A 115,343-nucleotide genomic window follows, 5' to 3' on the forward strand; every position below is an offset into this window, starting at 1 on the left:
GCGGCGGCAACCCGGACCTGAAGCCGGTGACCGGCAAGAATGCGGATGCGGCGCTGGAATGGTACTTCGCCCCGACCGGCAGCCTTACGGCGACCGTATTCAAGCACAAGTTCGAGAACTACATCATCCGCTCGGCGGCACTGGAAACGTTCGACGGCAAGCAGTACCGGATGGACCGGCCGCGCAACGTCAACGAAGGCCAGCTGGAAGGCATCGAGATCGGCTACCGCCAGTTCTACGATTTCCTGCCCGGCTGGCTGGGTGGATTCGGTATGGAAGCGAACTACACCTACATGAAGGGTCACTTCATTGACAAGGGCAAGGAAGCGCCGTTCCAGGGCATGTCGAAAAACGCTGTCAATATCGTTGGCCTGTATGAGCGCGGTGCGTGGTCCGGCCGCCTGGCCTATAACTACCGCAGCAAGTTCGTCGACACGTTCGACTATCGCACGCTCCGCGCGCCGGTTGGGCCGCTCGACCTGATCGTCGATCCGATCGAAACGGTCGATGCGTCGATCTCGTACAAGATCAACGAGAACATGGGCGTGACGCTGGACGTGGAAAACCTGACCGACCGCAAGTACCAGGACTACCATGGCATCGAAAGCAATCCGCGCGACATCCGCCGTTATGACCGCGTGATCGGTCTGACGGTGCGCTGGAAGCTGTAAGCACCCGATCAGCGGGTGAGTGTATGAGAACGGCCGCCCGCCAGGGCGGCCGACTAGGCGCGTTGCGCGGCCCCGGCCGGCAACGCGCTTTTTTTGTTGTCGCCGCCCGGCGTAAAAATGCGTAAATATTGCCGATTTTTTGATTGGCCGGGGGTGATTCGGCTGCTAGAATGAGAATAGTTCTCATTCCAGTCTGCCGGCGGCGTGGCGTTCGGAATGTCGCCGTACCACCGTCCCTATCCGATTCATCTATCCGACATCCACATGGCCGCATTGACCAGTTCCCGTTTCCATGTCGCCTCGCGCACGGCAGCCGCCGTGCTGGGCGGCTATGCCTTCACCTGGGGCGTGATCGCCTTTGCCACGGCCGCGCTGTTCGCCGCCGGCATGGAATTCCACGATGCCGAGCATCTGTCGTACATCATCGGCTTCCTGGTGTTCCTGGCCGCGTTCCTGCTGGCTTTCGCCGCCCGCAGCCTGCCGAAGGTGTGGCTGGTACTGGCCGGCGGCGGCGCCGTGCTGACCATCGGGGCCACGCTGCTGCAAACGCAGCTGGTCTGATCCGACGGAGACAACGACATGTTCCAGAATTTTCGCCTGTCGATGGCCTGGCTGCACACGTGGTTCGGCCTGTTCCTCGGCTTCGTGCTGATGGTGGTGTTCTTCTTCGGCGCTCTGTCGGTGTTCGACCGCGAGATCGACCGCTGGGCGATTCCCGCCACGCGCTTCGAGCCGCAGCCAATGCCGTCGTTCGACAAGCTGCTGCGCCCCGTGTTCGAGGACATGCAGCCGCTCGAGGACGCGCGCGCCGCAATGCGCAGCCAGGTCGACGGCCCGCTGCCGGAGCGCTTCGATACCGTCACCCGCCTGGGCGCCTACACGACCCATCGCGATCCCGTGCTGGCGCTGTTCGTCGGCTACGAAGTGCCGAATGCCAGGAGGAAGGAAACCACGATCTTCGCGCAGCGCACGGTCGATCCCCGCAACGGCGCGGCGCTGCCGGACGACCGGCTCAAGATCGGCAGCGGTTTCTTCTACCCGCTGCACTACAGCCTCACGTTCGAATGGAAGAACCTGGGCTACTGGATCGTCGGCTTCGCCGCGCTGATGATGCTGATGGCGCTGGTCACCGGCGTGATCATGCACCGCAAGATCTTCCGCGAGCTGTTCACGTTCCGGCCGAAGAAGAGTACCCAGCGCAGCATGCTGGACATGCACAACCTGACCGGCGTGGTGGCGCTGCCGTTCCACTTCTTCTTTGCGTTCACCGGGCTGGTGATCTTCGCCGGCATCTATTTCCCGGTCACGCATACCCAGCTCGAGGCGCTGCATGACAAGCACGAGCAGGTCGAAGCCATCGAGACCGGCCTGCCGCACGACCGCGCCGGCGTCGCCGCGCCGCTCGCTTCGGTCGATGCGATGGTGGCCGAGGCGCAGCGCCGCTGGGCGGCAAAAGGCATGGCGGGCGATGTCGGCTTCCTCGGCGTGCAATTCCCCGGCGATGCCAACGGCTACGTGTCGATCTATCGCGCCGGCACCGACCGCATCGCGCTGACCGGCGAGGGCATCCACTTCAAGGCGTCAACCGGTGCGTTGCTGCGCGAAGACCCACCGCCGACCGTGGTGGCCCGCATCAACGAATTCCTGACCGGCCTGCACCTGCAGCACTTCCGCCACTGGCTGCTGCGCTGGCTGTACGTGCTCGGCGGCCTTTCCGGCTGCGCCTGCATCGCGACGGGTTTCCTGTTCTTCGTCGAGAAGCGCAAGCGCCAGCACGCGAAACAGGGCAGTGCGGGCGCGCGCGTGGTCGATGCGCTGGCCGTCACCACCGTCACCGGCATGGTGCTCGCGGCGCTGGGCATGCTGATTGCCAACCGGCTGTTGCCGGAGTCGATGCCGGCCGGCTGGCCATGGCGCGGCGAGATGGAAAAATACTGCTTCTGGGCGGTCTGGGTGCTGGCGGCGGCGCACGCCGTCTGGCGCACCGCGCCGGTGGCCGAAGGCCGGCTGGTGCCGGCATGGCGCGACCAGTGCATGGCGATCGCCGCGCTGGGGGTGCTGGCACCGGTGCTGAACTGGATCACCACGGGCGATCACCTGCTGCGTACCGTCGCCAACGGCTACTGGCCGGTGGCCGGCACCGACCTGTTCATGCTCGCGGGAGCCGCGCTCGCGGTACTGGCGGCGCGCCGGCTGCAACGCCGGGCGGCTGTACCGGTGCCGGTCAAGGCAGCGGCGATGGAGGCGGGCCATGCGTGACGCCTTGATGCTGTTATCGGCACTTGTTGCCTGCACGGCGGGCATGGGCTGGTTCGCGCTGTCGCTGGAGGCGCACTGGGCGCAGGTACGCGGCGCCGCGTCGCCAGCGCCCGTCGCCGGCCTGCGCTTGCTCGGCGCACTGGCGCTGGCCTTGGCTCTGGGCTTGTGCCTGCTGGTGGATGCCGCCTCGATCGCGGTGCTTGTGTGGCTGATGGCCCTGGCGGCCGCGGCGCTGACGATCGCCTTTACGCTGACCTGGCGGGCACGTTCGCTCGGCGTCCTGGTCTTCTGGACTGCGCGCTGAGCCTGTTCATTGCCTGGCGCGGCGCCAGGCATGCGCCGCCAGCAAGGCGATACCGCCCAACAGCATCCCCCACGTGGCAGGCTCGGGCACCGGCGCCAGCGGAACCGGGCCACCCACTTCGCGGCCGGGCCCGGGATAGTCGAGCCCTGGCACCGGCGAAACCGGCGTGCCGGGCCCGGCCCACGGAGGCAGCACGGCGCCCCCCGAAGGCACTGCCGGGTAGCCGGGTGCCGTTGCCAATAGCGTAGCCGGCGATGGCGACGCCGGCGGCAATTCGATCGCGGGCCCGGAAGACCCGGTGGCGCCCGGCGTACCGCCCCCCGATGTGGTGATTCTGCGCACGCGGCTGACGTTGCCGCAGACTTCCGGTACCAGTACGCATTCGTCATTGACGCAATAAACGGCGGCCGGTTCCTGCCGTGCCGGCGCCCATTTCGCGCGGGTGACCGTCCGGCACATCCGGCCCGTACCGAAATGCATGTCGGCGATCCCGCTCTCGTAGGCATGGTGTCCCGCGATCGCGTTGCGGCTGATCCGCACCGTGTCGTCCGGCGTACCGGCCGCAATGCGGCGCGCGAGCACGGCACGGTCGGCCGCGGGAATGTCACGGTAATTCGCCAGCGCGGCGGCCGGCGTGCCGCGGTAACGGTCGACCCCGGGCCGGTCCCATGAGCAAACCGGTTGCACCAGCAGGGCGGCCGTGGCGGCTGCGATCACGAAAGCCATAATGAGTACCTCCAGGAAAAACTAATTCTGGATCGACTCTATGCTTATTTTTCTTCAGGGAACGTGCGTTGCCTAACGTAACGAATCAGTCGGCAAGGTATTTGCAGCGTTAACGTACGGCAAGGTCCGGCGTCGAGGTTCAGGCAGCGAGCGAGTTGCCCTCGGGCGGCAGCAGCCGCGCCGTCGATCCCACGACCAGCTGCGGCGCGAACATCCGTTTCTCGACCGTGTGGTTGCCGTGCGCTTCGATCATCGATGTCAGCAGGTCGGCCGCCGCCAGTGCCATGTTGTGCATCGGCTGGCGCAGCGTGGTCAGGTTGCAGCTCAGCCAGCTGGCCGGTTCGATCGCGTCGAAGCCGGCCACGGACATCGATCCCGGCACGTCGATCCCCAGTTCGTGGCGTGCCAGGTCGAGGCAGCCGAGCGCCATCACGTCGTTGCCGCAGATGACCGCGTCCGGCGTGTCGCCGAGCCGCGCGATGATGTCGCGCAGTCCCCGTGCCCCGCTGGCATAGTCGAATTGCCCCGGTACCACGACGGGCGGCGGCAGACCCAGCTCCCGCAACCGGTCGCAGGCGCCGTCGCGGCGCTCGTTGGCAACCGCCGATGTTTCCGGTCCGGCGATGATGCCGAACCGGCGATGGCCGGCGGCGGCCAGGCGCGTAGCCAGCAGGCGGCCCGACTCGTACTGGTCGCACAGCACGCTGCTGACGGTGCGGCCATGCAGGTTGCGGTTGAATACGACCAGCGGCAGCTGGCGCCGCTCGAACTCCTGTACCTGTTCGTCAGTCAGCGCGGCGGCGATGATCGCGCCGTCGACCTGGTATTGCCAGATGTCGCCCAGGACAGGCTCGACGTCGGTTTCCTGCGGGATCGTAAACAGCAGCACGCGCTTGCCGCGCCGCGTGAGCTGCTGCGACAGCTCGGCCAGCGCTTCGGGATAATACAGGTTGGCCACGTGCGATATCACGACCGCCACCATGTTCGAGCGGCGCGTGATCAGGCTGCGCGCCGCGGCGTTCGGGATGTAGTCCAGCCCGGCGGCCGCGTTCATCACGCGCGCATACGTCGATTTCGACACGCTCGCGCCGGGTTTGAAGCAGCGCGACACGGCGGACTGCGATACGCCGGCCACGATCGCGACATCGTAGGACGTGATGCGCCGGTTCTCGCGCACGACGGCGGCCTTGTATTCGGCTGCCCTGGCGGCGGCCACGCTTTCTGCCGGAGGGGGGGTCTTGGTTTTTCTCATTGTCTCGTGTTGGTCCGTGGCGGCACCGGTTCGATTGAGGATAACTTATAAACTTACCCTGTGGCAATTATTTCCAACATGAAAATATACCACTGTCGCGCAGGCGCTACCCGGCAATGGCGATGGTGACGGCGATCGTGGCCAGCAGCAGGCCCGTGGCGCCCATGCGCCGGTGCCAGCCGCTGCGGATGCGTTGCAGCGTGCGGATTCGCCGAGGCGCGTTCTTTTCCATCGAAGGCCCGGCCGTTCGTGTATCCTCTTCCACCTTGTATCGCACCTGCCGTTTACCTCTGCTGTTGCCTTCCATATCGGTCTCCCATCATGTCGAATTTCCTAGCGTAACTATCTACGGGATCAGGGATTTGATTCAGCTCAAGCCAACTCTGGTAAAATTTTGCCCCTTTCAGATGAGGTAGCGATGGCAACTGCGTGCGGTGTCGACTTCGGCACGTCCAATTCCACAGTCGGGTGGGTCGCCCCGGGCCGGCCGGTGATGCTGCCGCTCGAGGATGGCAAGGTCACTTTGCCGTCGGTGGTGTTCTTCAACGCCGACGATGACGAGGTCACGTTCGGCCGGGCGGCCCTGGCCGATTACCTGGCGGGCTACGAGGGGCGCCTGATGCGTTCGCTGAAGAGCCTGCTGGGAACACCGCTGATGGATGGCCAGACGGAGGTGGCCGGCCGCGCGGTATCGTTCCGCACGCTGCTCGGGCAATTCATCGGTGAGTTGAAACGCCGGGGCGAAAGTGCCGCGGGCAAACGCTTCGATGCCGCCGTGCTGGGCCGGCCGGTCCACTTCGTCGACGACGATCCGGCCGCCGACCGGCTGGCCGAGGAGACGCTGGCCGACATCGCGCGGGCCGCCGGTTTCCGCGACCTGGCGTTCCAGTACGAACCGATTGCCGCCGCATTCGATTACGAGTCGCAGATTGCCCGCGAGGAGCTGGTGCTGATCGCCGACATCGGCGGCGGCACGTCGGACTTTTCTCTCGTGCGGCTGTCGCCCGAGAGGGCATCGAAGCCCGAGCGGCGCGACGATATCCTGGCCAATGCCGGCGTGCATATCGGCGGCACCGATTTCGACAAGTACCTGAGCCTGGCCGCGGTAATGCCCCAGCTGGGCCATGGCAGCGCGCTGAAGAACGGCAGCGCCGTGCCGTCCAGCTATTACTTCAACCTGGCCACGTGGCACACGATCAACCAGGCGTACACGAAGAAGATGTCGATCCAGCTCGGCGAACTGGTGCGCGACGCGCGCGAACCGCAGAAGCTGGTGCGCCTGCAGAACCTGATCGACGATCGCGCCGGCCACTGGCTGGCGATGCGCGTGGAAGAAACCAAGATCGCGCTGTCGGGCGAACCGTCGGTGCGGCTCGACCTGGACCGCCTGGCGCCGCCGGCCGCGCTGGACGTGGACCGCGACTGCTTCGTCGCCGCGATCGGCGCGCTGGTCGATACGGTCGGCGGCACCGTTGGCCGCCTGCTGGCCGATGCCGGCGTGCGGCCGGAAGACGTCGATACCGTCTTCTTTACCGGCGGTTCCTCCGGCGTGGCGGCGCTGCGCGAGCGGATCGGCGCGGTGGTACCGTCGGCGCGCCGCGTCGAAGGCGACCTGTTCGGCAGCATCGGCGCCGGTCTCGCGCTGGACGCGGTCCGTAAATTCGGCTGAGGAAAAGACATGCTGACGAAACCGATCGTGATGCTGGACTTCGAGACCACCGGCCTGTCGCCGGAAATGGGCGACCGCATCACCGAAGTGGGCGCGCTGCGCATCGCCGACGGCGTGATCGTCGAGCGCTACGTGTCGCTGGTCAATTGCGGCGTGCGCGTGCCCGCGTTCATTACCGGCCTGACCGGCATCACGCAGCGGATGGTCGACACGGCGCCGCCGGCGCACGAGGTACTGCCCCGGCTGCTGGAATTCATCGGCGCGGATCCGCTGGCCGCGCACAACGCGAGCTTCGACGAGAAGTTCCTGCGCGCCGAGAGCACGCGGCTCGGCATGGCGCCCGCCCACGTGGGCAGCGTCTGCTCGCTGAAGCTGTCGCGCCGCGTCTACCCGGCGCTGTACAGCTACAAGCTGGGCAACCTGGGCAGCCAGCTCGGTATCGCATTTCGCGGCACGGCCCACCGTGCCGAGGCCGATGCCGAAGTGGCGGCCGAGGTGCTGCTCCATATCGGCCGCCACCTGGCGTCCAGCTACGGCATCGCCGCCGTGGAGCCGGCATTGCTGATGTCGGTCAACAGGCTTGCCGCCGCCAAGGTGCCCGCCTTCCTGCGCAAGCACTCGGCCGCCGCGGCCGCCGTCCCCGTTTGCACCGCTTCCAGCGGCATGCCGGACGCCGCCTGATTCCGCCGGAGCCGGCCGCCGGCCGTCTCTACCGCGCTTTGCCGTACGGCGCGTCATGCCGCGTCAACCTTTCCGATTCGCTATGCCGAACATGACAAACCGGGCCGGCAATTGAGACCGCGCAAACGGGATGCGCGAGCGTTTATTAAGATTTATGCAACATACCGACGTGCTGGATTGGGGAGCTGGCATGAACAACCGTTACTCGAACAAAGATGTGGACGTTTTCGCGTGGTTTCGCGAAGCCTCCGAGAAAGGCAACGCGTATGCGCAATTCAATCTTGCGCTGATGTACAAGCGGGGCAAGGGCGTGCGGCGCAACGACGCCGCCGCCTTCGTCTGGATGCGGCTGTCGGCATTGCAGGGCATCGCGTTTGCCCAGAACCACCTGGGCGCCATGTACTACAACGGCGCCGGCACGAAGCCGGACGACGCCGAAGCCGTGTTCTGGTTTCGCATGGCCGCCCGGCAGGGCGACGCGTCGGCACAGCAGAACCTGGGGCTGATGTACCGCAAGGGACGCGGCGTGCCGCGCAACGATGAGACGGCCCTCACGTGGTTTTGCCGGGCTGCCGAACAGGGCGTTGCCAGTGCTCAGGCATTGCTCGGCGAGGCGTATGCGCAGGGGCTCGGCACCAAGCGCAATTTCCAGCTTGCCCTGGCCTGGTTCCGCAAGGCCGCGCTGCAGGGCGACGCCAGCGCGCAACTGAACCTGGGCCTGATGTACCGGCGCGGCCATGGCGTGCCGCAATCCGATACGCAGGCGGTGGCCTGGTACCGGCAGGCGGCCGCGCAGGGCACGGCCGCCGCGCAGCGGCACCTCGGTGTCGCCTACGCCGAAGGGCGCGGGGTCCGGGTGGACCTGGAGCGGGCGTACTCGTGGCTGCGGCGCGCCGCCGAGCAGGGCGATGTCGACGCCCAGTTCAACATGGGCGTGATGCTGTCGAACGGCTACGGTACGCACAAGGACGAGGCGCTGGCGTTCGACTGGTACCAGCGCGCCGCGAGTTCCGGGCACATGCTGGCGCAGTACAACCTCGGCGGCATGTATGCGCATGGCCGCGGCGTGAGGCGCGATCCCGCCGAGGCGCTGGCGTGGTACCGCAAGGCCGCCGACCAGGGTGCCGCGAACGCGCAGTTCAACGTCGGCGTGATCTATGCCAACGGCCACGGCGTGCCGAAGGATGAAGCATGCGCCGTGGCCTGGTACCGTCACGCCGCCGAACAGGGCGATGCCAGCGCGCAGAACAACCTGGGCGTCATGTACGCCAACGGGCAAGGCGTGCTGCACGATGATGCCGAGGCCGTGCGCTGGTACCGCCGGGCGGCCGAACAGGGACATCCACTGGCCCAGTACAACCTCGGCGGCATGTACGCCGGCGGCCGCGGCGTCGAGCGCGACTCCGTACTGTCGTACATGTGGATCTCGCTGGCGGCCGATGCGGGCGACGAAACGGCCTGCAACAACCGCAAGCTGATCGAACGCAAGCTGACCAGGGAGGAAATCGGATCGGCCGAACTGATGACGCGCCGCTGGCGCGACGCCCACCGCACGCGCACGGTGTAGCGGGCGCGGCTCCGCACCGGCAGCCCGCCGGCCGCCGTGTCGATCCGGTACGCATCGTTGCGTAGCCAATCGCCCGTTCGCCGCGTACCCACTGCGCATCCGCCGGCGTGCCCCGCCGAATTTTGTCCGCCGCGGGGCGCCGCGGAACCGTTCTAATTTGCCATGGATCGAGCTATGATCGGGAGTCCGCCGCGATTCGCGATGCGGCGGTTTTCACTTCACAAGGACATCCATGCACTGCAAACGCGCTACTCTCGCAACAATCGCCGGTGTCACCGCGGCGCTGCTGGCCGGTACCACTGGCCAGGCGCTGGCACAGGCCTGCCCGGCCGGTTCGCCGCTGGCCTATCCTGTGACGAAAAAAGTCGACCAGCGCGACGACTACCACGGCACCACGATCGCCGATCCTTACCGCTGGCTGGAAGATGCCAACAGCGCGGAGACGAAGGCATGGGTCACCGAACAGAACCGCCTCACGCAAGACTTCCTGGGCCGGATTCCGGAGCGCGCGGCGATCCGCAAGCGCCTCACGCAGCTGTGGAACTTCGAGCGCTACTCGGTGCCGTTCAAGGAAGGCGGCCGTTATTTCTACAGCCGTAACGACGGCTTGCAGAACCAGGCGGTGCTGTACACGCTGAAGACGCTGGACGACCAGCCGCGCGTACTGCTCGATCCGAACACGCTTGCCGCCGACGGCACCGTGGCGCTGGCCGGCCTGGCGATCAGCCCGCAGGGCAGGCACCTGGCCTACAGCACGGCGGCATCGGGCTCGGACTGGAACGAGATCCGCGTGCGCGACATCGACACCGGCAAGGACACGGTCGACCATGTTAAGTGGGTGAAGTTCTCGAACACGGCCTGGGCCCATGACGGTTCCGGCTTCTATTACAGCCGCTACGATGCACCGACCGAGAGCGCCAGGCTGGCCGGGATCAACTACTTCCAGAAACTGTATTTCCACAAACTGGGCACGCCGCAGGAACAGGATGTCCTTGTCTACGAGCGCCAGGACCAGAAGGAGTGGGGCTTCCAGGCCGAAGTCACCGATGACGGCCGTTACCTGGTGATCAACTCCACGCAGGGCACCGATCCGAAAAACCGCGTGTTCATCAAGGACCTGAAGGCAAAAGGCGCGAAGGTCGCCGGCCTGCTCGAGGCATTCGACGCGTCGTACACCTTCATCGACAACGACGGCCCGCTGTTCTACTTCGTCACCGACAAGGATGCGCCGCGCTCGCGCATCGCCGCGATCGACGTGCGCACGGGCACCTGGACCGGGATCGTGCCGGAAACGGCGCAGACGCTGAAGGGCGCCAACATCGTCAACGGCCAGCTGGTGGCCGAGTACCTGGCCGATGCCTACAGCGCCGTCAAGGTGTTCGACCTGAAGGGCAAGCCGCTGCATGACGTGGCGTTGCCGGGCATCGGCTCGGCCGGCGGCTTCGCCGGCAAGCGCGGCGACAGTGAAACGTTTTATTCGTACACCAGCTTCACGACGCCGGCGACGATCTATCGCTACGACCTGAAGTCCGGGCAGAGTTCGGTGTATCGCCAGCCCAAGGTGGATTTCGACCCGGCGGCCTATGAAACGCGCCAGGAATTCTTTACCAGCAAGGATGGCACGCGCGTGCCGATGTTCATCGTTGCGAAAAAAGGCCTCAAGCGCGATGGCGGCAATCCCACGTACCTGTACGGCTACGGCGGCTTCAATGTCCCGCTGACGCCGGCGTTCTCGGTGGCTAACCTGGCATGGCTGGAAATGGGCGGCGTCTACGTGATGGCCAACCTGCGGGGCGGCGGCGAATATGGCGAGGCCTGGCACCAGGCCGGCACCAAGCTGCGCAAGCAGAACGTATTCGACGATTTCATCGGCGCGGCCGAATGGCTGGTCGCCAACAAGGTGACGTCGCCGGCCAAGCTCGCCATCGGTGGCGGCAGCAACGGCGGCCTGCTGGTCGGCGCGGCCATGACGCAGCGGCCGGACCTGTTCGCCGCCGCGCTGCCGGCGGTGGGCGTGATGGACATGCTGCGCTTTCACAAGTTTACGATCGGCTGGGCATGGACGTCGGATTATGGTTCCTCCGACAACGCGGACGAGTTCAAGGCCTTGCTCGGCTATTCGCCGCTGCACAACCTGAAGGCCAATACCTGCTATCCGGCCACGATGGTGACCACGGCCGACCACGACGACCGCGTTGTTCCGGCGCACAGCTTCAAGTTCGCCGCCGCGGCGCAGGCCGCGCAGGGCGGCCCGGCGCCGGTGCTGATCCGCATCGAGACGAAGGCCGGCCATGGTGCCGGCAAGCCGACCTCGAAGCAGATCGAAGAAGTGGCGGACCGCTGGGGCTTCCTGTCCCGCACGCTGGGCATGGCCCCGGTACCGGCCGCGGCCGCAAACCCTCCGGCAGTGCGTGGCGGGATGGATTGACGGGCCGCTAGCGGCCCCGGGCACCAGGCGGCCGGCGCCTGGTGCCGGTATGTCATCTGCCGGTCCTGATTGGTGATGCTGCGACGCAACTAACAGCGGGATCTTGCCATGGGGCATGGTCCCGCCATGTTACCATTCGAATCGACAGATTTTTTCCTGGACCGACCATGAGCCTCATCACCGGCACGAACGCCATCGACGCCCTCGCTTACAGCAGCTGGAATGCCACGGCCGGCACGGCCGCCACGCTGACATACAGTTTCCTGACGCGCGTGCCGATGCGTGCCGATGCCGAGGATCGCATCGGCTTCCAGGCCATGTCGGTACCTCAGCAGAACGCCGTGCGCGATGCGCTGGCGCAGTGGGCATCGATCGCCAATGTCACATTCGTCGAAGTCGCGGCCAATGCCGGGAACCTGCAGTTCGGCACGAATGCGCAAACCGGCAGCAGCGCCTATGCCTATCTCCCGGGGACCGGCATCAGCTCGGTGCAGATGTACCTGAACAACAAGGAATCCTACAATACTGTCTTCACGGCCGGCAGCTACGGCCCGACGGTACTGATCCACGAGATCGGCCACATGCTCGGCCTGAAGCATCCGGGGGACTACGATGCCACCGGTTCCGGCGTCAACGGGCCTTTCCTGCCGGCGGCCACCGACAACGGCGACTATACGCTGATGTCGTACAACGATTCCATCGGTTATGCGGTGGGCCACAAGTTCCAGACCACGGCGATGTTGTATGACATCCAGGCGATCCAGTACCTGTACGGTGCCAACATGAGCTATCACGCCGGCAACGACACGTATGTGCTCGCGGCCAACGCCGCGCCGATGTGCATCTGGGACGCGGGCGGTGCCGATGCGCTCGACTTCTCCGCCTGCACCGGCGCCACGGTCATCAACCTGAATGCCGGCGCGTTCAGCGAAACGGCACGCGGCCTGAACAATGTTTCGATCGCCTACAACGTCACGATCGAGAGTGCGGTCGCCGGATCCGGCGGATCGACGATCTACGCGAACGGGGCCGGCAACCGGCTGCAGGGCGGCGCCGGCGCCGATACGTTCCACCAGGGCGCGGGCAACGACACGATTATCGGCGGCAACGGAAACGACACCGTGGTGTTTACCAGGAGCTACGCCAGCTATACCGTGGTACGTGATGGCAACACGCTGACGGTCAAGGGCGAGGGAACCGATACCCTGACCGGTGTCGAGAGCCTGCGGTTTGCCGACCGCGTGCTCGCCGCCGACAGTTTCGCGGCGGCGGTCGAGCAGTACGGCACCGATGGCAACGACGTGATGAGCGCCACCGCCGCGGCCGAGCGGATCGATGCCGGCACCGGGCTCGATATCGTGGTAATGGGCGGACTGCGGGCGAGCTACCAGGTGCAGGCGTCTGCCGCGGGCTTTACCGTCACCGCGGCCGGCACGGGGCAGGTCGATACGCTCGTCAACGTCGAGCGGGTGCAGTTCCAGGATGCTTCCGTGGCGCTGGACGTCGGTGGCGCCATCGGCAAGCTTTACCGTCTTTATGAAGCCGCGTTCGATCGCGCCCCGGACGCCGCCGGCATCGGCTTCTGGCTCGCCAGCATGGACCGTGGCGAGGGCTTCGCGGCCGTGGCGCAGGCTTTCACGGACAGCCCCGAGTACCTGCGCCTCTATGGCGCGCTCGACAACGCCGGTTTCGTGGAGCGGCTGTACATCAACGCGCTGGACCGCGCCTATGATTCGGAAGGTCGCGACTTCTGGGTCGCCGCGCTGAATGCGGGCGTGACGCGCGGCGACGTGGTCACCGGCTTCTCCGAATCGCCAGAACTGCAGGCCAAGCTGATCGGCGTGATCGGCAACGGGGTCGACTACATCCCGTATGCCTGACTGAGGATTTTTTCCGTCTCCCGGGTCAGGCTGATGCGGTTGCGGCCCATGTGCTTGGCGCGGTACAGCGCGGCATCGGCCGTGGCCAGCAGTTGCGAAGGATCGCATTCGGGTGCGGCCAGCGCGGTCGCGGCGCCGATGCTGACGGTGACGAACTGCTGCGCCGCGCCCAGGTTCGGCAATTGCAGTTGTTCGACCCTGCAGCGGATCCGCTCCGCCACGATAGCCGCGCCCTTCAGCGACTGGTTCGGCAGGATCACCGCGAATTCCTCGCCGCCGTAGCGAGCCACCAGGTCGTTGGTGCGCATTTCCTTGGCGACGGCCCCGGCGATCCGCTGCAGGCAATCGTCGCCGCCCACGTGGCCATATACATCGTTGTATTGCTTGAAATTGTCGACGTCCACCATCAGCAGCGACAACGGCTGCTGCTGGCGCATCGCGCGCTGCCATTCCGCGTGCAGCGTGTCATCGAAGCAGCGGCGGTTGGCCAGGCCTGTCAGGCCATCACGCGTGGCCAGCTTTTCGAGCGCGATCTGCGCCTGCTTCTCGGCGGTCATGTCGCGCAGCGTTTCCACCACCGCCTTGAGGCGGCCGCTGCCGTCGCAGATCGGGCTCACGTCCACGGCCAGGTAGCGGCGGCGCCCGGCACGCGGCATGTCGCACCAGCCTTCGGCACTCAGGTGCCCGGGTTCGTCGCATGGGCGGGCGTGCGTGTCGTACAGTGCGGCCACTTCGTGCGTACGCTGCTGGATCACCAGGTCCGCCAACGTCGGGCGCGCGTCACGGTGAAAGCAGCGCCATGCGTCCATCGTGCCGAGCACCTCGTAGCCGGATGCACCGGTCAGGCGCTCGCAGGCCCGGTTCCACACGATGGCGCGCCCCCGCGCATCGAGCACGAAAGCGGGGATGGCGAGGAGTTCCAGCAGTGTGAACGCATAGCCCTGCGATCCGTCCGCGTGCGGAAAATCGACCAGGTGCTGCACTTGTTGCGTACTGTTCATTGGCGAGCCTGTCTTGTATTGACGTCGTTATGTTTCGCACCACTGGTTTCGCACCATGGAATTCCGGTTGTATTTCTTGGTGAATCCCGTCGTGAATCCCTGCCTGAATGCCGACCCGACTCCCGGCGTCAATCCGGCATGGATTTGAGCATGAATCTCGGCTTTTCTTGCGCTGAGTCTTGATTTTGCATTGAGGTATCGAGCTCAAGTTTGATCAATGACAAAGGTGTGCTGGAAGTTGCGTCACGCCAGCCAGCCTGAAGCACGGCTGCCCGATGGTTCGTGATATTGCGCTAAAGGATCTCTGGCAGGCGGCGCGGGCCGGGTACCACGGGGACGCTCCCGCATGGCGGCGTCGTCGACGCGCCATGCGACCGGTGGCACTTTGGCATATAATCGAGGGTTCGCCATTCGGCCGCGACCGTCAGCTCAGCTGGCGCGGGGCCATCAGCACCAGGATCCGTTGTGACTTACAGTATCAAAGAGATTTTCTATACCTTGCAGGGCGAGGGCGCCCATGCCGGCCGGCCGGCGGTTTTTTGCCGCTTTGCCGGCTGTAACCTGTGGACCGGTCGCGAAAGCGATCGGGCCAGTGCCACCTGCCAGTTTTGCGACACCGATTTCGTCGGCACCGACGGCGAACGGGGCGGCAAGTTCGCCACGCCCCGGGCCCTCGTCGAAGTCATCGACAGCCTGTGGCCGGCGTCATATCCCGCCAGCAAGTACGTCGTCTTCACCGGTGGCGAGCCGCTGCTGCAGCTCGATGCGCCGCTGATCGATGCGATGCACGCCGCCGGCTTCACGATCGCCATCGAAACCAACGGCACGGTGCCCGTGCCGCCGGGCATCGACTGGATCTGCGTCAGTCCGAAGGTGGGCTCGCAGCTCGTGGTCGCCAAGGGCGACGAGCTGAAAGTCGTGATCCCGCAGGCGAACCAGGAACTCGCCGACTACGAGCACCTGGACTTCGAGAACTTCTTCGTCCAGCCGATGGATGGCCCGCTGGCGGCGTTCAATACCACGCTGGCGATCGAAACGTGCAAGCGCAATCCGAAGTGGAAGCTGTCGCTGCAGACCCATAAACTCCTGAACATTCCCTGATCCATGTTGACGATTACCCGCAAGCTGGAATTCGATGCCGGCCACCGCATTCCCGACCATAAAAGCCAGTGCCGCAATCTGCACGGCCACCGCTACACGCTGGAGATCACGCTGACCGGCGAAGTGATTTCGACCGAAGGCAATTCCGACAACGGCATGATCATGGACTTTTCGGACGTGAAGGCGCTCGCCAAGGAACATCTGGTCGATGTCTGGGACCACGCCTTCCTCGTGTACGACAAGGACAGCGCCGTGAAGGAATTCCTGGCCACGCTGCCCGGCCACAAGACCGTGGTCATCGACCGGATTCCCACCGTGGAAAACCTGGCGGCCGTCGCCTTCGGCATCCTGAAGGCGGCCTACAAGGACCGCTACGGCACCGGCCTGCGCCTGCACAAGCTGGTGCTGCACGAAACGCCGAACTGCTGGGCCGAGATCACCGATGCCTGAAGTACAGTCCGGCGTGCAGCCTGGCATGCAGTCCGGCGGCGGTGAGCCCGACGTGCGGGCTGGCGGGCCGCAGGACGGCTTCATGCGCGAAGCGCTGGCCGAGGCACAGCGCGCGTGGGATCTGGGCGAGGTGCCGGTCGGCGCCGTCGTCGTGAAGGATGGCGTCGTCATCGCGCGCGGCTTCAACCAGCCCATCGCCGGGCACGACCCCACCGCGCACGCGGAAATCGTGGCGCTGCGCGCCGCCGCCAGTGTGCTGGGCAACTACCGCCTGCCGGGCTGCGAACTGTACGTCACGCTGGAGCCGTGCGTGATGTGTTCCGGCGCGATGATGCATGCCCGGCTGGCGAAAGTGGTGTATGGCGCGCGCGACCCGAAGACCGGGGCCGCGGGCTCGGTCGTCGACCTGTTCGCGTCCCCCCAGCTGAACCACCACACTGCGGCCGTCGGCGGCGTTCTCGATGAAGACTGCGGCAACATGCTGAAAGCCTTCTTCGCCAGCCGCCGCGCGGCCTCGCGGGCCGCGCGCACCGAGCGTGAAAAACAGGCGATCGCCGGGGCGCGCCTTGCCGGCGGCCACGGCGCCGGGTAAGCTGGCGGCGCCGCGCATTTGCCCCCAATTCCTCCCGGCTTTTGCGCGCCGCATTTGCCATTCACAGCCTGGAGCCCGATTGAACAACCTCCGTATCGCGATCGCCGCGCCCGCCGGCTACGCCCTCGATGAAGCAGCCATGGCGCACGGCATTGCCCGCCTCGAGCAGGCCGGCTGCACCGTCCATAATTACTACGATCCCGACGAAAAATTCCAGCGGTTCGGCGGCACCGATGCCGGCCGCCTCGCGCAGCTGGAAGCGGCGGCCCGCGATCCCGATGCCCAGGTCGTCATCGCCCTGCGCGGATCGTACGGCATCTCGCGCATCCTGCCGCGCATCGATTTCAACATGATGGCCGACAGCGGCAAGCTGTTCGTCGGCTACAGCGATTTCACCGCCTTCCACATGGGCCTGATGGCGGCCACCGGCCGCAAGAGCTTTGCCGGCCCGATGATCTGCGACGATTTCATCCGCGACGAGCCGGTCGGCTATACGCTGGATCAATTTTACGACTGCCTGCGCGGCCCGTCCCACGCCGTGCGCGGCACCGCCACCGGCAATCCGCGCGTCGACGTGGAAGGGCGCCTGTGGGGCGGCAACCTGGCAATGCTGAACCACCTGGTCGGCACGCCCTATTTTGCCCGGATTCCCGGTGGCATCGTCTTCATCGAGGATGTCGGCGAGCACCCTTACCGCGTCGAGCGGATGGTGCTGCAACTGCTGTATGCCGGCGCGCTGGACGGCCAGCAGGCCCTGGTGCTGGGCGACATCTCCGGCTACCGGCTGGCGCCGTTCGACAACGGCTACGACTTCGATGCGATGCTGGCCTACCTGCGCGACACGCTGCCGATTCCCGTGCTCACCGGGCTGCCGTTCGGTCATGTGAAGCACCGCTGCACGCTGCCGTTCGGCGGCATGGCGCGGCTGCGGTCCGACGACGAAGGTTTCGATCTCACCGTGACCGATTATCCGACGCTGGCGCAGCCGTATGGCTAGTGGCCGCCGTGCCATGCCGGCAACAGAAATGATAAAATGCGCGGTTCATTGCAGATCACCGCGCATTTCAGAAAATTAAGGGCTCATCAGTGTTATCCACCGCTAATATCACCATGCAATTCGGCGCCAAGCCGCTGTTCGAGAATATCTCCGTCAAGTTCGGCGACGGCAACCGCTACGGCCTGATCGGCGCCAACGGCTGCGGCAAGTCCACCTTCATGAAGATCCTCGGCGGCGACCTGGAGCCGTCGGCCGGCAACGTCATGCTCGACGTGAACGAGCGCCTGGGTAAACTGCGCCAGGACCAGTTCGCGTATGAAGAGATGCGCGTGCTGGATGTGGTCATGATGGGCCACACCGAGATGTGGGCCGTGATCCAGGAACGCGACGCGATCTACGCGAATCCGGAAGCGACCGACGACGACTACATGAAGGCCGCCGACCTCGAAGGCAAGGTCGCCGAATACGACGGCTACACGGCCGAGGCGCGCGCCGGCGAACTGCTGCTCGGCGCCGGGGTCGACATCGAACTGCACCACGGCCCGATGAGCGCCGTGGCGCCGGGCTGGAAGCTGCGCGTACTGCTGGCGCAGGCGCTGTTCTCGAACCCGGACATCCTGCTGCTCGATGAACCGACCAACAACCTGGACATCAACACGATCCGCTGGCTCGAAGATGTGCTGAACCAGCGCAACTCGACGATGATCATCATTTCCCACGATCGCCACTTCCTGAACCAGGTGTGCACGCACGTGGCCGACATGGATTACGGCACGCTGAAGATCTATCCGGGCAACTACGACGACTACATGCTGGCCTCCACCCAGGCCCGCAACCAGCAACTGAGCAACAACGCCAAGGCGAAGGAAAAGGTCGCCGAGCTGCAGGACTTCGTGCGCCGCTTCTCGGCCAATAAATCGAAGGCGCGCCAGGCCACGTCGCGTGCCAAGATGATCGACAAGATCAAGGTGGAAGACATCAAGCCTTCCTCGCGCGCCTACCCGTTCGTGCGCTTCGAGGGCGAGAAGAAACTGCACCGGCTGGCGGTGGAAGTCGACGGCATCTCGAAGACCTACGACAAGACGCTGTTCCGCAACTTCAGCATCCTGGTCGAGGCGGGCGAGCGCATTGCGATCATCGGCGCCAACGGCGCCGGCAAGACCACGATGCTGCGCTGCATCGCCGGCGACATCGCCGGCCTGCAGCCCGATACCGGTTTCGTGAAGTGGGCGGAAAACGCCAACGTCGGCTACATGCCGCAGGATCCGACCGAGGAATTCGCCACCGACGCCAACCTGACCGACTGGATGGGCCGCTGGACGAAGGAAGGCGACGACGACCAGGCCGTGCGTTCGATCCTGGGCCGCCTGCTGTTCGGCGGCGAAGAGGTGAAGAAATCCGTGCGCGTGCTGTCCGGCGGTGAAAAGGGCCGCATGATGTACGGCAAGCTGATGCTGGGCCGCCACAACGTGATGCTGCTCGACGAACCCACCAACCACATGGACATGGAATCGATCGAATCGCTGAACATCGCGCTCGACAAGTATGCCGGCACCCTGGTGTTCGTTTCGCACGACCGTGAATTCGTGTCGTCGCTGGCGAACCGCATCATCGAGATCAAGGAAAACGAAGTGGTCGACTTCCGCGGCAACTACGAGGAATACCTGACCAGCCAGGGCATCAACTAACCCACGACCAGAGCGATGAACAGCGTAGCCATTCCCATCAAGACCGTCGAATACGAAAAGCCGCTGCTGGAACACAACGAGCAGGGCGGCAGCTGCGTGGCCCACGCGTGGGCACGCACGCCGGCGCCGGTGCCGGCGAACGAGAAAATCCTGCTCAAGGAGCGCATCCGCACGCTGCTGCGCGAACGCAACGCCGTGCTGGTCGCCCACTACTACGTGGATGGCGACCTGCAGGACCTGGCCGAGGAAACCGGCGGCTGCGTGTCCGATTCGCTCGAGATGGCGCGCTTCGGGCGCGACCATCCGGCGCAAACGCTGGTGGTGGCCGGCGTGAAGTTCATGGGCGAGACGGCGAAGATCCTGTCGCCGGAAAAAACCATCCTGATGCCGGACCTGGACGCGACCTGCTCGCTGGACCTGGGCTGCGATCCGGATGAATTCACCGCCTTCTGCGACCAGCACCCGGACCGCACCGTGGTGGTCTATGCCAATACGAGCGCGGCCGTGAAGGCGCGCGCGGACTGGATGGTCACGTCGTCCATCGGCCTGGATATCGTCAGGCACCTGCACGAGCAGGGCAAGAAGATCCTGTGGGCGCCGGACAAGCACCTGGGCTCGTACATCCAGAAGCAGACCGGCGCGGACATGCTGCTGTGGCAGGGCTCCTGCCTGGTGCACGACGAGTTCAAGGGCGTCGAGCTCGACCTGCTGAAGGCCGAGCATCCGGGCGCGAAAGTGCTGGTGCACCCGGAGTCGCCGGCGAGCGTGGTCGATCACGCGGACGTGATCGGTTCCACGTCGCAGCTGATCGCCGCCGCCGTCAGCATGGATGCCACCGAGTTCATCGTCGCAACCGACAATGGCATCCTGCACAAGATGCGCCAGGCCGCGCCAGGCAAGACCTTCATCGAAGCGCCGACGGCCGGCAACAGCGCCACCTGCAAGAGCTGCGCGCATTGCCCGTGGATGGCGATGAACGGCTTGCGCAACCTGGCCGACGTGCTGGAAAACCTGGGCAATGAAATCCATGTCGACCCCGCGGTCGGCGAGCAGGCCAAGGTATCGATCGACCGCATGCTCGATTTCGCCGCGGCGAAAAAGGCAAAGGTGGCACCAGGCGCGGATCTCGCGCGGGAAGCCAGGCTGTTTTCGGGCATCGGGCCCGCATGAGGAATGTGACTTGAGTACTTTAATCAACCGATTCGCGCCGTTCGATCCCGCCCTGAAAGGGGCGTTCGAAGGCAACCTGCTTGCCGCGCTGCTCGAAGACGTGGGCAACGGCGACCTTACCGGCAAGCTTGTACCGGAAGCGGGCCGCTCGGCCGCCCGCGTCATCGTGCGCGAGGATGCGGTGCTGTGCGGCGCGCCATGGTTCGAAGGCATCATGCATGCGCTGGACCCGGGGATCGGCATCGACTGGCATTACGCCGAAGGCGAGGCGATGAAGGCCGACACGCCGGTTTGCACACTGGTCGGGCCGTCGCGCGCGATCCTGACGGGCGAACGGTCGGCGCTCAATTTCCTGCAGTTGCTGTCAGGCGTGGCCACCGCCACGCGCCGCTATGTCGACGTGATCGCCGGCACCCGTGCCGCGATCCTCGATACCCGCAAGACGCTGCCGGGCCTGCGCCTGGCGCAGAAATACGCGGTGCGCGTGGGGGGCGGGCAGAACCAGCGGCTGGCGCTGTACGACGGCATCCTGATCAAGGAAAACCACATCGCTGCCGCAGGCGGCATCACGGCCGCGCTGGTGGCGGCCAGGCGGGTCGGCGGCAACGTGTCGATCCAGGTCGAAGTGGAAAACCTGGTCGAGCTGGAAGAAGCCCTCACGGCCGGCGCCACCTCGATCCTGCTCGACAACTTCGATCTCGCCACCATGCGCGAAGCGGTCCAGGCCAATCGCGGCCGCGCGCTGCTGGAAGCTTCCGGCGGCGTCAATTTCGATACCGTGCGGGCCATCGCCGAAACGGGCGTGCACCGCATCTCGATCGGTGCGCTGACGAAAGACATCCAGGCCACCGATTACTCGCTGCGCATCATCGATGGCGCACTGCGCTGAAAAGCGCATGGAAATGCGCCACGAAAGAGAGCGATGAGCAGATTCTGGAGTTCCGTCGTCCATCGCCTGACCCCGTACATCCCCGGGGAGCAGGTCGATATCCCCGGACTGGTCAAGCTCAACACCAATGAAAATCCGTATGGTCCGTCGCCGCGGGCATTGAGCGCGATGCGCGACGCGGCCGGCGGCGAGCTGCGCAAGTACCCGGACCCGAACGGCAGCGCGCTGAAGGATGCGCTGGCGGCCAGCCATGGCTTGCTGCGCGACCAGGTCTTCGTCGGCAACAGCTCCGACGAGGTGCTGGCCCATGTGTTCCAGGCCTTGCTGAACCACGAATTGCCGTTGCTGTCGCCGGATATCAGCTACAGCTTCTATCCCACGTATTGCAGTCTGTACGGCATCCGTCATCGGGCGGTGCCGCTGAACGCCGACTTCGAGATCGACGTCGACGACTACGACCAGCCGTGCGGCGCCATCATCCTGGCCAATCCGAACGCGCCGACCGGCCACGCGCTATCGCTGTCCCGCATCGAGGCATTGCTGCTGGCGCATCCGGAACAGGTGGTGGTCATCGATGAAGCGTATGTCGACTTCGGAGCGGAGAGTGCCGTGACGCTGGTCGGCCGCCACGACAACCTGCTGGTCGTCCAGACGTTCTCGAAATCGCGTTCGCTGGCCGGCCTGCGGGTCGGCTTCGCGCTCGGGCATGCCGACCTGATCGCCGGGCTGGAACGCGTGAAGAACAGTTTCAACTGCTATCCGCTCGGCCAGGTTGCGCTGGCCGGCGCCGTCGCCGCCGTCGAGGACCGGGTGTATTTCGAGCAGACCCGCGCCGCGATCATCGCGAGCCGTGAGCAGCTGGCGGCGGCGCTCGTCGAATTGGGCTTCCAGGTGCTGCCGTCGAAGGCGAACTTTCTGTTCGTGCGCCACCCGGGGCACGACGCGGCGGGGCTGGCGGCGGGCTTGCGCGAGCGCGCCATCCTGGTGCGCCATTTCCGGCAGCCGCGCATCGACCAGTTCCTGCGGATTTCGATCGGCACCGATGCCGATTGCGGCAAGCTCGTGGCTGCGCTGCGCCACTTGCTGGGGTAACGGGCAGTTCCCTGCGCGACGGCGTGATCCGTCAGGCGAGGGGCAGGCGCATCGCCTGTTCCCGCAGCCCGCTCCGGTTCGCCATCGGCAGCGGAGCGCCCGTTTCCCCGAATCCCAGCCGCTTGTAGAGGCGCACGGCGGGCGTGTCGCCTACCGTTACGCCCAGTTCGACCGCGACGGCGCCGCGCTCGCGCGCCCAGCCGATCGCCTGTGTCAGCAATGCATGGGCGATGCCGCGGCCGCGGTGTTCCGGCGCCACCCACACCTGGTACAGCACGACGATGCCGGCTTCGAGCTGCGCCCACGCCAGCCCGGCCGGCGTGCCGGCCGCCTCGGCGAACAGCGGCAGGTGGTTCGCCGACGCGGTGGTTTCCGCCAGCAAACGCTGCCAGGTGGCGTCGGGCCGGGCCTGGGCATCGGCAAGTGTCGCGGCGAACGCGTCGGGGGAGTCGGCCAGCGCGCGCAGGCGCAGGTCGCGCCATGCGGGCCATTCGTCGGCCGCGAAGGGCCGGATCGTGAGACTGTTGTCGGGCATGCCACATTGTAACGGCGCCGCGAATGGTGTTGTAAAAAATCGGGGCCGTACGGCGATCCGGCTGTCCCCGGTGTCGTATTGCGACCAGCTCGGCAGTGGAGCCTGCGAAAAAAAAGGCCACCCGAAGGTGGCCTCGCAGAAAGCGGCGCCGGTACGCCGCCCGTCATGCAAACCTGCAAGTTTCAGTCGGCCGCGTAGATGTCGCGGTCCTTGGTTTCGCGCACGAACAGTGCGCCGATCACGAACGTCACGAGTGCCACCACGATCGGGTACCACAGGCCGTAGTAGATGTCGCCCTTGAAGGCCACCAGGGCGAATACGGTGGTCGGCAGCAGGCCGCCGAACCAGCCGTTGCCGATGTGGTACGGCAGCGACATCGACGTGTAGCGGATCTTGGTCGGGAACATTTCGACCAGCATCGCCGCGATCGGGCCATACACCATTGTCACGTACAGCACCAGGATGAACAGCAGCAGCACCACCATCGGCTTGTTGATCCGCTCCGGATCGGCCTTCGCCGGGTAGCCTGCCTCGCGGATCGCGCCGGTGACCTGGGCCTTGAAGGCGGTTTCCTGCGCCTTGCTGGCGGCGTCGAAGTTCAGGTTATCGGCCGTCATCGCGGCGTTGAACGATTTCAGTTCCTTGTCCCCCACCTTGATCGTCGCGACGGTGCCGGCCGGCGCATCCTGGCGCGTATAGTTCACCGCGGAGGCCGACAGCACGCTCGTGGCGATGTCGCACGACGACGGGAATTTCTTCGTGCCGGTCGGGTTGAACAGGAAGTGGCAGGATGCCGGATCGGCCACCACCACCACCGGCGAACTGGTCTGCGCGGCCTCCAGCTGCGGGTTGCCGTAGTGCGTCAGGGCCTTGAAGATCGGGAAGTACGTCAGGGCGGCGATCAGGCAGCCGCCCAGGATGATCCACTTGCGGCCGATCTTGTCCGACAGCACGCCCCAGACCACGAAGAACGGCGTGGCCAGCAGCAGCGCGACCGCGATCAGGATGTTCGCCGTGGCCGATTCGATCATCAGCGTCTTTTCCATGAAGAACAATGCGTAGAACTGGCCGGTGTACCACACCACGGCCTGGCCCATCGTCAGGCCGACCAGCGCCAGGATCACGATCTTCAGGTTCTTCCACTCGCCGAACGCCTCGGACAGCGGCGCCTTCGACGTCTTGCCCTCGGCCTTCATCTTGGCGAACGCGGGCGATTCGTTCATCGACATGCGGATCCATACCGAGATCCCCAGCAGCAGCACGGAGACCAGGAACGGGATGCGCCAGCCCCAGGCCTGGAACTCGTCTTCGCCGACGGCCGTGCGGGTGGCCAGGATCACCAGCAGCGACAGGAACAGGCCCATCGTGGCGGTGGTCTGGATCCACGACGTGAACAGGCCGCGCTTGCCTTCCGGCGCATGTTCGGCGACGTAGGTGGCGGCACCGCCGTATTCGCCGCCCAGCGCCAGGCCCTGCAGGATGCGCAGCGTGACGAGGATGATCGGCGCGGCAATGCCGATCGACGCGTGGCCGGGCAGCAGGCCGACGATGAACGTGGACAGGCCCATCAGCAGGATCGTGATCAGGAATGTGTACTTGCGGCCGATCATGTCGCCCAGGCGGCCGAACACGATGGCGCCGAACGGACGCACGATGAAGCCGGCGGCGAACGCCAGCAGCGCGAAAATGAACGTGGTGGTCGGGTCGCCGATGAAGAATTGCTTGGCGATGATCGTCGCCAGCGAGCCGTACAGGTAGAAATCGTACCACTCGAACACCGTACCGAGCGAGGAGGCGAAGATGACCTTCTTTTCCTCCTTGGTCATCGGCGTCGCCTTGCCCTTGCCCCCCAGGTTCCGCGGATCCGCGGTGCCAGATGTGATTGCCATGATGTCGTCTCCTGTTGTCGGTTGTGCCGCCCGGGTGTTTCCCGGTTATTGTCTTGGCAATTCCGAGTGTGGGCGCGGAACCTTACGCGATTCTTGCTTCAAACTTACACGAAGCTTACAGTCGAGAAGCGTCTCCCGGCGCCTCCGGCCGGCCGCTTCCGACGCCGTGCGAAACCCTGTGGTATCCTCCGCCGATTGGCAATCGAACAAGGATGGTGGAATGATCAAGCACATCGTGATGTGGAAATTGAAGGACGAAGCCGAGGGCGCCGACCGTGCCGCCAACGCGCGCAAGGTAAAGGAACTGCTGGACGCCTGCATCGGCATCGTGCCCGGCATGGGCAAGTTCGAGGTCGCGCTGGCGCAGCCTGGCCTGGAAGCCACGTACGACGTGGTGCTGTATTCCGAGTTCGCCGACCGGGAAGCCCTGAACGGCTACCTCGACCACCCGCAGCACGTCGCGCTCAAGCCGTTCATCGCCGCCGTGCGCGAGGGGCGCCAGTGCATAGACTACGAGGTCTGAAGTGACTTCCGTGCGCGAGCTGTTCAGTCTGCAGGGCAAGACCGCCCTGGTGACGGGCGGCTCGCGCGGCCTGGGCCTGCAGATGGCGACGGCGCTGGGCGAGCAGGGCGCCGCCGTGGTCGTCAGTGCGCGCCATGCCGCCGGGCTGGATGACGCCGTGGCCGCGTTGCGGGCCCAGGGCATTGCCGCGCATGCCGTGGTTGCCGACCTGTCCGACCCCGCCGCCGCCGATGCGCTGGCGCTCGCGGCGATCGACAGGCTGGGCCCCATCGACATTCTCGTCAACAACGCCGGCGCCGGCTGGTCCGCGCCGGCCGAGGACACCACGCTCGATGCCTGGGACAAGGTGATGAACCTGAACGTGCGCGGACTCTTCCTGCTGACCCAGGCCGTGGGGCGCCGCTCGATGATCCCGCGCCGCGCCGGCAGCATCATCAACATCGCGTCGATCGCCGGGCTGGCCGGCAATCCGCCCGGGACGATGAAGACGCTGGCCTACAGCACGTCGAAAGGCGCGATCGTCAATTTCACGCGCACGCTGGCCGGCGAGTGGGGAGCCTACGGCATCAACGTGAACGCGATCGCGCCGGGATTCTTCCCGTCGCGGATGACGCACGGTTTATTGAACGACATGGGCGAGCGGCTGGCGGCCGGCGCGCCGCTGGGCCGGCTGGGCGGCGACGAGGACCTGAAAGGTGCCGTCGTGCTGTTCGCTTCCGGCGCCGGCCGGCACATCACGGGCCAGATCCTCGCCATCGATGGCGGCGTTTCCGCCGTCTGAAAGGTTTTACTGCATGAATACGTATCAAAGGATCGTGCTGGCGGCACGTCCCCAAGGCGAAGTCGAGCCCGGCCATTTTCGTCTCGAAGCGGTGCCGGTGCCGGTGTTGCGGGAGGGCGAACTGCTGATCCGCAACCGCTACCTGTCGCTCGACCCTTACATGCGGGGCCGGATGAACGATGCGCGCAGCTACGCCGCGCCGCAGGCGCTCGACGAAACGATGATCGGCGGCACGGTGGGCGAGGTGCTCGCTTCGCGGCACCCGTCGTATGCCGCCGGCGAGCACGTCGTCGCGATGGGCGGCTGGGCCGAGCTGACAGTGTCCGACGGCACCGGCCTGCGCAAGGTCGATCCGGCCGCCGTGCCGCTGTCCGCACACTTGGGCGCCGTCGGCATGCCGGGCATGACGGCCTGGTATGGCCTCAACCGGATTCTCGCACTGCAGCCCGGCCAGACCGTGTGCGTGTCCGCCGCCAGTGGTGCGGTCGGCGGCATCGTCGGGCAACTGGCGAAGCAGCACGGCGTGCGTGCCGTGGGCATCGCCGGCGGCGCGGAGAAATGCGCTTACGTCGTGGACGAGCTCGGCTTCGATGCCTGCGTCGACTACAGGGCCGGCAACCTGCGCGACGCGCTGAAGGCCGCCGCGCCGGACGGCATCGACGGCATCTTCGAGAACGTGGGCGGCGAAGTGTTCGATGCGGCGCTGGCCCGCACCAACCCGTTCGCCCGCGTCGCGCTGTGCGGCATGATCGCCGGCTACAACGGCGAAGACATTCCGATGCGCAACGTGCGCCTGCTGCTGGCGAACCGCATCATGCTGCGTGGCTTCATCGTCACCGAACATCTCGATTGCTGGCCGGAAGGGCTGGCGGAGCTTGGCCGGCTGGTGGCATCGGGGCGGATCAAGTACCGTGAATCGGTGTCGCAGGGCCTGGCGTCCGCACCGGAGGCGTTCATCGGCCTGCTGAAAGGCCGCAATTTCGGCAAGCAGCTCGTGGCGCTGGCGTGAGCGAGGGAATGATGAGTTCGTATTCGATCCGTTACGGCGACTGGGCCACGCTCAGCGCCGATGCGCAGGTGATCCGCATCGCCGTCTTCGTGCAGGAACAGAACGTGCCGCCCGAGCTGGAGATGGACGAGAAGGACGCGGTCTGCCTGCATGCCGTCGCCTATGACGCGGCCGGTACGCCGGTCGGCACCGGCCGGCTGCTGCCCGACGGGCATATCGGCCGCATGGCCGTCATGAAGGGCGCGCGTGGTACCGGCATCGGCGGCGCTTTGCTGCGCGGGCTGATGGCGCATGCGCGCGAGCGGGGCCATCCGGACGTGGTGCTGTCCGCGCAAACACACGCGGCGCCGTTCTACCTGGCCCATGGGTTCGAGCAGGTCGGCGACACGTTCCACGAGGCCGGGATCCCGCACGTCGAGATGCGGCACGTGTTCTGACGGGAAGGCTGCAGCGCCGGGCCGGCATCCGATCCGGCGCCCGCACCCGGCTGGCCGACGCCGTCAGACCCACCTGCCCACGTCCAGGATCGCCTGCGCGAACGCGCCTGGTGCCTCCTGCGGCAGGTTGTGCCCGATGCCGCCGGCCAGATGCCGGTGTTCGTACCTGCCGGTGAACTTCTTCGCATAGTTCGCCGGATCCGGGTGCGGCGCCCCGTTCGCATCGCCTTCCATCGTGATCGTCGGCACGCCGACGTCGGGAAATGCCGCCAGTCGGCGCTCCAGGTTGTCATACCGGCTCTCGCCCGGGGCGAGGCCCAGGCGCCACCGGTAGTTGCTGACCGAGATGGCGACGTGGTCCGGATTGTCCAGCGACCGGGCCGAGCGGGCGAATGTCGCGTCGTCGAACCGCCACCGCGGCGATGCCAGTTCCCAGATCAGCCGCGCGAACGCATGCGTATTTTCGCGGTAGCCGAGTTCGCCGCGCGGCGTCGCGAAATAATACTGGTACCACCATTGCAGCTCCACCTTCGGCGCCAGCGGCTTGCGGTTCAGTTCCTGGCTGCCGATCAGGTAGCCGCTGACCGAGACCAGCGCAACGAAGCGCCGCGGCCACAGCGCGGCCAGCGTGGTGGCGATCCGCGCACCCCAGTCGAATCCGGCGACGATGGCCCGGTCGATCTTCAACGCATCCAGGAACGCCACCGCATCCGCGGTGAAGCTTGCCTGCTGGCCGTTGCGCGGTGTGTCTGACGACAGGAACCGGGTCGTGCCATAGCCGCGCAGGTGGGGAACGATCACGCGGTAACCGGCGGCGGCGAGGATCGGCGCCACGTCGACGAAGGCGTGGATGTCGTAGGGCCACCCATGGAACAGTACCACCGGCGTGCCGTCGGCGGGTCCGGCGTCGACATAGCCCACGTCCAGCAGCCCGGCACGGATCTGGCGGATGACCGGGAACGTATTGCCGGCCGTTGTCATGGCCGGTGTCCTAGCCCGATTCATGCCGGCTGTGGCCGTTGCCGCCTCAACTGCGTCGGCGCTGCCGGCGATGCCCAGCTGGGCCGCGGCGATGCCCGATACGATGGTGCCGAGAATATTCCTGCGCTGGTGGTTGACTGGTGTGTTCATGGTGTTCTCCCGGAGTGGACATTGGACGTGGCTGGATGCGGCTGCCTTGTCGGCCATGCCATTGAACGACGGCGACGTATCCGGGCTTTGTCGCCAACCGGGTCGCGTGAAAGCCTGTGTGTATGGGACGACGTGGATACGTTGCGATACATGGCAAGGCCGTCGGCGTTACCCGGCCATACCCCTTCCGGGTGAGTACGGACCACCACGGCGCCTGTACACTTGCCTGCTGTCAATATTTTCCGGATCACCATGAACCTGACCCGCGTGCTTGCTGCGGCATTGTGCTGGCTGGCGGCGGCCCAGGCGTGCGCGGCGGCGGACGGCCGGACTTTCGAACGCCGCCGCTGGTCGCAGGCCGATGGCGCGCCGCAAACGGCGGTCGCGCTGGCGCAAACCGACGACGGCCTGCTGTGGTTCGGTACCGCTGCCGGGATGTACACCTTCGATGGCGTGCGTTTCGAACGGACCGGTGCCGTGTACCGCGGCCAGCTGCGCTCCGATAACATCGCCTGCATGCAGGCGCTGCCCGGCGGCCTCGCGGTCGGCTATGTGTTCGGGGGCATGAGCCTGTTCTCGAAGACCGGCGTCACGCATTACCTGCCGGGCAGGGAGTTGCCGGGCGGCTCGATCACCGCGCTGGCGACGGACAGCCGCGGCACCGTGTATGCCGGCACCAGCACCGGCGTGATGCGCCTGCGCGAGGGCCGCTGGGAGGCCGTTGGCGCCGGGTCCGCGCCGGCGGAGTCGCCGATGTATGTCAGCGTCGACAGCGACGACACTGTCTGGGCGGTCTTCAATTACTCCTACCAGTCGGACTACAGCTATTACGCGATGCCGCGCGGATCGCGGCACTTCCGGCGCGTGTTCGGTGCGCCGATGGCCGGCACCACGAAGATCGGCGGCCGCCAGGTCGTCATGTTGCCCGGCGACCGGTATGTCGAGCTGGCGGCCGGTGCGCCGCCGAGAAGACTGGCGCTGCACAAGCCTCGGCTGTACGACGACCTGCTGCTCGGCGGCCCCGCCGGCACGCTGTGGACCTCGCGCGAGGATGGCTTCGTACGGCTGGCCCGGCGCGCCGACGGCGTGCTCGAACCGGCCGAGACCTTCGACCGCCCGGCCGGCATGGCGCGCTACACGACCGCCAGCCTGCTCGACCGCGAAGGCAACCTGTGGGTGGCGACGCTCGATGGCGTGGAGCGCTATCGCCGCCATCGCCTGTCGCGCCTGTCAGGCAGCGGCAGCGGGGTCAACTGGCTGGCCATGCCCGGGCTGGGCGATGAAGTCTGGTATGGCCCGGCCAACGGTCCGCTGATGCGGCTGGCCGCCGACGGCAGCAGTCGCCCGACCGGCCTGGCAAGCGCCAACGCCGTGCTGCGCGCGGCACCGGATCATGTGTGGGTGGCCACCAGCGATGCGCTGTGGGAATGGCATGGCGCCAGGCGCATCCGGCACGCGCTGCCCGGTGCCGACAAGTGGGGTGTCGAGGTGCAGGCGCTGGCCATGGACGGCCAGGACCGCCTGCTGGCATCGCTGATCCGCAAAGGGTTGTGGCGTTTCGAAGATGGCCGGTGGACGCGGGACGACCGCACGCGCGGCATTCCCGACCCGACGCCGATCAGCATGCTGACCACGGCACAAGGCCGTACCTGGCTCGGTTTCACGAACGGCCGGCTCGGCGAACTGACCGCCACCGGCATACGCCTGTGGCCGGCGCCACTGCCGACCGGCAATGTACTGAGCATGCTGGAGTATCGCGGCCGCCTGTTCGTCGGCGGCGAGCGCGGCGTGTCCTGGCTCGACGGCGACCGCGCCCGCCCGCTGCTGCTGCGGCAGTCCGGGGCCATGCTCGGCGTGGCCGGCATGGTCGCGGACAGTCGTGGCAACCTCTGGCTGCACGGGCTGGACGGATTGCACCGCATCGCGGCCGCTGCGCTGGCCGGCGCATTCGTTGCGCCGGGCGACCCGGTCGATGGGGAACTGTTCAATTTCGAAGACGGCCTGCGCGGCCAGGTCGGGCAAATGCGCCCGCTGCCCGCGCTCGCGGCGGCGCGGGGCCGCATCTGGTTCGCCACTGTGGCCCAGGCAGGCTGGCTCGACCCGCTGGCGATCCCGCGCAACCCGCGCGCGCCGGATGTGCTGATCCGCTCGCTGCATGCCGGCGGCCGTGATTACCCGGCCGTCGACGGGGTGAAACTGCCGGAGCGCACCACCTCGCTCGATGTCGCGTTCACGGCCACCGCGCTGTCGATCCCCGAACGCGCCCGGCTGCGCTACCGGCTCGATGGCGTCGATGCCGGCTGGCGCGACGTGCAGCACGAGCGGTCGGCCAGCTACACCAACCTGGCGCCCGGCAGCTACCGCTTCCACGTCATCGCCGCCAACGAGGATGGGGTGTGGAACGCCGCGGGAGCGGTACTCCGGTTCGACATCGCGCCGGCGCTCTGGCAAACGGCGTGGTTCCGCGTGCTGTGCGTAGTGGCTGGACTGGCGGTCATGGCCTTGCTGTACCGCTGGCGCCTGGCCATCGCGGCGCGCCGCGCCACCGAGCGTGCCACCGCCCGGATGGAAGAGCGCGAGCGGATCGCCCGATCGCTGCATGACACGCTGCTGCAGGCCGTTCAGGGGATGGTGCTGCGCTTCCAGGCGGAAGTGTGGCGGATGCCGCCCGAATCGCCGTCCGCCGCGGCGCTGGACGCGGCACTGAGCGATGCGGACCGCCTGATCGCCAGCACCCGCGACGAAGTAATGGCCCTGCGCCGCGTACCGCAGGCCGCCGAGCTGCTCGACGAATTGCGCGCAGCCGTGGCCACGCTGGCGCCGGGGTCGGACCACCTGCTGCATTTCGCGCTGCAAGGCGAACCGCGACGGTTGCGTGGCGAGACCGCCGGGGAGATCTTCTGCGCGCTGCGCGAAGCGGCCGTCAACAGCGTGCGGCACGCGCGGGCCGGCCGCATCGCCGTCGAACTGCGCTTCCTGCCGCGCGTGCTGGAGGCCAGTGTCACCGACGATGGCATCGGAATCGAGCGCAAGGTGGCGCAGTCCGGCCGGTCGGGGCACTTCGGCATCGTCGGCATGCGCGAGCGGATCGGGCACCTGGGCGGGCGCATCGCCGTGACGCCGGCGCCGGGCGGCGGCACCGTCGTGCGCATCAGGATTCCGGCGCGCGCCGCGTACGAAGCCGGACCACGGCCGCGCTGGCGCGGATGGCTGCCGTGGTGAACGCGGTCAGCCTGTATCATCTGACGATGACATCAGGAGATCGACGATGAAAACGTATCACGGCAGTTGCCATTGCGGCGCGGTGCGCTTCGAAGCCGATATCGACCTGAACGCCGGCACGCTGCGGTGCAACTGCTCGATCTGCGTGAAAGCGCGGTTCTGGCCGGCCATCGTCAAGCCCGGGGCGTTCCGGCTGCTTGCCGGCGAGGGGGAGCTGACGCGTTACCAGTTCCATACCAAAACGGACCAGCATCTGTTTTGCCGGTACTGCGGGGTCCGTTCGTTCGGCATTGGACGGTCGCCGAGGTGGGGAGACTTCTATGCGGTCAATGTCACGTGCCTCGACGACGCCTCGGCCGAAGAGCTGGCGAACGCGCCGATCACCTATCTGGATGGCAAGAATGACAACTGGGAAACGCCGCCATCGGAGGTGCGCCACCTTTGAAGCCCGGCTGGCCCCGATGTCCGCTACGGGGGCGCACCGAGCTCCGCGCAGCGCTGCGCGAGCAGCGCGTGCAATTGCCGCACGGCCGGAGAGAATTGCCGCCGGTGCGGGCAGATCAGCTGCAGCGGCGCCGCCTCGCCCGGTTGTTCCGGCAGCACGACGGCCAGCCGTCCGGCGCCCACGTCGGCGCTGACATCGAGCCACGATTTGTAGGCGATGCCTTCGCCGGCGATGGCCCAGCGCCGCACCACGTCCGCGTCGTCACTGGCCAGCGGGCCGCTCACCCGCACGGTGCGGCGGCCTCGCCCGGGCGGCAGCGCGCCTTGCTCCACCGGAAAACCCCACTTGTCGTACAGGCGTCCTCCCATGTGCCACAACAGGCACGAATGCCGCGGCAGGTCGTCGAGCGACTGCGGCACGCCGCACTGTTCCAGGTAGGCCGGCGACGCCACCAGCACGCGCCGGTTGTCCGGGGCAACGGGCAGGGCGACGAAGCTGGCATCATCGACGCTCCCGTAGCGCAGCGCGATATCGACCGGATCGCGGAACACGTCCGTCACCTGGTCGGAAAACTGCACGCGCAATTCCAGGTTCGGATGCTGGCGCCGGAACGCGGTCAGCCACGGCAGCAGGAGGTTGCGGCCGAAATCGGACGGCGCGGCGATCTGCAGCGTGCCGGCGAGCGTCTCGTCGCCGCGGCGCAGTTCGTCGCGGCCGTTGCGCAGCAGGTCGATCACCTCCTTCGCATAAGGCAGGTAGCGTTCGCCTTCGTCGGTCAGCCGCAGGCTGCGCGTGGAGCGGGCGAACAGCCGGCTATCCAGGTCGCGCTCGAGCCGCATGATGGCGGCGCTCACCTGGCCCGGCAGCAGGTTCGCTTCGCGGGCGGCCTTGGTGAAGCTGCCGCAGGCGGCGGTGCGGACAAACAGGGCCAAGTCGTCGAATCGAACCATTTTCATTCCGGGAGAGAAAGTGCTACCCGATTATAGGGGTTTTTCACTTGCCACCCGCGCCATATGATGAGCTCAACGTAACCCAACCGGAGAACAGCATGAAAGCGATTGTCTACACCCAGCACGGCCTGCCGATCGACGACCCCACGTCGCTGGTCGACATGGACTTGCCCGATCCGGCGCCGGGACCGCGCGACCTGCTGGTGCGCGTGCATGCCGTATCGGTCAACCCGGTCGACACGAAGGTGCGCCGCGGCGCGGCCGTCACGGCGCCGCGCGTGGTGGGCTGGGATGCCGCCGGCATCGTCGAGGCGGTGGGCAGCGACGTTACCGCGTTCAAGCCGGGCGACGAAGTGTATTACGCGGGCTCCCTGACGCGCCCCGGCTCGTACAGCGAACTGCACGTCGTGGACGAGCGCATCGTCGGCCACAAGCCGGCAACGCTGGCCTTTGCCGATGCCGCGGCGTTGCCGCTGACCTCGCTGACGGCCTGGGAACTGCTGTTCGACCGCCTGAAGGTGCCGGAAGGAGGCGGGCAAGGGCGCACGCTGCTGGTCATCGGCGCTTCGGGCGGAGTCGGCTCGATCCTGACCCAGCTCGCCGGCAAGCTGACCGGCCTCACCGTGATCGGTACCGCGTCGCGCGCCGAGACGGGCGACTGGGTGCGCGCGCTGGGCGCCCACCACGTGATCGACCATTCCAGGCCGATGAAGGCGCAGTTGCAGGAGCTCGGCTTCGAGTACGCGGACATCGTCATCAGCCTCACGCACACCGACCAGCACTACGAAGACATCGTCGACATCCTCGCGCCGCAGGGCCAGTTCGCGCTGATCGACGATCCGGCCACGCTCGATGCGATGCCCCTGAAGCGCAAGAGCATCTCGCTGCACTGGGAGCTGATGTTCACCCGCTCGATGTACGAGACGGCCGACATGGCGCGCCAGCGCGACATCCTCGACCGCGTGGCGGCGCTGGTCGACAGCGGCACATTGAAGACGACCGTCGGCGAGCATCTCGGCAGGATCGATGCGGCCAACCTGCGCCGCGCCCACGCGATCGTCGAGAGCAACAAGGCCCGCGGCAAGCTCGTGCTGGCCGGCTTCTGACGGCAGGCGGGAGAGGAAACATGAAAGCATCGATACTCGTTGCAGCCGCCGTTCTTGCGCTGAACGGCGCCGCCGTCCACGCGGCTGACGGCATCCCGACCGTCGGCAAGCTCGAACGGGTGGCTACGTTCGGCGGCGCGATGCCCACCGGCGTCGCGGTCACCGAAGGGGGCCGCATCTTCGTCAACTTCCCGCGCTGGGGCGACGACGTGGCATCTTCCGTGGCCGAGCTGCGCGACGGCAAGCCGGTACCGTATCCGGCGGCGGCCGATCCGTTCATCAGCGTGCAGAGCGTGGTCGCCGACGGGCGCGGCCGGGTCTGGATCCTCGACACGGCGGCGCCCAAGTTCTCGGCCCCGCAGCCGGGCGGCGCGAAGCTCGTCGCGGTGGACCTGGCCACCGACAAGGTCGTGAAGACGATCGTGTTCGCGCCGGATGCGGTACTGCCCACCACGTATGTCAACGACGTGCGCTTCGATTTCCGCGCAGGCAAGGAAGGCGTGGCCTACATCACCGACTCGTCGCTGTCCGGTCCCGGTGCGATCATCGTGCTCGACCTGGCGACCGGCAAGGCGGTGCGGCGCCTGGACGGCCACCCGTCGACGTCGCCGGAGGCCGGTTTCGTGCCCGCGGTCGACGGCAAGCCGATGCCGGCTTCCTTCAAGGTGGCATCCGACGGCATCGCGTTGTCGCCCGACGGCGCGACGCTGTATTATTGCGCGCTGTCGAGCCGCCGCCTGTATGCCGTGCCCACGAAGCTGCTGCGCGATCCGGGCGTGTCCGAAGCGGCGCTGGCGCTGGCCGTGCGCGATCTCGGCGCCAAGGGAGCCTCGGACGGCCTGGAAGCCGATGCCGGCGGTGCCGTGTACGCTGGCGACTACGAACACAATGCGATCAGGAAGCTCGCCGCGGGCGGCACCACGTGGCAGACCATCGCCCAGGCACCGAACCTGTCGTGGCCCGACACGTTCTCGATCGGACCGGACGGCTACCTGTACGTGATCGCCAACCAGCTGCACCGCCAGGCCGGCTTCAACGACGGCCGCGACCTGCGGCGCAAACCCTACGAGCTGCTGCGCGTCAAGATCGACGCGCGGCCGGCACCCACCAAGTGAACCAAGGAGAAACAACATGGATATCGTCGCCAAGGCGCGCCAGCGCTACACCGTCAAGTCGTACGACCGCGAACGTAAAATCCCGGCGGAAATCGTCGGCCAGCTGCGCGAACTGCTGCGCCTCGCGCCCTCGTCGGTGAACTCGCAGCCGTGGCACTTCGTGGTCGCTTCCACGCCGGAAGGCAAGGAGCGCATCGCGAAGGCCGCCGATGCGGGCTTCCAGTACAACGCCGCGAAAATCCGCGATGCCTCGCACGTGATCGTGCTGGCCACGAAGGTGGCACCGGACGAGGCGCAGCTGGCCGCCGTGCTGGAACAGGAAGCGAAGGACGGCCGTTTCGTCAACGATGCGGCCAGGACATCGCAGAACGCCGGCCGCATGTCGTACACGAACCTGCACCGCTTCACGCAGAAGGATGTGCCGTACTGGTATGAAAAGCAGACCTACATCGCGCTGGGCAACCTGCTGCAGGGCGCCGCGCTGCTGGACGTGGGGGCCACGCCGATGGAGGGGTTCAATGCCGAGGTGCTGGACAAGGAACTGGGCCTGCGCGACAAGGGCTTCGCGGCCACCGTGATCGTCTCGCTGGGCTACAGCAGCGCCGAGGACTTCAATGCGAAGCTGCCGAAATCCCGGCTGCCGGCGGAGCAAGTGTTCACTGACATCTGATGCCGCGATCTGATGCCGTGATCTGATGCCCTGAGCGCCGGCGCGCGATGCCGCGCCGGCTTTCGGCATCGTTGCCCGGTCAGCGGATCACCTGCTCGTGCAGCACCGCCGGCGCCTCCGCGTACAGCTTCACCACCGTCGACGTGCGCGTGCCGTAATCGGGCGATTCGATCTTCACCGCCGACAGCTGCCGCTCCCGTTCCAGCGGCACGCCCGTCTCGGGCAGCCGCTGGTCCGGCGCGCGCGTGGTATCGGACAGCATCTCGAAATAGGCTTCTTCCGGGGCGCCCAGGCACAGCAGGCTGGCGAATTGCGCCTTCGTGCGCACCACCTTCGGCCACGGCGAATCGAGCAAGGCGTTGGACAAGCCATATACCCCCGGCTCCAGCGGCTGCCCGTTGCGCGCGTCGGCCTCGCCGCGGTTCGAGAACCACACCAGCTCCTCGCCGTCGCACAGCACCAGGTTGAAGCCGTTGTAGGCCTTGGCACCCGGCCGGATCTGCTCGACGTATTCGCGGGCGCTCATCGTCGCCGACAGGAAGTTCGATACCAGCATGCCGCGCGACGGCGCCTGCGGGTTGAAATCGAGCGGCGCGCGGATGTTCGTGATCGCGGCGAAGCGCGACGGCGCCTTGCCGTCGCCGTCGACCGGCGCAAAGCCGCCGTCCTGGCAGCGCGCGCGCAGCGGCGACACATTCTCCGGCCACCGGCATTCGGGGCCGTCGGGGCGCGTCACGCCCATCCAGCTGCCGCCGGCCTTCAGGTCGCGGCCGGCGATCACCTGCGGGTTTTCCTCCCACGGCCCGGCGGCCTGGCTGGCACGGTCAAAATATTCGTCGCGGTTGGCGGCGGCGATCAGCGGCACGCCGGGCACCACGCGCCAGGCGAAAACGATCAGGCACATGAGGGGATATCCATGAACACTTCGGTATGTCGGGGGCCCGCGATCAGCGCGCCCAGGCCGGAGGCGCCAACGGCTTGCGCCAGCGCTTCCGCGAAACCAGCCGTGGCGGCGGGGTACACCTCCATCCACGTCTGCACGCCGTCCGGATCGCAGTCCACGCTGGCCGGGCGGCGTTTCAGTTGCGGGGCCACGCCGTGCGTGGCCGCCAGTCGCCCTTGCAGCGCGCGCACGCGCGGCAGCAGGCTTGCCGCGTCGCCGGTGCGCACGCGGTAGTAGACATACAGGTCCATCAGACTTCCAGCTTGTCCAGCACGTAAGGCAGCGGCTGGAACGCCAATGCCGGGCCGTCCGCGGCACGGGCCCGCACGTCGCCCCCTTCCAGCGCATCGAGCTTCATCTCGACCAGCGCATCGACGCCGCCCGAACCGTTCGGCGCCGCGTTGACGACCATGCCGCACGGCTGGCCGGGATCGGCCGGCGCGAACACTTCCGTCCCGGGCGTCACGGCGGCATCGTCGATCGTTGCCAGCGCGGTGCGCCGTTTCAGCTTGCCCAGGTACTGGCTGCGGGCGACGATTTCCTGGCCCGGGTAGCAACCCTTCTTGAAGCTTACCCCGCCCAGCAGCTCGAAATTGATCATCTGCGGCACGAACTGTTCCTGCGTTGCCGCGGCGACCAGCGGCACGCCGGCATGGATGTCGGAAAGCCGCCATGCCTCGTTGCCGCCCACCACCAGGCGGTCGGCCAGCTCCGGCGCGACGGTGGCCACCGTGTCCGGCATGGCCAGCCACAGGTAGCGCGGCGCACCGAACGCGTCCGCCACGCGCAGCAGCGTGCCGAGCGGATGGTCGAGCTTCGTGTACGGCGCCGGGGGCAGGGCGTCGAACCAGGTCTGCAGCACGGTTTCCGCGAGGGCGCCGCCCAGGCCGAGCACCACGCGGGCGTCGGTCACGTCGGCCGCCTTCGTCCTTGCCCGCAGCACGAACATCTGCAGCCGCTTCTGGATCGCCGGCTGGATGTCCCGCGCCAGCTGCAGGTATACGGATTGCTCGTCGCGCCACATCAGGAAGCTGGCCATCAGGCGGCCCTTCGGCGAACAGTAACCGGCCAGGCGCACCTCTCCGGTACCGAGATGTTCCACGTCGTTGGTCAGCTGCGAATGCAGGAACGACGCCGAATCGTCGCCGGTGAAGGCGATCAGGCCCAGGTCGGTGACCGGGGCAACGAAGCCTGCGGCGAGCGCCGCGGAGGCCGGCGATCGGGCGGGGGCTGAGAGGAGTTGATTCCAGTTGTTCATAAATTTGGCTAATTTAGCTACGGAAGCATTATCATTACGGGCTCATTATAAAGATCCCGCGCCAAACGCGCCGGCCACCCCCAAAACGGGTCGCGCGGCCCCGCGCGGGCAGGATACGACATGGCATTCATAACAAAAACGATCGGGCTCGGCGTGCTGGTCGCCGCGGCCGCAGCCGGCGGTTTTGCCTGGTGGTCGAAGCAACCCATCGTTGGCGAGGGAGACAGCATTCCATTCACGATCAGCAAGGGCAGCGGCGCCCATGCGGCCGGCCAGCAGATCGCCGAGGCCGGCGTGCCGATCCAGCCGCTGCTGTTCAACCTGCTGGCGCGGTTTACCGGCAAGAGCGGCAAGCTGAAGGCCGGTTCCTATGAACTCAAGCCCGGCACCACGCCGGTGCGGCTGATCGACCAGCTGGTGCGCGGCGAGTATGCGCAGGAGTCGCTGACGATCATCGAGGGGTGGACGTTCCGCCAGATGCGCCAGGCCATCGCCGGCCACAAGGGCCTCAGGCACGACACGGTCGGCCTGTCCGACAGTGAACTGATGGCAAAGCTCGGTTCGGACTACAAGCAGCCGGAAGGACTGTTCTTCCCGGACACTTACCTGTTCGCCAAGGGCTCGTCCGAACTGGAAATCTACCGGCAGGCGCACACGGCGCTGCTGCAGCACCTTGCCGCCGCATGGGAACAGCGCACGGCCGACCTGCCGTACGCGGACAAGTACCAGGCGCTGACGATGGCGTCGATCGTCGAGAAGGAAACCGGGCAGAAGTCCGAGCGCGCGATGATCGCCGCCGTGTTCGTCAACCGGCTGAAGCTGGGAATGATGCTGCAGACCGACCCGACCGTGATCTACGGGCTGGGCGAAAAATTCGACGGCAACATCCGCAAGAAGGACCTGGAAACGGACACCCCGTACAATACCTACATGCGCAACGGCCTGCCGCCGACGCCGATCGCGCTGCCCGGCCTGCAATCGCTCGGCGCGGCGCTGGCGCCGGCAAAATCGGGCGCATTGTATTTTGTCTCCCGTGGCAATGGCACGAGCCAGTTTTCCGACAACCTGACCGACCATAACCGGGCGGTCAACCAGTACCAGCGAAAGCAATAAGCAAGTTTTTTATGAGTCAGAGCATCTTACCGGCACGCGGCAGGTTCATCACGTTCGAAGGCATCGACGGTGCCGGCAAATCCACGCATATCCAGTTTGTGGCCGAGCTGATCCGCGCGCGCGGGCAGGAGCTCGTCAGTTCCCGCGAACCGGGCGGCACGCCGCTCGGCGAGAAACTGCGTGAAATGGTGCTGCACGACGCCATGCACCTGGAAACCGAGGCGCTGCTGGTGTTCGCCAGCCGGCGCGAGCACATCGCCCGGGTGATCGAACCGGCCCTGGCGCGTGGCGCCTGGGTCATTTCCGACCGGTTCACCGATGCCAGCTTTGCCTACCAGGGGGGCGGGCGCGGCCTCGACCTGGCCAAGCTCGACACGCTGGCGAACTGGGTGCACCCCGCGCTGTGGCCGGACCTGACGATCCTGTTCGACGTGCCGCTCGACGTGGCGCGCGCACGGCTCGACGCCACCCGGCAGCTCGACAGGTTCGAGCAGGAAAAGGCCGATTTCTTCCTGGCTACCCGCAATGAATACCTGCGCCGCGCGGCGCAGGAGCCGCAGCGCTTCCGCGTGATCGATTCCACGCAGACCATCGAGGCGACCCGCGCGCAGCTGGCGGAAATCATCGGGGCGCTGCCATGAACGAGGCGATCTATCCGTGGCAGCAGGATGCCTGGCTGCAACTGCAAGGCGTACGCCAGCGGCTGCCACATGCCGTGCTGTTCCACGGCCCGGCGGGCATCGGCAAGGCCGACTTCATCGAGCATTTCGCGCAGGCGCTGCTGTGCGAGGACGTGCGGCCGGATGGCCACCCGTGCAACGCCTGCGCGTCGTGCGGCTGGTTTGTCCAGCAGAGCCACCCGGACTTCCGCCGCATCCGGCCCGAGGCGTTCGAGGACGATGGCGCGGGCGACAGTGAAGACGGCGAGGACAAGAAGAAGACCAAGACGCCCTCGAAGGAAATCAAGATCGAGCAGGTGCGCGCGCTGGCCGATTTCATGAACATCTCGACGCACCGGCAGGGCTTGCGCGTGGTGGTGCTGTATCCGGCCGAGGCGCTGAACATGCCGGCCTCGAACGCGCTGCTGAAAACGCTGGAGGAACCGCCGCCGGGCACCGTGTTCCTGCTGTCGTCGAACAGCCTGGACCGGCTCTTGCCGACGATCCTGTCGCGCTGCCGCAAGTTCGCGCTGGCGCTGCCACCCCATGCCGAGGCGCTGGCCTGGCTGAAGTCGCAGGGCGTGGCCGAGGCCGACGGCTGGCTCAGCGAGCAGGGCGGCGCGCCGCTGGCCGCGCTGGCGCAGGCCGAGACGGGCAACCGCGAGGAAATGGACACGCTGCTGCAATACCTGGCGCACCCCACCGTCGAAACGGCATTGCGCACGGCGGACAAGATGCAGAAAGTGCCGTTGAGCTCGGTGGTGGCATGGCAGCAGCGCTGGCTGTACGACCTGTTCTCGATGAAGCTGTCGGGCCGCATCCGCTACTATCCCCGCTACCAGCGCGAGCTGAAGGGGCTGGCCGAGCGGGTGCCGGTCTCCGGGCTGCTGGCGGCGATCAAGAGCACGGCCGAGCGGCGCGGCACGTCGGACCACCCGTTGTCGCCGAAGCTTTTTCTCGAAGACATGCTGCTCGACTATACGGCCCGCTGCAGCTGAAGCGGCTTGCCGGGTGTCATCACAGATGAGGAGCCGATGAATACGCGTCCCCCCGATCCGAACAGCGTGGCCGGCGCCGCCGCGCCGCCGACGCGGCCGGCCGTGCTGTCGCTGGCGATCAAGGAAAAGGCGGCGCTGTACGCGGCCTACATGCCGTTCCTGAAGAACGGCGGCATCTTCGTGCCCACCACGCGCACCTGGCAGCTCGGCGACGAGATCTACCTGATCCTGGCGCTGATGGACGACCCGAACAAGTACCCGATCGCCGGCAAGGTCGCCTGGATCACGCCGGCCGGGGCCAACAACAACAAGGCGCAGGGCATCGGCGTGCATTTCCCCGATGACGAGGCGGGCCAGCGCACCCGCGCGCGCATCGAGGAAATCCTCGGCGCGGCCCTGCGTTCCTCGCGCGCCACCCATACGCTGTAAGCACCCACTTTTCCTCTCATGTCTTTCCGCCACCGCATCGCCACCCTCGACGACCTGCCGACCATCGTCGCCATCTACAACAGCACCATCGCCTCGCGCGAAGTCACGGCCGACACGGAACCGGTGTCCGTCGACTCGCGGCTGCACTGGTTCCACGACCACCAGCCGGAACGCCGCCCCCTGTGGGTCGTCGAACGCGCCGACGATACGTCGGCCCGGCCGGAGATCCTGGGCTGGATCTCGTACTCCAACTTCTACGGCCGGCCGGCGTATTCCGGCACCGCCGAGGTGTCGATCTATATCGCCGAAGCCTGGCGCGGCAAGGGTATCGGCAAGTACGCGCTGACCGAAGCGATCGCCTTTGCCCCGCAAATCAGCGTGCACACGGTGCTGGGCTTCATCTTCGGCCACAACGGCGCCAGCCTCGCGCTGTTCCGCAAGTTCGGCTTCGAGGAATGGGCCCACTTCCCCCGCGTGGCCAACCTGGACGGCGTGGAGCGCGACCTGATCATCCTCGGCAAGCGCGTCGCCTGAAACGTTGCCGAAAACCGGGGTCAGACCCCGATGTTTGGAAATATTTCCTGTAATTGGGGTCTGGAGGGAAGAATGGCCTGCAGGCCATCCTCGCCCGGCAGGCAGGGAGCGACGCTCCCCGAAACCCCTGCCATGCGCCCTGTCTCGGGAAACAATTCTGCGGCCCAGGCGGTTTTTTGCCGGGTCGGCTACAATCGACGCATGTTTATCGATTCACATTGCCATATCGACTTTCCCGAGCTGGCCGCTCGCATGCCGGATATCCGCGCGAAGATGGCGGAGAACAAGGTCACGCATGCGCTGTGCGTCTCCGTCGACCTGCCGGACTTTCCCCGCGTGCTCGCGCTGGCCGAGCAGTATCCGAATATCTACGCCTCGGTCGGCGTGCACCCCGACTACGAGGACACGCCCGAACCCACCGTCGAGGGGCTCGTCGAGCTGGCCCGGCACCCGAAGATCGTGGCGATCGGCGAGACGGGGCTCGATTACTATCGCCTCGATGGCGATCTCGAATGGCAGCGCGAGCGCTTCCGCACCCATATCCGCGCCTCGCGCGCGTCGAAAAAGCCGCTGATCATCCATACCCGGTCGGCCAGCGAGGACACCATCCGCATCATGCGCGAAGAGGGTGCCGGTACGGATGCCGGCGGCGTCGCCGGCGTGATGCACTGCTTTACCGAATCGCTGGCGGTGGCGCAGGCGTCGATGGCGATGGGCTTCTATATCTCGTTCTCGGGCATCGTCACGTTCAAGAGCGCGAAGGAGCTGCAGGCCGTGGCGCTGGAGGTGCCGCTCGACCGGATGCTGATCGAGACGGATTCGCCGTACCTGGCGCCGGTGCCGTACCGCGGCAGGGTGAACGAACCGGGCTATGTGGCGCACGTGGCGGAGTTCATCGCCACGCTGAAGGGCGTTTCGGTCGAAGAGGTGGCGGCGGCGACCAGCGCCAACTTCTTCAGGCTGTTCGCCGCCGCGAGGGCCTGATGCGGCTGTCGCTGCGTGGCTTGGCGAAACGGCTGCGCCAGTTGCGCGGCAGGGTGCGCTCACGCCTGGCCATGCGGCTCGGCGTGGCGGCGATGGCCGCCTGCGCGCTCGCACCGGCGCCGTCGGCGGCGCAAACCGACCCCGCCGTTTCCTTCTTCCGCGCCGCCCAGGTGAACGACGCCGGCCGCATCAAGCCGCTGCTGGCGCGCGGGCTCGACCCGAACGTGCGCGACCCCGAGCGGGGCGAGACGGGCCTGATCGTCGCGCTGCGCAACGATGCGATGGATGTATTCGACCTGCTGATCGCGCAGCCGAAGATCGCGCTCGAGGCGCAGGCCGGCAACGGCAATACGGCGCTGATGATGGCCGCGTTCAAGAACAACATGCCGGCCGTGAAGGCGCTGCTGGCCAGGGGGGCGCAGGTCAACCGCCCGGGATGGACCGCGCTGCACTATGCCGCGTCGGCCGGCGCGCTCGACATCATGCGCGTGCTGCTCGAGCACCACGCCTATATCGACGCCGAATCGCCCACCAAGGTCACGCCGCTGATGCTGGCCGCCCGAGAAGGGCAGGAGGACGCCGTCAAGCTGCTGCTGCAGGAAGGCGCCGACGCCAGCCTGCGCGACGCCGGCTTCCGCATCGATGCGGCCGAATTCGCCGAACGCGCCGACAAGCCATGGATCGCCAAGGCCATCCGCCATCACCAGGCCGAACAGCTGATGCGGCGCTGAGCCGCTTCCCCGCCACGGTGGAGCAGGCATGCTGCGCGGCCTTGCCAGGCCATGGCATTCACCCGCGGCTATTGTACCGAACCGTCGAACTGACGCCTCTTCCCCGCCGATCTCCGCGTTTTGCCGTGGCAATTCGTTGCGCATAATACCGGTGTCGCCACGAGAAGGAACCACCATGCTGTCGGAACGCGAGCTCGAAAGCTGCTACCTGGGGCAGTTCATCCCGGTCCACTACCATCACAACATGCTGATGGACGCGAACCGCATGCACGGTTTCCGCGCCGCGATCGCGCATGTGGTGCAACCCGGCATGAAGGTACTGGAGCTCGGCGGCGGCACCGGCGCGCTGTCGTTCTTCGCGGCGCAGCGGGCCGACAAGGTCTATTGCGTCGATTTCAATCCCGACATGGTGAGCGAAGCGCGCCGTTTCCTGGCGATGAACCGCTGCGGCGACAAGGTGGAGGTGATCCATGCCGACGCCTTCGAGTACCTGCCGCCGGAGCCGGTGGACGTGGTGATCTGCGAAATGATCCACGTGGCCATGCTGCGCGAGAAGCAGGTCGAGGTGATCGAAGGGTTCAAGCGCCGCTATCTCCAGAAGTTCGGCGGGCCGTTGCCGGTATTCCTGCCCGAGGCGGTGCTGATGGCGGCCCAGCCGATGCAGCAGGAATACGACTTCGAAGGCTTTCATGCGCCGATCGTGCAGTTCCAGCAGCCCGGCGTCGCGCAACCCGGCACGGTGGAGATGGCCCAGCCGGCCGTCTACTCGGTGATCGACTTTACCCAGCCGAACGAGACCAGCTACAACTGGGAAGGCAAGTTCGTCATCGACCGCGACGGCACCGTCAACGCGGTCCGCTTCATCACCAAGAACATCCTGGCCGTCGTGCAGGAGCGCGCCACCACGATCGACTGGCTCAATCACCACATGTCGCTGCCGCTCGAACGGCCGGTCGAGGCAAGGCGGGGCGACGTGCTGCAGGTGTCGTTCGCCTACCGCGCCGGCGGCTCGATCCCGTCGCTGCAGGCGCGCCTGGCCGCCCGGGTGCTGTACCAGGCAGCCCTGCAACCGCAGGTGATGGCCTTCGCATGAACCGGGACGGCCGCCGGTCGACCGGGCCGTTCGCCCCCGCTTTTCGACAGCCGGTCGCCCGATCCGGCCACCCGTCGCACGGCCGTTGAGCCGCGCCCGTACACCCGGCACCATGTGCGCTTCGATAAACTGTTGCGCGAGGAAGCGATGCTGAGCTTTATGCTGTGGTTGGTGGTGCTGTTCGTCTGCTGGCCGCTGGCCCTGCTGGCGCTGGTGCTGTATCCGGTCTTCTGGCTGCTGTTGCTGCCGTTCCGGCTGGTGGGCATCGGCGTCGACGCGGTGTTCGAGCTGCTGCGCGCGGTGGTGATGCTGCCCGCGCGCGTGCTGGGCGGCGGCCGCCGCTGAGCACCTGCAAGCGCCTAGAACCCGACCAGGAAGCCGGCGCCGAGCGACATCTGCGAGTAGTTGTAGTCGATCAGGCTTTGTCCGTATCCCGAGAAGAACTGCACGTAGCCCTTCAGGTTCGAGCGCAGCGGCGTGGCCCAGCCCAGCTGCAGGGCGCCATGGTCGGTGTGCAGGTTACGGCGTGCCATCAGCGAATACTCGGTGCCGCCATCTCGATACACCAGGCGCACGTCGCCGTGGCCCATGAAATCGGTAATGTCGAGGTTGTCGTTGTCCGAGCGTGAATTGTCCAGCCGCTTCCAGATCCGCGCCGTCACGGCCAGCTTGCCGTATTCGCCGCCCAGTTCACCGTATACCCGGTTCCAGCTGCGCGACAGCGTGTTCGACTGGCCATTCGACTGGTGCACCAGGCCCAGGCCCGCATAGCGGAAGTCGAAGCCGCCCAGGCGCTTGCCGATCGGCGCGATCGCCATCACCTCCGGCTGGTAGTTCGTTTCGCGGAACGGACTGGACTCGCTGCGGTTGTAGGCCTGCCAGAAGCTTTGCTGCGTGTAGCCGAACCACAGGTCGACCGGCGAACCGGCGATTGTTTCCATCATCTTCATCTTGAACGACAGCTGGTAGGCCAGTTCGACGTGCTGCGCGTCGATGCCCGATGGCGTGACATCGTTGAACGGCGCCTCGTTGGTGCTGTTGCTGTAGTTCGCCAGCAGCAGGTAGGTGTCGCGGTGCGGCCGGAAATTGAACACGCCCCGCTTGCTGTTCTGGTCGAGCTCCCACAGGGGCACCTGCACCGACACCACGGGTCCGGCGGCAGCCGCCCGCGCCGGCTCCACCGGTTTCGCCACCGGTCCGCCGGGGAACGCGCCCTGCTGCTGGTCGGGATTGCCCGCTGGTTCGCCCGAAGCGGCGATGGCCGGCGCGGCATCCTTGGGCCGGTTGGCCAGCGCGTCGTAACAGCCCAGGCGCTCGGTCGGGTCGGCGAGCATCGAGCAGCGGCCCAGCGCGGGATCGGCCGCCGCCGGCACGTCCTGCGCGAATACGGCGGAAGCAGCAAAAGGAGAGAGGGCCAGCATGGCCGAAAGGCAGGGGGCAAAGTGTTTTTTCATTGTCATGATCTTGTTTTTTGGCATCTGCCAGTATAAGCGGCCGGGGCCGCCCATGGCCGCACTGCTGCGCTTGAAAAAAAGCAATCGCTCCCAAACTGCGCCAACCCGATGCTGCTACAATTTTTGTGCGCGACCAGCGCGGTCGCGCCGTCCAAGGAGAATGTCATGAGCCGCAAGACCCCAATCGAGCGTTACCGGAATATCGGCATCAGCGCCCACATCGATGCCGGCAAGACCACCACCACCGAGCGCATCCTGTTCTATACCGGCGTGAATCACAAGATCGGCGAGGTGCACAACGGCGCGGCCACGATGGACTGGATGGAGCAGGAACAGGAGCGTGGCATCACGATCACGTCGGCGGCCACCACTGCCTTCTGGCGCGGCATGGCCGGCAATTTCCCGGAACACCGCATCAACATCATCGACACGCCGGGCCACGTGGATTTTACCATCGAGGTCGAACGCTCGATGCGGGTGCTCGATGGCGCCGTGATGGTGTACGACGCCGTGGGCGGCGTGCAGCCGCAATCGGAAACCGTGTGGCGCCAGGCGAACAAGTACAAGGTGCCGCGCATCGCGTTCGTCAACAAGATGGACCGCGTGGGCGCCGACTTCTTCCGCGTGCAGCAGCAGATCCGCGACCGCCTGAAGGGCAACGCGGTGCCGATCCAGATCCCGGTCGGCGCCGAGGACCATTACCAGGGCGTGATCGACCTCGTGAAAATGCGCGCGATCATCTGGGACGATGCCAGCCAGGGCGTGAAGTTCAGCTACGAGGACATTCCGGCCGAGCTGAAGGCGCTGGCGCAGAAGTGGCACGAGAACATGGTGGAGGCGGCCGCCGAAGCGACGCCCGAGCTGACCGAGAAATACCTGAACGGCGAAACGCTGACCGAGGAAGAGATCAAGGTGGCGCTGCGTGCCCGCACGGTGCGCGGCGAGATCGTGCCGATGCTGGCCGGCAGCGCGTTCAAGAACAAGGGCGTGCAGGCGATGCTCGACGCGGTGATCGAATACCTGCCGTCGCCGCTCGATGTGCCGGCGATTGCCGGCCATGACGAGCACGACAACGAAATCGAGCGCCATCCGAGCGATTCGGACCCGTTCGCCGCGCTGGCGTTCAAGATCATGACCGACCCGTTCGTGGGCCAGCTGGCGTTCTTCCGCGTGTATTCCGGCGTCGTCAATTCCGGCGACACCGTCTACAACCCGACCAAGGGGCAGAAGGAGCGGCTCGGCCGCATCCTGCAGATGCACGCCAACGAGCGCAAGGAGATCAAGGAGGTGTTCGCCGGCGACATCGCCGCCGCCGTGGGCCTGAAGGGGGTGACCACCGGCGACACGCTGTCGAACCCCGACCACGTGATCGTGCTGGAAAAGATGGTGTTCCCGGAGCCGGTGATCTCGCAGGCGGTGGAACCGAAGACCAAGGCGGACCAGGAAAAGATGGGCATCGCCCTGTCGCGGCTGGCGCAGGAAGACCCGTCGTTCCGCGTGCACACGGACGAGGAATCGGGCCAGACCATCATGGCCGGCATGGGCGAGCTGCACCTGGAGATCCTGGTGGACCGGATGAAGCGCGAGTTCGGCGTGGAGGCATCGGTCGGCAAGCCGCAGGTGGCCTACCGCGAAACGATCCAGAAAGCGGTGTCCGATGTCGAAGGAAAGTTCGTCAAGCAGTCTGGCGGCCGCGGGCAGTACGGCCACGTGGTGCTGAAACTGGAACCGCTCGAACCGGGCAAGGGTTTCGAATTCGTCGATGCGATCAAGGGCGGCGTGGTGCCGCGCGAATTCATTCCGGCCGTCGAGAAGGGCATCCAGGAAACGCTGCGCTCGGGCGTGCTGGCCGGCTACCAGGTGGTCGACGTGCGCGCGACCCTGACGTTCGGCTCGTACCACGACGTCGACTCGAACGAAAACGCGTTCCGCATGGCCGGCTCGATGGCGTTCAAGGACGGCATGCGCCGCGCCGACCCGCAGCTGCTCGAACCGATCATGGACGTGGAGGTGGAAACGCCGGAAGAACACATGGGCAACGTGATGGGCGACCTCACCACGCGCCGCGGCATGGTGCAGGGCATGGACGAGATTCCCGGCGGCGGCGGCAAGCTGGTGCGCGCGCTGGTGCCGCTGGCCGAGATGTTCGGCTACTCCACCACGCTGCGTTCGCTGACCCAGGGCCGCGCCACGTACACGATGGAGTTCAAGCACTATGCCGGCGTGCCGAAGCACATCCTCGACCAGATCGCCAGAAAGTAGCGGCGAAGCGGCGGGCTGTTCCGGAGGGCGGCCACGTCGCGGGTGACAGGCAGGAAAACCGGTGCCGATAGCAGGAAAATCGGTGCCGGGCGTGGTTGCGCGTCAGCCGTTCATTGCCGGCGCAGCAGCTTGGCGAATTCCGCGGCCGGCAGCGGCCGGCCGTACAGGTAGCCCTGGCCCTGTTCGCAGCGCAGCAGCCTGAGCAGCTTCGCTTCCTCTTCGGTCTCGATGCCTTCGGCCACCACCTTCAGGTCGAGGCTGTGCGCCAGCGACACGATCGTCGACACCAGCCCCATGTAGCCGGCATCCTGCGCCATCTTCATCACGAACGAGCGGTCGATCTTCAGCACGTCGACCGGCAGCGTGACGAGGTAGGCCAGCGACGAGTAGCCGGTGCCGAAGTCGTCGATCGCCACCGGCACATCGAGGTCGCGCACGCGGGTGAGGATATCGACCACGCGCCGGTGATCCGCCACCAGGCTGCTTTCCGTGACCTCGATCGACAGTGGCGACAGGTGCGCCTCCGCCGTATTGAGGGCGCGTTCGATGTCGTCGAACAGCGAATCGCAGCGGAACTGGGCCGGCGCCACGTTGACGGCGATCTGCGGCGGCTCCAGTCCCGCGTCGTACCATTCGCGCCAGTCTTCCATGGCGCGCTGCATCACGTTGCGGCCCACCTGGGTGACGAGGCCGCTGCGCTCGAGCACCGGCACGAATTCAGTCGGCTGGATCAGCCCCCGCACCGGATGGCGCCAGCGCACCAGCGCCTCGGCGCCGGCCAGCTTGCCCGACTTCAGATCGATCTTCGGCTGGTAGAAGTTGACGAACTCGCCCCGTTCCACGGCCTCGCGCAGTTCGGCCTCCATATTGATCTGGCGCGCCAGCGCGTGATCGGCGTCGCGGTCGTAGAAGCCGATCGGCTCGTCCTGGGTGCGGGCGCCGGCCAGCGCGTCCCAGGCCTTGACCAGCAGCTCGTCGGCGCTGGTGCCGTCTTCCGGCAGCATCGCCGCGCCCACGTTGATGGCGCACCAGATCTTTTGCTGGTCCACCTGGTAGGAGCCTTCCAGCAGGGGAATGATGGTATCGCGCGCATAGGCGCGCGGCGAGCGCTCCTCGTCCGCCGGGTAGAACAGCGCGAAGCGGCCGATGCCCACGTGCGACAGCACCATCCGGTCCGCCACCTGATCCTTCAGCCGCTGCGCCACCTGGCGCATCAGGCCGATCGCGGCAGTGTTGCCGTAGGCGGAACTGATCTCGTCGAACCGGTTGATGTTAATGAGCAGTACCGTGCCGCTGGCATTGACGGCGGCCAGCGCGGCGATTTCCTCGTCGAAGCGCAGCCGGCTGGGCAGGCCGGACAGCGCATTCGTGCGCGCCAGCCGGGACAGCTCCTGGGCATTGACCAGGCGCTCGATGCCGAAACTCAGTTCATTGCCGAGCTCACCCGCGCGCTCCCGGTAAAAATGGTCGAAGAATTCCGGGCGGTGCGAGTAGAACGAGATCACGCCCCAGCACTTGCCGTTGACGAACAGCGGAATCGCCATGCACGAGGCCATCCGTCCGTCCGCGCCGGCCAGCTGGTTCGAGAACTGCAGCTTGCCGCTGGCGACGGCGGCGCCGGCCAGCTCGGGCAGGAACCAGTCCGCCGCGGCGGCACCCGTTTCGAAATCCTTCGCCTGCCGCTCGGTGCCGTCACGCGCCGCCGAGGCGAACAGTTTCAGGCTGCCCGTGGCCTCGTCGACCCGGCTGATATCGACGATCTCCAGGCCCGGCTGGTGGCAGGCGAACCGGCACGCGTCCAGGCACAGCGCGTCGATCGTTTTTGCGCGGGAGATGAGGGCGGAAAGGCGCGACAGCAGCACGTAGAACGTGTCGTGCCGTATCAGGGCGCGTTCTTTTTCCACCTCGGTGGTCATGTCGATCGCCGAGCCGCCCAGGAACGGTTCGCCGCCGACATCGATGGGAAACTTGTGCACCAGCCAGTGGCGGGTGCCGTCGTGCGACGTTTCCATCGTCTTGATCGTTTCGCCATTCTCGAGCACCGCGCGGTCCTGCTCCTCCAGGCTATGGCGCACGTCTTCAGGCCAGAAATGGCTGTCATCCATGCCGACCACCGTAGGCACGCCGAAGAAACCGGTCAGCGCGGCGTTGCCCATCACGTAGCTGCCGTTGCGGTCCTTGATCCACAGCGGGGACGGGGAGTGCTCGGCGAAACCGGACAGGAAACTTTCGGCGCGCGCCAGCTGGCGTTTCAGCCGCTGGCACGCGGCGGCGGTGGCGGCCAGGTCGGCCAGCGCCTGACGCTGCCCGGCACTCATCGCCGGCGGGGCACACGCCAGCAGCGCTTGCTCGTCAACCAGCGTTTCCGGAGCCACTTCCTTGCCGCAAAGGTAGCCGGCGAGCCGGAGCAGTTCCGGCGGCGGGCCATCCCCGTCGCTCCCGGGCGCCAGTGCTCGTTGTTCCTGGGTGGCGATATTGTTCATTTTTTGCAATCTTGTCGAATCGTCATGCTTATTGTCGTGCTGGTGGTGCATGCGGCGGTGCCCGTCGTCGCGCCCATGGTCACAGCGCGCGACATCGCGGTCACGGCGCCTTCGGCAGTCGGTACGATCCTCAGTCCGTCAGCTTGAACTTGAGCTGGATGGTCAGCGCGCCATGCAGGCGATCCTTGTACTTCGGTACGATAGCAAAGTTCACACCCACCCGCTGGTACTCCACGCTTACCACGGGAATCAATGCCGGGAACCAGCCGCCGTCGCGGTGGTTCGGGTAGCCGTCAAAAGCGCCGACGACGGCGCCCAGCCGCAGGGGGCCCAGCGAGAATGGCTGGTAGTAGATCCCGGCATAGTTCGACATTGCCCGGTCGCTGTTGTGGAAACGCCCCACCGTGGCGGCCGCCACCGTTGAAAAGCGGTACTCGGCGCCAATGCCGGGATTGGTATCGTCCAGCCCTTTGTCGCGGTCGAAGTGGTAGGAATAGAAGCCCGGGTTCACCCATAGTTCGCTGCGCGGCTGCGACTCGATGACCCCGAACGGGTTGGCGTGGACAGCCGTCTGGCAGAGCAGCAGCGCTGCACCCAGCAGTGCGTAATTCATGCCGTTTTCTCCTGATCGTTGATGGCGCGGCAATTATAGCGATAGCTCAAGCATTGCGTGCCCCTTTGATAACGGTAAAACAATTAACGATTGGAAATTGACTGCCCTTTAGCAATCCCGGACAGTAAGAACCCCACATGACAGGGAGTTCGAAATGCAGAAACGAATTGGGCAATACCGGCTCGGGATCCTGGCCGCTGTCTCGCTGCTGGCGGCATGCGCATCGACGACGAAACCGGGCACCGTCGGTGTACAGCGCCAGCAACTGATGCTGGTGTCCGCGGAAAAGGTGGAGCAGATGGCGCTGGTCAACTACACGCAGCAGAACAGCAGCGCCAGGTCGGCGGGAAAGCTGGTGACGAAGGGCGCCGAATATGAACGGCTGAAGAAAATCGCCGCGCGCCTGCAGGCCCAGGTCACGGCATTCCGGGACGATGCCGCGAAGTGGGACTGGCAGCTGGCCCTGATCGATGCGCCGGTGGTCAACGCCACCTGCGCCCCGGGCGGCAAGATCACGTTCTACACGGGCCTGATCAGGCAACTGAAGCTGAACGACGACGAGATCGCCATCATCATGGGCCATGAAATCGCCCATGCCCTGCGTGAGCACGGCCGCGAGCGCGTGTCGCGCGCGTATGCGCAGAATGCGCTGACGACCACGGCCCTGGCGGCCGCGCCGAACAGCCAGGCGCAAATCCAGGCGGCGAACACGGTGGCGCATTACCTGTACATGCTGCCGAACTCGCGCCAGAACGAATCCGAGGCCGATGCGATGGGCCTGGAACTGGCCGCGCGCGCCGGCTACAAGCCGGAAGCCTCGGTGGCCGTATGGCGCAAGATGGCCGCGCTGGCGCAGAAGGCGGGCGACAAGGCGCCGGCCGAATTCGCATCGACCCACCCGTCGAACGATACCCGGATCAGCGACCTGACGGCGATGCTGCCGAAGGTGGCGCCGCTGTACCAGGCCGCGCCGCGGCCCCAGGCGGAGGCGCGCCCGCAGGCGGCGCCGGGCGCGAAGCCACCCTCGCGCGTTCAGCCCGCGCGCAAGTGACCGCTTATTCCTGCAATTTCAGTTCCCAGTAGCCGACGTCGATCCAGGTGCCGAACTTGAAGCCCACTTCGCCGAAGTGGGCGACTTTCCTGTAGCCCATCCTTTCATGCAGCGTAACGCTGGCCGCGTTCGGCTGGGCAATGCCGCCGATCGCCAGGTGGCAGCCCGCCTCGCGCAGCCGTTCCAGCAGCGCCGTGTACAGCGCGGTGCCATGGCCGCTTCCGGTCTCTCCTTGCGCGATATAGACCGTCGTTTCCACGGAATAGCGGTAGACATGGCGCACGCGCCACCGGGTCGCATAAGCATAGCCGGCGATGGCGCCGTCGTCCGTTTCCAGCACCAGCCATGGCAGGCCGTCTTCCTCGACCGCGGCGATTCGCCCCCGCATGGCGTCCGCCGGCACCGGTTCTTCCTCGAAGCTGATGGTGGTGGCGGCAATGTACGGATTGTAGATGGCGGCGATGGCTTCGGCATCGGCGGGGCGGGCGTCGCGGATCAAACTGGCTCCTGGGTGCCGTCTCGTGTGCTCGGGTCGGGCACACGAGACAGGCCTGCGAAAGTTCAAGCAATGTGCCGGGGCCAGGCACCGGGACAAAACCTGCGGAAGATCAAACAATGTCCTGGGGCCAGGCCCCGGGACAAACACTGTGCAAGATCAAACGCCGGGTGTTCAGGCGCGCGGCCGCTGCTTGTGGAACACCATCGGGCTGTATGGCACGGCCGACGGTGGCGGCGAGTTGAGGATGCCCGGCTTCATCGCGCCCACCACGTGCATCTCGCACGGCTTGCAGTCGAAGCGCAGTGTGTAGGTTTCGCTGCCCGAGACGAGCGTCATCGGCTCGGCTTTCACCTGGCCCTGCACGCCTTGCACGCCCTTGGCCTGTTTCGGGCACAGATTGAACGAGTAGCGCAGGCAATGCTTGGTGATCATCAGCGGCACGGCGCCCGGCTCTTCGTGCGACTCGTAGGCGGCATCGATCATCTGCACGCCGTGCTTGAAATAGAACGCGCGCGCCTTTTCGTTGTAGACGTTGGCCAGGTAGGTCAGCTGCGTTTCCGGGTAGACGGCCGGCGGTTCGGCGGGCGCCTTGCGGGGCGGGCGCTGCCATGCGGCCAGGCGCGCGGCCTCGTGGGCGGCCAGCGCGTCGCGCCGCAGCCCATTGATCGCACCGGACGGCACGAACCAGGGCTGCGACAGCTTCAGCTCGACGGCGTCGGCCGCGAACATCGTATTGCCCAGCTTGCCCAGGCTGGTGCGCAGCGCCGTCTCGGCCTGCGCCGCCTGCTGGGCAGGCTGCAGGGCCAGCGCCGCATCGGTACTGCTGGTGATGCCGTCCTCGTCGATGACGGTCAGCGTCAGCCCGTCCGCCCGGTCGGACAGCACGAGCTGCACGCCCACCTTGCGCTCCGACGATTTCTTGCTCAGCACCGCTTCCCACTGGTGATCGCGGTTGCGGTGGATCTCCGTACCCGGCTTGAGCGCGGTGAGGGTGCTCATCGGCTCGTTCGGGAACACGCGCCACCGCTGGCCGTCGCCATCCTCGCCCAGCTTTTGCACGGTATTGGCCTGGATGCCGGCCGATGCGCGCTTGACCATGTAGTTCAGGCCATCGCCGTTGGCCAGCGGCGCGTCGGTCAGCAGGTCGAAATGGTCGCCGCCCAGCTTCGTCACGGTACCCAGCCGCACGCCCAGGTACTTCGGCGAATCGAACGCGCCGATATCGTCCTGGCGGCCGCCGGCGAAGTAGTCGGTATGGCCGCGGTTGAAATTCTTGTCGACGTCCGGCGTGAACAGTACTTCCGTGCGGCCGCTCGATGCCCGCGCCAGCTCGGGGCGGCGCTCCAGGATCTCGTCGAGCAGCAGGCGGTAGTGGGCCGTGATGTTCTTCACATACCCCATGTCCTTGTAGCGGCCCTCGATCTTCAGCGAGCGGATGCCGGCATCGACCAGCGCTTCGAGGTTGCGGCTCTGGTCGTTGTCCTTCATCGACAGCAGGTGCTTGTCGAACGCCACGACGCGGCCCTGGCCATCGGTCAGCGTGTACGGCAGCCGGCATGCCTGCGAGCAGTCGCCGCGGTTGGCGCTGCGGCCCGTGTCCGCATGCGAGATGTAGCACTGGCCGGAGAACGCCACGCACAGCGCGCCATGGACGAAATACTCCAGCGGTGTATCGACCTCCGCGCGTATCTTCTTGATTTGCTCGATCGTCAGCTCGCGGGCCAGCACCAGTTGCGAGAAGCCCACGTCGCCCAGGAATTTCGCCCGCTCCACGGTGCGGATGTCGCACTGCGTGCTGGCGTGCACCTGGATCGGCGGCAGGTCCAGCTCCAGCAGGCCCATGTCCTGGATGATCAGCGCATCGACGCCGGCCTCGTACAGTTGCCAGATCTGCCTGCGTGCGAGGTCCAGTTCGCTGTCGTGCATGATGGTGTTCATCGTCACGAAAATGCGCGCGCGATAGCGGTGCGCGAAGTTGACCAGCCCGGCGATATCTTCCAGCGGATTGCTGGCATTGTGGCGCGCACCGAAGGCCGGGCCGCCGATGTAGACCGCGTCGGCGCCGTGCAGGATGGCTTCCCGCCCGATCTCGGCGGTTTTGGCGGGCGACAGCAGTTCGAGTTCGTGGGCGAGAAGCGACATGGGGAATCCTGGGGTTGAGCGTGGGGCGGGCCTGGGCGAAGGCGGAGATTATAGCGCCCGTGCCCGCCCGTGTCATTTGGCTGTGGCCATTCGCCCGCAATACGCGCGTCGCGGGCCGGCGGCCGAGCGCCAGCCGGGCTCGCCCACCCCGGCAATTCCCGTACAATCTTTTCAACCCTCTACAGGAACGCGCCCATGGAATGGTTCTCCGACCCGAACATCTGGATAGGCCTGGCGACGCTGATCGTGCTCGAGATCGTGCTCGGCATCGATAACCTGATCTTCATCGCGATCATCGCGGAAAAGGTGCCGCCGCACCAGCGCGACAAGGCCCGGCTGCTCGGCCTGTCGCTGGCGCTGCTGATGCGGCTCGGCCTGCTGAGCGTGATTTCCTGGATCGTCACGCTGACCGAACCGTTATTTACCGTCGGCGCCTTGGCCTTTTCAGGGCGCGACCTGATCCTGCTGGTGGGGGGCATCTTCCTGCTGTTCAAGGCCACGATCGAGCTGCACGAGCGCGTCGAAGGGCAGGCGCACACGCAAAGCGGCCCGGTCGCCTACGCCAGCTTCGCCGCCGTGGTGGGCCAGATCATCGTGCTCGATGCCGTGTTTTCGCTCGATTCGGTCATCACCGCCGTCGGCATGGTGGACGAACTTGGTGTGATGTTTGCCGCCGTGATCGTCTCGATGGCCGTGATGATGTTCGCCTCGAAGCCGCTGACGCGCTTCGTCAACGCTCACCCGACGGTGGTCGTGCTGTGCCTGTCGTTCCTGCTGATGATCGGCCTGTCGCTGATCGCCGAAGGCTTCGGCTTCCATATTCCCAAGGGTTACCTGTACGCGGCGATCGGCTTCTCGGTCGGAATCGAGGCACTGAACCAGCTTGCACGCCGCAATTTCGTGCGGCAGCAGGAGCACCTGCCGCTGCGCGAACGCACCGCCAACGCGGTATTGCGGCTGATGGGCGAAAAAACCGACGACGCGGCATCGGCCGCGCCGGCGACCGAGGGCGACGCCGCGCCGGCGCCCACCTTCGAATCGGCCGAGAGGCACATGGTCAGCGGTGTGCTGAGCCTGTCGCAGCGGCCGGTGCGCTCGATCATGACGCCGCGCTCGGAAATCTCGTGGGTCGATCTCGACGACGATGCCGCCTCCATCCGCGCGCAACTGCTCGACGCGCCGCACAGCTTTTATCCAGCCGGCCGCGGCCAGCTGGACAATATCGTGGGCGTGGCGCGCGCCAAGGATGTGATCGCCGACCTGATGGACGGCGGCCACATCGACCCTGCGCGCAGCATCCGCCCGCCGATCGTGATGCCCGACACGGCCGGCGTGCTGCAGGTCATGGAAACGCTGAAGCGCTCGCACGGGCAGCTGGTGCTGATCGCCGACGAATACGGCACGATCCAGGGGCTGGTGACGCCGATCGACATCCTCGAAGCGATCGCCGGCGAATTCCCCGACGAGGACGAGCAGCCGGTGGTGCAGCCGCTCGGCGACGGGCGCTGGCGCGTGGACGGCGGCGCCGACCTGCATTACCTGCAGCAGGTGCTGGAGTCGGATGCGCTGGGCACAGCCACCGACGAATATGCGTCGCTGGCGGGCTTCATGCTGGAACGCTTCGGCGCATTGCCCGAGGTGGGCCAGGTCCTGGTGCTGGACGACTTGCGGCTGGAAGTGGCCGAAGTGCGGGACCGGCGCATCGCCTCGGTGCTGATCAGCCGGGTGGATCAAGCCGGGCTGTCGGAAGCAGGGCAGTGACATTCGCACCACATTTGAATAATTTAACGTTATCAATTTAAAACTAAAGATGCCTGAATGATACACTTGTGTTTCTAAAATTTAACGTGTTTTAACACACGTACACAAGGGTAGTCATCAGCATGAAAGTTTCTGGATCAGTTACTAGGTTCTTCGGGGAATCGCCTGCGCGCTCGCGCTGACAGCGTGTGGCGGCGGCGGCAGCGATGGCGCACCCGCCACGCCGGCCGCGCCGGCGACACCGGTAACGCCGGTCGCGCCAACGCCGCCAATAGTCAGGCCGGAGCAATCGTGGCTGACGATCACGCCATCGAGTGCGGACGTCACCGCGTATGCGGGGGAGGCGGCGAATGTCTCGATCACCGCGAAGTCCGCCAAGACCTTCGCCAAGCCGGTCTATATCGCGATCGTCGACAAGGCCGGCGTGTTCTCTACAAAAGTCAAGGTCACCGAGCTTCCAGACCGCGAGTTTCGGGCCGACCTGGAAATCTCGTCCGCGCTGCCCGCAGGTCAACACAGTGTCGACCTGGAACTGCGTCTTTGCGAAGACGAGGCAAGAATCTGCAACGTTCCCGTACCGGGTTCGCCATGGCTGATCGCCGTGAAAGTCAATGTATTGTCCCAAACGAACCGGACGCCATTGAATGTCATGCCGAATGTTGCCAACTGGAGCACTTACCAGGGAAATGCCTCGCATAGCGCTTACGTGCCGGCGGTCTTCGATACCAAAAAATTCTCCCGCCGTTGGGTCATGTACCCATCGAGCGCCGGTTATGCTGCCACGCCGCTCACGCACGACGACGGCCGCGCATTCGTCTCGCTGATCTCCACTGGCGACTACTCAAAAGCCGTTCTGATGGCCAGTAGCGAGGATAGCGGTGAAGAACTCTGGCGCATGGACTTCGGACCATTCAAACTGAGCGCACCGGCTGCAGCGGACGGCAAGGTGTATGTCGCTACGTCGGATTGCTGCAGTACATTTTTCTGGGCACTCGACCAAAAGACCGGAAAAGTGCTGAGTAAACACACAACGATGCAGGAGTCATTGATTTATAACACCGCGCCGACGATTTTCAACGGCACCGTATACTCGAACGCTGGCATCGATCGTGATGCAGGACCAACATATTATCGCGCCACTTCCGTGACGAAAATCAGCACCGGAACGCTCGGTGAAGTTTGGAAAGCCTCGCTGCAGGTGGAGGACGAATGGACTCCCGCCGTGGACGAATTGCACGCTTATGTCTACGCTGCCGGCAAATTGCATGCGATCTCGACGGCGGACGGGAAGACCGCGTTCACTATTCCTTATGCATACACCGGCGTCGGTACGGACAGCGCCCTGGCGCTGGACGGGAGCGGCATGGCGTTTACGGTCCAGAGCCGCGAGGTGGTGGCCTTCGATCTCAAACGCCGCAAGCTGGCGTGGAGTACGGATAGCATGGCAATGACTGGATCGCCGGCTGTGGCAAGGAACGTGGTCTACGCGTTGCGCGAGTCCGATCCCGGCCGGGTGCACGACGTCGTACTTGAGGCGTTTGATGCGGCAACCGGCCTATCGCAATGGAAGTCCGGCTCACTGCCCGCCGGGAGCCTGTATCTGGTCGCCGCGGACAACCTGGTGTTCGTTGGCGCCGAGAAGAAGACAGTGGCGATCGATATCGCCACGCATCGTACTGTCTGGGAACATCCTGGCGGCGGCCAGTTGTCCATCTCGAACCGGGGTGTCCTGTATATCGCCGGCACCGACGGCAAGATCACGGCGATCAACCTGCGCTGATTGCCAAGCCGCGGACACGCCGCCGTGTCCGCGGCTCCGCTCAGGGGATCTTGCGCCGCAGCGGCATCGATACCGGCGTGTCGCGCCCCGGCATCGGCGCCCGCTCCGGCGGCGCCAGTCCGGTGACGAGGTCGGCGATCCGCACCGATTTCCCTGTTTCGAAGCATTGGTTGGCGGCCACGCCGATCAGGATGGAATTGGCGCCGCCCCGTTCGTCCGAGCGGCGCCTGTACTTGTCTTCGCCGGCCTGGCCGAAGATCTCTTCCAGCATCACGTTGTCGCCGCCGCCATGGCCGCCGGTACCCGTCCAGGGCTCGATGACGCGCGGCGCGCCGCGCAGCGGAATCACGCGGGTTTCCACCTTCTCGCTTTTGCTCTGCACTTCGCCGGCCCCGGCCGCGCCCACCTGCTCGACGATGCGGTGCTCCAGCCGGCCCTTCGTGCCGTTGAAGGCGACGTGGTATCCCTCCCACGCGTCATAGGCCGACAGCGCATAGTTCAGCTGCGTGCCGTTGTCGTAGCGGACCATCACGTTCATCGTGTCCTCGATGTCGATTTCCGGGCGCCACACGCACTGGTCGCGGAAATAGCCGTCGTGTTTCTCGTTGTCCAGGTACAGGGCTTTCAGGCCAGGGTCGGCGGCGAGGTCGAAGTAGAACGTGCATTTCTGCTTTTCCGGGCACGTGAGGCAGCGTTCGTGCGCGCCGGAGAGCCCCATCCGTTTTGCCGTTGCGGGTGTATAGAACTGGCGCGAGCCGAACGCGTGCACCAGTTCGGGCTGCGCGCCCAGCCACCAGTTCACCAGGTCGAAGTGGTGCGTCGACTTGTGGATCATCAGCCCGCCGGACATGGCCTTCTTGCTGTGCCAGCGGCGGAAGTAGTCGGCGCCGTGCACGGTATTGAGCAGCCAGGTGAAGTCGACCGCCATCACGTCGCCGATCTCGCCGCTCATCAGGATATCCTTGACCTGCGTGCGCGGCGGCGTGTAGCGGTAGTTGAAGGTCACGCGGATATGGCGGCCGGTACGCTGCACCGCATCGAGGATGCGCTGCGCCTTGGCCGCCGTGGTGGTCATCGGCTTTTCCGTGATCACGTCGCAACCGGCTTCCAGCGCGCGCACGATGTATTCGTCGTGCTTCGCATCCGGCGTGGTCACGATCACGTACTGCGGCTTGGTCTCGCGGATCATCTGGTCGAAATCGGCGGCCGCGAACGCGCGCGGCTGGCTCGCGCCGGTGGCCGAGATTGTCTTTACCGCGAGCGCGGCCCGCCCCGGATTGCTGTCGCACACCGCGACGATCTCGTTGCCGTCGCGGTATTTGCCGGTGATGGCGCCAGTGAACATGCGCGCCCGCGAGCCGACGCCCACGACCGCATAGCGCTTGCGCGGGTTGGCGGCGAAGGCGCTCGTGGCCAGCATGACGCCGGCCGCGCCGGCAGCCTTCAGTACGGTGCGGCGGCCGATCGGGCCGGCATTGTTGTCGCTCATTGATGTGTCTCCATAGGTTGTATGCAATGGCCGCGCCCCAACTTGTCTGTTGCAAGCTATGGTTGACGCCGGCCAGCCGATGGTAGGTTCAATCCACGCGGGTGGCAAGACCAGTTGCGATAACTGGACAGACCAATCATTGCTTTGAGCGATTGGGCGACGCCGGGCCGGGCCCTTTCTAATGGTAGCGTGAATCTGTGGCGTGCCCGCATCGGCGGCGGAAGCCGGGCACAGGGCCGTGGCAGGCATGCGGCACCCTGGCGCGGCCGGAAAGTTGCCAGTTAGTGCAAGTTTTTCAATGCATTTTCAAAAATGACGATATCATCATGCACGTAGGAATTACCTCATCGACGCCGGGGGCCGGCACAGGGCGGTCGCACGATCGGCTGGCGGCGCCGCACACCGGACGCCAGCGCGCCAGGTTATTCCCTTGCTCGAGGTCATTCCTTATAAGCCATCACTTACTGGAGGCGGTATGACGATGCACTCTTACCTGCGGATCGATGGCGTCCCGGGCGGTTCTGTCGACAGCGGCTACGAGGGGTGGATCGCATGCGACTCGGTCAGCTGGTCGCTGCGGGGAGCGGCACCCGCCGGCGGTTACTCCGAAATCAGGTTCGTCAAGCTGGAAGACAGCGCCTCGCCGCTGCTGGCACGCCTTTGCCTGGCCGAGACGCCCGTCGCGGCGGCGCATTTCGACTTCCTGCGCGTGGATGCGCAGGGAGAGCGGGTCAAATGCTACGAGATCGCGCTGGAAAACCTGCTGGTCGCGAACGTGGCCACGGCGCACCTGCACGAATCGGCGCCGACGGAAACCGTGGTCCTGCGCTTCGCCAACGCCACGCTGACGCACAGCGGGCAGGAGGACGACCCGGGCTAGCGTCATGGCATGGCAGGGTGCACACGGCACGCTGCCGGGACACCGTGCAAAATTCGTATGGAAATTGCCTGAAACCGGGGTCAGACCCCGAATTCCGGAAATATTTCCCGGGAATTTGCTGGACGGCGATCGGCAGCGAACAGCATCATTTCGGCAGCCGGTACCGCTGTTCCCGATACAGCAGGGACGGCAGCATCACATGCGCCATCGCGCGGTCGACGACGGCTTGCGCAGGTGGGGCGGTCTCCAGCGTCAGCTGCCGCGTGACGGCATCGTAATGCCCGGCCAGCGGCGCGCGCTCCGGCCGCAGGATCGTTGCCGAATCGCCTTCCAGCCACGCGAAATTATTGTCGAACTGGAGCATGGCACGGCCCGGCGATTCGCTGTCGCGCGCAAGGTCCCGGCCGATCATCGGGTGCTCGCTCGAAATCCCCATCAGCGACAGCAGCGTGGGGGCCAGATCGATCTGGCTGGCCAGCGTCCGGATGTGCCTGGGTTGCACATCCGCACCCAGGATCAGGCCCGGGATGTGAAACTTGTTGATCGGCACGAGGCTGTCGCCGTACACGCGGTTGTCGTGATCCGCCACGATCAGGAATATGGTATCCCGCCAGTAATCCTGCCGCTTCGCCTCGCGGATGAACTTGCCCAGCGCGAAGTCCGCGTACTTGACGGCGTTGTTGACACTGTGTTTGACCGGATCGTGCAGCGCGATCTTCCCGTCGGGGAATTCGAACGGTTCGTGGTTCGACGAAGTGAAGATCAGGCTGAAGAAGGGCTTGTCCTGCGCATGCAGCGTCTTCAGTCTCTCCAGCGCCGTGTCGAACAGGTCTTCGTCGGACGCGCCCCAGCTGCCCTCGAAGCGGGGGTGCATGTCGCGGCGGTCCACCACCCGCTGGAAGCCGTTACCGGTGAAGAAAGAACGCATATTGTCGAAGTGCGCTTCACCGCCATAGACGAATTCGGTATGGTAGCCCTGTTTGCCCAGGCCGGCGGCCAGCGTATAGAAATTCCGTTGCGCGAGCGACAGCTTGACCACGCTGCGTGCCGGCGTCGGCGCATAACCGGCCACCACCGCCTCGATGCCCCGTACCGAACGGGTACCGGTGGCATACAGCTGGTCGAACCACCAGCCTTCGCCCTTCAACCGCTCCAGCTCCGGCGTGACCGGCAGGCCGCCGAGCGATTTGACGAACGTGGCACCCAGGCTTTCCTCCAGCACGATCACCAGGTTCAGCGGCTTGTCGCGCCGATGGGCCGCCGCCTGGTAGTGCAGCGTGGGAATCTCCTTCGACGGGAAGCGGTACCCGCTCAGCCACGGCGCGGCAGTGACGCCGGCCAGCACCCTGTCGCGCGGCATGGCACCGTAGATTTCCGATGAATCCGACTCCTTGCGCAGCGAGTTGACGGCGTCGAGCACGGACCAGGCCGAATTGATGACCAGCGAATTGACCAGCGCATCGCCGCTCAGCGCGAACAGGGCCGGGTTGGCCGGCCGGTGGGCCGTGGTGGAGCGAATCTGCAGCGCCACCACCAGCAGCAGCAGCGGCCAGGTGAGCAGCAGCCGTTTCGCCGGCCATAGCGTCATGCGGGCGGAAGCGCTTTTCAGCGCCTTGTAGCATGCAATGCCGAGGACGACGGTCGCACCGACGGTCATGAACAGGGCCAGCCGGTAGCCGTGCCACAACGTGCCGAACACCTCCGCCGGATAGGCCAGGTATTCGATGAACAGGCGGTTTGGCCGCACATCGTACTGGAGGATGAACTGCGGTGATGCTGCCTCCATGAACCCGATGAACACCAGCGCCGCGGTGGCCCACCAGGCGGTCAGCGTCGACCACAGGCGCGCGCTGCGGCGGTGCGCAAGGAAAGGCGCCAGCGCAAGCGGAACAGCGACCATGTAGCCGAGCAGGATCAGGTCGGCGCGCAGGCCCTGCAGGAAGATCGCGCCGGAAACGCCGGTGGCGGCCACGCGGTCATGCTGCCAGACCACGAGCGCCAGGCGGGACAGGGAAAGCAGCGCCAGCCCCGCGGCGAGCAGGTAAAACAGGTTCAGGTAGGGCCCGGTGCGGTGCCACCAGTGCGACGTGGGTTGCAGGGAGGAAGGAGAGGAGCTGGATGAGCGGGCGGCTGCGTGGTTCATGTGGTCGGTGTACGATGGTTCGGTGGCGCGGCCCGGAGGCGCGCGCCGCATCGGCGCACATTAGCGAACCGCATGTCGGGGCATCGTTAAGGCGGGGTTAAGGTCCCGTTAAAGCGCGGCCACGGGACCGGCGATAGCGATGTCGCGTGCCGCGTGGCGTCCCGCGGGGCAGTCCGGCATTCGATCAACTTGATGATTCATCGACAGTGGGCTTCCTGGTGCTCTATCATGCGGCTATAAATATGGTTTTAATAACAAGCCAGGAAAAGCAATGTTCGCAATGAACCGTCGTGCCGCACTGCGTTCCAGCGGATTGCACCTGCTGTTCGCCATTCCCGCCGCGCTGTCGATGCAGGGAGCCATGGCCCAGCGACCGCATGCGCTTCGATCCCCGGGCGCCGGGCTTGATGAGCGCGCGCGCCGAAGCGGCGATGACGCTGGCGAAAATCCACCTCGTGGGCCACGGTGTGCCGAAGGATGCCCGCGAGGCGCGCAAATGGTATGAGGTGGCCGCAGAATCGGGCTATGCGCCGGCCCGCAGCGCGCTGGCGCTGGGCTACCTGACCGGTTTTGCCGGCGACAGGAACCCGTCGAAGGCGCTGAACTACCTGCAGGAAGCGGCGGAAGCGGGCTACGTGCCGGCCATGTACCAGCTGGGCAAGCTGTATTACCGTGGCGATGACGGCGTGGCCGAAGACTTGAAGATGGCCGGCGCCTGTTTCTCCTCGGCGGCCAGGGAAGGGTACCCGTTGGCGCAATATGCGGCGGGCCGCATGGTCGACCTGGGCGAAAGCGTGCCGGCGGACCGGAAACGGGCGCTCGCCTATTACAGGGAAGCGGCGGTGAAAGGGGTTCCGGACGCGCAGAATGCGCTGGCCACGTATTTCTACCAGGGCGACATCGTGGAAAGGAACCTGGCAACCGCGCGCAGGTTGTTCAACGCCGCCGCCTTGCAGGCGCAGCCGGACGGCATGTTCAACCTGGCGGTGATGACCTCGCGCGGGGAGGGCGGCCCGAAGGACTTGCCGGCGGCTTACGTGTGGTACAGCCTGGCCAGGGCATCGGGGCATGCCGGCGCGGCCGCCGGGTTGGCGGAAATCCGGCCGGCAATGTCGCAGGACCAGCTGGCGCAGGCGGAATCGATCTTGCAACCGCCGGCCGCACAGGCAAGGTAATCACGGCGCCGGGAGGACATGACACCGGCAAACCATGCAGGCCGGCAGCAACGGCTGGCCTGCCGCGCATTTCCAGAAGAGACGACCAACCCACGGAGCCCGCAATGCCAGACTTTCGCTACGCCGCCTATCCGACCGCCACCCTGTATGAGCTGGGCAAGGAACCCGGCGCCGGGGCTGCCGGGCAGCCCCCTGCCGAACTGAAAGCGCTCAAGCAATTGCTGTGGGGAGACGAACTGGAGGTACTCGGCGCCAGCGACGACGGGCGCCATTTGAAGGTGTTCGCACGCAAGTCGCGGGGCTGGATGCGCGTGGAAGACACCTTGCCGGACCGGCTGCTGGAAGTGGTGTTCGTCGATATCGGCCAGGGCGACGGGGCGCTTGTCATTACCCCCGATAACCGGCGCTACATTGTCGACGCGGGCAAAGGCGACAACATGGTCCGTTTCCTGCGCTGGCGATTCGGCTTCAAGGACATGACCGTCTTCGACGCGGCGGTGCTGTCCCATTCCGACCTGGACCACTATGGCGGGTTCGAGGCATTGTTCAAGGAACGCAACGTGCATTTCAAGCGCGTTTATACCAATGGCCTGATGGAACGGGCGGCCGAAAAAGCCGGCCTCGCACTGGGCGTGCCGGTGGAATCGGAGGGGAAGCGTTTCATCACCGACCTGGTGACGAGCCTCGAAGAATTCCGGGCTTTTCTCGATGTGCCGGAACGAGCCAAGGGGAAACGCTATCCGACGATGCTGGGCCAGGCACTGCAGGAGGGGAAATACGACGATTTGCGCATGCTCGACGTCACGGACACGTACATGCCCGGGCACGAACCGGGCGAAGACCTGGTCGTCAACGTGCTTGGACCGGCACCTGAAACGGTGGCGGGCAAGAAGGCGCTGCGCTGGTTCGGCGACGTGGGCAAGACCAAGAATGGCCATTCCGTGGCGCTGCATCTCAATTACCGCAATGTGCGCGTGTTCCTCGGTGGCGATCTCAACATCGAATCCAGCCGGCACCTGCTGGAGGCGCATACCGGCCTGGGCGGCTATCCCGCCGACGCGGCGCAGGAGCAGGCGCTGGTCGAGGCGGCACGGCCCTGGTTCGAAAGCGATATCGCCAAGGCCTGCCACCACGGCAGCGCCGATACCCTGCTGCCGCTGATCAGGGCGATCAATCCGGTCGCCACGGTCATTTCGAGCGGCGACGACGAACCGTATGCGCACCCGCGGGCCGATGCGCTCGGGGCCCTCGCCAAGTGCAGCCGCGGCGACCGCCCGCTGTTGCTCAGCACGGAGCTCGCCCGGTCGTCGAAGGAAACCATCAAGTACCCGGAAGCGTTGCGCGAACAGTTGCGCGACCTGGCCGCCAGGATCGCTGCGGCCTCCACCCAGGAAGAGCGCGACCGCGCGGAAGCCAGGTTCGAGGCGAAGATCGCGGAACTCGACCGCAGCGTGGCCGTCTACGGCGCGATCAACTTGCGCACCGACGGTGAAAAGGTCGTGCTGGCGTACAAGCTGGAACGCTCGACGCCGGCCAAGGGGTGGGATATCTACCGGCTGGAACCCGATGCCGCCGGGGAGCTCGTCTACAAGAGCCCCTACGACTGACCGCCGTTGCGGCCCCGAGGCCTTTTATTCCGCGAACAGATCCGGCCCGAAGACCTCGTAGTGCACATGCGCTTCCCGGATGCCGCGGCCGATGAGCGCGTCGTGCTGCAGCCGCATGAACGGAATCGGTCCGCAAATATAGTAATCCGCACCGGGGAGCATGACGGCATCGCCGATCTTGCCGATGTCGACCAGGCCTTCGTGGTCGAAATCCCGGCCCGGCCGGTCATCGTGCAGCGGCGCGTCATAGAACACGAAGACCTTGAACTGCGGATGCCGTGCCGCCGTACTGCGCAAGTGATCCTTCATCGCGTGCACCGCGCTGTTGCGCGCCCCGTGGACAAAGACAATCTGCCGCTGCGGCGACTGCAGCAGCCGGTTGAGCATGCTGATCATCGGCGTGAGACCGACGCCGCCGCTGATCAGCATGACCGGCGTGGCGGCTTTGACGTCGATAAGAAGTTCCCGTATGGCGCCGCCAGCCGGAGCCGGTCGCCGACCTGCACCTGGTCATGCAGCAGCGTCGACACGTAGCCTTGTTGCGATGTGTCGGCGCCGCCTTCGCGCTTGACCGAAATGCGGTAGCTGCGGCCGTTGGGCGCATCCGACAGGCTGTACTGTCGGATCTGCTGCAGCCCCAGGCGCGGCACGTCGACCGCCACGCCGATGTATTGCCCGGGCTTGAAGTTCGCCACTGGCCCGCCGTCCGCCGGTGCGAGCACGAATGACGTGATGGCTTCGCTTTCGGGCTCCTTGCTTGTCACGACGAACTCGCGCCAGCCGTTCCATCCCCCCGCTTCGCGCGCGGTCTGATCGCGCAATGCGTTTTCACGCCCGATCAGGATGTCGGCCAGGTTGCCGTAGGCTTCCGCCCAGGCGGCGATGATGTCGCCGGTGGCGGCATTCCCCAGCACGGCCTTGATGGCACCGAGCAGGTGCTCGCCGACAATCGGGTATTGCTCGGGAAGCACACCCAGGCTCGCATGCTTGTTCGCGATCCCTTCCGGCACGGCTTGCAGGGAGGAGGGGTGATCGATATTGGCTGCATAGGGATGCACGGCCCGCGCCAGTGCTTCCTGCTGCTGGCCGCGTTCCTGGTGCCGCATGTTGAACACATTCTTCAGTTCCGGGTGGGTATCCAGCAAGTCGCGGTAGAAGTGCTTGATGATGTCGTAACCGTGCCTGGCGAGAACGGGCGCGGTGGCCTTGACGGTATCCCTGGTTTGCTGGCTGAGCATCGGTTCTCCTGGCGAAGTTGACTGATCGGCTGGCGCTGGATGGTGCAGGCTATTTAAGCAAAAATGCCGGAAGCAGGGAAGGCCTGGTGGCGGTAATCGAGGCGGCTAAGCGGCTGGTCGACAGCGCACTTCGGCACTATCTGCAACTAACCGAAAGCGGTGCCACAGCGAGGTCCCTCGAAGGCCGTCGATTAGGCAACCGCTGCGCAGCCAGGAAGCTGGCGAGGAACAGGCGAGGAACAGGCGAGGACGTGTCGATTCCTCATGCGCAGCTGAATACATGCGTTCGAATAAGGACCGAAAGAGTGCGCCGTGGATGATTCGCCTGTCCTCGGTTTCTTTATGGACAGCGTCGAAAGAGAGTGGGGCATCGACCGGCACATCCTGCGGCAAAGGCATGGCCGGATGTTTCATAACCGTGACGTTGGACAGCGGCATGGTACCTACGATCATGCGGAAGAGGCGGATCTTCCAAGCAAAACCAGTCGACACGTCACCCTCCGAGCCAAAGACTGGACGCTATTTTTGCAACTAACCGAAGGAGGCCTTCGATCTCCCGACTTCATACGTCAACGTAACAACAAACACCCTGTCTACAATGCAGGAGGCGGCAGGGCGGCTGAAAAGGAAGCCGCCATTGAGCAGGGCGATGAAAGGCGGCACGCAAGGAAGCTGCATCCGGGCGGCCGACGCGATCCGGTCGGCGGGCAGGCGAATAGCGATGCACCTGCAATGACTAGTCTTCTTCGTTGTCCGCTTGCGTGCGGCCAGCCTGCCGTGCCAGAACGCGTTCGATACGTGCCCGCCCGTAGGGATCGCCGGGATTGATGTAACGCAGCGCCGATTCGGCGCTTTTCCAGCCGACGTGCTCCATCAGCTCCTTGAGATCCCAGCCGTTCTCGCTTGCCCAGTTTGCAAAGCCTCGCCGCAGCGAGTGCGTGCTGAACGCGTTCGGGGGACCGCCACCGGGCACGCCGAGGACGCGTCGCAACAGGGGCAGCATGCTGTCCACATGCAGGCCATCGGCCCCGACGGTTCCCCATCGGTCGATCCGCCGGAAGACCGCGCCGTCATCGATGGCCGCCGCCGACACCCAGGCCAGATACGCCGTGACAGGGCACAGGCGCGACAACTGCGGCACGTGAAATGTTTGCCCCTTCAGGTGCCGATCGGTTTTCGTGTGCGGCAGGTAGCATGCCATGCCTTCGCCCGGCACCACCCGCACATGCTCGGCGCGCAGGCGGCTGAGTTCATCACCGCGAAAGCCGCGCCAGAAACCCAGCAGCACAAGAGCGCGATCGCGCAGATGCCGCAGTTCCGCGGCCGCGTCGGCCCTGGTACGTGCTGCGGCCAAGGCGCCTTCCAGCCAGTCATCCACCCGGCTCAGGTGCACGAGTTCCAATGGCTGCGCGCGCTTTTGTACGGCGGGATGGAGCGCCTGGATGCCGCGCATGACCTTGCGAACGACCGGCGCCCTGGTCGGATCGGCAAAACCGTGTTCCATATGCCATTGGGCGAGGGCGGCCAGCCGCTGCCGCAATGTACTGACAGCCAGTGTGTCGCCGTGACCGGCCAGGTACCGCGCCACGCTGTCCGGGGACGCGGGCAGCAGGCCGCCCCATTCGACCTCGAAGTGGCGGAGGGCCGACGCGTAGGCCTGCCGCGTATTGTCACGCGTTGCTGCGTGCACATAGATATCGACGGTGCTCATCCCAGTGCCTTCATTTCCATTGATGTCGTCGTACCGCATGCCCATGCATACCGGCGAAACGCCGATCATACCTCGATTGCACGGTCTTACATTGGATAATGAGCCATTATCCGGTCCAAGTAAATTGTTCCGGCGCTGCGATTTTCAAGCCTATCGTGGTATGTATTATGATAGTATGTACTATAGTATCTTATTCCGGGAGGGGCGTCATGGCACGTGCAGGTCTGTACAAATCCGATGTCAAGCGGGCGCGCGACGCTCTGGTGGCGGCGGGCCGGCACCCGTCGCTCGATGCCGTGCGTATTGCGCTGGGCAATACCGGGTCAAAGACCACGATCCACAAGTACTTGCGGGAACTGGAGGCCGAGGAGGGCACCGCCGGAGCGGGTTCGTCGTTAAGCGACGAATTACAGGCGCTGGTGACCGGCCTGGCGGAGCGGCTGCGAGTGGAGGCCGATGCGCGCATCGTTACGCTGCAGGAGGAGCACAACGCGCAGTTGCAAGCCCGGATCGCCACCGAGGATGGCCTGAAGGCACAGTTGACCGCGTCCCACGGGCAGGTGCAGGCCCTGGAACGCCGCTTGGCGACCGAACAGCATGCCCTGATCGGTACCCGCGAGGAACTGCAGCGCGAACAGATCGCGCGGCACACGGCCGAGCAGCATGTCCGGGATCTCCGCGATCGCCTGCAGGAAAACGATGACCATATCAAGTCGCTCGAGAACAAGCATGCGAATGCGCGAGACGCGCTCGAGCATTTCCGGCAGGCGTCAAAGGAACAGCGGGAACAGGACCAGAGGCGGCACGAACACCAGGTGCAGCAATTGCAGGTTGAATCGCGCCAGTTGCAGCTGCAGCTCGTCGGCAAGCAGGAGGAGGTGGCCAGGTTGAACCAGGATGGTGCGCGCCTGATGAGCGACCTGCGTCACGCGGGGCAGGCACTGGCCCAGGCGCAGCAGACAGCGGACAGGAAGGAGGCCGAGTGGAGCAGCCGGATGGCCGATGCCCGGCAACGCGCAACCCTGAAAGCGGACGAACTGGCGCGGCAGCTTGGCGAAACCCGGCTCGAGCTCGCGGGTCATGGCCGGGAAATACAGTTGCAGCAGAAGGAACTGGCCCGCATTCAGAGACTGCACGACCAGCTGCTGGAAGAAAAAGTCATGTGGCGCCACGAGCGGGCCCAGATGGAAGAAATGCTCAGGCAGGCCAACGAGGAATAGGGCGCGGACGCTGGAAAAGCCGCTAGAATGGCACCATGAAAGCGATTCTGTTGCTGATCCTGGCGATTGCCCTTTGCACGAGCGCAGTCGCGATGCCGCGCTCGCCGCATGACTGCTGTCCGGATCAGCATTGTTCGCTGCAATGCATCGACATGGGCTGTGCGTCCGGCGCGCTTGCGATCGCACCGCCGCCGGCTCCAGTCAGTTGGGCGGCGGTCGCCAACGGCATGGTCCATAGTGCCGATCCTGGCATCGTATTGCCGTCGCCATACCCGGACATCTGGGTTCCGCCGGATTGAAAAGTAGCGCCTGACCTCGCTATTTTCTCAAACTGAAAGGAAGATCCCATGAAATCGAAACTCGTCAAACTCACTTTCGCAGCCGGCTTGCTGGCGGCTTCTGCCGGAGCCTTCGCCGCGGCAAATGGCTGCTGCGGCAGCATCGAGTGCTGCCTCAAGATGCTGGCCTGCTGCTTCTAAGCGGCGCTAGCTGAAGAGAAGGGCGGTTTCGGCCGCCCTTCTTCAATTCGCTCCCGGCTGTCCGGTGTCCCGGCTACTGCTGCAAACGACCGTGCGGCCATCCACCAGCAGCACTTTCACTTTACTCCTGCTCATCTTGATCCCCGTCGGGCTGTCCCTGCTGGTCGCTTGCCATTTCGACCCGGTTGCGCCCGCCCCGTTTGGCCCGGTACAGCGCATCGTCGGCCAGGTGGATCAGCTTTTGTGAAGGAATCGGCACGCCTTCGTCGGCGACGGCGATCCCGATGCTCAGCGAACACGCAATCGCGCCAAAATCGGTATCGACCGGCGTGGCCGCGACCGCCGCCCGCACCCGTTCCGCCACCTCGAGGGCACCGTCGCGGGTGCATGCCGGCAGCACGATCAGCAGTTCTTCGCCGCCGTAGCGCCCGAGAGAATCATAGGGGCGAAGCACGGCAGCCAGGCGGCGGCTGACTTCGCGCAGCACGGCGTCGCCCGCCAGGTGTCCATGCTCGTCGTTGACGCGCTTGAAATGGTCCAGGTCGGCGAAGATGATCGACACCGGCCGGGTGTCGCGCCCATGGCGTATGAGTTCCTTTTCAAGGATTTCCAGCAGCGCGCCCCGGTTGTAGATGCCGGTCAGCGCGTCGTGAGTCGCCTTCAGGCGCAATTGCTGTTCCAGTTCGCTGATGCGCCTGCCGGCACGGATCCGCACCTGCAGCTCTTCCGCATTGAACGGCTTGCCGACGAAATCGTCGGCCCCGGCATTCATCGCTTCCACCACGAATTCGGTTTCGCTGCGGGTGGTCAGCATGATCAGGTAGACATAGCGGTCCTTGATCGTGTCGCGCACCTGGCGGCAGACGTCGATACCGTCCATGCCCGGCATCATCCAGTCGATCACCGCCAGCATCGGCGCGTCCGGCTGCTGCAGGATCTCGCAGGCGCGGATGCCATCGGTCGCCGTCACCACCTCGTAGCCCCAGTCCTGCAGTGTGTCTTGCAGGTAGAGCAGCGACAGCGGATCGTCATCGGCAATCAGTACCTTCATTGTCATTCTCCATAAATACGTTCAGTTCGGTCGCCAGTTCGGCCGCGCGCGCCTGCAGTGCGCCAACCCCCTCCTGCATGCGCGCCAGGTCCGCGTTCCGGGCCGCCAGTTCGAGCCCGCCCGCGGCCGCCGCGAGCGCCTCGGCGCACACCGTGAAGGCGGCGCCGCGCAGGCGGTGGGCGGTGCGCTCGACCAGGCGTGCATCGTCGGCGGCCAGCGCCGACTCGAGCGCGGCCAGCGTATCGGGCAGGTCCCGCAGCAACAGCTCGACGAGCTGCCTGAGCAGCGTGCGCTTGCCGCGCGTCCGCTGCAGCGCGGCGTCCTGAGCGAACGTCCTGAGCGTCGCAGGCGTTGCCACCGGCAGCGCCTGCGGTGCCTGTTCGACGCCACCGGCCGGCGACGCCGCCTCCAGCCGCTCAAGCAACTGGTCGGCGTCGACCGGTTTGCTCACGTAGTCGTCCATTCCTGCTGCAAGGCATCTGTCGCGGTCGTCCGTCATTGCATTGGCGGTGACGGCGATGATGCGCAGGTGCTTGCCGGTCGAGCGTTCGCGCCGCCGGATCTCGCGCGTGGTCTGGTAGCCATCCATCACGGGCATCTGGCCATCCATCAGCACCACGTCGAACGGCGGGTGCTCGCCCGGGTCGCGATCGAGCAGGCGCAGCACTTCGAGACCGTTGTGGGCGATCGAAAACGCGTGCCCGCGCCCCTTCAGGATCGCCGCGATCAGCACCTGGTTGACCGGGTGGTCTTCCGCGACCAGCACGTTCAATCGACGCGGCGAAAGCGCCAGCAGCAACGCGGGCTGCGAGACCGTGGGCAGTGGCTGCCGTTCGGGCACTCCCAGCCGCACGGCGACATGGAAGGTCGTGCCTGCTCCCAGCGTGCTTTCGACACGGATGCTGCCGTCCATCAGGGCCACCAGCTGCGACACGATCGACAGCCCCAGGCCGGTGCCACCGAACTGGCGCGTAGTCGAACTGTCGGCCTGCTGGAACGCCTGGAAGATCGTCGCCTGCTGCTCCTCGGTCATGCCGATGCCGCTGTCGGCGACGCTGATGTGCAGCAGCGTGCTGCTGCCGGCTTGCGGCTCGGCCGCGAGGCGTACGGCGATTTCGCCCTGGCGTGTGAACTTGATCGCGTTCCCGGTCAGGTTCACGATGATTTGCGCGAGCCTGCCCGGGTCGCCCACCAGCACCGCGGGCAGCGTGGGCGCTACGTGGCAGGTCAGCTCGATCTGCCGTTCCCTCGCGCTGGCCGCGAACGTCTTCAGGGTATTGCCGACCGCTTCATGCACGTCGAATTCGATCGGCTCGAGTTCGAGTTTGCGCGCTTCCATCTTTGAAAAGTCGAGGATGTCGTTGAGAAGGCGCAGCAGTGAATCCGCGGACGACTTCATCAACTCCAGGTATTCGCGCTGCTGGGCCGACAACGGGGTGTTCAGCACCAGGCTGGTGAGCCCGATCACGGCATTCATCGGCGTGCGGATTTCGTGGCTCATGTTGGCCAGGAACTCGCTCTTGGCCTGGTTCGCCGCTTCCGCCTTGTGCTTGGCTTCTTCCAGGTTCTGCTCGTAACGCTTGAGCAGGGTGATGTCGTGGTCGCTTCCCCTGTACCCGATCAGCTCGCCGCCTTCGTTAAGGATCGGAACCGCGTTCGACTGCGTGTAGCGGTCGCTGCCATCCTTGTGGCGCCAGCGCATCAGCAGGTTGCTCCAGCTGCCTTTTTTGGTCACCAGCTGCGACAGGCTGCTTTCGACGTGCGCGCGCTGTTCCTCATGCAGGTGGTTCAGGATGCTGGTGCCCAGTAATTGCTCCGCCGGGTAGCCGAGGATGTCCTCGACCGCCGGGTTGGCATACAGCAGGCAACCCTTGACGTCGATCCACCAGATCCAGTCCTCGGTCGTCTCGACGATCGAGCGGAACCGTTCCTCGCTGTCGCGCAGGGCCTCCTCGGCGCGCTTGCGATCAGTGATATTCGTGAGGAAACAGAACAGGTAGTTATCCCCGTTCAGCTCCAGCTGGTCCACCGAGATCAGCAGGTCGAGAATGGCGCCGTCCTTGGTCCTGCCTCGCATCGGGAAGTCCCTGACCGAGCCTTGCCGCTCTATGCGCTCGACCATCGCCAGCCGTTCTTCGACCGTGTACCAGAAACCGATCGCCATCGACGAGTTGCCGACCACCTCGTCGCGCCGGTAGCCGAGCATCCGCAGCAGCGCGTCATTGGCATCGAGGAAGCGGCCGTCCGTCGCGCGCGTGATCGTGATCGCCACCGGGCTCATGTTGAACACGTTGGAGAAACGCTGTTCCGAGCGGCGCAACAGGTCTTTGGCCAGCTTGCGCCTGGTGACGTCCATCATGGCGCCGATCGCCCGCGTCGGCCGGCCGGCGCCGTCGCGGATGATGTAGGCGCGATCTTCGATATGGATATAGCTGCCGTCGGCCTTGCGGAAGCGGTATTCCTCGGTCCACGACAGGCACCCGCTGTCCAGCTGGCCGTCGATCCTGGCCAGCAGGTCGTCGCGGTCCTCCGGATGGATGCGGTCGCGCCACCACCCGGGGCCGGGGTCGACCTCGGACGATTGATAGCCGAACTGATGCGAGATGCCTTCGTTCCACCAGGTCTGCTCGGTCGCGAAATCGAGGTCCCAGACGACGTCGTTGGTCGCTTGCGACACCAGGCGGAAGCGCTCTTCGGCCACGCGCATCTCCTGTTCCGCGTGCTTCTGTGCGCTGACGTCTCGTACGATGCCCACGAACATCCGGTTGTGTTCGGAGCGCATCTCGCGGATCGACACCTGGATCGGGAAATGACTGCCATCCTTGCGCAAGCCCTGCCCCTCGACACCGCCGGTGTGGACGCTGGCAGGGAGGCCGCTCTGGCGGTAACCCGCCATTTTCTGGCTGTGGCCGTGCCGCAGGTGCACCGGGATCAGCATGTTCACGTGCTGTCCGACCACCTCCTCCGGCGCATACCCGAACATCGCTGCGGCAGCCGGGTTGAGCGACTCGATCGTGCCCAGTTCGTCCAGCGTGAGCAGGCCGTCGGCCACGCTTTCGACCACCGAGCGGATTTTCGCTTCATTGAAGCTGGCTTCGCGCTTGGCCTGCAGCAGCGAAGTGACCAGCGGCAACAGTTGCGAACGCAGCAGGACAAGACTGGAACCAACCAGCAATGTCAGCAGCACCAGCAGGTCGGTCAGCTGCGCGCGGATCGGCGCGTACAGTTCCAGCGTTTCCTGTTTGATCACCACGCCGAGGCGCAAGCCTGGCACCGGGCCGAAGGCGGCAATGACACGCTGGCGGCGGCCATCGGTCACCGACGCGATGCCGGTACGCCCCTCCAGCGCACGCGCGGCCGGCCAGGGCTTGCCGTCGTTGGGATTGATGCGGGACGCCAATAAATAGCCGTCCGGCTGCAGCCGGCTCGGCAGGCAACCAACATGGCCGCTGCTGACGGCGCCGCAGACCAGGAGGTGGCCGGTCCGGCCAGGCAGGCCGGCGTCGGCCAATAGCCGGTCGAGCGGCGTCAACACATATTGGGTTACCAGCATGCCGAGGCGTTTGCCGTCCTGCACCACCGGAACCGTCACCTGCAGGATGGTGTGGCCATTCCATAGCAGGGTCACGCCGGCACGCGCGGTCAGGGCGAGCCGCGGCCGGGTTTCGAGCTGGCCGTGGGCAACGAGCAGTTTGCCGTCGGCGGACAGCACCGACATGCCCGCGCCGAGGGGGCCGACGAAGCGCCGGTGCATCTCGTGCACCGCCGCGCCCGGATCGGCCGGCGGCTGCGTGCCCGCCTGGCGCAGCGCCGCCACCATGATCGGGTCGGCCGCCATCGCCGCCGACAGCTTGATCCGGTCCGCGATGACGGTTTCGATCAACTGTGTCCGGTTCGCCAGTGCCGCCTGCATCCCTTGCCACAGCGATGCCTCGGTGCGGTGGGTTGACAGCACGAAGCCGGTCAGGCCGCCGGTGAAGGCGAGCACGAACAGGATCAACGTGGCGATCGCGGCGATCCGTTTGTCCTGGCGATTGGTGTAGGCGCCGCTGCGTTTCATGGTGCCAAACCACAGCACCCACATTCCCGCGCCCAGCACGATGAAGCAGAACGCGCTGTAAGGCACCATGCGTGCGAACCGGTACCAGCCATACAGTACCTCCAGCCTGAGCGAATGGCCGACCAGGCCGAAGATACCGAGAGCGAGCAGCGCGTGCGACAGGACCTGGACCGCCACCTGGACCGCGCGCGACGTGCCGAGGCGGCCCAGCATGCTGAAGCAGCCGGCCGCCAGCACGAAGCCGAGGCTGGCAAGCGGCGACATCCGGACTGGGGGGCGGTACCCGTCATTGACCATCGGCGGCACGAACAACTGGTCAAGGCCGAGATCGGCCTCGGTAAAGTTCTGGACCATCGACAGTCCGCCCAGGACCAGCAGCAGCAGCGTCGCCGCCGATTGCCCCGCGTTCCAGATGCGCGGCCGCGATTGCGGCAGCAGCAGCGCCACCCCGGCCACGAAGAAGCACAGCGCGGCGCTGAAAGCGACCGGGAAGTATTCGGCCAGCAACTGGTGCAGGCGCTGCTGGTGCGTCAGCCAGCCGGCCATCACGGCCAGGCCGGACAGCGCGAGGAACATCCCGGCAAGCTGGTGTGGGCGAATCTTGTGCATTGGGCAGTCGTTGTACAGTGCGCGCAAGCGGAGCGGGGCGGGGCACGCACGTCTACGCGGTGAACGGCGGCAGGGTGAGGCGTCGCAAAAGTTAAATTATTTCAGTGCGGCGGTTGACATTTTGCGCCACCCGCATTGTGCCCGAAGGCGGACGGGAAATATAGCCACGCGGAAACCAAACTCTTCGCGGATAACCAAGTATTCACTCGGGCCGGGCCGGTTCGCGCTGGACCTCCGGATTGCCTGGCTTCGGCGCGCCATTGCCATATGTCACCGAAAGTCGTCAAGGAAACTGTCGCGAAATAGACACTAAATGACGTCGGGCACGATCGCGCCGGTCACTACCGAGGTTCGGGCATGATGGAGCAGGCGGCGTAGATGTAGGCGCACGTGCCGACTTGGGCGAATAACCTCGATTGAGGCAGTCTCGCATGTTACGCCGTGCCCGGCGCCGTTCCGGAGCGAGCGGTCCGAGATCTGCCGGACGACGCCGGTGAGCATTGCGGCTGGTGCCGTCGAAGGAGGGTACTCAGGGGCGAGCAGGAACAGCGAGGACCACGCGCGCAGGCTTCGGATCCGGTACTCCGTCCGGCTCAGGGCTGGGATGCCGCCAGTTGCGGCAGGATCTCCGTGCCGATCTCTTCGAGCACGTCCCCGGCGTTGCGCGCGCCGTACTTGAAGTTGAGGATGACATGATTGACGCCGATCGAGCGGGCCGCCTCGAGAAAGCGCACGACAAAATGCCGGCCCGCCCGAAAGCCCAGGTGGATCGGCGTTGGCGCCCCGTCCGGATCGTCGCTGAGGTCGACATAAAACGATTGCACGAACGGCGTGAAGACACCGGGCGCCGCGCTTTCCACTGCGGCGCGCCAGTGCGCCGCGACCTGGGCCTGACGCTGGAGTCCGCGCGGGTAGGTGATCCACCCGTCCGCATTTTTCGCGATCCATTCCAGCGGCTGCCCGCTGTGACCGGTAACGAGCATCGGCACGGACGTGATCGGCTTGGGCACAACATCCGCGGTCCCGCTCAGCGTGCCATAGGACGACTGGAGCCGCGGGAACTGCTCGGCGAGGGCCTCGCGCATGACGCGCAGGTTGTCGCGGAAGAGGGCGGAGCGCTGTTCAAAGTCGACAGCGAAGGCCGGGAACTCGACCGGCCGGTCGCCGGAGGCAATGCCGAGGACCAGACGGTTACCCGAGAGCCGGTCGACCGAGGCCACGCCCTTGGCCGTATGCAAGGGGTGACACAGGGTAAGGACCAGCGCGCCGGTGGCCAGCGCGATCTCGCTCGTCTGCGCGGCAATCCAGCCCAGATAGACCCACGGATCGTAAACCTGGCCCAGGTCGCCGAAGCTTGGGTCGCGCAGCGGCACGTCGCGGCACCACAGCGCGGCGTATCCGAGCTCTTCGGCACGGCCGGCCAGGCGTTCCTGGCCGAGCATCGTCGGCTGGTCGCCGGAGAACGCCTCGATCGGGAAAAACACACCGAGCGTCAGCCGATCCAGCGCGAATATTCGCTAAAAGCCCCTGGAGTCGGCTGGCCTGGCATTCCGGTTCGGTGTCAGCATGTCTGCCATGATCCAACCGGCGGCGCCATCCCGAAGACGGCCGGCGGGGGGGCGGTTGGCGGTTGTAGCGCCCCAGTGCGATTCGTTTATTTCCCGGCGAACGGGCATTATCAGGTTCCTCGCAGCCGCTGGGTCCGCGGCGATGCCGGACTCCTGATCCGGACGGTCGGACTGACCACGGATCCGGATGAGGCCGACGAAATGATCACGGCGACGACGACGGCATAGTTCTGTTCGAACGCGAACTGCTGCGCGAACGGTACCGGACGCTCGATGCACGGCATGCCTCGGGAAAGAGCCGGGCTGGTCACCGGAACTCCAGCTTTATCCGGGTACCGCAGCCGTTACACGAGGCTTTTTCAAAATACAGATAACTTCGCATAATCTATATTATGTCAAATACGATATGGAAGTCGAAGCCAGGGTATCTTCCGGGCACGTCACGCCCGTCCCCGCCGGACTTGCCAGCCGACCTCATTCAAAAACACAGACGCACCGTGTTACAGAGCAAATTCACGATGTCGGTACCCAGCATGGATGACTGGAACAGTTTGTGTTCGACGCCCAGGACTTTCCGTGCCACCGGCTCGGCCAGCTCCAATCCGTTTTCGCCGCTCGTCAGCATCACGAAGCCATCGCCGGTCCGGAGCGAGGCAATGACGAAGGCGCGATAGCCGGTGTTGTTCCCCCAATGCCAGATATGGATGTCGTCCCGAACGCGCTCGATTCCCCAACCCGATCCCCATTCCAGGCCCACGCTGGCATCGGCGACGACGGGCAATGCGGTCGACTGGGCGAGCAAGTCGGCATCGTTGAGCAACCTGGCAAGGAATTTTCCGTAATCCGCCGCGGTGGTGTACAGGGAAAAAGCCGCGAGCGGACTTTCCAAAGCCATGGTCGTCCTTGGGGTTCCATTCGCCTTGGTGCCAGGCAGCAGGCGTTGCGCGATGCTTTCGTTCAATACAAAGCTGCTGTGGTGCATGGCCAGCGGGGCGAAGACCCGCTCGGCCATGAACCGGTCCAGCGGCTGGCCCGTGACGGTTTCCACGGCGCGCTGCAGCAGCAGGTAGCCTTCCCCTGAATAATGCCATGCTGTTCCGGGCGCCGACTCGAAATACAGCGGGCCGGAAGCCCAGTTGGGCAGGCCCGAAGTATGGTTCAGGACCATCCGGGCGGTGATCGACGACAGCCTGGCGTCGGTCACGAGCTCGGCAGGCTCCGCTTTCAAAGGACTGAACCGGTGCCGGTAGCCCTGCGGCAGATAGCTCATCACCGGCGCATCGAGATCCAGCTTTCCCTGCGCTGCGAGCTGCAATACCGCATAGGCGAACACTGGCTTGCTGAGCGACGCCGCCTGAAACACGCTGTCCGCATCCACTTTTAAGGCTGGCTTGCAACCCGACGCGGAAATAACGGAATCGGATTGTCGGTGCCGGATGACGGCGATTGTTACGCCGCATACGTGGTGCCTGACCGCGAGATCTTTCAGCGTCTCCGACAGATTCGCCGTTGTCGAAACGGCTTGCCTTGAAGAGGCACAACCCGGCAAAACCGCGGCGATAGCCGCACTCACGAGCAGAAAACCGATATACCGCCGTAACAGCTTATTTTGCCGGGTCGCTGGCATGCGTATGCGCTGCATGGGTACCTTCAATTATCAAGAATCCCCGCAAGTGTACGATATTGTCGTTGCCATTCCAACAAGCCTGAAACTGGCAACCCTGCCCGCCGCGCTCCCGGCAGGGTGCCTTTGAACATCTTCTTGGCAGCAAATCCAACTCGACAATACATATACTAATGTCGAGTTGGAGCTTGTGATGCCGGATCTGAATTAACCTCCCAGCCGCGGACTGAAAATAATTTGCCGCCGAGTTCTTGTATCGCGGCTCTCCGTGCAGGTGCTGTGCCGACTAGCCGCCCTGGTCGCCGTCGATGATGGGTCCTGTCGAAATTTGCCCGATGATGAAATCGGCAAACGCACCGGACTTGAAATCCATTGCCGCGTTGCCGCCAAGGGCGTGCCGGTTCGTTTCCAACCCTGGGCAACCAGCCTCGAATCAAAGAGTTCTCACCTGCTTCCCCACGCGGTCCCCTCTTCCGATGCCGGACGATGTCCATCGCCAGCAGTTTCCGCATAAGCAGTTTCCGCATATACAGGCACGTTAATCTTCGTTTTCAGCAGATAGCCGCTTGCCTATACTTTTTTCCCTGATAGCATGCGCGTCCACTTCAAGAGCAGAACAAGGAAAACTGATGAACAAGCAACAATCCGGTTATCGCGCGCTCGCCGCGCTGTGCGCCAGCGCAGTCGCGGCTCCCCTCGCCCTGGCAGCCGGCGCCGATCCCGCGCCCCAGGCAGACGACAAGCAGGCCTCCGACCGGATCGAGGTCGTCGAAGTGACGGCCACCCGCACCGGTGCCGTCGATGTCCAGCGGGTCCCCGCTGCCATCACGGTACTGAAGCCGGAAAGCCTCGGCAAGTATGGCCTGGGCAACCTGAACGATATCACCGACCTGGTGCCGGCGATGACGGTGCAGCAGCAGGCCACTGGCGTCAACAACATCACGATGCGCGGCCTGGTCGTGCGCGGGATCGTGCCTTCCGAGGTGCAGGATGCCTCGCTGGTGGCGGTGTACATCGATGAAATGCCCGTCACGCTGAAATCGGCCAATCCCGACCTGAAGGTGCTGGACCTGCAACGCATCGAAGTGCTGCAGGGACCGCAGGGCACGCTGTTCGGCGCCGGCTCGATGGCCGGCACAGTGCGCCAGATTACGCAAAAGCCGGAGTTCAACGAGCTGTTCGGCTCCGTCAAGGCGGTGGGCTCCCGTACGTCCGGCTTCGGCGGCGGCAACCACAACCTGCGCGGCAGCGTCAACGTGCCGTTGAAGAACGCTGCACTGGCGCTGCGCCTGACCGGCTATACGGGCAAGGATTCCGGTTTCATCCGCAACCAGCTCACGGGCCGCACCACGAATGGCGTCTCCACCAACCAGGGCCGCGCGGCATTGCGGCTGCAGGCCACGCGTGACTTGCTGATCGACGCGAGCGTGACCGCGTCCAACATCAAGGGCGGCATCAACGACGCCTATGCGGACCTGGCGCCGTACACCACCATCGCCCTGCTGCCCGAAGTGGGCAACGACAAGCTGCAGCTGTATAACCTGACCGTCAACTACGAGCTGGGCCAGGCGAAGCTGGTCTCGTCCACGTCGTACCTGCACCGCGACACGCTGTACGTCACATCGGCCCAGTATCCGGCCACCGCGTTCATCTTCGGCGGCCAGGACCCGCTGATGCAGTCGGCCTACACGATCGGCAACAAGCTGGCCGACTTCGCGCAGGAGTTCCGCCTGCAGTCGACGGCCGGCGGTCCGTTGAAGTGGACCGCCGGCGCGTTCTTTGAAAAGGGCTCGCGCGATACACTGCAGGACCAGCCCACCACCGGCTTCGACGCCCGCTACGCCGCCACCCGCAACTTCCCCGGCTACAGCTCTCAGGCCAACGACCTGGCCAGCACGCCGGACAATTATTTTTCGGGCCGCCAGTACATCGATTCCCGCCAGGTCGCCCTGTTCGCGGAAGCCACCTACACATTGTGGGGCGACGGGACGAACAGCGGGCTCGACCTGACGGCCGGCCTGCGCCTGTTCCGCGGCACGCAGGATTTCGACCTGAAGTTCACGGGCCTGTTCGGCAATCTCTCCACCGCCACGCCGGCCGTGCCCACAGGCGTGCCGGCGCTGGCCAACAGCAGCGCCACCGCGCGCGGCGCCAATCCGCGCTTCGCGGCCGCATACCGTGTGAACCAGGACCATACGCTGTACGCTTCCGCCGGCAAGGGCTTCCGCTATGGCGGGAACAACCAGCCGGTGCCGTTCAACTTCTGCGGCATCAATGCCCCGTCGACGTTCGCGCCGGACAGCCTGTGGAATTTCGAAGTGGGCTCGAAGAATACACTGTTCGACCGGCGCATGACCTTCAACGCCAGCGCCTACCGGATCGACTGGGATGACGTGCAGGTGTTCAACCGCTTGCCCTGCACATACTACTTTACGCAGAACGCCGGCAAGATCCGCAGCGAAGGCCTGGAACTGGAAACGGCGATCAAGATCACGCGCCGCACGTCGATCGGCATCAATGCATCGCTGAACCACGCAACGGCCACCGACACGGTGCAGACCGGCATTGCCGCGCAAAACATCCCGGCCGGCGCCCGCGTGCCGTATGCGCCGAAGTTCGCTGCCAGCGCCAGCGCCAGCTACAGCATCCCGCTGCCGAACAACGACGAAGTGGGCGTTTCCGCCACCTATGCGCACCGGGGCGAGGCGTACACGAACTTCGCGCGCGAACAGGGCAGCTATGCGCAGATCCCGTCGTCGAACACGGTGAACGCCACGGTGACGTACCGCACGCGCGGCTATGAGGTGGGCCTGTTCGGCACCAATCTCACCAACGGCGCCAAGGTCAGCGACGTGACACCGAACACCATCGCGATCCAGCCGGGCAACACCTTGTACATGGTGCGCCCGCGTACCGTGGGCCTGCGCGTTACCGCGCGTTTCTGACGTCGCCGAGCGAGGATACCAGTGGCGCACGAACGGCAACGCTCGGAATACCTGGACGACGCCCAGCGCCGCCAGGTCGCGGCCGAGCGCAGCCGGCTACTGTGGGTGGCCGAATGGCCCACCTGGCTGCTGATCGTTGCCATCCACGGAGGCTGGTTCGCCACCCTCGCCTTCCGGCACGCGCTGGGCACGGCCCTTTTCACGCTGCTGATGATCTGGTGGTGCGCGTGGTACATGTCGCTGCAGCACGAGCTGATCCACGGGCACCCCACGCGCTGGCCATGGGTCAACCGGCTGTTCGGCTGGGCGCCGCTGGCGGTGTGGTATCCGTACCGCCTGTACCGCGACAGCCACCTGCAGCATCACGTCGACTCCCACCTGACGGTGCCGGCGCTCGATACCGAGAGCTCCTACGTGTCGCCCAGGGCGTGGGCCGGCATGAGCGCGCCGCTGCGCCGGCTGTACTGGTTCAACAAGACGTTTGCCGGCCGCATGCTGGTGGGGCCGGCGCTGTCGATCGGTACCATGCTGGCCGAAGCCGTACGCGAGCCGTTGCGGGGCGACTGGCGCAACGTGCCGATGTGGCTGGGGCATATCGGCATGCTGGGCGCGCTGCTGTGGTGGATCGACAGCGCGTTCGGCGTCTCCGCCGTGTATTACCTTCTGGCGATTGCCTATCCGGCGCAATCGCTGGCGATGGTCCGCTCTTATTATGAGCACCGCCCCGCAGCGCAGCACAAGCAGCGGATCGTGCTGAACGAAGCCGGGCCGGTGCTGCGCCTGCTGTTCCTGAACAATAACCTGCACCTGGTGCACCACGACCTGCCATCGTTGCCGTGGTACCTGCTGCCCCGCATCTACCAGGCGCGGCGCACCGCGTACAACGCCCGCAGCGGCGGCTTCCACGTGCAGGGCTATGCCGGCCTGATGCGCCGCCACGCCTTCCGCCCGGTGGATGCGCCGGTGCATCCCCACATGCCGGAAACCGAACAGGAAAATGCATATGACGTGGAAAGCCGCACTGCCGATGTATAACGTGTCGGCCCGCCTGCGGGCCGGCTACGGGGCGTTGCTGGAAGCACTGCTGGACCAGGCGGGAGCGACCGAAGCCTGCGGCGTGATCGAGCGGGTACACGATGCCGACCTGCCTGCGGCACTGCCGGAATTCTGGCTGCGGCCCGACCTGCTGCTGTCGCAAACCTGCGGTTATCCATGGCTGCACGCGTTGCGCGGGCACGCGACACTGGTCGCCACGCCCTGCTTCGACGTGCCCGGTTGCGACGGCAGCGATTATTCGAGCGTACTGGTGGCGCGCGGCGACAGCGGCATCCGCACCCTGGACGACGCGCGCGGCCGGGTGGCCGTGGCCAACGAACGGCATTCGAACAGCGGCATGAACGCGCTGCGGCACGCGGTCGCGCCGTTGGCCCGGAACGGCACGTTCTTCGGCGCCGTGAAATGGTCCGGCAGCCACGCGGCCAGCCTGCGCATGGTGCGCAGGGGCGCGGCGGACCTGGCGGCGATCGATTGCGTTACCTATGCGTACCTGCAGCAGGAAAAGGCGGCCAGTGTCGAAGGCCTCGTGGCGCTGGGATTCACGGCGCCGTCGCCGGGCCTGCCGATCATTGCCGGCAGCGCCGTGCCGGATGTGGTGGTGCGGCGCCTGCGCAATGCGCTGCTGGAGCCGGACGCGCCGTTGCGCAAAGCCATGGCGGCGTTGCGGATCGTGCGGTTCGCGCGCCGCGATGAACGGGACTACGCCCGGATCGGGTACCTTGAAGAAGAGGCGGTCAGCCTCGGCTACCCGGAACTGAACTGAGCGCCGGCAGCATCTTCCGGACTCGTTCAGATGACATTTCAGATGACATTCTTGCCGCTGACCGACGCCATGATCTCGTCGTGCCGCTCGTTGTCCGTCTTGTGCAGATAAGCCGCGGTGGTGGCGATGTTCGCGTGCCCCGCCGTCTCCTGCAGCGTCTTCAGCTGCACGCCGTTGTTCGCGTGGTTGGTCAGCATGCTGTGGCGCAGCCAGTGCGTGGATGCCTGCCGCAACTGGGCGGCCGCATCGCTGTCGCCGCGCGCGGCGGCGGCATCGGCGGCGGCGGTGAACACCGCCTTCATCGCTTCGGAGGCCGCTTCGTCCGTCAGGCGCACCAGTACCCTGCTTCGGCTCGACAGCACCAGCGGCGTGGTGTCGCCGCGGCTGGTCTGGGGCAGCAGCTCGAACGCGGCGCGGTATCGGCGGAAGGCGGCGAGCATGTCCGGCGGTACCGGCAGCCGGCGCGGCTTGTTGCCCTTGCCTATCACGTCGATCCACCAGCGGCCGTTTCCTTCCGTGTAGATCGCGCCCATGTCCGCGCCGACGAGCTCATTGAGCCGCGCGCCGGTGTGGGCATAGGCCACCAGCAGGAAGCGGTCGCGCTCGCGGCGGCGCAGCGCCGCCGGCGTGTCCGCTTCCCGGTTTTCCACGGTGGAAAGCGCGAGGCCGATGGCATCCTGGGTGAGGTAACGCGTGATACGGCTGGCGTTGACGATCTTTACGTTCTTTACCAGCGCGCCGGGATCGCGCCGCAGGTAGCCGGTCTGCTCGGCGAACGCCAGCAGGCCCTTCACGGCGATCATCGCCTGGCGGCGGCTGGCATCGGACAGCGGGCCGGAGAACGGGCGGTAACGCTCGTCCGTGCGGGGCCACTTCGTCGTCGAGATCCACTCGGCCGGCGGCGCCTTGATGAATTCCTTGTAGGCGTTCAGGTCCGAGACGCCCAGCTCGCGCAACGATTTGCCGGCCTCCTCGCGGCACCAGGTCAGGAAGCGGTACAGCTCCTTCTGCGTGTTGGCGATGGATTTCGGCCGCAGTTCACCGTGGCTGATGTATTCGCGGGCGATTTCACTGTCGGTACGGGCGTCGGTCAGCGCATCGACGGGAACGTCGCGCCAGGCATCGGGATCGATGTCACGCCGTGCCAGGCCGCCGGTGCCGGGCGATGTTAACGTTTGCAGATCGGGTTGCAGGTCGATTGGCGCGAATTTGCCCATGAAGCAGGAAATACTGTTCGGATGCACAGTATTGTACAGTATGGCATACAGTATTTCGCGGCCGTCATCGCTTGCGCCGTTTGAACACCCACAGGTAAATCAGGACGTTGAACAGGATGACGATGCCGGCCAGCGCGAACTGCACGTTGCGGGTCAGCCCTTCTGGATAAATCAGCCACAGCAGCCATCGTTGAAGAAAATCGCCTTCGTAGCGCGCCATGCCGGCGCGTGTACGAAGCGTGTTTTCCAGCGAGGTCAGCGGGCATCCCGCGCCGCTGGCCTCGACCAGGATGCCCCACGCCGCCGCTGGCAGGTGGATCACCGCGAGCCAGCGGCGGCGCAGCGCGAGCAGTCCGCCGAACAGGACAAAGACGATGAATCCGAAGTGAACGATCAGTACGGCCGTGGCGGCCAGTATGTTGAACACGTTGCAGTACCCTGGCGATGTCGGCATCCGGTGGCTGTTCCGGCTGCCGGGGACGTGACCGGGTCATTCTATCGCATCATCCGGAAGCGGTGTATCGGGCGCTCAGCGCCCCTTCGCTTGCCGCAGGATCCATGCCTGCTGCGTGGCCTGGTGCGCCGGCGACGTCAGGTGCACCTGCTCCGGTTCGATGACGATCTCGCGCGGAGCGGGGATCACGTTGTACACGGCGAAGGTGGAAGTGGGCGGCGTCACCATATCGTTGTAGCCCGCATAGAACAGCACGGGGGCGCGCAGCCGCTTCGCGAAGTTCACGGTGTCGTAGTAGCCGGTGGTGGCGATTTTCGGCGCTACCGGCTGATCCTGCACGTTGCCGGCATCATCCTTCCGGAACAGGCCGGGCCAGCCGCCCGCGCGGCCGCCCAGGTAGCCGGTCACGTCGGCATACGCGGGATACGATGCGACGGTCGCGGTCACCCGCGGGTCGAGCGCGGCCGTGACGATCGCCAGTTGCCCGCCCTGGCTGCCGCCCTGCGTGACGAGGTTCCTGCCATCCCATTTGCCGTGGCGGACCAGGAAATCGAGGCCACGCAGCGCGCCGAGATAGACGCGGCGGTAGTAATACGTTTCGCGGTTGTCGAGGTTGTAGCGGTTGTAGCTTTCCAGCGCACCGAAGCGCAGCTGTTCATATAGTTCGTCCGGCAGGTTGACGGGAATGCCGTGAATGCCGATCTGCAGCGTGATCACGCCTTTCGCCGCCAGGTCGGCGGAACCCTTGTAGCCGCGCACGCCGGCTCCCGGAACCTGCAGTACCGCCGGATACCTGCCCTCCGCGCGCGGCACGGACAGCACGCCGTAGATACGCGTCGGCCGGCCGCCCTGCCCCACGTTCTGGTAATGGAGATAGGACACGTCGACCTCCGCGGTGGACAGGTCGGGGGCGGGCGTGACAGTCCATTGCGGATCGACCTTTGCCAGCTGTTCGCGCTGGGCGGCCCAGAAGGCGTCGAAGTCGGCCGGTTCCGCTTGCAGCGGGCGGATATCCAGCGGGCTGAAGGCGGCGGTGGCCGTGGCCTGCACGGGTTTGCCGCCCACTGTCGCGGACACGATCGCGCGCACGAAGCCGGGCTGCGCCTGCGCCGGGATCGGCAGCGACAGCCCGGCCTTCGGCACCACCGCCGTGCGCTCCGGTCCTTCCAGCATGTCCGGGCCGAGGCGATAGCGGATCGGGATGCCTTCCGCTGGATACGGGCTCACATCGAAACGCACGCGCACCGTCGCACGGTCGCCCGATTCATAGGTCCAGTCGGGGCGGTCCAGGGAAATGCTCAACGGGCCGGCATCGCGGGCCGCGTTCAACAGGGTGACTTGGGACGAGGCGGCGCGCGCGGGCGGAAGATACAAGGTACTTGCCGCCACGAGCGCGGCGGCCGCCAGCAGGCGAAGGGAGGAAAGTGTCATGGGAGCGGGTGCGTGCGGAAGATCCGCCCATGCTAGGAGCGGACCGGCGCGCGGTCAATGCCGCGCGCCGAAATACTCACCCGCCTGCGCGGTGCTCAGCCCGCCGCGACGCGTTTCGCGATGTGCGCCAGCGCTTCTTCCACCTGGTCGATGAGCACCAGGCACAGGTCCCCATCCCCCAGGCGGTCGAGCGCCGTGTCGATCGCCACGAATTCGCCGTCGATCTCGTCGACGTGCGATGTGCGGCTGGCACCCTGCAGGCCGGCGCGCAGCAGCGCGATCACCTCGCCGTCCGCGCGGCCGCGCTGGCACTGGTCCTGGTACAGCACCACGTCGTCGAAGGCCTTGCCGAGGATCTCGGTCTGCTGGCTGATATCCTCGTCGCGGCGGTCGCCGGCACCGCTGATGACCACCGAGCGGCGTTTCGCCGGCATCGATTCCACGGCCTGCACCAGGGCGAGCATCGCGTCCGGGTTGTGTCCGTAGTCGGCGATCACGGTGGCGCCGCGGAAGTCGAACACATTGAAGCGGCCCGGCGCGTTGTGGCTGTCGGTCGTGAACGTCTTCAGGCCCAGGCGGATGGATTGCCAGTCGATGCCGGCGCCCCATGCGGCGCCCACGGCGGCCATCGTGTTCTCGACCTGGAAACCGATCGTGCCGTTGCGGGTCAGCGGAATATCGGCCAGCGCGATGCGCTGCACGAACTTGCCTTCCGCGGCCACCAGGTCGCCCTTGTCCACGTACACGGTGCGGCGGCCCTGCGCCAGGTGCGTGGCCACCACGGGGTGATAGCGGTCGGCGCCGAAGAACAGCACCTTGCCTTTCGAGGCGGCCGCCATGCCGGCCACGATCGGGTCGGTGGCGTTCAGCACGGCCCAGCCGTTCTCGTCGACGTTCTGCACGATCACGCGCTTCAATACCGCGAGATCTTCCACGGTGGTGATGTAGTTCAGGCCCAGGTGGTCGCCCGCGCCGATATTCGTGACCACGGCCACCTTGCAGCGGTCGAATGCCAGGCCCTCGCGGAGGATACCGCCGCGCGCCGTCTCGAATACGGCCGCATCCACGTCCGGGTGCTGCAGCACGTTGCGCGCGCTGCGCGGGCCCGAGCAGTCGCCGCTGTCGATCTGGCGGCCGTTGACATAGACGCCATCGGTATTGGTCATGCCCACGCGCAGGCCGGACGAGGCGATCAGGTGCGCGATCAGGCGCACGGTGGTGGTCTTGCCGTTCGTGCCGGTGACGGCGACGACCGGAATGCGGCCATCCTCGCCCTCGGCGAACAGCGTGCCCACGATCGCCTCGCCGATCGGCCTGCCCTTGCCGTACGACGGCGACAGGTGCATTCGCAGGCCCGGCGCGGCATTGACCTCGACCACGCCGCCGTTCTGTTCCTCGATCGGGCGCAGCACGCTGTCGACCACCACGTCGACGCCGCAGATATCGAGGCCGATCATCTGCGCCGCTTCCACGGCGCGTGCCGCCACTTCGGGATGCACGTCGTCGGTCACGTCGGTGGCACTGCCGCCCGTCGACAGGTTGGCGTTGTTGCGCAGGATGACGCGCTGGCCCTGGGGCGGCACGGAATCCGCATCCAGGCCCTGCTGCGCCAGGCGCGCCAGCGCGATGTCGTCGAAGCGGATCTTGGTCAGCGACGTGGAATGGCCGCTGCCGCGGCGCGGATCGGCGTTGACCATGTCCACCAGTGCGCGTACCGAGTGCACGCCGTCGCCCACCACGTGCGGCGGATCGCGCCGCGCCGCGGCGATCAGCTTGTTGCCGATCACGAGCAGCCGGTAGTCGTGGCCGGGCAGGAAGCGCTCGACCAGGATGTCGTCGCGGAATTCGCGCGCCGTGTTGAACGCAGCGTGCGTCTGCGCCTCGGTGGTGATGTTGACGGTGACGCCCTTGCCCTGGTTGCCGTCCTTGGGCTTGATCACCACGGGCAGGCCGATCAGCTGCGCCACCTGCCATGCTTCCTCGGCGGTTTCGACGGTGCGCCCGACCGGTACCGGCACGCCGGCCGCGTCCAGGAGCCGCTTGGTCAGCTCCTTGTCCTGCGCGATGTTTTCGGCGATCGCGCTGGTCGAATCGATTTCCGCGGCCTGGATGCGGCGCTGCTTGCTGCCCCAGCCGAAGGCCACCATCGAGCCGGAAGTCATGCGGCGATACGGAATCTTGCGCGCGACGGCGGCTTGGACGATCGCGCCGGTGCTCGGCCCCAGGCGCACATCCTCGTCCAGCTCGGCCAGTTCGGCCAGCGCGGCGGCCAGGTCGAACGGCGTATCGTGCAATGCCGAGTTGACCAGCTGCTCGGCCAGTTCCACCGCCCGGCGGCCTACTTCTTCCTCGGTGTATTCGACCACCATCTGGAAAATGCCTTCTTCCACCGTGGGCGTGGTACGGCTGAAAGTGACCGGGCAGCCGGATTCCGCCTGCAGCGCGAGCGCCGTCAGCTCGAGCACGTGCGCCAGCGGCACCGCGTCGGCGTGGCCATGGGGCTGGAACTGCCCGATGCGGGGAAAGCGCGCGCGCAGCCGCACTTCGAAGCCGGGCAGCTTGTCGGCCGCCAGTTCTTCGGGCGTGCACGAAACGATCGCTTCGATGGCGGTGTGGTGGCTCCAGAGGTTCGGGCCGCGCAGCGCGCGGGTGCGGATCACTTCCATGTACTGATTCCTGTGTGGTGTTCTTCTGTGCGGGGCATGGCTTGGAAACTCATGCCGTCCGCTTCTTCCATTCGAATGTGCGCAGCGCGGCGGCGATCAGGTCCGGCGACAGGTCGAGCGCCCAGCCGGTGCCGATCGCGGCCAGCACGGCTTCGCGGCATTCGTCCTCGTCGTTGGGCAGGCAGTGCGCGGGCAGTTCGGCCACTTCGTCGTCGCCGATCGCCATCACGAATGCGCCGCCGCGGCCGAACACGACCCGGCCGCCCGCCTGGCGGTGCGCGGCGATCGCCGGCGCATCCTCGCGCACGGCATAGAACAGCACGCTGCCATCGCACAGCCGCGCCATGTCGGCGGCCTGCGCGTCGCCGGCGTTCAGCACCGCCACGCCGTCGGAAAGCACTACATCGACCTGCGTGCGCAGCAGTCGCGCCATCTGTTCCGGCTGGTCGATATAGAACTCGCCGAGCGCGTCGTGGCCGAGGGTATCGGTCACCACGCCCACCGTGCAGCGGTCGTAGGCCAGGCCCTCGGTCAGGATCATGCGGTTGCCGTTCGCGAACACGGCCGTTTCCACGTTCTTGTTCAGCAGCAGCCGCTGGCCCGATTCCCATTCCGAGAGCGGGCCGCGGGCGATCTTGCGGCCGTTCAGGTACACCGCTTCTTCGCAGGCGACGCCGACATAACGGCCGGACACCTGCAGCTGCCAGGCCGTCAGCCGCGCGATCAGCGCCGTGTGGCGGGTACCGGCCACGCCGATGATCGGGATACGGCCGTTCTCGCCGTCGTCGAACAGCTGCTCGACGATCGCCGCGCCCACCGGCCGCGGCGTGCCGCCCGGTGCCGGTTTCAGGTGGGCCAGCAGGCCCGGGCTGGCGTTCACTTCGATGATCGCGCCGCCCTGTTCTTCCAGAGGGCGCGTGATGTCCTGCGCCACCAGGTCGATGCCGGCGATGTCCAGGCCCACGGCGCGCGCCGCCAGCGCGGCCATTTCGGCCACGGCCGGGTGCACCAGGTCGGTCACGTCGTTTGCAACGTTGCCGTTGATGGCGATGAGCACCTTGCGGCCCGCTTCCGGCACCGAATCGGGCACCAGCCCCTGGCGTTTCAGTTCCAGCTGCACTTCCGGCGATTTCTCCGGTTCCACCGGGTTCAGCGGATGTTCCTCGTTCGGGCCGCGGCGCGGATCGGAGTTGATCTGCGCATCGACCAGCGCGGTGACGGTCGACTGGCCGTCGGCCGTGACCCACACCGACTCGCCGCGCGACGCGGCCACCACCTTGCGGCCCACCACCAGCAGCCGGTGTTCGTCGCCGACGATGAAGCGCTCGACGATGACCGAGGAGCTGTCGCCCCGTTCCACGGCGATGTGGAACGCCTTGCGCACGTCCGCCTCGGTGGTGAGGTTCAGCGTCACGCCGCGGCCATGGTTGGCATCGTACGGCTTGACGACGACCGGCAGCCCGATGTCCTTGGCCTCTTCCCAGGCGGCGTCCTCGCTGTCGACCAGGGCGCCTTCCGGTACCGGAACGCCGCAGGATGCGAGGATCTGCTTGGTCATGTCCTTGTCGCTGGCGATGCCTTCGGCGATGGCGCTGGTATTGTCGGTTTCCGCCGTCCAGATGCGGCGCTGGCGGGCGCCGTGGCCCAGCTGCACCAGGTTGCCGTCGGTCAGGCGGATATGGGGCACGGCGCGGTCGATCGCGGCGTCCACGATGCTGTTGGTCGACGGGCCCAGGCACAGCCGCTCGACCATGTCGGTCAACCTGTCGACGGTGGCCTGCAGGTCGTACGGGCGATCTTCGATGCACGCCATCAGCAGGTCGCGGCCGGCAACCAGCGCGGCGCGGCCCACGTTTTCCTGCCGCGTGCGGAAGGCCATCTTGTAGATGCCGCTGCCGTCGGACGTCTGGCGCGTCTGGCCGAAGCCGGTGCGCATGCCCGCCAGGTTCTGCAGCTCGAGCACCACGTGTTCGAGGATATGGCCGGCATAGGTGCCGTCGCGCAGGCGCTCGAAGAAGCCGCCATGTTCGCCGACGCCGCAGCGATGCTCGACCATGCCGGGCAGCAGCGTGGTCAGTCTTTCATACAAGCCAGGAATTTTGTTGGAAGGGAAGTTTTCCAGCTCGCCGATATCGAGCCAGGCTTCGATGACGGGGCGGTAGGTCCAGATGTTCGGGCCACGCAGGTAAGTGACGCGGAGAACGTCGATATCTTTCTTTTTTGTCATGTTTTTGCTCTAGTACCTCTTACGGTATACTTCCACCCATGCGTTCGCAGGGAGATCAATGTGCGTTCGCAGACGCGGCTTCCTCTTCCGAATCATCCCTGAAGAATACAATAAATAAAAATTGGCCCCATTCTTCCGTGCGCTAATCGTGTCAGCGTACTGATAGCCTGATCCGTTAGTCTTTTAGTTGCTCGTTCATTACGCGCATGATGACCAGTATTCCGGTCGGCGTTTTGTACGCACGTATTTCCAATATTTGGATATTCTCCCACTGAATTCACATTCTTGCCAAATAGCAAAACCGCAGGCAAAAATTTTTGCAAACCCAACGGAGCTTCTCCAACAATGACAACAACCGATCTTCCTCCTGGGCTGGCCCGTATCGAATTACCCGAACCCTGGCGCTCCGACACGCAATTGCAGCTTGCTCCAGGGGAAAACGTGCAAAGTATGCTGGAGGTTGACCTCGACTCGAAATTGCATTTCTCCAAAGGCATTGTCCTGCTGACGGACCGCCGCATCCTGTCGCGCGCACCCGGCGCGCAATGGCAGGCCTGGCCCTACCAGCCCGGCATGGCGCTCAGGCTGCACGATCATGCCGGCGTGGGCCACCTCGAACTGGTCGACGAGCACGGCCGGCTGGCCGAATGGCGCTTTACACTGGGCCAGAACCTGCATGCCATCAAGCTTTCCGAGCAGTTCGGCCCTTTGCTGGAGTCATCGCTGACAGGACAGCCCGTGCTCCGCGAAGAAGAGCACGCCTGCCCCACCTGCAAGGCGCCGCTCGAACCCGACGCGGAGGAATGCCCGATCTGCGCGAAGGTCGTGCACACGCCGCCGTCGACATGGACACTGCTGCGGCTGTGGCGCTTCGCCCACCCGTACCGCTGGCAGCTGCTGGGCGGCTTCACGCTGATGCTGCTGTCCACCGCTGCCCACATGATCCCGCCCTACATCAGCATGCCGCTGATGGACAACGTGCTGATCCCGTACCAGAACGGCCAGCCGGTCGATACCGGCCTGGTGACGATGTACATGTCCGGCCTGCTCGCCGCCGCCGTGCTGGCCTGGATACTGGGTTGGGGCAAGACCTATGTGCTGGCGCTGGTGTCCGAACGCATCGGCGCCGACCTGCGCACCAACACCTACGAACACCTGCTGCGGCTGTCGCTGGAATACTTCGGCGGCAAGCGCACGGGCGACCTGATGTCGCGCATCGGCAGCGAAAGCGACCGGATCTGCGTGTTCCTGTCGCTGCACCTGCTCGATTTCGCGTCCGACTGCCTGATGATCATCATGACGGGCGTGATCCTGTTCACGATCGATCCATGGCTGGCCATCGTCACGCTGGTGCCGCTGCCGTTCATCGCCTGGCTGATCCACCTGGTGCGCGACAAGCTGCGCACGGGCTTCGAGAAGATCGACCGCGTGTGGGGCGAAGTGACCAACGTGCTGGCCGATACGATTCCCGGCATCCGGGTGGTGAAAGCGTTTGCCCAGGAGACCCGCGAGGCGAACCGCTTCCGCGTGGCCAACCGGCACAACCTGGCCGTCAACGACAAGCTGAACAAGGTCTGGTCGCTGTTCTCGCCGACCGTGTCGTTCCTGACCGAGCTGGGCCTGCTGGTGATCTATGTGTTCGGCATCTTCCAGGTGTCCAAATCGCACATCACGGTGGGCGTGCTGACCGCGTTCCTCACCTATTCGGCGCGCTTCTACGGCCGGCTCGATTCGATGAGCCGCATCGTGTCCGTCACCTCGAAGGCGGCCTCGGCGGCCAAGCGCATCTTCGACATCCTCGACCACGTGTCGTCGGTTCCGGAGCCGGCCAACCCCGTCAAGCTCGGCAAGATCGAGGGCAACATCACGCTGCGCGAGGTGGGCTTCCGCTACGGTAACCGCGCGGTGAACCGCGGTGTGAACCTGGAGATCAAGTCCGGCGAGATGATCGGCCTGGTCGGCCATTCCGGCTCGGGCAAGTCGACGCTGGTCAACCTGATCTGCCGCTTCTACGACGTGGCCGAGGGCGCGATCCTGCTCGACGGCGTGGATATCCGCTCGCTGGCCGTGTCCGATTACCGCCGCAACATCGGCCTGGTGCTGCAGGAGCCGTTCCTGTTCTTCGGCACGATCGCCGAGAATCTTGCATACGGCAAGCCGGACGCCACCCGCGCGGAAATCATGGCCGCGGCACGCGCCGCGCACGCCCACGATTTCATCCTGCGGCTGCCGCAGGGCTACGATTCGATGGTGGGTGAGCGCGGCCAGGGTCTTTCCGGCGGCGAACGCCAGCGCATCTCGATCGCCCGCGCGCTGCTGATCGATCCGCGCATCCTGATCCTGGACGAAGCCACCGCTTCGGTCGACTCGGAAACCGAAAAGGAAATCCAGAAAGCGCTGGACAACCTGGTGGCCGGCCGCACCACGATCGCGATCGCGCACCGCCTGTCCACGCTGCAGCGCGCCGACCGCCTGGTGGTGATGGACCGCGGCAAGGTGGTCGAGGAAGGCCCGCATGACGAATTGATGGCGATGGAAGGTGCCTATTACCGCCTGTACCAGGCGCAGGCCCGCAACGTCGATACCGACCTGGATGACAAAGGAACGCAACGCGATGACGACAACTGATTTCAAGCTGCGGCGCGACCCGTTCGGCCGCCTAGTGCTGACCGATGCGAACGGCACCGTGCACGAAGGCGTGTCGCCTGTGCGTGCCTTTCCGATCCAGGCGCCGGATGAAGGCCTGGCTCTCGTCAACTCGGACGGCAAGGAGGTCGTATGGCTCGACCGTGTCGACGATCTGCCGGCCGAGACCGCCGCGCTGGTGCGCGAGGAACTGGCGGGCCGTGAGTTCATGCCCGAGATCGCCCGCATCGTCGATGTGACGAGCTTCGCCACGCCGTGCACATGGACGGTGGAGACGGACCGCGGCGTCGCCGATTTCGTGCTGCGCGGCGAAGAAGACATCCGCCGCATCGGCACCGATTCCCTGCTGGTCTCGGACACGCACGGCATTCACTTCCTGATCCGCAACCAGTACACGCTGGACAAGCACAGCAAGAAGATCCTCGACCGCTTCCTGTGATCCCGGGGCGGGCCCCGGCCGCTGCAATTGAAAAAGCCCCGGGATAGCCAGCTATCCCGGGGCTTTTTCAATTGCAGCGCTTCCCCGGCGATGTGCCGCCGCCGCCGTTCAGTCGAGGTAAGGGGCGCAGGCGCCTGCCTTGCGCGCGGCGCCGCCGCACACCGCGCGCCGGCATTCCACGGCACCCGACTGGCCCGGCCCCGGACAACGGGCGAACACGCTGCTCAGCCGATCCTTGCGTTCCTGGCGTTCCTTGCGCGGCGCCGCGTCGGCGAGGTCGCGAGACCGTCCCGGTGACACGGGCTGCGCCGCGGGCGGCGCGGCCGACTCGTCGCCCGACGTGCCGGAAGTCTGCGCCGGTGCAACGCCGGCCGCCACCCACTCCGGCAGGTCGCGCAGCACGGCGGCCGGCACCGGTTGGCCGGGCAGGACCAGCGGCGGGAGCCGGTCTGCCGAAGACGCTGCCGCGGGTACAGCGTCTGCCACCGCTTCTTCCGGCACTGCCTTCTGTGCGGCCGGCGCTCCCGCCGGCCTGCCTGCCTGCGGCACCGCCATCGGCCGGCCCGCCAGCGAGCTCTCGACATTCGCAATGGCGCGGTTCGCCTGCCATGCCTGCACCGCCCATACCGCGGCAGCCACAAGACCGGCGATTAGCAAAAGCGCGACCACCCACGCGATCTTGGGGAAAGGTTTTCGCGGGGCTGCCGCTTCCGGCCGGGCCGGCTCCGGGAATGGATTGTCTGGATTGTCCGATTGCATCGGGCCACGATACCCCAACCGTGCGCGGCGCGGCGCACCGCTGACCCGCAATTGCCCCGCATGGCCACCTTCCGGATCACCGGCATTGTGCGCCTGCGCACCGACCATGCGTTCCCGGGCGGGCTACGGTAAGTTTTCATCTAGGAGATACCATGAGCGACAAGCTGAAGGTGGAGTCGGCGACCATGCCGGCGGGCGGCTGGGGGTCGGTGAAGGAAGTCACGAACATCCTGCTGCACGAGCATGTGCCGCTGAAGGACAGCCGCCTGCTGATGAAGCAGAACAAGCCCGATGGCTTCGCCTGTGTCAGCTGCGCCTGGGCCAAGCCCGCCAATCCGCACCCGTTCGAATTCTGCGAAAGCGGTGCCAAGGCCACCGCCTGGGAAACCACCAGCAAGGCCATCGGCGCCAGCTTTTTCGACCGGCATACCGTCACCGAGCTGGAGAGCTGGAGCGACCACGAGCTGGAAAACCAGGGCCGGCTGACCGAGCCGCTGCGCTGGGATGCCGCCAGCGACAAGTACCGGCCGGTGGCCTGGGACACCGCCTTCGCCGAGATCGGCGCCGCGCTGCGGGCCTGCGACCGCGAACAGGTGGTGTTCTACGCATCCGGCCGGGCATCGCTGGAAACGTCGTACATGTATCAGCTGATGGCGCGCATGTACGGCAACAACAACCTGCCCGACAGCTCGAACATGTGCCATGAAAGCACCTCCGTCGGGCTGAAGAAAACCATCGGCGTGGCGGTCGGCACCGTGGGACTGAACGATTTCGAGCATACCGACTGCATCTTCTTCTTCGGCCAGAACGTGGGCGTGAACAGCCCGCGCATGCTGCACCAGCTGCAGGAGGCGCGCAAGCGGGGCGTGCAGATCATCACGTTCAATCCGCTGCGCGAGCGCGGCCTGGTCAGCTTCACCAACCCGCAATCGCCGATCGAGATGCTGACCGGCCAGGAAACGCCAATCAGCACCCAGTACCACCAGCTGAAACCGGGCGGCGACACGGCGGTGCTGATGGGGCTGTGCAAGGCGGTGCTGGCGCGGGACGACGAAGCCCGCGCCGGCGGCGCGCAGCGGGTGCTGGACATGCCGTTCCTGCAGGAGCATACGCATGGCTTCGAAGCTTTCGAGGCATCCGTACGCGCCTGTTCCTGGCCGGCCATCGAGGCCGAATCCGGGCTGACGCGCAGTGCCATCGAGGGCGCCGCGGATGTGTACTGCAAATCGGCCGCGGTGATGGCCGTATACGGCATGGGCCTGACGCAGCATCGCCAGGGCGTGCAGAACGTGACGATGCTGGTCAATTTCCTGCTCGTGCGCGGCAATATCGGCAAGCCCGGCGCCGGCGTCTGCCCCGTGCGCGGACACTCGAACGTGCAAGGCCAGCGCACGGTGGGCATCACCGAAAAGCCCGAGCTGGCGCCGCTGGACCAGCTGAAGGCGCAATACGGCTTCGAGCCGCCCCGCAAGACGGGCATGAATACGGTCGAAGCATGCGAGGCGATCCTGGCCGGCAAGGTGCCGGCCTTCATCGCGCTCGGCGGCAACTTCGTGCGCGCCGTGCCGGACACGGTGCGCATGGAAGCGGCCTGGCGCCGCTTGCCGCTGACGGTGCAGATCTCCACCAAGCTCAACCGCAACCATGTGATCCATGGCCAGGCCTCGTATATCCTGCCCTGCCTCGGACGGATCGAGATCGACCGCCAGCGCGGCACCCCTCAATCGGTGTCGATCGAAGACAGCACCTCGTGCATGCACGGTTCGCGCGGCATGGCCGAACCCGCCGCTGCCACGCTGCTATCCGAACCGGCCATCGTGGCCGGCCTGGCCAAGGCCACGCTGGCGCCGAATCCGAACGTGGACTGGGATGCCTGGGTAGCCGACTACAGCCGTGTTCGCGATGCGATCGAAACCACCTTCCCGTCGATCTTCCGCGATTTCAATGAACGGATGTGGACGCCGGGCGGGTTTCGCAAGCCTCTGGGCGCCGCGGAACGCGTGTGGGACACGCCGAGCAAGCGCGCCGAGTTCACGGTGCCCGCTATGCTGCAGGCGGATGCCGACGCGGACAGCCCGGACCCGGCGGCGCTGCGGCTGTTCACGGTGCGCAGCGACGGGCAGTTCAATACCACGATCTACAGCAATGAAGACCGCTTCCGCGGCGTGAGCGGAAGCCGCATGGTGCTGTTCATGTCGCCGGTGGACATGGCGCGCCTGCAACTGGCGGACGGCGACCTGGTCGATCTGGCCACCGCCGTCAGCGACGATGCGCCGCGGCACGTGCGTGGCCTGCGGGTGGTGGCATACGACGTGCCCGAAGGTTGCGCCGCCGGGTATTACCCCGAGTGCAATCCGCTGATCCCGATTTGGCACCACGCACTGGAAAGCAAGGTGCCGGCAGCGAAATCGATCGACGTGCTGGTGCGCAGAACGGCTTCGTCGTGAGCCGACCCCGCTGTCGGCCTGGTGCAGGCGCCATCCGACAGTACTGCCCGCTACAAGTTCATTAAAAAATAACACATTTGCAAGGTTGACAAAACAGTCGCCGCGTCTACGCTGGAGTTAGCGTGGCGCCGCGGCTGTTTTTATTTGTCAACCAACGTTCTCAACCATTGTGTGCTCGACCTTTGCGTTCCCGGCAATGCATGCACGATCGCTGTGCCTGATCGCTGTACCTGATCGATGGTTCCGATCGCTGTGTCGGATACCTGCATGCCGGTCCCCGGTGTGCCAAGGCCTTGCACGATTTAATTTGACTTGGAGTCATCATGCCCCCTTATGCCCCGACAAAATGGGCCGGCGCCACGGCGCTCGCCGTCCTGCTGGTCCAACCCGCCTTTGCGGAGACGCAATCCGTCTACTACGGCAACCTGACGGCCAGCGCCGTCGTCGCATCGCCGTTCGATCCCGGCGACAACCTGTTTGTCGATACCTTTACCACGGAACACGGAAGCCTCAGCCAGACCACGACCTTTACCGTGAACGAGCAGGTAGAGTTCAACGGCCTGGCCGGCTGGATCATCGACACGGCAAACGGCACCGGCCCGCGCCTGGTCGGCGTCAACATCGATATCCTCGATCACTGGTCGAACGTGGTGGCGAGCGATACCTTCACCGGGGTGCTGGGTGGTTTTGCACACTCCAGCTTCCTGGGCAGCCTCGGTCCGGGCACGTATACGCTAGTTGCGACAGGGAACGCGGTGCGCGATGCCTCGCTCGACATCTCGCTGTCGTTCGCTCCGCCGGTCCCGGAACCTGCCACCTATGCGATGCTGCTGGGCGGCTTCGGCGTGCTGGCCATGCTGGCACGGCGCCGCCGCTGAGTTGGCTCAGGGTCTGCGTTCGAGGTAGGGCCGGCAAACCCGTTCCTTGCCGGCGGCGCCGTTGCAAATGTGCCAGCGGCACATGACGGCGCCTTTCTTGCCCAGCGGCGGGCAACGCCTGAAGGTAGTGTCCCGCTGCGCGGTGCGCGTTGCCGTCGGATCGCGCCGCGGCGCATCTTGCCGCCTCGCGGTGCGCGCCGCGGCTTTCGCCGCGCTTTTCTTTTCCGCGCGCGACTTCTGCCCTGCATCGGATGGCTGGAGCGTCACCGCGCCGACCTGATTCCCCATGCTGCCTGTCGCGCCGGTTTCGCTGCGGACCTCGCCCGCCATTTCACCGCCCCCGTTGCGTGCGTCCTCCCTCCCTCCTGGCGCGGCGATACCGGACTCCTTTTGCGCCGGCAGCGCCGGTTGCGACGCGGTAGGCTGCACGTCTTGCGCCAGCGGCGCGGCCGCCGCCGCGGGAGCACCCATTCCGGCTGCCGCCGTGGCGGTCCCCGGTGCCGGCAGCCGGCTTGCCGGCGTGTTATCCGGCATAACCGCTGGCACGACCGCCACCCGTGCCACATTGCGCAGCGCATGGTCGGCTTGCAGCATGCGCAGCACCATGACCACTGTCGCGCCGATCAGCAACAGGGCCACCCCGATGAACAACCAGAGCATGCGTTGCCGCCAGCGTCCGTGGCCCATGCCGGTCACGGCACCGATCGGCGGCGGCAAGGCATGGGCTGGCGGTGCAGTGCCGGGTTGAAATGCACCGGCACTGGAGAAGGGGCTCGCCGCAGAGGCCGTGTCGGCACCGGGCGGTACCAGGGGTATCGCCGGGCCAGGCTGTTCGGGAGGAAGATTATTTTCGCGCATACTGGAAAGTAAAGATGATTGCACGAATGATAATACAAATGCGCCGCGATGAGTGTAATGACCTGAACGGGTGGATGCGATACCTGGAGCCTGCCGGGCCTCGGATGCTGCACGTGAAAGGCCGCCACGGCACCGTAGCGCCCGGGCCCTAAGCCGCCGGGCGGCGCGGCGGTATCGGCGCGTGAGAAGGCAGCAAGCCTTCCGCCAGCAGTTCGTGCCAGAACGCCTCCGGGATCTCGATCTGCATCAGGCTGGCGTTGCGCCGCAGGTGTTCCACGCTGCTGGCGCCGGGAATCGTGGCCGCCACGACCGGGTGGCCCAGGCCGAATTGCAGCGCAGCGGCAGGCAGGTCCACATGGTGCCGGGCCGCCACCTGGCGCAACCGGTCGCGTTGCTGGTGCTGCTGCGCAGTAGCCGGGACATAGTCGTAATGCCCGCCACCGGCAAGAAAGCCCGAGTTGAACGGGCCGCCGAGTACCACCTGCGCGCCACGCGCGGCGCACAGCGGGAACAGCGCCTCGAGGGGCGTCGTTTCCATCAACGTGTAGCGCCCGGCCAGCAGGAAGATGTCCGGATCGGATTGCTGCAGGGCGCGCATGCACGGCTCGACCGTATTCACTCCCAGGCCCCACCCCCTGATCAACCCTTCTTCCCGCGCTTTCACCAATGATTCGAAAGCACCGCCGGGGCCCGCGGCGATCCGGAAGCAGTGCTCGAACGCATCACCCAGCATGTCCGGCGACAGGTCGTGCACGTAGACGATATCGATATGCCCGATCGCCATCCGCTGCAGGCTGTCTTCGATCGAGCGCCGGGCGCCGCCGGCCGTGTAGTCGATCACGCGCCTGAACGGCATCGACGACACGAACGGACTCTCGATGTTGGCGGACGGGTCGGGCACCAGCAGGCGCCCCACCTTGGTCGACAGCGTGTACTCGTCGCGCGCCCGCCGGCGCAGCGCCTGTCCGAACCGGTGTTCAGACAGCCCGGTACCGTAATGGGGCGCCGTATCGAAGTAGCGGATGCCTGCATCCCAGGCGGCATCGACGGTGGCCTGCGCCGCACTGTCGCTCGTGGCGTGGTACATGTCGCCGAGCCCGGTACCGCCCAGGCCCAGCCGCGTGATCGGTCGATAGCGCTGGTTCACGATGGCTCCTCACATTCGGTTGATGGCAGAGCGACAACGGCTGTCGCGCGCTCATGCTACACCGTCGCTGCGCGTGCACGATTCAGACGCGACCGTTCGGACGCCTGTCGGGTTCTTGCCACGTGCATCGATCAGGGAGCCGTAAAAAGACGGAAGGCCGATATCGAAGATTCACCGATTGAAGTTGCAATGACTTCCAGGAAAACCGTGAGTGTCGACGTTGGATGCTTGCGGAGATTTTATTCCGAAAGCCGGTGCAAGATCGCCGCTTTTAAATTGTCAGTTATCGGCAGGAGCGGGAAAAGCGTTTATATAGCTTATTTTTTAACTGTACTTTGTTTTAATCGCGGTGGTACTGTCAAGCCAGCTGCATTAACCTCAACCCTTGATGGAGATTCCCGATGGCTGTTTCGTTCAAATCCGCTTCGCTCCCGCTCGCTCTGGTATTGTCCCTCGGCTTCAGCGGCGCTGTATCGGCAGATGCCCTGACGGAGAATTTCGGCAACGGCATTCCGGCAGGCTGGACCATTGATAACCTCAGTAATCCCGAAGGCGCCACCAGCTGGTACCAGGGCAGCACGAATGCTTTCGACGCTTATGAAGGTGCGCCCGATTCCTACATCGCGGCCAACTACAATTCCGTCGCCCTGGCCGGCCCGATCAGCACGTGGCTGATCCTGCCCGGCAGCACCTACAACAACGGCGACACCCTGTCGTTCTACACGCGCACCTCTACCGGTTCGGACTATGCGGACAGGCTGGAGGTTCGCTTCAGCAATGTCGGTGGTACCGATGTGGGCAACGACGAAAACAGCGTGGGCACCTTCGGCACCCTGCTGCTGAGCATCAATCCGGATGAAGAAGATACCGGCTACCCGGACGACTGGACCCGGTTCAGCGCGACGTTGAGCGGCCTCTCCGGTGCCACCGTCGGTGCGTTCGCATTCCGTTATACCGTTTCCGACGGCGGTGCATTCGGCAGCGGCTCGAATTACATCGGCATCGATTCGGTCTCCATTTCGGCCGTGCCGGAACCGGGCGCCTGGCTGATGCTGGGCATGGGTGCCGGGCTGCTCGCCTTCATGCGAAAGCGCAAGGTGGGCGTTTAACCTTCGAAGGCGCACCGCACCGGCGGTGCGCCGGGATCGGCCGCCCGGCAATCGGATTGCTGGCCGATTTCCGAGCACGAGATTGCCGATACGACCGTGCGCCGCGCGATGCTCGCGCAGCGACAGGCTTACGGCCGCCCTTTTCCTTCGCGTTGCCTGCGCGCGGCACTCAGGTAGGAATCCAGCGCCGGCGCCCCTGCCAGGCCGAGCCGCTTGCGCATTGCCTCCTCGGGCATGCCAGCGTTCAGTTCCACGACCGCAAAGCCATTGCGCAACGTTCGCCCGCCAACGTGCGGTATCGCCACGCCTGCATCCTTCAGCGCGCTGCGGGCCTGGCGGTATACGGTGCTCTTGTGAAGCGGCCGGCCTTCGTCATCGGCCGGGAAAGCGAGCCGGCCGGGAATGCCGAGACGGCGCCGGGTCTCGAGCCAGCCGAGTACCTCCTCCACCGCTTCCGCTTGCAGGAACGTCTCGTGGGGCTGGCTGGTCGGCTGTTTTTCCGCCGGCGTCAGGCGGATGCGCAAAGTGCCGTCCTCTTCCGGACCGGCGGCCACCTCGGTGGTCAGCAGGCCGATCGTTTCCGCAACGCGCAGGCCCGCGCACAGCATGACCAGTTGCATCGCCCGATCGCGCTGCCGCTTCCACGACGTGGGCTCCGGCTTGCTGGCAACGATCTGGCCGGCCTGCGCCGGCGACAGCGCCACCATCTCGCGATCGCGCGCTGGCCGGTCCGCCGCCATTATCCCGATGGCGGCGCTGGCGGGATTCGGCACCACCGCCAGGTGTTCGTAGCAGCGCTCGAGCAGGCGCATGTAACGGTACGCAATCTTGCTGTGCAACGGACGGTTGCGTTCGTCCCGCGTGGCCAGGAATCCGATCAGGTCGCCGGCCTGCAGCTTGCTGAACGTGTGCCCGTGCACCAGCATCCACTTGACGAATCGGCCGAACATGAAGCTGTACACCTCCGCGGATGCGGCGGACAGCGGCGGCGCCGCACGCCGCGCAGTCTGGCTGAATGCGGCGCTGTGGAGAAATGCATCGAACTCTGTGATGGGACTGCGATCCCAGGAATGTATGCTCATGGGGTTATCGTACCACTGCAAAAGGCAACTAACTCGATGGCGTGAAAACTTGATGAAACCTTTTCTTCTGTAGACCCTTTGTGTGATCAGTTGGCTCCCATTTGATGTTGGTGATGATCATCTCTATTCGGTTAGTTGCAAAATTATTTTGCTAGGGATGAGTCAAATCTCTCCTCGATCTTCTCGTAACCCTGGGCGCCGGTGCCGGCATGGAGTGATTATCACTATGCCATTCTTGGATGGCTCCCCGTCACAGGACTTCCATTTGTGTTTTGACAACCATATGATAAGGTTACAGTTCCCGTCATTTTGTTTGGAGTCTTCATGTCCATGATCGGCCGCTTTCTCGCCGTGCCCCAATCCGAGCTCGACGCCCTGCGCGCCGCGCCTGGAAAAATAACCGAACTGCTGTTCGATACCCGCTATGACGATGCGCTGAGGGTCGAAAAAGCCTGGCATGGCATTCATTATCTGCTGACGGGAACCGTCGCCGCCGGGAAATGGCCACTCGCTAACGTGATATTCGGCCGCACGCCGATCGGGGAGGAAGATCTTGGCTATGGTCCCGCCCTTGGCACCGATGCGGCGGACGTACCCGCCATCTCGGCGGCGCTTGAAGCGATCACGGACACCGAGCTGCGGGCACGCTTCGATCCCGATTCGATGGATGAGATTTATCCGAATATCTGGGACGAAGGCGACGAAGCGCTCGACTACCTGATTGAACACCTGCAAAACCTGCGCGGCTTCTACCGCGACGCAGCGGCAAACGCGCACGCCGTCATTACCTGGCTTGGCTGAGGGCCCGCCGGTCCCTGCGCTGCCTTACCGGAAGCAACAGGCACCCGTGCTGATTCGCCGTCGTGATTGATATATGCCTGACCGCCCTGCCCGCTTCGACCCTGGTTTCAGCGGTTTTGCTTCACATGGGGGTACAAGTGCTTAACTGCTATAGCGCGCATGGAAATCAATTAGTTTGCGGCTGCGCGGCAGGTGAAAAAGCAGCTTCGTTTCCATGCGGCAAACGCCGCTCCCATAACTGACGAAAGGCTTTGCGAGCACATCTGTGAAGAGGATGTGCTCGCCCTTCAGTTCTTTATTGTTCCCTCGGTCGATCAGGATGAGTTGGAGTGGGTATCGGTAATCCCGGCTGCCGTCAGTCTTATCGATCATCAGTGCCCATGCCGTCGCATTGCTGCCTGGTTGCACAAAGATCAGGCGCCTCGCGCTGCTTCGTCCAGGCGAATGAGGAAAATTGGGCGCCAGCTCGGCCATAAGGCGCAGGTTCCAATCCGGTTTGTGATTGCGGTGTGCTCGTCCGCATATCAGGTATCTTGAGGCGCCTACATTGCGTACTCGATCGCCTCCGCCAGGAAAGGCGTATAAAACTCGATCATGCGGCGGCAGCGCGGCAGGTGGAATAGCAATTCGGTCTCAAGGCAACGCGCGCCGCTGCCGCGGCTGACGAACCATCCATCGACATTCGCGAAAAGGATGTCGTCATCCTTCAACTTCTTCTTTTGCACGCGCCTTATCAGGACGAGCCGCGGCGGATAGCGGTAGGTCGGACTACCGTCCGTCTTGTCGATCATGAGCGCCCAGGCCAACGCCCCGTCGCCTTCGTACACAAAGATGAGCCGCTTTCCAGTACTCAGTGCTGCCGAGTATGGGAAGTCCGGCGCCAGGGCCGCCATCAGATGAAGATTCCAGTCGGGTTTCATGAATGCTCCGTACTCGGTGCCATTCGAGATCAGGTTCCAGCGGCTCTGGTGTACCGCTTTCCAGTACTGCGCGTCGTCGACAAGGGCCGTCGCCAGGTCGCGCACCGGCGTCACCGGTTCGCGCTCCTCGCCGAGTAACGGTGGCGTCAGCTCGGCTTGCATCGTTGACTCCACGTACCAGTCCAGGGCGTTGGCACGGGATTCGTACCACCAGTGTTTATGGTCGGTCACGATACGCTGCCTCAGCACGGTATTGGCGGTGCGGTCGAGCGGAGCCGGCATTGGCGCCGCGCCGGTGTCGAGCGCGCCGACATTCAGGAAATTGCGGTATTCGACCAGTCTTTCCGGGTGCTTATATAATTGTGTGAAGAACGGCGAGCGATAGCTTGAGCCCGACTGACTAACGTCACGCCAGATCTCACAGCGCAGGCTCTCTATCGCATACTCTTTGCCGAGTTCATTGATTAATGGTGCGGGCAACTGCTCCTTGAACAGGATTTCCTGCGCATAAAAGGCTTTCCATCCCTCGGCTATGGCGCATTCCATCGCAAGCAACTGAAAATCAAACAACCGCTCAGCGTTATCCGATAGGATGCTGCGCAGGCCATGTTGAAATAATGTGATTTTGTTGTTATCCATATGTTCATGCGGCGCATAATGACTGGGAAACCCTGGCATCAATATTGAGAGAAATCATCAGTTTCCCAAGCCACTTATTGCGGAAGCTTCTTCAACGAAAGGCGAATAAAACTCGATCAAACGGCGGCTACGCGGGAGATGGAACAACAATTCCGTTTCGATGCAGCGAGGCCCAACCAACTGGCTCTGGAAGCGTTCACCAAGCACATTCTTAAAAATGATATCCTCATCCTTCAGCTTTTTGCTCTGCCCACGATCGATAAGAATAAGTTGTGGGGGATAGCGATAAGTAGTGCCGCCATCGGTTTTGTCAATCATCAACGCCCATGCCAGCCGGCTGGTTCCCTCCTCTAAAAAGACAAGCCTCTTTGAAGTACTCAACGAAGCAGCATAGGGAAAATCTGGCGCCAACTCCGCCATGAGCTTCAGATTCCATTCAGGCTTGGTGAACGCTGAGAAATCAGCGATATCGGCGACCAGGTTCCATTCCGGCAGGTGCACTGCCCGCCAATATTCAGTGTCGTCCATCAGGACAAGATCGGGATTGCGAACCGGAATGACGTCTTCCTTTTTGAACCCCTTCAGTAACGGAGTAAGCGTGGCTCGCCCGGTCGCCTCGACATACCAGTCATTCGCATTCGCCATGTTTTCGTACCGCCAATGGCCTTCATTCGCCTCAACCCGGCGCCACATTACAGCATGAGCAGTCTGATCCAATGCTAGTGACGGCTCAGTCCTTTTTGCCAGATTGCCGGCATTGAGATAATTCCGATACGTCGCAAGAGTCGGTTCGGTCTTCATACCACTTGGACAGCAGCTCGGAGCGATAACTGGAGCAGTGCTCCCCGCGCGGAGCCCAGATACGCAGGCGCAGCCGCTCCACGGCATGTTGCTTGCCGAGTTCATTAATAAGTAGCGCGGGCAAATGTTTTCTCAGCAAAATTTCCCAGGCATAGAATGCGCGCCATTCTTCGGAAATCTCGTGCTCCATCAGCTGCACGCTGAAGTCGAACAGGAGCTCGGCCCTATTCGACAGTAAAGTATTCAGATTCTCGCTGAAGCGGGTAAAATCAGCATTTTCATTCAAACCGTCACTCATTATTTACTGGCCACTCTGTGATGCGTAGCGCATCGCCTCCTCCAGGAAGGGCGCATAAAACTCGATAAGACGACGGCTACGCGGGAGGTGGAAAAGCAACTCCGCTTCCATGCAGCGCGGACCATTCGTATAGCTGATAAAGTGTTTTCCGATCACGTTTTTGAAAAGAATGTGCTCGTCCTTGAGTTTTTTCGTCTGGCGCCGGTCGATCAGGATCAGTTGCGGCGGGTATCGGTAAGTCGGGCTGCCGTCTGTCTTGTCCACCATAAGCGCCCAGGCAAACGCTCCTTCTCCTTGCTGTACGAAGACCAGTCGTTTTGTCGTGCTCAGTGCTGCGTAATACGGAAAATCAGGTGCCAATTCCGCCATGAGGCGGAGGTTCCAGTCGGGTTTTGTATGCGCAGAATATTCCACATCGACCAGGGCAATGCGCTGCTTGACGGGATGCACCGCACGCCAGTAGGCGGCATCCCTGACCAGCGGCACGTCGGCCGTGCGAACCAGCGGCGGCTGCTCGATGTCCCAAACGCTCAGTGGCGGCGTCAGGGACGCGCGCGCCGTTGCTTCGATATACCATTCGTCGACAAGTGCACTGGCTTCGAATTTGAAGTGCGCATTCTGTGCTTCGAGTCGTTGCAGCATGACGGTGTTGGCCGTGCGGTCGTAAGGATCGGCTGCGGTCGTGATCGCAGTGTCGAGTATCCCGACATCGAGATAGTTGCGGTAATCCGCGAATTTTTCTCGTTGGGTGAAAAACTCTTCAAGGAAAACGGACTTGTAGCCGGATTCGAACTGACCGGGCTCGCGCCAGATCTCCTGCCGGATCTTTTCTTCTTCGTAGCGCCGTCCGAGTTCGTTGATCAGCGGTGGCGGCAGGTACGCCTTCAGCAGGACCTCCTGGGTGTAGAAACACCGCCAGCCATCGCCAATTTCCTGCTCCATCAGGCGCACTTTGCAGTCCACCAGCTGGTCGGCGCGGTCCGACAATATCGATCGCAGATTTTCGGCGAAACTCCTGAATTTATCCTCCATGATGCCCTTTAATCACTATTAAAATATTTCCTAGAACCAGCTCTTGAACCATTCGATCGTGCCATCGAGAAGACCTTTCTGTTTCTGGTCCCCCTTGACCTCCGCCTGGGCGCCGACTGTGGACGGATTCAGCCCGAACATCAAGGCAAGGCCGGTCGCCAGTGGGACTTTCTTGGCAATGGAGGCAGCAATTACCCTGCCGAGACCGGCAATGATACCCGCGACAATGCCTGGAACGTAGATTGCGGCGGCGATCATCAGCGCAATTACCGCGGCGACCAGAACAACCATGCCGATGATTTGCAGAGTGGACCAGCCTTCGGCTGCCCCTTGTGTACGCATGTCCTGCATCTGCTTGGCCAGGGCGTCGTTTTCCGCCTTTGAAAGCGCTGGCGCCGGGGCCGTGGCCGGTTTCTCCTTGGTTACACGCTTCGCCTTGTTGTAGAAAATGAGGCCGCTGTCATCTTTCTTGGCATCTGCCACATAAGTAATATCCCAGACTTCGCCATTCATGACGATCACATCCGGCTTCAGGTCCGTGACGAGAGCACTGCCGGAGCCTGCCACCCAGCAGCCGCCTGGCTTGTCCTTGGTGGCCTTTCCGCCGTTGATGTAATGGGTGACTTCTGCAAGACCGGCCGCATATTTCGGTCCGTTTTGCCATGTACTGGGCTTGAGCTCCCACAAAACGCCCGAGTTGCCGGTGGCTGGCGTTCGCTGATAGGCGTCGGGCCGCATGTTTTTCCAGATCCCGTTTGCACCGTCATTCGCTCCCCAGCCAGGCTCGCTGAACGCCCTGACCTGATTCGCGAAAGCCGAGTGCACGAATGTTCCGAACAGCCATGGCGCGCTGATCGTGCCCCATCCATTGTCCGGTTCAATGCTCAGGCCTAACGGATCCCTTTTGTTCAGGGGATCATTGCCGACATACGCATACATGTTGAGGCCGGCTTGCAGCCCAAGCGGATCGGCCTGCAGATAGCGGCCCGCCGCCGGATCGTAATACCGGTGGACGTTGTAGTACAGACCGGTCTCTGCATCGGCATACTGACCGGAAAGGCGCAGCGGCATGGTGCCCTCCGCACCGGATTCCGCACGGAGCACCCCGAACGCATCGAGCTCGCCACGCCACACCAGTTTGCCGTTCGCATCCGTCACCGTCTCGACAGCGTCCCGGCTGTCCGTGTGCAGGTATTCGACGACGGGAGGCGCCCGGCTCGGCAACCAGCTTCCGCCGGGACCACCGGCATACAGCACTCGCGCGACCGGGCGCCGGCCCAGGTAAACATATGCCGCGACGATCTTGCCTTGCGCATTCGCTTCGGCGATCAGCTGGCCATCGTCATACATGTAGTAGCTGGCGCTGCCGGCCGCCTTCTTGGCGACCCGGTGTCGTTGTGCGTCGTACCGGTAGCTTGCAATTTCGCTGCCGGCGGCATTGTCGACGCGCTCCAGCTCGCCTGCAGCGTTATAAACAAGCCGCAGCTTGCCGTGCGCCAGCACGTTGCCTGTCGCATCCACCTCCAACGACGGAGCGCCGACACGGTTACCGAGCGGATCGTACCCGGCCGACAGCGTCACCGCCCCGTTCCGGGACTCTTCGACGAGGCGCCCATGGGAGTCATAGGTCACCCGCGTTCCGGAGCCGACCCTGGCGGCGGGATCCTCTGACGCGTTGGCATTGCCGATCAGCCCCGCCACGAGCGAGCGCCAGCCGCCCGCCGCGTTCGCGGCGGAGAGCGCGGGCGCCGGGCGGCGCTCGAACCAGGTACTGCGCGTGGCGGAGTCGTAGCGGGTGCTGATCAGGTCGGTGCCAGTCAAATGGCTTGCCAACATCCCGTCACTGTTGTAACGGGTCTCGCTGCGCCTGCCATTACCGTAGTTAAAATACACGGGACGCATGCCATCGAGCGTCATTGCGTGCCGCACATCGGTCAGTAACGGCCGCCCCGCCAATTCCACGCGCGACACTCTGCCAGCAGGATCGTAGAGGTAGCTGACCTCGATGCCCCCAGGCAAAGTCTTGCGAACCACCCCGCGTTCCGCGATGGCCTCGCTGCCGGTTTCCATCGTCGCCGCGGCGCGACCTTGCGCATCGAAGACAGTCAGCCTCTTTCCACTGGGGCGACCCCAGACATCGTTACGCCATTCGATCCGATTGTCGAGAATGCCTCGTCCGAAGCGGGTTTCCGAGACAAGCGCCAAGCCTGCATAGCGCAGTACCGTGCGCTGGGCCTGCGTGCCGGATGGATCCGTGTACTGCACCTCCATCATCCTGCCCTGTACGTCACGGACAATGGTCGTGCGTACCCCCAGCGCATCGCGCAGCGCGACCAGGCCGTCAGCCGAGTCGTAGCGCGCGGTCCGCAATCCGTGTTCCGGAGACTGGGTGGCCGCGATCCGGCCGAAATCATCGAACCAGCGGCGCACCCGGGTCCCGTCGGGCCGGGTCGCTTCCTCGACCTTGCCGGCGGCGGCGCTATCGGGCTCGCCGAGCTGGTAGCTGGCATTCCACGTTTGCAGCGCGTCCGCCCACCGTTGCTCCATTCGGCCTGTGCGCCAGTCCGGTGCGACGGCTTGCGCATCATCCACGTCGAAACGCTGCACCACGCCGCCGCCATTTGCGGGGCCGTAACGGGTCTCGGCGGTCAACTGACGCTCGGTGTCGAACGAACGGAGAACGCTGCTGCCGTCGGCGGCGATACGCTGGACCAGGTTGCCGGCATCGTCGTGACGGTAATGCGTCATGCCCTGTCCTGGCGCGGTCTCAGCCTGCAGCTGGCCTTGCGCATCGTACCGATAGGTCCGCACAGCGACCTGGCGGGTACCTGGATCGGCGGCCCCTTTTGCATCGAGCAGCCAGGCGGATTCAGTCCGCTTGAGAACCTGGCCTGACGGCGCAAGCTGCTCCTCCACCATTACGAGCCGCACGCTATCGGTACTGACGGTAACGAGCGGCCGCATTGCGGCGTCGCGGGCGCGCACCTCCGTGACCAGGTTGCCAGGCGCGACGGTGCGCGTCACATGCGAGCCGCTGTCGTCGTAGTAGAAGCGGGTGACGTCGGAATCGGCCGGCGTGCCGGTCCTGCCATTGGGCAGGGGGCCATCGATCTCGGCCAGCACGCTGCGTCCGTTGACAGTGCGATAGCGATATCGGGTGGTCCGTTCCAGTGCGGTCGCGGCCTGCGCATCCACGGCGGGCGACCAGCCCTGCTCCGTAACGCTCACCGGCTGGCCGCTCGCGTTATAGCTGATGCGTTGCGTCGCCTCGCGGCCGGGAACAACGCTTGGCCGCGCGACGAGCGTGGGCTTGTTCGTGCGCCGGTCCGCGTATTCATAGCGGGCAATCAGCCGGCTTGGCGGCCCGTTGCCGGCATCGTAGACCGTGCGTGTCACGCGCACGGGCCGGCCGAAATGGTCGGTATCGGTTCTTACCGATTGCTGCGGTACGCCCTGCCCGTCCAGCCCGATCACTTCGATCAGTTGCCCGTCCCGGTCATAACCGTAGCGCCGGTCGCCGGGGCCGCACCACACGCACCCCGGGCCGCGTACTTCGCCAAGCCGGTAGTCGCCATCCTGCACCGCGTATCGATAGCTCGTCTTCTGGTGCAGGCTGTTCGTGACGGTCGTCAGCCCGGGCCTTTCGTAGTCGAGCGTGACCTTGTCGGCATCGTTCGCGTGCGTGGACAGGATTCCCTTCCCGGCCGCGTTGTAGCCGTAGGTGGCGAAACGCTGTTCGCCGACGCTGATGCCGGTTACGTACGTGGGATGCTGCGGACTTTCGTAATGATATTGACGCACCTGCGCCTGTTCGGGATGACGTACCCGCACCAGGTTGGCCAGCAATTGACGTGCGCCGACGGCGGTGCCCTTCGGTGCGCTGCTGCCATATTCGTAGACGAAACGCCCCACCGGGCTGTCGATGCTCTGCACGCCACGAAAACGGTCGCCGCGTCGTGCCGCATCCCGGTCGAGGTATGCCAGGCGCAGGCTACGGCCCTGGGGATCGGTCACCTTGACCAGCAGCCCCCCGGTATCGTACAGCAGGCTCAACACCTCGCCGGTCGGCGCCTGTATCTGCACCAGCTTCCCGCGAGTGTCGAAGGTCAGCTCGCGTCCGTCGATCCAGCGCCACACATATTCGCTGCCGCTCTTGCGGCGCTTGACGTGGATCACCCCGTTTGCCGGATTGGCGGCTACCGCGACCCCGGGCCGCAGCATGTCACGGCTGAAGGCAATCACTGCGCCGTCGGCCTGGAGCACCTGCATGCCACCGCCTGCCACCAGCATCTGCGTTTCATACGACAGTTTCCAGCCGCGTCCGACGCTTCCCGGTACGGCGTTGACGCCGCTATGGACACTGTTGTAGTGCCGGACGATTTCCAGCCCCAGTACCCCGGGGAGCGCGGGCATGTCCTCCTCGCGGAGGTACTTGTTGCCGCTCATGATGTTGATCGGATTGCCGGCCCCGACGTTGATCGACACGGCAGGCGGCTGGCTGGCCGCGTCCTTGCCGGCTGTGCAGACACCGCCGCCTTCGCCGCAAGCCAGCGCCTGGGTGGCAGACAGGGACCATGTCGCGAGCGCCAGCAGCCCGCTCCGGAGGGTGGCACTCAATCGCAGTTTCGTCATCGTCATTGCCTTCGCTTCCTGGATGATTATTCGAACATGCCCCGAAGGGCCATCGCAATGCACCGGGACACGCAACCCTGCAAGGTCACGGCGCAGCGCGACGGCAACAGGTGATCACTTCGGCGTCAGCTCCACCGTCACGCGCCGGTTCGGCGCCAGGCAGGTTTGCAGCGCAGCACCGGTCTTGCCCGTACACGCTTCTTCCGGAACAACGAGGTCGGCTTCGCCCGCACCGACGATTTCGACGTCGTCCACCTTCAAGCCTTTCGAGATCAGGTAATCGCGCACCGCCTCCGCACGCCGGCGCGACAGGTCGAGGTTGTACTCCTCGGTGCCGATCGGGTCGGTATAGCCCGTCACGGTGAGCTTGCCGTACTCCTTGCCGTTCGTGCTCTGGATCAGCTGGTCGAGCGCCGCCTTGCCGTCCGACGTCAGCGCGGTCTGGTCAAAGCCGAACAGCATGTCCGCGCTCAACTCCGCCGCGATCGGGATCGGGCAGGTCCCTGGCGTGCTCGGCGGCGTCGTCGTGCAACCGCCCAGCATGCAGTCGCCATTCGGCGGCGGATCGGTGGTGACCGGCGGGTCGCCCGGATCGCTCGGATTGCCGTTGTTGCCGGGGCCGGGCGACGACACCGGATTGTCCGGCTCGATCGCATCGGACTGCATCTGCATCGTCACATGCGTGACCACGGGCACCCAGCCTTGGTTGATCATCGCCGTGCGTACCGCATCGCCGCCGGTGTCCTGCCATTTCAGGTAGGCCTTGTAGATGCTCGACACGATCGGCACGGCCGGTTCCACGCCGTAGGTGATGCGCAGCTTGATCAGGTTGGCGTCCTGCCAGCTCTGGCCCGACGTCGGCCCCATCTTGTTCTGCTTCAGGCCCAGGCTGCGGTTGGAAATGACCCGCTTGCCCTGCGTTTTCAGCAAGGCCTGCAATGCCGGGTCATTAAAGTCCTGGAACGCTTCCTTGGTGGGGTTGAGCATTTCGATGCGGTAACGATTGGGACGTTCGGGGTCCTCCAGAGCTTTCTCGACTTTGACCAATGCATCTGCCAGCTCGGCGGGAGTCTCGCCGCCGCCGAACATCGGTATCAACCCTTCCTTGAAGGCGCTACCGATGGCAGTCATCTTGGCATTGCCCACGCTGCCCGCGCGGGCGGCCAGGAAGCCGGCATGGTCGAGCGTGTTCTTGGCGAAGAACAGCTGGCTGTACTGCACCGAGCCGAGGCCGAGCATGGTCAGCAGCGGCCCCACCACCGCCAGTTCGACGACGGCCGCGCCGCGCTGGCGCATCGGCGGCTTGCGCAGCGGTGCCCCCACCGGCGCCGGCGCAGGAACTGGCGATACCGGGCTGGCGAACCACAGCGGATGCTGCAGCCTGTCGCCCGGACGGATGCCCAGGCGTGCGATGCTGCCTTCCGCCAGTTCCAGCGTATGCATGGCGCGCACATGGCGCCGCCCGTCCGCGGCGCGGCCGGTATTGCTGACGCTTGCGCGCCAAGGCCGCAGGCCGGGCACGCACTTGAGCACCGTGCCCTGGCGGTCCAGGTACAGCACGTCGATGGTGAAGCGCATGAAGGCGGTATGCACGCTGGGGCAATCGGCCAGCAGCAGGCCGGCGTCGGGCGCCAGGCCGGGGCGCAGCATCAGGCCGCGGAAACGGCCGAAGAAGCCGGCGGCGCGGCGCACCGCCAGCGGGTGGCTGCCGCTGCCGGTCAGCATGTGGGCGCCGGCGGATGGCGCTTCCGGCGCCTTCGAGACTGGTATCGTCATGGGTATGGGTTCGCAGTGAGGTTCGTCAGACACCGGGGTGCATGAATTTCATTACGATCGGGAAGAACAGCACGATGAACGTGCACGGGAAAATGAAGGCGATCAGCGGGAACAGCATCTTCACCGGCGCTTCCATCGCCAGCTTCTCGGCGCGGGCGAAGCGTTCGGTGCGGCGCTGGTCCGCCTGGGCGCGCAGCACGGGCCCGAGGTTCATGCCCATGCGCTCGGCCTGGATCACCGCCGTGATGAAGTGCGTCACGTTCGGTTCGTTCAGCCGGTCGGCCATGGCACGCATTGCATCGGCGCGTGCCTTGCCGGCGCGGATGTCGCGCAGCACCCGCTGGATCTCGGCGCGCAGCACGCCCTTCGGGCCCTTGGCCACCGCCTGGTTCAGCGCGCCCTGCAGGTTCAGGCCCGCTTCGACGCACAGCGTGATGATGTCGAGATAG

Annotated in this window: 95 protein-coding genes and 1 pseudogene (2 of these 96 cut by a window edge); 54 read left to right on the forward strand and 42 right to left on the reverse strand. The window is 65.3% G+C overall.

The annotated features are described in order from the left end of the window. From GJV26_RS28015 to GJV26_RS28030, 4 genes are all read left to right on the forward strand, one after another. On the forward strand, window positions 1-671 hold the 3' portion of the coding sequence (locus GJV26_RS28015) for a TonB-dependent receptor (RefSeq protein WP_229419477.1). The gene continues 1,945 nt to the left of window position 1, outside the view; only the last 671 of its 2,616 coding nucleotides appear in the window; its start codon lies beyond the left edge, outside the window; the stop codon is at window positions 669-671. Between the two features lie 264 nt (window positions 672-935). After that, window positions 936-1,232: an iron uptake protein gene (locus GJV26_RS28020; RefSeq protein ID WP_155711850.1), complete on the forward strand. Its 297-nt coding sequence runs from the start codon at window positions 936-938 to the stop codon at window positions 1,230-1,232. Window positions 1,233-1,250: 18 nt separating this feature from the next. Then, window positions 1,251-2,930, forward strand: coding sequence for a PepSY-associated TM helix domain-containing protein (locus tag GJV26_RS28025; RefSeq protein WP_155711851.1), 1,680 nt, complete (start codon window positions 1,251-1,253; stop codon window positions 2,928-2,930). Beyond that, window positions 2,923-3,234, forward strand: coding sequence for a DUF3325 family protein (locus GJV26_RS28030; protein WP_155711852.1), 312 nt, complete (start codon window positions 2,923-2,925; stop codon window positions 3,232-3,234). The genes GJV26_RS28025 and GJV26_RS28030 overlap by 8 nt, the downstream gene beginning before the upstream one ends. A gap of 6 nt (window positions 3,235-3,240) precedes the next feature. Here GJV26_RS28030 and GJV26_RS30395 read toward each other — a convergent pair whose 3' ends face one another. The 3 genes from GJV26_RS30395 to GJV26_RS28045 form a co-directional block, all read right to left on the reverse strand. Next, window positions 3,241-3,960 carry an MHFG family PEP-CTERM protein gene (locus GJV26_RS30395; protein ID WP_155711853.1) on the reverse strand — a complete coding sequence of 240 codons (720 nt, stop codon included), beginning with the start codon at window positions 3,958-3,960 and terminating at the stop codon, window positions 3,241-3,243. A 139-nt stretch (window positions 3,961-4,099) separates the two neighbouring features. Further along, a complete protein-coding gene (locus GJV26_RS28040; protein ID WP_155711854.1) occupies window positions 4,100-5,212 on the reverse strand; it encodes a LacI family DNA-binding transcriptional regulator in 1,113 nt (370 codons plus the stop codon). A 106-nt stretch (window positions 5,213-5,318) separates the two neighbouring features. After that, on the reverse strand, window positions 5,319-5,519 hold the full coding sequence (locus GJV26_RS28045; RefSeq protein WP_155711855.1) for a hypothetical protein: 201 nt from the start codon (window positions 5,517-5,519) through the stop codon (window positions 5,319-5,321). Window positions 5,520-5,630: 111 nt separating this feature from the next. Here GJV26_RS28045 and GJV26_RS28050 point away from each other — a divergent pair, with 111 nt between their 5' ends. The 5 genes from GJV26_RS28050 to GJV26_RS28070 all read left to right on the forward strand — a co-directional run bounded on the left by GJV26_RS28050 (window position 5,631) and on the right by GJV26_RS28070 (window position 13,437). Then, window positions 5,631-6,881: an Hsp70 family protein gene (locus GJV26_RS28050; RefSeq protein WP_155711856.1), complete on the forward strand. Its 1,251-nt coding sequence runs from the start codon at window positions 5,631-5,633 to the stop codon at window positions 6,879-6,881. A gap of 9 nt (window positions 6,882-6,890) precedes the next feature. Beyond that, a complete protein-coding gene (locus GJV26_RS28055) occupies window positions 6,891-7,562 on the forward strand; it encodes a 3'-5' exonuclease (RefSeq protein WP_155711857.1) in 672 nt (223 codons plus the stop codon). 190 nt (window positions 7,563-7,752) lie between these two features. Further along, entirely contained in the window at window positions 7,753-9,129 is a 1,377-nt protein-coding gene (locus GJV26_RS28060) for an SEL1-like repeat protein (protein ID WP_155711858.1), read from the forward strand. 232 nt (window positions 9,130-9,361) lie between these two features. Beyond that, the gene (locus tag GJV26_RS28065; RefSeq protein WP_155711859.1) at window positions 9,362-11,557 is read left to right on the forward strand and encodes a prolyl oligopeptidase family serine peptidase; all 2,196 of its coding nucleotides are present in this window, start codon (window positions 9,362-9,364) and stop codon (window positions 11,555-11,557) included. A gap of 167 nt (window positions 11,558-11,724) precedes the next feature. Then, window positions 11,725-13,437, forward strand: coding sequence for a DUF4214 domain-containing protein (locus GJV26_RS28070; RefSeq protein WP_155711860.1), 1,713 nt, complete (start codon window positions 11,725-11,727; stop codon window positions 13,435-13,437). Here the strand turns inward: GJV26_RS28070 and GJV26_RS28075 are convergent. Then, a complete protein-coding gene (locus tag GJV26_RS28075; protein WP_155711861.1) occupies window positions 13,419-14,438 on the reverse strand; it encodes a sensor domain-containing diguanylate cyclase in 1,020 nt (339 codons plus the stop codon). The two genes, GJV26_RS28070 and GJV26_RS28075, sit on opposite strands and share 19 nt — an antisense overlap. Before the next feature lie 465 nt (window positions 14,439-14,903). On the opposite strand from GJV26_RS28075, the gene queE reads away from it, so the two are divergent. The 8 genes from queE to hisC all read left to right on the forward strand — a co-directional run bounded on the left by queE (window position 14,904) and on the right by hisC (window position 22,417). Beyond that, on the forward strand, window positions 14,904-15,539 hold the full coding sequence (queE, locus tag GJV26_RS28080) for a 7-carboxy-7-deazaguanine synthase (protein ID WP_189441973.1): 636 nt from the start codon (window positions 14,904-14,906) through the stop codon (window positions 15,537-15,539). 3 nt (window positions 15,540-15,542) lie between these two features. Further along, on the forward strand, window positions 15,543-15,989 hold the full coding sequence (gene queD / locus GJV26_RS28085; RefSeq protein ID WP_155711862.1) for a 6-carboxytetrahydropterin synthase QueD: 447 nt from the start codon (window positions 15,543-15,545) through the stop codon (window positions 15,987-15,989). A gap of 25 nt (window positions 15,990-16,014) precedes the next feature. Next, window positions 16,015-16,581: a tRNA adenosine(34) deaminase TadA gene (tadA, locus tag GJV26_RS28090; RefSeq protein ID WP_229419697.1), complete on the forward strand. Its 567-nt coding sequence runs from the start codon at window positions 16,015-16,017 to the stop codon at window positions 16,579-16,581. 79 nt (window positions 16,582-16,660) lie between these two features. Next, window positions 16,661-17,578 (forward strand): muramoyltetrapeptide carboxypeptidase, encoded by a 918-nt coding sequence (gene ldcA / locus GJV26_RS28095; protein WP_155711864.1) that lies wholly within the window; start codon window positions 16,661-16,663, stop codon window positions 17,576-17,578. 89 nt (window positions 17,579-17,667) lie between these two features. Then, the gene (locus tag GJV26_RS28100; RefSeq protein WP_189441971.1) at window positions 17,668-19,266 is read left to right on the forward strand and encodes an ABC-F family ATPase; all 1,599 of its coding nucleotides are present in this window, start codon (window positions 17,668-17,670) and stop codon (window positions 19,264-19,266) included. Between the two features lie 15 nt (window positions 19,267-19,281). Further along, the gene (gene nadA / locus GJV26_RS28105; protein ID WP_155711866.1) at window positions 19,282-20,436 is read left to right on the forward strand and encodes a quinolinate synthase NadA; all 1,155 of its coding nucleotides are present in this window, start codon (window positions 19,282-19,284) and stop codon (window positions 20,434-20,436) included. Between the two features lie 10 nt (window positions 20,437-20,446). Beyond that, on the forward strand, window positions 20,447-21,325 hold the full coding sequence (gene nadC / locus GJV26_RS28110) for a carboxylating nicotinate-nucleotide diphosphorylase (RefSeq protein ID WP_155711867.1): 879 nt from the start codon (window positions 20,447-20,449) through the stop codon (window positions 21,323-21,325). Window positions 21,326-21,358: 33 nt separating this feature from the next. Continuing rightward, complete coding sequence (gene hisC / locus GJV26_RS28115) at window positions 21,359-22,417, forward strand: histidinol-phosphate transaminase (RefSeq protein ID WP_155711868.1); 1,059 nt, start codon at window positions 21,359-21,361, stop codon at window positions 22,415-22,417. A gap of 31 nt (window positions 22,418-22,448) precedes the next feature. On the opposite strand, the gene GJV26_RS28120 is transcribed toward hisC, so the two are convergent. Together GJV26_RS28120 and GJV26_RS28125 are read right to left on the reverse strand one after the other, a co-directional pair. Continuing rightward, complete coding sequence (locus GJV26_RS28120; protein ID WP_155711869.1) at window positions 22,449-22,952, reverse strand: GNAT family N-acetyltransferase; 504 nt, start codon at window positions 22,950-22,952, stop codon at window positions 22,449-22,451. A gap of 182 nt (window positions 22,953-23,134) precedes the next feature. Then, on the reverse strand, window positions 23,135-24,841 hold the full coding sequence (locus tag GJV26_RS28125) for an MFS transporter (RefSeq protein ID WP_155711870.1): 1,707 nt from the start codon (window positions 24,839-24,841) through the stop codon (window positions 23,135-23,137). Window positions 24,842-25,061: 220 nt separating this feature from the next. Between GJV26_RS28125 and GJV26_RS28130 the strand changes: the two genes are divergently transcribed. From GJV26_RS28130 to GJV26_RS28145, 4 genes are read left to right on the forward strand one after another with little or no spacing between them, the layout of a single operon-like run. Further along, window positions 25,062-25,364 (forward strand): Dabb family protein, encoded by a 303-nt coding sequence (locus GJV26_RS28130; protein WP_155711871.1) that lies wholly within the window; start codon window positions 25,062-25,064, stop codon window positions 25,362-25,364. Between the two features lies 1 nt (window position 25,365). Beyond that, on the forward strand, window positions 25,366-26,145 hold the full coding sequence (locus GJV26_RS28135; protein WP_189441969.1) for an SDR family oxidoreductase: 780 nt from the start codon (window positions 25,366-25,368) through the stop codon (window positions 26,143-26,145). A gap of 13 nt (window positions 26,146-26,158) precedes the next feature. Next, window positions 26,159-27,154: an NADP-dependent oxidoreductase gene (locus tag GJV26_RS28140; RefSeq protein WP_155711872.1), complete on the forward strand. Its 996-nt coding sequence runs from the start codon at window positions 26,159-26,161 to the stop codon at window positions 27,152-27,154. 11 nt (window positions 27,155-27,165) lie between these two features. After that, window positions 27,166-27,591, forward strand: a complete 426-nt coding sequence (locus tag GJV26_RS28145) for a GNAT family N-acetyltransferase (protein ID WP_155712785.1) — start codon at window positions 27,166-27,168, stop codon at window positions 27,589-27,591. A 63-nt stretch (window positions 27,592-27,654) separates the two neighbouring features. Here the strand turns inward: GJV26_RS28145 and GJV26_RS28150 are convergent, their stop codons facing one another. Then, on the reverse strand, window positions 27,655-28,722 hold the full coding sequence (locus tag GJV26_RS28150; protein ID WP_155711873.1) for an alpha/beta fold hydrolase: 1,068 nt from the start codon (window positions 28,720-28,722) through the stop codon (window positions 27,655-27,657). Between the two features lie 252 nt (window positions 28,723-28,974). Here GJV26_RS28150 and GJV26_RS28155 point away from each other — a divergent pair, with 252 nt between their 5' ends. Beyond that, window positions 28,975-31,944, forward strand: coding sequence for a sensor histidine kinase (locus GJV26_RS28155; RefSeq protein ID WP_155711874.1), 2,970 nt, complete (start codon window positions 28,975-28,977; stop codon window positions 31,942-31,944). Between the two features lie 46 nt (window positions 31,945-31,990). Continuing rightward, window positions 31,991-32,389 carry a GFA family protein gene (locus GJV26_RS28160; protein WP_155711875.1) on the forward strand — a complete coding sequence of 133 codons (399 nt, stop codon included), beginning with the start codon at window positions 31,991-31,993 and terminating at the stop codon, window positions 32,387-32,389. 23 nt (window positions 32,390-32,412) lie between these two features. Here GJV26_RS28160 and GJV26_RS28165 read toward each other — a convergent pair whose 3' ends face one another. Next, window positions 32,413-33,339 (reverse strand): LysR family transcriptional regulator, encoded by a 927-nt coding sequence (locus GJV26_RS28165; protein ID WP_155711876.1) that lies wholly within the window; start codon window positions 33,337-33,339, stop codon window positions 32,413-32,415. A gap of 98 nt (window positions 33,340-33,437) precedes the next feature. Here GJV26_RS28165 and GJV26_RS28170 point away from each other — a divergent pair, with 98 nt between their 5' ends. The 3 genes from GJV26_RS28170 to nfsB are packed head-to-tail and all read left to right on the forward strand — an operon-like array spanning window position 33,438 to window position 36,230. Further along, entirely contained in the window at window positions 33,438-34,445 is a 1,008-nt protein-coding gene (locus tag GJV26_RS28170; protein ID WP_155711877.1) for a zinc-binding alcohol dehydrogenase family protein, read from the forward strand. A 20-nt stretch (window positions 34,446-34,465) separates the two neighbouring features. Next, entirely contained in the window at window positions 34,466-35,560 is a 1,095-nt protein-coding gene (locus tag GJV26_RS28175) for an L-dopachrome tautomerase-related protein (RefSeq protein ID WP_155711878.1), read from the forward strand. Window positions 35,561-35,576: 16 nt separating this feature from the next. Then, window positions 35,577-36,230, forward strand: a complete 654-nt coding sequence (nfsB, locus tag GJV26_RS28180; protein ID WP_155711879.1) for an oxygen-insensitive NAD(P)H nitroreductase — start codon at window positions 35,577-35,579, stop codon at window positions 36,228-36,230. A gap of 79 nt (window positions 36,231-36,309) precedes the next feature. Here nfsB and GJV26_RS28185 read toward each other — a convergent pair whose 3' ends face one another. Genes GJV26_RS28185 through ygfZ form a run of 3 tightly spaced genes read right to left on the reverse strand, consistent with a single transcriptional unit; the run spans window position 36,310 to window position 38,431 of the window. Beyond that, on the reverse strand, window positions 36,310-37,134 hold the full coding sequence (locus GJV26_RS28185) for an NRDE family protein (protein ID WP_155711880.1): 825 nt from the start codon (window positions 37,132-37,134) through the stop codon (window positions 36,310-36,312). Then, the gene (locus GJV26_RS28190) at window positions 37,125-37,424 is read right to left on the reverse strand and encodes a DUF4936 family protein (RefSeq protein WP_155711881.1); all 300 of its coding nucleotides are present in this window, start codon (window positions 37,422-37,424) and stop codon (window positions 37,125-37,127) included. The genes GJV26_RS28185 and GJV26_RS28190 overlap by 10 nt, the downstream gene beginning before the upstream one ends. Further along, window positions 37,424-38,431, reverse strand: a complete 1,008-nt coding sequence (gene ygfZ / locus GJV26_RS28195; RefSeq protein ID WP_155711882.1) for a CAF17-like 4Fe-4S cluster assembly/insertion protein YgfZ — start codon at window positions 38,429-38,431, stop codon at window positions 37,424-37,426. Before ygfZ ends, GJV26_RS28190 begins: the two co-directional genes overlap by 1 nt. A gap of 120 nt (window positions 38,432-38,551) precedes the next feature. Here ygfZ and mltG point away from each other — a divergent pair, with 120 nt between their 5' ends. The 9 genes from mltG to GJV26_RS28240 all read left to right on the forward strand — a co-directional run bounded on the left by mltG (window position 38,552) and on the right by GJV26_RS28240 (window position 45,317). Continuing rightward, entirely contained in the window at window positions 38,552-39,544 is a 993-nt protein-coding gene (gene mltG / locus GJV26_RS28200; protein ID WP_155711883.1) for an endolytic transglycosylase MltG, read from the forward strand. A gap of 11 nt (window positions 39,545-39,555) precedes the next feature. Further along, the gene (gene tmk / locus GJV26_RS28205) at window positions 39,556-40,185 is read left to right on the forward strand and encodes a dTMP kinase (protein WP_155711884.1); all 630 of its coding nucleotides are present in this window, start codon (window positions 39,556-39,558) and stop codon (window positions 40,183-40,185) included. Further along, complete coding sequence (locus GJV26_RS28210) at window positions 40,182-41,201, forward strand: DNA polymerase III subunit delta' (RefSeq protein ID WP_155711885.1); 1,020 nt, start codon at window positions 40,182-40,184, stop codon at window positions 41,199-41,201. The genes tmk and GJV26_RS28210 overlap by 4 nt, the downstream gene beginning before the upstream one ends. A 36-nt stretch (window positions 41,202-41,237) precedes the next feature. After that, entirely contained in the window at window positions 41,238-41,630 is a 393-nt protein-coding gene (locus tag GJV26_RS28215) for a PilZ domain-containing protein (RefSeq protein ID WP_155711886.1), read from the forward strand. Between the two features lie 18 nt (window positions 41,631-41,648). Continuing rightward, window positions 41,649-42,164, forward strand: coding sequence for a GNAT family N-acetyltransferase (locus GJV26_RS28220; protein WP_155711887.1), 516 nt, complete (start codon window positions 41,649-41,651; stop codon window positions 42,162-42,164). A gap of 201 nt (window positions 42,165-42,365) precedes the next feature. Further along, window positions 42,366-43,148 (forward strand): TatD family hydrolase, encoded by a 783-nt coding sequence (locus GJV26_RS28225; RefSeq protein ID WP_155711888.1) that lies wholly within the window; start codon window positions 42,366-42,368, stop codon window positions 43,146-43,148. Next, a complete protein-coding gene (locus tag GJV26_RS28230; RefSeq protein WP_229419479.1) occupies window positions 43,148-43,879 on the forward strand; it encodes an ankyrin repeat domain-containing protein in 732 nt (243 codons plus the stop codon). The genes GJV26_RS28225 and GJV26_RS28230 overlap by 1 nt, the downstream gene beginning before the upstream one ends. A gap of 175 nt (window positions 43,880-44,054) precedes the next feature. After that, window positions 44,055-44,972: a class I SAM-dependent methyltransferase gene (locus tag GJV26_RS28235; protein WP_155711889.1), complete on the forward strand. Its 918-nt coding sequence runs from the start codon at window positions 44,055-44,057 to the stop codon at window positions 44,970-44,972. 114 nt (window positions 44,973-45,086) lie between these two features. Beyond that, window positions 45,087-45,317 (forward strand): hypothetical protein, encoded by a 231-nt coding sequence (locus tag GJV26_RS28240; RefSeq protein WP_229427953.1) that lies wholly within the window; start codon window positions 45,087-45,089, stop codon window positions 45,315-45,317. Window positions 45,318-45,331: 14 nt separating this feature from the next. On the opposite strand, the gene GJV26_RS28245 is transcribed toward GJV26_RS28240, so the two are convergent. Continuing rightward, window positions 45,332-46,426 carry a phospholipase A gene (locus GJV26_RS28245; RefSeq protein WP_229419481.1) on the reverse strand — a complete coding sequence of 365 codons (1,095 nt, stop codon included), beginning with the start codon at window positions 46,424-46,426 and terminating at the stop codon, window positions 45,332-45,334. Window positions 46,427-46,591: 165 nt separating this feature from the next. On the opposite strand from GJV26_RS28245, the gene fusA reads away from it, so the two are divergent. Next, the gene (gene fusA, locus GJV26_RS28250; RefSeq protein ID WP_155711890.1) at window positions 46,592-48,688 is read left to right on the forward strand and encodes an elongation factor G; all 2,097 of its coding nucleotides are present in this window, start codon (window positions 46,592-46,594) and stop codon (window positions 48,686-48,688) included. Window positions 48,689-48,798: 110 nt separating this feature from the next. On the opposite strand, the gene GJV26_RS28255 is transcribed toward fusA, so the two are convergent. After that, entirely contained in the window at window positions 48,799-51,171 is a 2,373-nt protein-coding gene (locus tag GJV26_RS28255; RefSeq protein WP_173346299.1) for a bifunctional diguanylate cyclase/phosphodiesterase, read from the reverse strand. A 130-nt stretch (window positions 51,172-51,301) separates the two neighbouring features. Further along, the gene (locus tag GJV26_RS28260) at window positions 51,302-51,784 is read right to left on the reverse strand and encodes a hypothetical protein (RefSeq protein WP_155711892.1); all 483 of its coding nucleotides are present in this window, start codon (window positions 51,782-51,784) and stop codon (window positions 51,302-51,304) included. A gap of 154 nt (window positions 51,785-51,938) precedes the next feature. Here GJV26_RS28260 and GJV26_RS28265 point away from each other — a divergent pair, with 154 nt between their 5' ends. Continuing rightward, the gene (locus GJV26_RS28265) at window positions 51,939-52,835 is read left to right on the forward strand and encodes a M48 family metallopeptidase (protein WP_216643180.1); all 897 of its coding nucleotides are present in this window, start codon (window positions 51,939-51,941) and stop codon (window positions 52,833-52,835) included. 4 nt (window positions 52,836-52,839) lie between these two features. On the opposite strand, the gene GJV26_RS28270 is transcribed toward GJV26_RS28265, so the two are convergent. Then, the gene (locus GJV26_RS28270) at window positions 52,840-53,334 is read right to left on the reverse strand and encodes an arsinothricin resistance N-acetyltransferase ArsN1 family B (RefSeq protein ID WP_155711893.1); all 495 of its coding nucleotides are present in this window, start codon (window positions 53,332-53,334) and stop codon (window positions 52,840-52,842) included. A gap of 171 nt (window positions 53,335-53,505) precedes the next feature. Beyond that, window positions 53,506-55,476 (reverse strand): peptidase U32 family protein, encoded by a 1,971-nt coding sequence (locus GJV26_RS28275; protein WP_155711894.1) that lies wholly within the window; start codon window positions 55,474-55,476, stop codon window positions 53,506-53,508. 195 nt (window positions 55,477-55,671) lie between these two features. Here GJV26_RS28275 and GJV26_RS28280 point away from each other — a divergent pair, with 195 nt between their 5' ends. Further along, the gene (locus tag GJV26_RS28280) at window positions 55,672-57,237 is read left to right on the forward strand and encodes a TerC family protein (RefSeq protein WP_155711895.1); all 1,566 of its coding nucleotides are present in this window, start codon (window positions 55,672-55,674) and stop codon (window positions 57,235-57,237) included. 144 nt (window positions 57,238-57,381) lie between these two features. Here the strand turns inward: GJV26_RS28280 and GJV26_RS28285 are convergent, their stop codons facing one another. Further along, window positions 57,382-57,615, reverse strand: a complete 234-nt coding sequence (locus GJV26_RS28285) for a hypothetical protein (RefSeq protein ID WP_155711896.1) — start codon at window positions 57,613-57,615, stop codon at window positions 57,382-57,384. A gap of 46 nt (window positions 57,616-57,661) precedes the next feature. On the opposite strand from GJV26_RS28285, the gene GJV26_RS28290 reads away from it, so the two are divergent. After that, window positions 57,662-59,017, forward strand: a complete 1,356-nt coding sequence (locus GJV26_RS28290) for an outer membrane protein assembly factor BamB family protein (RefSeq protein ID WP_155711897.1) — start codon at window positions 57,662-57,664, stop codon at window positions 59,015-59,017. A 40-nt stretch (window positions 59,018-59,057) separates the two neighbouring features. Here the strand turns inward: GJV26_RS28290 and GJV26_RS28295 are convergent, their stop codons facing one another. Beyond that, window positions 59,058-60,506, reverse strand: a complete 1,449-nt coding sequence (locus GJV26_RS28295) for a Gfo/Idh/MocA family protein (protein ID WP_155711898.1) — start codon at window positions 60,504-60,506, stop codon at window positions 59,058-59,060. 475 nt (window positions 60,507-60,981) lie between these two features. Here GJV26_RS28295 and GJV26_RS28300 point away from each other — a divergent pair, with 475 nt between their 5' ends. Then, window positions 60,982-61,386, forward strand: coding sequence for an Hcp family type VI secretion system effector (locus GJV26_RS28300; protein WP_155711899.1), 405 nt, complete (start codon window positions 60,982-60,984; stop codon window positions 61,384-61,386). Window positions 61,387-61,531: 145 nt separating this feature from the next. On the opposite strand, the gene GJV26_RS28305 is transcribed toward GJV26_RS28300, so the two are convergent. Continuing rightward, a complete protein-coding gene (locus GJV26_RS28305) occupies window positions 61,532-63,580 on the reverse strand; it encodes an LTA synthase family protein (protein WP_229419482.1) in 2,049 nt (682 codons plus the stop codon). Between the two features lie 326 nt (window positions 63,581-63,906). Between GJV26_RS28305 and GJV26_RS28310 the strand changes: the two genes are divergently transcribed. Both GJV26_RS28310 and GJV26_RS28315 read left to right on the forward strand, forming a co-directional pair. After that, the gene (locus GJV26_RS28310) at window positions 63,907-64,704 is read left to right on the forward strand and encodes a tetratricopeptide repeat protein (RefSeq protein ID WP_155711900.1); all 798 of its coding nucleotides are present in this window, start codon (window positions 63,907-63,909) and stop codon (window positions 64,702-64,704) included. A 104-nt stretch (window positions 64,705-64,808) separates the two neighbouring features. After that, window positions 64,809-66,311, forward strand: coding sequence for a ComEC/Rec2 family competence protein (locus GJV26_RS28315; RefSeq protein ID WP_155711901.1), 1,503 nt, complete (start codon window positions 64,809-64,811; stop codon window positions 66,309-66,311). 24 nt (window positions 66,312-66,335) lie between these two features. Here the strand turns inward: GJV26_RS28315 and hmpA are convergent. Both hmpA and GJV26_RS28325 read right to left on the reverse strand, forming a co-directional pair. Beyond that, window positions 66,336-67,549: pseudogene (hmpA, locus tag GJV26_RS28320) on the reverse strand (NO-inducible flavohemoprotein). A 736-nt stretch (window positions 67,550-68,285) separates the two neighbouring features. Beyond that, window positions 68,286-69,329, reverse strand: a complete 1,044-nt coding sequence (locus GJV26_RS28325; protein WP_229419483.1) for a site-specific integrase — start codon at window positions 69,327-69,329, stop codon at window positions 68,286-68,288. A 140-nt stretch (window positions 69,330-69,469) separates the two neighbouring features. On the opposite strand from GJV26_RS28325, the gene GJV26_RS28330 reads away from it, so the two are divergent. Genes GJV26_RS28330 through GJV26_RS30520 form a run of 3 tightly spaced genes read left to right on the forward strand, consistent with a single transcriptional unit; the run spans window position 69,470 to window position 70,959 of the window. Further along, the gene (locus GJV26_RS28330; RefSeq protein ID WP_173346300.1) at window positions 69,470-70,480 is read left to right on the forward strand and encodes a DNA-binding protein; all 1,011 of its coding nucleotides are present in this window, start codon (window positions 69,470-69,472) and stop codon (window positions 70,478-70,480) included. A 35-nt stretch (window positions 70,481-70,515) separates the two neighbouring features. Beyond that, entirely contained in the window at window positions 70,516-70,779 is a 264-nt protein-coding gene (locus GJV26_RS28335) for a hypothetical protein (protein WP_155711904.1), read from the forward strand. Between the two features lie 48 nt (window positions 70,780-70,827). Continuing rightward, window positions 70,828-70,959 carry a hypothetical protein gene (locus tag GJV26_RS30520; protein WP_260114814.1) on the forward strand — a complete coding sequence of 44 codons (132 nt, stop codon included), beginning with the start codon at window positions 70,828-70,830 and terminating at the stop codon, window positions 70,957-70,959. Window positions 70,960-71,080: 121 nt separating this feature from the next. Here the strand turns inward: GJV26_RS30520 and GJV26_RS28340 are convergent, their stop codons facing one another. From GJV26_RS28340 to GJV26_RS28355, 4 genes are all read right to left on the reverse strand, one after another. Continuing rightward, window positions 71,081-72,010 (reverse strand): GGDEF domain-containing response regulator, encoded by a 930-nt coding sequence (locus tag GJV26_RS28340; RefSeq protein WP_155711905.1) that lies wholly within the window; start codon window positions 72,008-72,010, stop codon window positions 71,081-71,083. Then, window positions 71,988-76,679: a PAS domain S-box protein gene (locus GJV26_RS28345; RefSeq protein WP_155711906.1), complete on the reverse strand. Its 4,692-nt coding sequence runs from the start codon at window positions 76,677-76,679 to the stop codon at window positions 71,988-71,990. Before GJV26_RS28345 ends, GJV26_RS28340 begins: the two co-directional genes overlap by 23 nt. A 593-nt stretch (window positions 76,680-77,272) precedes the next feature. Continuing rightward, on the reverse strand, window positions 77,273-78,193 hold the full coding sequence (locus tag GJV26_RS28350; protein ID WP_371866575.1) for an LLM class oxidoreductase: 921 nt from the start codon (window positions 78,191-78,193) through the stop codon (window positions 77,273-77,275). A gap of 532 nt (window positions 78,194-78,725) precedes the next feature. Continuing rightward, the gene (locus GJV26_RS28355; protein WP_155711907.1) at window positions 78,726-79,889 is read right to left on the reverse strand and encodes a serine hydrolase domain-containing protein; all 1,164 of its coding nucleotides are present in this window, start codon (window positions 79,887-79,889) and stop codon (window positions 78,726-78,728) included. Between the two features lie 611 nt (window positions 79,890-80,500). Here GJV26_RS28355 and GJV26_RS28360 point away from each other — a divergent pair. Genes GJV26_RS28360 through GJV26_RS28370 form a run of 3 tightly spaced genes read left to right on the forward strand, consistent with a single transcriptional unit; the run spans window position 80,501 to window position 84,635 of the window. After that, window positions 80,501-82,816, forward strand: coding sequence for a TonB-dependent receptor (locus GJV26_RS28360; RefSeq protein WP_155711908.1), 2,316 nt, complete (start codon window positions 80,501-80,503; stop codon window positions 82,814-82,816). A 21-nt stretch (window positions 82,817-82,837) separates the two neighbouring features. After that, window positions 82,838-83,851: a fatty acid desaturase gene (locus tag GJV26_RS28365; protein WP_189441966.1), complete on the forward strand. Its 1,014-nt coding sequence runs from the start codon at window positions 82,838-82,840 to the stop codon at window positions 83,849-83,851. After that, complete coding sequence (locus GJV26_RS28370; protein ID WP_229419484.1) at window positions 83,820-84,635, forward strand: phosphate/phosphite/phosphonate ABC transporter substrate-binding protein; 816 nt, start codon at window positions 83,820-83,822, stop codon at window positions 84,633-84,635. Before GJV26_RS28365 ends, GJV26_RS28370 begins: the two co-directional genes overlap by 32 nt. A 38-nt stretch (window positions 84,636-84,673) precedes the next feature. Here GJV26_RS28370 and GJV26_RS28375 read toward each other — a convergent pair whose 3' ends face one another. The 5 genes from GJV26_RS28375 to GJV26_RS28395 form a co-directional block, all read right to left on the reverse strand. Then, window positions 84,674-85,852: a tyrosine-type recombinase/integrase gene (locus GJV26_RS28375; protein ID WP_155711909.1), complete on the reverse strand. Its 1,179-nt coding sequence runs from the start codon at window positions 85,850-85,852 to the stop codon at window positions 84,674-84,676. A gap of 64 nt (window positions 85,853-85,916) precedes the next feature. Beyond that, complete coding sequence (locus GJV26_RS28380; RefSeq protein ID WP_189441964.1) at window positions 85,917-86,279, reverse strand: DUF2784 domain-containing protein; 363 nt, start codon at window positions 86,277-86,279, stop codon at window positions 85,917-85,919. 102 nt (window positions 86,280-86,381) lie between these two features. Further along, a complete protein-coding gene (locus tag GJV26_RS28385; protein ID WP_155711911.1) occupies window positions 86,382-87,737 on the reverse strand; it encodes an acetylxylan esterase in 1,356 nt (451 codons plus the stop codon). A 95-nt stretch (window positions 87,738-87,832) separates the two neighbouring features. After that, window positions 87,833-90,403 carry a cyanophycin synthetase gene (gene cphA, locus GJV26_RS28390; protein ID WP_155711912.1) on the reverse strand — a complete coding sequence of 857 codons (2,571 nt, stop codon included), beginning with the start codon at window positions 90,401-90,403 and terminating at the stop codon, window positions 87,833-87,835. Between the two features lie 49 nt (window positions 90,404-90,452). Continuing rightward, window positions 90,453-92,630 (reverse strand): cyanophycin synthetase, encoded by a 2,178-nt coding sequence (locus tag GJV26_RS28395; protein WP_155711913.1) that lies wholly within the window; start codon window positions 92,628-92,630, stop codon window positions 90,453-90,455. Between the two features lie 345 nt (window positions 92,631-92,975). On the opposite strand from GJV26_RS28395, the gene GJV26_RS28400 reads away from it, so the two are divergent. Next, window positions 92,976-95,258 (forward strand): cyanophycin metabolism-associated ABC transporter, encoded by a 2,283-nt coding sequence (locus GJV26_RS28400; protein WP_155711914.1) that lies wholly within the window; start codon window positions 92,976-92,978, stop codon window positions 95,256-95,258. Further along, window positions 95,245-95,715: a cyanophycin metabolism-associated DUF1854 family protein gene (locus GJV26_RS28405; RefSeq protein WP_155711915.1), complete on the forward strand. Its 471-nt coding sequence runs from the start codon at window positions 95,245-95,247 to the stop codon at window positions 95,713-95,715. Before GJV26_RS28400 ends, GJV26_RS28405 begins: the two co-directional genes overlap by 14 nt. A 108-nt stretch (window positions 95,716-95,823) precedes the next feature. Here the strand turns inward: GJV26_RS28405 and GJV26_RS28410 are convergent, their stop codons facing one another. Further along, window positions 95,824-96,354, reverse strand: coding sequence for a hypothetical protein (locus tag GJV26_RS28410; protein WP_155711916.1), 531 nt, complete (start codon window positions 96,352-96,354; stop codon window positions 95,824-95,826). Between the two features lie 272 nt (window positions 96,355-96,626). Between GJV26_RS28410 and GJV26_RS28415 the strand changes: the two genes are divergently transcribed. Continuing rightward, complete coding sequence (locus GJV26_RS28415) at window positions 96,627-98,921, forward strand: FdhF/YdeP family oxidoreductase (RefSeq protein ID WP_155711917.1); 2,295 nt, start codon at window positions 96,627-96,629, stop codon at window positions 98,919-98,921. A gap of 323 nt (window positions 98,922-99,244) precedes the next feature. After that, entirely contained in the window at window positions 99,245-99,799 is a 555-nt protein-coding gene (locus GJV26_RS28420) for an FxDxF family PEP-CTERM protein (RefSeq protein ID WP_155711918.1), read from the forward strand. A 6-nt stretch (window positions 99,800-99,805) separates the two neighbouring features. On the opposite strand, the gene GJV26_RS28425 is transcribed toward GJV26_RS28420, so the two are convergent. Continuing rightward, entirely contained in the window at window positions 99,806-100,459 is a 654-nt protein-coding gene (locus GJV26_RS28425; protein WP_155711919.1) for a hypothetical protein, read from the reverse strand. Between the two features lie 346 nt (window positions 100,460-100,805). Then, window positions 100,806-101,804, reverse strand: coding sequence for an aldo/keto reductase (locus GJV26_RS28430; protein WP_189441774.1), 999 nt, complete (start codon window positions 101,802-101,804; stop codon window positions 100,806-100,808). A gap of 401 nt (window positions 101,805-102,205) precedes the next feature. Between GJV26_RS28430 and GJV26_RS28435 the strand changes: the two genes are divergently transcribed. Next, window positions 102,206-102,913: a choice-of-anchor J family PEP-CTERM protein gene (locus GJV26_RS28435; protein ID WP_155711920.1), complete on the forward strand. Its 708-nt coding sequence runs from the start codon at window positions 102,206-102,208 to the stop codon at window positions 102,911-102,913. Window positions 102,914-103,041: 128 nt separating this feature from the next. Here GJV26_RS28435 and GJV26_RS28440 read toward each other — a convergent pair whose 3' ends face one another. After that, a complete protein-coding gene (locus GJV26_RS28440; protein WP_155711921.1) occupies window positions 103,042-103,995 on the reverse strand; it encodes a site-specific integrase in 954 nt (317 codons plus the stop codon). Between the two features lie 324 nt (window positions 103,996-104,319). Here GJV26_RS28440 and GJV26_RS28445 point away from each other — a divergent pair, with 324 nt between their 5' ends. Further along, entirely contained in the window at window positions 104,320-104,796 is a 477-nt protein-coding gene (locus GJV26_RS28445) for a YfbM family protein (protein ID WP_155711922.1), read from the forward strand. A 141-nt stretch (window positions 104,797-104,937) separates the two neighbouring features. On the opposite strand, the gene GJV26_RS28450 is transcribed toward GJV26_RS28445, so the two are convergent. From GJV26_RS28450 to GJV26_RS28485, 8 genes are all read right to left on the reverse strand, one after another. Continuing rightward, the gene (locus GJV26_RS28450; RefSeq protein WP_155711923.1) at window positions 104,938-105,270 is read right to left on the reverse strand and encodes a hypothetical protein; all 333 of its coding nucleotides are present in this window, start codon (window positions 105,268-105,270) and stop codon (window positions 104,938-104,940) included. 68 nt (window positions 105,271-105,338) lie between these two features. Then, window positions 105,339-106,355 carry a hypothetical protein gene (locus GJV26_RS28455; RefSeq protein WP_155711924.1) on the reverse strand — a complete coding sequence of 339 codons (1,017 nt, stop codon included), beginning with the start codon at window positions 106,353-106,355 and terminating at the stop codon, window positions 105,339-105,341. A 57-nt stretch (window positions 106,356-106,412) separates the two neighbouring features. Then, a complete protein-coding gene (locus GJV26_RS28460; RefSeq protein WP_155711925.1) occupies window positions 106,413-107,000 on the reverse strand; it encodes a hypothetical protein in 588 nt (195 codons plus the stop codon). 85 nt (window positions 107,001-107,085) lie between these two features. Then, window positions 107,086-107,454, reverse strand: coding sequence for a hypothetical protein (locus GJV26_RS28465; RefSeq protein ID WP_155711926.1), 369 nt, complete (start codon window positions 107,452-107,454; stop codon window positions 107,086-107,088). Between the two features lie 3 nt (window positions 107,455-107,457). Beyond that, the gene (locus GJV26_RS28470) at window positions 107,458-108,486 is read right to left on the reverse strand and encodes a hypothetical protein (RefSeq protein WP_155711927.1); all 1,029 of its coding nucleotides are present in this window, start codon (window positions 108,484-108,486) and stop codon (window positions 107,458-107,460) included. Between the two features lie 30 nt (window positions 108,487-108,516). Beyond that, window positions 108,517-113,124 (reverse strand): RHS repeat-associated core domain-containing protein, encoded by a 4,608-nt coding sequence (locus GJV26_RS28475; RefSeq protein WP_155711928.1) that lies wholly within the window; start codon window positions 113,122-113,124, stop codon window positions 108,517-108,519. 108 nt (window positions 113,125-113,232) lie between these two features. Continuing rightward, the gene (locus GJV26_RS28480; protein ID WP_155711929.1) at window positions 113,233-114,894 is read right to left on the reverse strand and encodes a DUF192 domain-containing protein; all 1,662 of its coding nucleotides are present in this window, start codon (window positions 114,892-114,894) and stop codon (window positions 113,233-113,235) included. Window positions 114,895-114,919: 25 nt separating this feature from the next. Then, window positions 114,920-115,343 carry the end of a type II secretion system F family protein gene (locus GJV26_RS28485; RefSeq protein ID WP_155711930.1) on the reverse strand. It continues 509 nt past the right edge of the window, so only the last 424 of its 933 coding nucleotides appear in the window; its start codon lies off the right edge, out of view; the stop codon is at window positions 114,920-114,922.

This window comes from Pseudoduganella dura, from assembly GCF_009727155.1.
Classification (GTDB): domain Bacteria; phylum Pseudomonadota; class Gammaproteobacteria; order Burkholderiales; family Burkholderiaceae_D; genus Rugamonas; species Rugamonas dura.

What these genes read in the sequence shown, in the direction of transcription:
- GJV26_RS28120 (WP_155711869.1), bottom strand. Translation starts at nt 22,952, where the DNA reads ATGCCCGACAACAGTCTCACGATCCGGCCCTTCGCGGCCGACGAATGG.
- GJV26_RS28385 (WP_155711911.1), bottom strand. Translation starts at nt 87,737, where the DNA reads ATGACACTTTCCTCCCTTCGCCTGCTGGCGGCCGCCGCGCTCGTGGCG.
- GJV26_RS28330 (WP_173346300.1), top strand. Translation starts at nt 69,470, where the DNA reads ATGGCACGTGCAGGTCTGTACAAATCCGATGTCAAGCGGGCGCGCGAC.
- GJV26_RS28395 (WP_155711913.1), bottom strand. Translation starts at nt 92,630, where the DNA reads ATGACAAAAAAGAAAGATATCGACGTTCTCCGCGTCACTTACCTGCGT.
- GJV26_RS28465 (WP_155711926.1), bottom strand. Translation starts at nt 107,454, where the DNA reads ATGAGTGACGGTTTGAATGAAAATGCTGATTTTACCCGCTTCAGCGAG.
- GJV26_RS28300 (WP_155711899.1), top strand. Translation starts at nt 60,982, where the DNA reads ATGACGATGCACTCTTACCTGCGGATCGATGGCGTCCCGGGCGGTTCT.
- GJV26_RS28155 (WP_155711874.1), top strand. Translation starts at nt 28,975, where the DNA reads ATGAACCTGACCCGCGTGCTTGCTGCGGCATTGTGCTGGCTGGCGGCG.
- GJV26_RS28355 (WP_155711907.1), bottom strand. Translation starts at nt 79,889, where the DNA reads ATGCAGCGCATACGCATGCCAGCGACCCGGCAAAATAAGCTGTTACGG.
- GJV26_RS28375 (WP_155711909.1), bottom strand. Translation starts at nt 85,852, where the DNA reads ATGGGCAAATTCGCGCCAATCGACCTGCAACCCGATCTGCAAACGTTA.
- GJV26_RS28230 (WP_229419479.1), top strand. Translation starts at nt 43,148, where the DNA reads ATGCGGCTGTCGCTGCGTGGCTTGGCGAAACGGCTGCGCCAGTTGCGC.
- GJV26_RS28325 (WP_229419483.1), bottom strand. Translation starts at nt 69,329, where the DNA reads ATGATCGGCGTTTCGCCGGTATGCATGGGCATGCGGTACGACGACATC.
- GJV26_RS28265 (WP_216643180.1), top strand. Translation starts at nt 51,939, where the DNA reads ATGCAGAAACGAATTGGGCAATACCGGCTCGGGATCCTGGCCGCTGTC.
- GJV26_RS28470 (WP_155711927.1), bottom strand. Translation starts at nt 108,486, where the DNA reads ATGGAGGATAAATTCAGGAGTTTCGCCGAAAATCTGCGATCGATATTG.
- GJV26_RS28060 (WP_155711858.1), top strand. Translation starts at nt 7,753, where the DNA reads ATGAACAACCGTTACTCGAACAAAGATGTGGACGTTTTCGCGTGGTTT.
- GJV26_RS28040 (WP_155711854.1), bottom strand. Translation starts at nt 5,212, where the DNA reads ATGAGAAAAACCAAGACCCCCCCTCCGGCAGAAAGCGTGGCCGCCGCC.
- GJV26_RS28055 (WP_155711857.1), top strand. Translation starts at nt 6,891, where the DNA reads ATGCTGACGAAACCGATCGTGATGCTGGACTTCGAGACCACCGGCCTG.
- GJV26_RS28160 (WP_155711875.1), top strand. Translation starts at nt 31,991, where the DNA reads ATGAAAACGTATCACGGCAGTTGCCATTGCGGCGCGGTGCGCTTCGAA.
- GJV26_RS28030 (WP_155711852.1), top strand. Translation starts at nt 2,923, where the DNA reads ATGCGTGACGCCTTGATGCTGTTATCGGCACTTGTTGCCTGCACGGCG.
- GJV26_RS28475 (WP_155711928.1), bottom strand. Translation starts at nt 113,124, where the DNA reads ATGACGATGACGAAACTGCGATTGAGTGCCACCCTCCGGAGCGGGCTG.
- GJV26_RS28340 (WP_155711905.1), bottom strand. Translation starts at nt 72,010, where the DNA reads ATGAAGGTACTGATTGCCGATGACGATCCGCTGTCGCTGCTCTACCTG.
- GJV26_RS28425 (WP_155711919.1), bottom strand. Translation starts at nt 100,459, where the DNA reads ATGCTCTGGTTGTTCATCGGGGTGGCCCTGTTGCTGATCGGCGCGACA.
- GJV26_RS28445 (WP_155711922.1), top strand. Translation starts at nt 104,320, where the DNA reads ATGTCCATGATCGGCCGCTTTCTCGCCGTGCCCCAATCCGAGCTCGAC.
- nfsB (WP_155711879.1), top strand. Translation starts at nt 35,577, where the DNA reads ATGGATATCGTCGCCAAGGCGCGCCAGCGCTACACCGTCAAGTCGTAC.
- ygfZ (WP_155711882.1), bottom strand. Translation starts at nt 38,431, where the DNA reads ATGAACAACTGGAATCAACTCCTCTCAGCCCCCGCCCGATCGCCGGCC.
- nadA (WP_155711866.1), top strand. Translation starts at nt 19,282, where the DNA reads ATGAACAGCGTAGCCATTCCCATCAAGACCGTCGAATACGAAAAGCCG.
- tadA (WP_229419697.1), top strand. Translation starts at nt 16,015, where the DNA reads ATGCAGTCCGGCGGCGGTGAGCCCGACGTGCGGGCTGGCGGGCCGCAG.
- GJV26_RS28245 (WP_229419481.1), bottom strand. Translation starts at nt 46,426, where the DNA reads ATGAAAAAACACTTTGCCCCCTGCCTTTCGGCCATGCTGGCCCTCTCT.
- GJV26_RS28305 (WP_229419482.1), bottom strand. Translation starts at nt 63,580, where the DNA reads ATGCGGCGCGCGCCTCCGGGCCGCGCCACCGAACCATCGTACACCGAC.
- GJV26_RS28075 (WP_155711861.1), bottom strand. Translation starts at nt 14,438, where the DNA reads ATGAACAGTACGCAACAAGTGCAGCACCTGGTCGATTTTCCGCACGCG.
- GJV26_RS28280 (WP_155711895.1), top strand. Translation starts at nt 55,672, where the DNA reads ATGGAATGGTTCTCCGACCCGAACATCTGGATAGGCCTGGCGACGCTG.
- GJV26_RS30395 (WP_155711853.1), bottom strand. Translation starts at nt 3,960, where the DNA reads ATGGCTTTCGTGATCGCAGCCGCCACGGCCGCCCTGCTGGTGCAACCG.
- GJV26_RS28360 (WP_155711908.1), top strand. Translation starts at nt 80,501, where the DNA reads ATGAACAAGCAACAATCCGGTTATCGCGCGCTCGCCGCGCTGTGCGCC.
- GJV26_RS28480 (WP_155711929.1), bottom strand. Translation starts at nt 114,894, where the DNA reads ATGACGATACCAGTCTCGAAGGCGCCGGAAGCGCCATCCGCCGGCGCC.
- GJV26_RS28145 (WP_155712785.1), top strand. Translation starts at nt 27,166, where the DNA reads ATGAGTTCGTATTCGATCCGTTACGGCGACTGGGCCACGCTCAGCGCC.
- GJV26_RS28455 (WP_155711924.1), bottom strand. Translation starts at nt 106,355, where the DNA reads ATGGATAACAACAAAATCACATTATTTCAACATGGCCTGCGCAGCATC.
- GJV26_RS28370 (WP_229419484.1), top strand. Translation starts at nt 83,820, where the DNA reads ATGACGTGGAAAGCCGCACTGCCGATGTATAACGTGTCGGCCCGCCTG.
- GJV26_RS28260 (WP_155711892.1), bottom strand. Translation starts at nt 51,784, where the DNA reads ATGAATTACGCACTGCTGGGTGCAGCGCTGCTGCTCTGCCAGACGGCT.
- GJV26_RS28125 (WP_155711870.1), bottom strand. Translation starts at nt 24,841, where the DNA reads ATGGCAATCACATCTGGCACCGCGGATCCGCGGAACCTGGGGGGCAAG.
- GJV26_RS28420 (WP_155711918.1), top strand. Translation starts at nt 99,245, where the DNA reads ATGCCCCCTTATGCCCCGACAAAATGGGCCGGCGCCACGGCGCTCGCC.
- GJV26_RS28315 (WP_155711901.1), top strand. Translation starts at nt 64,809, where the DNA reads ATGCCAGACTTTCGCTACGCCGCCTATCCGACCGCCACCCTGTATGAG.
- GJV26_RS28070 (WP_155711860.1), top strand. Translation starts at nt 11,725, where the DNA reads ATGAGCCTCATCACCGGCACGAACGCCATCGACGCCCTCGCTTACAGC.
- GJV26_RS28235 (WP_155711889.1), top strand. Translation starts at nt 44,055, where the DNA reads ATGCTGTCGGAACGCGAGCTCGAAAGCTGCTACCTGGGGCAGTTCATC.
- GJV26_RS28225 (WP_155711888.1), top strand. Translation starts at nt 42,366, where the DNA reads ATGTTTATCGATTCACATTGCCATATCGACTTTCCCGAGCTGGCCGCT.
- GJV26_RS28130 (WP_155711871.1), top strand. Translation starts at nt 25,062, where the DNA reads ATGATCAAGCACATCGTGATGTGGAAATTGAAGGACGAAGCCGAGGGC.
- GJV26_RS28335 (WP_155711904.1), top strand. Translation starts at nt 70,516, where the DNA reads ATGAAAGCGATTCTGTTGCTGATCCTGGCGATTGCCCTTTGCACGAGC.
- GJV26_RS28050 (WP_155711856.1), top strand. Translation starts at nt 5,631, where the DNA reads ATGGCAACTGCGTGCGGTGTCGACTTCGGCACGTCCAATTCCACAGTC.
- tmk (WP_155711884.1), top strand. Translation starts at nt 39,556, where the DNA reads ATGAGTCAGAGCATCTTACCGGCACGCGGCAGGTTCATCACGTTCGAA.
- GJV26_RS28405 (WP_155711915.1), top strand. Translation starts at nt 95,245, where the DNA reads ATGACGACAACTGATTTCAAGCTGCGGCGCGACCCGTTCGGCCGCCTA.
- GJV26_RS30520 (WP_260114814.1), top strand. Translation starts at nt 70,828, where the DNA reads ATGAAATCGAAACTCGTCAAACTCACTTTCGCAGCCGGCTTGCTGGCG.
- GJV26_RS28150 (WP_155711873.1), bottom strand. Translation starts at nt 28,722, where the DNA reads ATGAACACACCAGTCAACCACCAGCGCAGGAATATTCTCGGCACCATC.
- GJV26_RS28275 (WP_155711894.1), bottom strand. Translation starts at nt 55,476, where the DNA reads ATGTCGCTTCTCGCCCACGAACTCGAACTGCTGTCGCCCGCCAAAACC.
- GJV26_RS28165 (WP_155711876.1), bottom strand. Translation starts at nt 33,339, where the DNA reads ATGGTTCGATTCGACGACTTGGCCCTGTTTGTCCGCACCGCCGCCTGC.
- GJV26_RS28045 (WP_155711855.1), bottom strand. Translation starts at nt 5,519, where the DNA reads ATGGAAGGCAACAGCAGAGGTAAACGGCAGGTGCGATACAAGGTGGAA.
- mltG (WP_155711883.1), top strand. Translation starts at nt 38,552, where the DNA reads ATGGCATTCATAACAAAAACGATCGGGCTCGGCGTGCTGGTCGCCGCG.
- GJV26_RS28210 (WP_155711885.1), top strand. Translation starts at nt 40,182, where the DNA reads ATGAACGAGGCGATCTATCCGTGGCAGCAGGATGCCTGGCTGCAACTG.
- fusA (WP_155711890.1), top strand. Translation starts at nt 46,592, where the DNA reads ATGAGCCGCAAGACCCCAATCGAGCGTTACCGGAATATCGGCATCAGC.
- GJV26_RS28170 (WP_155711877.1), top strand. Translation starts at nt 33,438, where the DNA reads ATGAAAGCGATTGTCTACACCCAGCACGGCCTGCCGATCGACGACCCC.
- GJV26_RS28295 (WP_155711898.1), bottom strand. Translation starts at nt 60,506, where the DNA reads ATGAGCGACAACAATGCCGGCCCGATCGGCCGCCGCACCGTACTGAAG.
- GJV26_RS28415 (WP_155711917.1), top strand. Translation starts at nt 96,627, where the DNA reads ATGAGCGACAAGCTGAAGGTGGAGTCGGCGACCATGCCGGCGGGCGGC.
- GJV26_RS28020 (WP_155711850.1), top strand. Translation starts at nt 936, where the DNA reads ATGGCCGCATTGACCAGTTCCCGTTTCCATGTCGCCTCGCGCACGGCA.
- GJV26_RS28435 (WP_155711920.1), top strand. Translation starts at nt 102,206, where the DNA reads ATGGCTGTTTCGTTCAAATCCGCTTCGCTCCCGCTCGCTCTGGTATTG.
- hisC (WP_155711868.1), top strand. Translation starts at nt 21,359, where the DNA reads ATGAGCAGATTCTGGAGTTCCGTCGTCCATCGCCTGACCCCGTACATC.
- GJV26_RS28400 (WP_155711914.1), top strand. Translation starts at nt 92,976, where the DNA reads ATGACAACAACCGATCTTCCTCCTGGGCTGGCCCGTATCGAATTACCC.
- GJV26_RS28025 (WP_155711851.1), top strand. Translation starts at nt 1,251, where the DNA reads ATGTTCCAGAATTTTCGCCTGTCGATGGCCTGGCTGCACACGTGGTTC.
- GJV26_RS28440 (WP_155711921.1), bottom strand. Translation starts at nt 103,995, where the DNA reads ATGAGCATACATTCCTGGGATCGCAGTCCCATCACAGAGTTCGATGCA.
- cphA (WP_155711912.1), bottom strand. Translation starts at nt 90,403, where the DNA reads ATGGAAGTGATCCGCACCCGCGCGCTGCGCGGCCCGAACCTCTGGAGC.
- GJV26_RS28255 (WP_173346299.1), bottom strand. Translation starts at nt 51,171, where the DNA reads ATGAACAATATCGCCACCCAGGAACAACGAGCACTGGCGCCCGGGAGC.
- GJV26_RS28185 (WP_155711880.1), bottom strand. Translation starts at nt 37,134, where the DNA reads ATGTGCCTGATCGTTTTCGCCTGGCGCGTGGTGCCCGGCGTGCCGCTG.
- GJV26_RS28310 (WP_155711900.1), top strand. Translation starts at nt 63,907, where the DNA reads ATGCGCTTCGATCCCCGGGCGCCGGGCTTGATGAGCGCGCGCGCCGAA.
- GJV26_RS28175 (WP_155711878.1), top strand. Translation starts at nt 34,466, where the DNA reads ATGAAAGCATCGATACTCGTTGCAGCCGCCGTTCTTGCGCTGAACGGC.
- GJV26_RS28065 (WP_155711859.1), top strand. Translation starts at nt 9,362, where the DNA reads ATGCACTGCAAACGCGCTACTCTCGCAACAATCGCCGGTGTCACCGCG.
- GJV26_RS28220 (WP_155711887.1), top strand. Translation starts at nt 41,649, where the DNA reads ATGTCTTTCCGCCACCGCATCGCCACCCTCGACGACCTGCCGACCATC.
- GJV26_RS28140 (WP_155711872.1), top strand. Translation starts at nt 26,159, where the DNA reads ATGAATACGTATCAAAGGATCGTGCTGGCGGCACGTCCCCAAGGCGAA.
- GJV26_RS28345 (WP_155711906.1), bottom strand. Translation starts at nt 76,679, where the DNA reads ATGCACAAGATTCGCCCACACCAGCTTGCCGGGATGTTCCTCGCGCTG.
- GJV26_RS28450 (WP_155711923.1), bottom strand. Translation starts at nt 105,270, where the DNA reads ATGGCCGAGCTGGCGCCCAATTTTCCTCATTCGCCTGGACGAAGCAGC.
- GJV26_RS28460 (WP_155711925.1), bottom strand. Translation starts at nt 107,000, where the DNA reads ATGGCGAATGCGAATGACTGGTATGTCGAGGCGACCGGGCGAGCCACG.
- GJV26_RS28215 (WP_155711886.1), top strand. Translation starts at nt 41,238, where the DNA reads ATGAATACGCGTCCCCCCGATCCGAACAGCGTGGCCGGCGCCGCCGCG.
- queD (WP_155711862.1), top strand. Translation starts at nt 15,543, where the DNA reads ATGTTGACGATTACCCGCAAGCTGGAATTCGATGCCGGCCACCGCATT.
- GJV26_RS28190 (WP_155711881.1), bottom strand. Translation starts at nt 37,424, where the DNA reads ATGGACCTGTATGTCTACTACCGCGTGCGCACCGGCGACGCGGCAAGC.